General features: G+C 46.6%; 109 protein-coding genes, 1 tRNA gene and 13 pseudogenes (2 of these 123 only partly in view). 41 read left to right on the top strand and 82 right to left on the bottom strand.

Translation table 11 applies throughout. The features are described from left to right. A protein-coding gene (locus tag DXE27_RS06260; protein ID WP_128113328.1) for a hydrogen peroxide-inducible genes activator crosses the window boundary here: on the bottom strand, window positions 1-825 show its 5' portion. The gene continues 81 nt to the left of window position 1, outside the view; the window shows 825 of its 906 coding nt (coding positions 1-825); the start codon lies at window positions 823-825; its stop codon lies off the left edge, out of view. A 137-nt stretch (window positions 826-962) separates the two neighbouring features. Between DXE27_RS06260 and DXE27_RS06255 the strand changes: the two genes are divergently transcribed. From DXE27_RS06255 to DXE27_RS06245, 3 genes and pseudogenes are all read left to right on the top strand, one after another. Beyond that, the gene (locus DXE27_RS06255; protein ID WP_128113725.1) at window positions 963-1,427 is read left to right on the top strand and encodes a rubrerythrin family protein; all 465 of its coding nucleotides are present in this window, start codon (window positions 963-965) and stop codon (window positions 1,425-1,427) included. Window positions 1,428-1,488: 61 nt separating this feature from the next. Further along, window positions 1,489-1,660, top strand: a pseudogene (locus DXE27_RS06250) (rubredoxin). A gap of 57 nt (window positions 1,661-1,717) precedes the next feature. After that, window positions 1,718-2,887, top strand: coding sequence for an NAD(P)/FAD-dependent oxidoreductase (locus DXE27_RS06245; protein ID WP_128113327.1), 1,170 nt, complete (start codon window positions 1,718-1,720; stop codon window positions 2,885-2,887). 98 nt (window positions 2,888-2,985) lie between these two features. Here the strand turns inward: DXE27_RS06245 and DXE27_RS06240 are convergent, their stop codons facing one another. The 3 genes from DXE27_RS06240 to DXE27_RS06230 all read right to left on the bottom strand — a co-directional run bounded on the left by DXE27_RS06240 (window position 2,986) and on the right by DXE27_RS06230 (window position 4,997). After that, window positions 2,986-3,579, bottom strand: a complete 594-nt coding sequence (locus DXE27_RS06240; protein WP_128113326.1) for a urate hydroxylase PuuD — start codon at window positions 3,577-3,579, stop codon at window positions 2,986-2,988. An 85-nt stretch (window positions 3,580-3,664) separates the two neighbouring features. After that, window positions 3,665-4,441, bottom strand: a complete 777-nt coding sequence (locus DXE27_RS06235; RefSeq protein ID WP_128113325.1) for a 3-hydroxybutyrate dehydrogenase — start codon at window positions 4,439-4,441, stop codon at window positions 3,665-3,667. A 52-nt stretch (window positions 4,442-4,493) separates the two neighbouring features. Beyond that, window positions 4,494-4,997, bottom strand: coding sequence for a YqaA family protein (locus tag DXE27_RS06230; protein ID WP_128113324.1), 504 nt, complete (start codon window positions 4,995-4,997; stop codon window positions 4,494-4,496). A gap of 160 nt (window positions 4,998-5,157) precedes the next feature. Here DXE27_RS06230 and DXE27_RS06225 point away from each other — a divergent pair. Further along, a pseudogene (locus DXE27_RS06225) lies at window positions 5,158-6,327 on the top strand (acyl-CoA dehydrogenase family protein). A 12-nt stretch (window positions 6,328-6,339) separates the two neighbouring features. Next, window positions 6,340-7,528 (top strand): annotated as a pseudogene (locus DXE27_RS06220) (CaiB/BaiF CoA transferase family protein). Here the strand turns inward: DXE27_RS06220 and cls are convergent. From cls to DXE27_RS06205, 3 genes are read right to left on the bottom strand one after another with little or no spacing between them, the layout of a single operon-like run. Further along, window positions 7,525-9,000, bottom strand: a complete 1,476-nt coding sequence (cls, locus tag DXE27_RS06215) for a cardiolipin synthase (protein ID WP_128113323.1) — start codon at window positions 8,998-9,000, stop codon at window positions 7,525-7,527. The pseudogene DXE27_RS06220 and the gene cls overlap by 4 nt on opposite strands. Further along, window positions 8,997-9,749: an endonuclease/exonuclease/phosphatase family protein gene (locus tag DXE27_RS06210; protein ID WP_128113322.1), complete on the bottom strand. Its 753-nt coding sequence runs from the start codon at window positions 9,747-9,749 to the stop codon at window positions 8,997-8,999. Before DXE27_RS06210 ends, cls begins: the two co-directional genes overlap by 4 nt. Continuing rightward, entirely contained in the window at window positions 9,749-9,949 is a 201-nt protein-coding gene (locus DXE27_RS06205) for a hypothetical protein (protein WP_128113321.1), read from the bottom strand. The genes DXE27_RS06210 and DXE27_RS06205 overlap by 1 nt, the downstream gene beginning before the upstream one ends. A 66-nt stretch (window positions 9,950-10,015) precedes the next feature. On the opposite strand from DXE27_RS06205, the gene DXE27_RS06200 reads away from it, so the two are divergent. From DXE27_RS06200 to DXE27_RS09235, 3 genes are read left to right on the top strand one after another with little or no spacing between them, the layout of a single operon-like run. Beyond that, window positions 10,016-10,507: an ABC transporter permease gene (locus DXE27_RS06200; RefSeq protein ID WP_128113320.1), complete on the top strand. Its 492-nt coding sequence runs from the start codon at window positions 10,016-10,018 to the stop codon at window positions 10,505-10,507. Next, complete coding sequence (locus DXE27_RS09240; protein WP_197712347.1) at window positions 10,500-10,685, top strand: hypothetical protein; 186 nt, start codon at window positions 10,500-10,502, stop codon at window positions 10,683-10,685. The genes DXE27_RS06200 and DXE27_RS09240 overlap by 8 nt, the downstream gene beginning before the upstream one ends. Then, window positions 10,672-10,947: a P-loop NTPase family protein gene (locus tag DXE27_RS09235; RefSeq protein WP_197712345.1), complete on the top strand. Its 276-nt coding sequence runs from the start codon at window positions 10,672-10,674 to the stop codon at window positions 10,945-10,947. The genes DXE27_RS09240 and DXE27_RS09235 overlap by 14 nt, the downstream gene beginning before the upstream one ends. A 260-nt stretch (window positions 10,948-11,207) precedes the next feature. On the opposite strand, the gene DXE27_RS06190 is transcribed toward DXE27_RS09235, so the two are convergent. The 15 genes and pseudogenes from DXE27_RS06190 to DXE27_RS06130 form a co-directional block, all read right to left on the bottom strand. Then, entirely contained in the window at window positions 11,208-11,438 is a 231-nt protein-coding gene (locus tag DXE27_RS06190; protein ID WP_231969690.1) for a hypothetical protein, read from the bottom strand. Between the two features lie 53 nt (window positions 11,439-11,491). Continuing rightward, a complete protein-coding gene (locus DXE27_RS09225) occupies window positions 11,492-12,001 on the bottom strand; it encodes a formate dehydrogenase subunit gamma (protein ID WP_231969869.1) in 510 nt (169 codons plus the stop codon). Continuing rightward, a complete protein-coding gene (locus DXE27_RS09220; RefSeq protein WP_197712341.1) occupies window positions 11,949-12,545 on the bottom strand; it encodes a hypothetical protein in 597 nt (198 codons plus the stop codon). The genes DXE27_RS09225 and DXE27_RS09220 overlap by 53 nt, the downstream gene beginning before the upstream one ends. A gap of 47 nt (window positions 12,546-12,592) precedes the next feature. Further along, window positions 12,593-12,829, bottom strand: coding sequence for a hypothetical protein (locus DXE27_RS06180; protein ID WP_128113318.1), 237 nt, complete (start codon window positions 12,827-12,829; stop codon window positions 12,593-12,595). Then, window positions 12,829-13,485, bottom strand: coding sequence for a formate dehydrogenase FDH3 subunit beta (gene fdh3B, locus DXE27_RS06175; RefSeq protein WP_128113317.1), 657 nt, complete (start codon window positions 13,483-13,485; stop codon window positions 12,829-12,831). The genes DXE27_RS06180 and fdh3B overlap by 1 nt, the downstream gene beginning before the upstream one ends. A 27-nt stretch (window positions 13,486-13,512) precedes the next feature. Beyond that, window positions 13,513-16,492, bottom strand: a pseudogene (locus tag DXE27_RS06170) (formate dehydrogenase subunit alpha). Window positions 16,493-16,553: 61 nt separating this feature from the next. Beyond that, window positions 16,554-16,763, bottom strand: coding sequence for a formate dehydrogenase (locus DXE27_RS06165; RefSeq protein WP_128113316.1), 210 nt, complete (start codon window positions 16,761-16,763; stop codon window positions 16,554-16,556). Window positions 16,764-16,981: 218 nt separating this feature from the next. Continuing rightward, the gene (locus DXE27_RS06160) at window positions 16,982-17,446 is read right to left on the bottom strand and encodes a TorD/DmsD family molecular chaperone (protein WP_231969689.1); all 465 of its coding nucleotides are present in this window, start codon (window positions 17,444-17,446) and stop codon (window positions 16,982-16,984) included. 86 nt (window positions 17,447-17,532) lie between these two features. Next, entirely contained in the window at window positions 17,533-18,645 is a 1,113-nt protein-coding gene (locus DXE27_RS10250) for a 4Fe-4S binding protein (RefSeq protein ID WP_331852076.1), read from the bottom strand. Further along, window positions 18,618-19,490 (bottom strand): ATP-binding protein, encoded by an 873-nt coding sequence (locus tag DXE27_RS10245; protein WP_331852059.1) that lies wholly within the window; start codon window positions 19,488-19,490, stop codon window positions 18,618-18,620. Before DXE27_RS10245 ends, DXE27_RS10250 begins: the two co-directional genes overlap by 28 nt. A 111-nt stretch (window positions 19,491-19,601) precedes the next feature. Next, entirely contained in the window at window positions 19,602-20,588 is a 987-nt protein-coding gene (locus DXE27_RS10075) for a DUF3306 domain-containing protein (protein WP_269459805.1), read from the bottom strand. A gap of 168 nt (window positions 20,589-20,756) precedes the next feature. Then, window positions 20,757-21,845, bottom strand: a complete 1,089-nt coding sequence (gene apbC, locus DXE27_RS06145; protein WP_128113315.1) for an iron-sulfur cluster carrier protein ApbC — start codon at window positions 21,843-21,845, stop codon at window positions 20,757-20,759. Between the two features lie 132 nt (window positions 21,846-21,977). Further along, the gene (locus DXE27_RS06140) at window positions 21,978-22,919 is read right to left on the bottom strand and encodes an inorganic phosphate transporter (protein ID WP_231969797.1); all 942 of its coding nucleotides are present in this window, start codon (window positions 22,917-22,919) and stop codon (window positions 21,978-21,980) included. A gap of 80 nt (window positions 22,920-22,999) precedes the next feature. Further along, window positions 23,000-23,647 (bottom strand): DUF47 domain-containing protein, encoded by a 648-nt coding sequence (locus tag DXE27_RS06135; RefSeq protein WP_128113313.1) that lies wholly within the window; start codon window positions 23,645-23,647, stop codon window positions 23,000-23,002. A gap of 66 nt (window positions 23,648-23,713) precedes the next feature. Next, a complete protein-coding gene (locus DXE27_RS06130) occupies window positions 23,714-23,908 on the bottom strand; it encodes a heavy-metal-associated domain-containing protein (RefSeq protein WP_128113312.1) in 195 nt (64 codons plus the stop codon). A gap of 51 nt (window positions 23,909-23,959) precedes the next feature. On the opposite strand from DXE27_RS06130, the gene DXE27_RS06125 reads away from it, so the two are divergent. After that, window positions 23,960-26,230 (top strand): heavy metal translocating P-type ATPase, encoded by a 2,271-nt coding sequence (locus DXE27_RS06125; RefSeq protein WP_128113311.1) that lies wholly within the window; start codon window positions 23,960-23,962, stop codon window positions 26,228-26,230. A gap of 99 nt (window positions 26,231-26,329) precedes the next feature. Here the strand turns inward: DXE27_RS06125 and DXE27_RS06120 are convergent, their stop codons facing one another. Beyond that, window positions 26,330-27,028 (bottom strand): DUF3047 domain-containing protein, encoded by a 699-nt coding sequence (locus DXE27_RS06120; protein ID WP_231969688.1) that lies wholly within the window; start codon window positions 27,026-27,028, stop codon window positions 26,330-26,332. A gap of 59 nt (window positions 27,029-27,087) precedes the next feature. On the opposite strand from DXE27_RS06120, the gene DXE27_RS06115 reads away from it, so the two are divergent. The 5 genes and pseudogenes from DXE27_RS06115 (at window position 27,088) to DXE27_RS06095 (ending at window position 32,562) form a co-directional block, all read left to right on the top strand. After that, window positions 27,088-28,569 carry a glycosyltransferase family 39 protein gene (locus DXE27_RS06115; RefSeq protein WP_128113310.1) on the top strand — a complete coding sequence of 494 codons (1,482 nt, stop codon included), beginning with the start codon at window positions 27,088-27,090 and terminating at the stop codon, window positions 28,567-28,569. Window positions 28,570-28,633: 64 nt separating this feature from the next. Further along, window positions 28,634-29,677, top strand: a complete 1,044-nt coding sequence (locus DXE27_RS06110) for a lysylphosphatidylglycerol synthase transmembrane domain-containing protein (RefSeq protein WP_128113309.1) — start codon at window positions 28,634-28,636, stop codon at window positions 29,675-29,677. A 19-nt stretch (window positions 29,678-29,696) separates the two neighbouring features. After that, on the top strand, window positions 29,697-30,956 hold the full coding sequence (locus tag DXE27_RS06105) for a glycosyltransferase family 9 protein (RefSeq protein WP_128113308.1): 1,260 nt from the start codon (window positions 29,697-29,699) through the stop codon (window positions 30,954-30,956). Window positions 30,957-30,961: 5 nt separating this feature from the next. Then, window positions 30,962-31,753, top strand: a complete 792-nt coding sequence (locus tag DXE27_RS06100; protein WP_128113307.1) for a phosphatase PAP2 family protein — start codon at window positions 30,962-30,964, stop codon at window positions 31,751-31,753. A gap of 6 nt (window positions 31,754-31,759) precedes the next feature. After that, window positions 31,760-32,562 (top strand): annotated as a pseudogene (locus tag DXE27_RS06095) (23S rRNA (adenine(2030)-N(6))-methyltransferase RlmJ). Here DXE27_RS06095 and DXE27_RS10065 read toward each other — a convergent pair. From DXE27_RS10065 to DXE27_RS06030, 15 genes and pseudogenes are all read right to left on the bottom strand, one after another. Continuing rightward, window positions 32,559-32,741 carry a heme-binding protein gene (locus tag DXE27_RS10065; RefSeq protein ID WP_197712339.1) on the bottom strand — a complete coding sequence of 61 codons (183 nt, stop codon included), beginning with the start codon at window positions 32,739-32,741 and terminating at the stop codon, window positions 32,559-32,561. The pseudogene DXE27_RS06095 and the gene DXE27_RS10065 overlap by 4 nt on opposite strands. Further along, window positions 32,738-33,220, bottom strand: coding sequence for an SOUL family heme-binding protein (locus DXE27_RS10060; protein WP_197712337.1), 483 nt, complete (start codon window positions 33,218-33,220; stop codon window positions 32,738-32,740). Before DXE27_RS10060 ends, DXE27_RS10065 begins: the two co-directional genes overlap by 4 nt. Continuing rightward, window positions 33,192-34,136 (bottom strand): LD-carboxypeptidase, encoded by a 945-nt coding sequence (locus DXE27_RS06085; protein ID WP_128113306.1) that lies wholly within the window; start codon window positions 34,134-34,136, stop codon window positions 33,192-33,194. The genes DXE27_RS10060 and DXE27_RS06085 overlap by 29 nt, the downstream gene beginning before the upstream one ends. Further along, a complete protein-coding gene (gene tadA, locus DXE27_RS06080) occupies window positions 34,133-34,591 on the bottom strand; it encodes a tRNA adenosine(34) deaminase TadA (RefSeq protein ID WP_128113305.1) in 459 nt (152 codons plus the stop codon). Before tadA ends, DXE27_RS06085 begins: the two co-directional genes overlap by 4 nt. Further along, window positions 34,592-35,057, bottom strand: a pseudogene (gene queD / locus DXE27_RS06075) (6-carboxytetrahydropterin synthase QueD). Between the two features lie 37 nt (window positions 35,058-35,094). After that, window positions 35,095-35,748, bottom strand: a complete 654-nt coding sequence (gene queE / locus DXE27_RS06070) for a 7-carboxy-7-deazaguanine synthase (RefSeq protein WP_128113304.1) — start codon at window positions 35,746-35,748, stop codon at window positions 35,095-35,097. A 28-nt stretch (window positions 35,749-35,776) separates the two neighbouring features. Then, window positions 35,777-36,055 carry a hypothetical protein gene (locus DXE27_RS06065; RefSeq protein WP_197712335.1) on the bottom strand — a complete coding sequence of 93 codons (279 nt, stop codon included), beginning with the start codon at window positions 36,053-36,055 and terminating at the stop codon, window positions 35,777-35,779. Further along, window positions 36,040-36,438 (bottom strand): hypothetical protein, encoded by a 399-nt coding sequence (locus DXE27_RS09205; RefSeq protein WP_197712333.1) that lies wholly within the window; start codon window positions 36,436-36,438, stop codon window positions 36,040-36,042. Before DXE27_RS09205 ends, DXE27_RS06065 begins: the two co-directional genes overlap by 16 nt. Before the next feature lie 49 nt (window positions 36,439-36,487). Next, window positions 36,488-37,189 (bottom strand): hypothetical protein, encoded by a 702-nt coding sequence (locus DXE27_RS06060; protein WP_128113303.1) that lies wholly within the window; start codon window positions 37,187-37,189, stop codon window positions 36,488-36,490. A 65-nt stretch (window positions 37,190-37,254) separates the two neighbouring features. Further along, window positions 37,255-39,125, bottom strand: a pseudogene (locus tag DXE27_RS06055) (B12-binding domain-containing radical SAM protein). Between the two features lie 78 nt (window positions 39,126-39,203). Then, window positions 39,204-39,965, bottom strand: a complete 762-nt coding sequence (locus tag DXE27_RS06050; protein WP_128113302.1) for a ferritin-like domain-containing protein — start codon at window positions 39,963-39,965, stop codon at window positions 39,204-39,206. A 30-nt stretch (window positions 39,966-39,995) separates the two neighbouring features. Beyond that, window positions 39,996-41,606: a glutamine-hydrolyzing GMP synthase gene (gene guaA, locus DXE27_RS06045; protein ID WP_128113301.1), complete on the bottom strand. Its 1,611-nt coding sequence runs from the start codon at window positions 41,604-41,606 to the stop codon at window positions 39,996-39,998. A 46-nt stretch (window positions 41,607-41,652) separates the two neighbouring features. Next, window positions 41,653-43,116, bottom strand: coding sequence for an IMP dehydrogenase (guaB, locus tag DXE27_RS06040; protein WP_128113300.1), 1,464 nt, complete (start codon window positions 43,114-43,116; stop codon window positions 41,653-41,655). A gap of 37 nt (window positions 43,117-43,153) precedes the next feature. Beyond that, window positions 43,154-43,504, bottom strand: a complete 351-nt coding sequence (locus DXE27_RS06035; protein ID WP_128113299.1) for an RnfH family protein — start codon at window positions 43,502-43,504, stop codon at window positions 43,154-43,156. Beyond that, a complete protein-coding gene (locus DXE27_RS06030) occupies window positions 43,497-43,928 on the bottom strand; it encodes a type II toxin-antitoxin system RatA family toxin (RefSeq protein ID WP_128113298.1) in 432 nt (143 codons plus the stop codon). Before DXE27_RS06030 ends, DXE27_RS06035 begins: the two co-directional genes overlap by 8 nt. 18 nt (window positions 43,929-43,946) lie before the next feature. On the opposite strand from DXE27_RS06030, the gene smpB reads away from it, so the two are divergent. From smpB to DXE27_RS06005, 5 genes and pseudogenes are all read left to right on the top strand, one after another. Next, window positions 43,947-44,399, top strand: a complete 453-nt coding sequence (gene smpB / locus DXE27_RS06025; RefSeq protein WP_068321829.1) for an SsrA-binding protein SmpB — start codon at window positions 43,947-43,949, stop codon at window positions 44,397-44,399. Between the two features lie 132 nt (window positions 44,400-44,531). Further along, a pseudogene (locus DXE27_RS06020) lies at window positions 44,532-45,951 on the top strand (circularly permuted type 2 ATP-grasp protein). 26 nt (window positions 45,952-45,977) lie between these two features. Beyond that, window positions 45,978-46,938, top strand: a pseudogene (locus DXE27_RS06015) (alpha-E domain-containing protein). Window positions 46,939-46,950: 12 nt separating this feature from the next. After that, entirely contained in the window at window positions 46,951-47,760 is an 810-nt protein-coding gene (locus tag DXE27_RS06010) for a transglutaminase family protein (RefSeq protein ID WP_128113297.1), read from the top strand. A 52-nt stretch (window positions 47,761-47,812) separates the two neighbouring features. After that, window positions 47,813-48,703, top strand: coding sequence for a proteasome-type protease (locus tag DXE27_RS06005; protein WP_128113296.1), 891 nt, complete (start codon window positions 47,813-47,815; stop codon window positions 48,701-48,703). Window positions 48,704-48,773: 70 nt separating this feature from the next. Here DXE27_RS06005 and ppsA read toward each other — a convergent pair. Continuing rightward, window positions 48,774-51,104, bottom strand: a pseudogene (gene ppsA, locus DXE27_RS06000) (phosphoenolpyruvate synthase). A 177-nt stretch (window positions 51,105-51,281) separates the two neighbouring features. On the opposite strand from ppsA, the pseudogene ppsR reads away from it, so the two are divergent. Further along, window positions 51,282-52,111, top strand: a pseudogene (ppsR, locus tag DXE27_RS05995) (posphoenolpyruvate synthetase regulatory kinase/phosphorylase PpsR). Between the two features lie 18 nt (window positions 52,112-52,129). On the opposite strand, the gene DXE27_RS05990 reads toward ppsR, so the two are convergent. The 17 genes from DXE27_RS05990 to rpsB form a co-directional block, all read right to left on the bottom strand. Further along, complete coding sequence (locus DXE27_RS05990; RefSeq protein ID WP_128113295.1) at window positions 52,130-52,954, bottom strand: TrmH family RNA methyltransferase; 825 nt, start codon at window positions 52,952-52,954, stop codon at window positions 52,130-52,132. 14 nt (window positions 52,955-52,968) lie between these two features. Further along, window positions 52,969-53,562 (bottom strand): ribonuclease HII, encoded by a 594-nt coding sequence (gene rnhB / locus DXE27_RS05985; protein ID WP_128113294.1) that lies wholly within the window; start codon window positions 53,560-53,562, stop codon window positions 52,969-52,971. After that, window positions 53,559-54,812, bottom strand: a complete 1,254-nt coding sequence (gene lpxB, locus DXE27_RS05980) for a lipid-A-disaccharide synthase (protein WP_172457116.1) — start codon at window positions 54,810-54,812, stop codon at window positions 53,559-53,561. Before lpxB ends, rnhB begins: the two co-directional genes overlap by 4 nt. Then, complete coding sequence (gene lpxA, locus DXE27_RS05975; protein WP_128113293.1) at window positions 54,772-55,569, bottom strand: acyl-ACP--UDP-N-acetylglucosamine O-acyltransferase; 798 nt, start codon at window positions 55,567-55,569, stop codon at window positions 54,772-54,774. The genes lpxB and lpxA overlap by 41 nt, the downstream gene beginning before the upstream one ends. Further along, window positions 55,569-56,018, bottom strand: coding sequence for a 3-hydroxyacyl-ACP dehydratase FabZ (gene fabZ, locus DXE27_RS05970; RefSeq protein ID WP_128113292.1), 450 nt, complete (start codon window positions 56,016-56,018; stop codon window positions 55,569-55,571). The genes lpxA and fabZ overlap by 1 nt, the downstream gene beginning before the upstream one ends. A 46-nt stretch (window positions 56,019-56,064) precedes the next feature. Next, window positions 56,065-57,132, bottom strand: a complete 1,068-nt coding sequence (gene lpxD, locus DXE27_RS05965) for a UDP-3-O-(3-hydroxymyristoyl)glucosamine N-acyltransferase (RefSeq protein WP_128113291.1) — start codon at window positions 57,130-57,132, stop codon at window positions 56,065-56,067. A gap of 5 nt (window positions 57,133-57,137) precedes the next feature. Continuing rightward, complete coding sequence (locus DXE27_RS05960) at window positions 57,138-57,665, bottom strand: OmpH/Skp family outer membrane protein (RefSeq protein WP_128113290.1); 528 nt, start codon at window positions 57,663-57,665, stop codon at window positions 57,138-57,140. Between the two features lie 19 nt (window positions 57,666-57,684). Continuing rightward, window positions 57,685-60,003, bottom strand: a complete 2,319-nt coding sequence (gene bamA / locus DXE27_RS05955) for an outer membrane protein assembly factor BamA (protein WP_415064467.1) — start codon at window positions 60,001-60,003, stop codon at window positions 57,685-57,687. A gap of 45 nt (window positions 60,004-60,048) precedes the next feature. Further along, the gene (locus DXE27_RS09690; RefSeq protein WP_231969687.1) at window positions 60,049-60,351 is read right to left on the bottom strand and encodes a M50 family metallopeptidase; all 303 of its coding nucleotides are present in this window, start codon (window positions 60,349-60,351) and stop codon (window positions 60,049-60,051) included. Next, window positions 60,351-61,160 carry a site-2 protease family protein gene (locus tag DXE27_RS05950; protein ID WP_231969686.1) on the bottom strand — a complete coding sequence of 270 codons (810 nt, stop codon included), beginning with the start codon at window positions 61,158-61,160 and terminating at the stop codon, window positions 60,351-60,353. The genes DXE27_RS09690 and DXE27_RS05950 overlap by 1 nt, the downstream gene beginning before the upstream one ends. After that, window positions 61,148-62,332 (bottom strand): 1-deoxy-D-xylulose-5-phosphate reductoisomerase, encoded by a 1,185-nt coding sequence (gene ispC / locus DXE27_RS05945; protein WP_128113288.1) that lies wholly within the window; start codon window positions 62,330-62,332, stop codon window positions 61,148-61,150. Before ispC ends, DXE27_RS05950 begins: the two co-directional genes overlap by 13 nt. Further along, on the bottom strand, window positions 62,332-63,159 hold the full coding sequence (locus tag DXE27_RS05940; protein WP_128113287.1) for a phosphatidate cytidylyltransferase: 828 nt from the start codon (window positions 63,157-63,159) through the stop codon (window positions 62,332-62,334). The genes ispC and DXE27_RS05940 overlap by 1 nt, the downstream gene beginning before the upstream one ends. Window positions 63,160-63,187: 28 nt before the next feature. Beyond that, on the bottom strand, window positions 63,188-63,961 hold the full coding sequence (locus DXE27_RS05935; protein WP_128113286.1) for an isoprenyl transferase: 774 nt from the start codon (window positions 63,959-63,961) through the stop codon (window positions 63,188-63,190). 25 nt (window positions 63,962-63,986) lie between these two features. Beyond that, window positions 63,987-64,547 (bottom strand): ribosome recycling factor, encoded by a 561-nt coding sequence (gene frr, locus DXE27_RS05930; RefSeq protein ID WP_128113285.1) that lies wholly within the window; start codon window positions 64,545-64,547, stop codon window positions 63,987-63,989. A 24-nt stretch (window positions 64,548-64,571) separates the two neighbouring features. Next, window positions 64,572-65,282 (bottom strand): UMP kinase, encoded by a 711-nt coding sequence (gene pyrH / locus DXE27_RS05925; RefSeq protein ID WP_128113284.1) that lies wholly within the window; start codon window positions 65,280-65,282, stop codon window positions 64,572-64,574. Between the two features lie 186 nt (window positions 65,283-65,468). Further along, window positions 65,469-66,353, bottom strand: coding sequence for a translation elongation factor Ts (tsf, locus tag DXE27_RS05920; RefSeq protein WP_128113283.1), 885 nt, complete (start codon window positions 66,351-66,353; stop codon window positions 65,469-65,471). Further along, window positions 66,353-67,102, bottom strand: coding sequence for a 30S ribosomal protein S2 (rpsB, locus tag DXE27_RS05915; RefSeq protein ID WP_071465348.1), 750 nt, complete (start codon window positions 67,100-67,102; stop codon window positions 66,353-66,355). Before rpsB ends, tsf begins: the two co-directional genes overlap by 1 nt. 275 nt (window positions 67,103-67,377) lie before the next feature. On the opposite strand from rpsB, the gene map reads away from it, so the two are divergent. Beyond that, window positions 67,378-68,214, top strand: a complete 837-nt coding sequence (gene map / locus DXE27_RS05910) for a type I methionyl aminopeptidase (protein ID WP_128113282.1) — start codon at window positions 67,378-67,380, stop codon at window positions 68,212-68,214. Between the two features lie 4 nt (window positions 68,215-68,218). Beyond that, window positions 68,219-70,816, top strand: a complete 2,598-nt coding sequence (locus DXE27_RS05905; RefSeq protein ID WP_128113281.1) for a [protein-PII] uridylyltransferase — start codon at window positions 68,219-68,221, stop codon at window positions 70,814-70,816. On the opposite strand, the gene DXE27_RS05900 is transcribed toward DXE27_RS05905, so the two are convergent. Genes DXE27_RS05900 through smc form a run of 5 tightly spaced genes read right to left on the bottom strand, consistent with a single transcriptional unit; the run spans window position 70,813 to window position 77,939 of the window. Beyond that, the gene (locus DXE27_RS05900) at window positions 70,813-71,100 is read right to left on the bottom strand and encodes an NUDIX domain-containing protein (protein WP_231969795.1); all 288 of its coding nucleotides are present in this window, start codon (window positions 71,098-71,100) and stop codon (window positions 70,813-70,815) included. The genes DXE27_RS05905 and DXE27_RS05900 overlap by 4 nt on opposite strands. A gap of 55 nt (window positions 71,101-71,155) precedes the next feature. Next, window positions 71,156-71,305 (bottom strand): hypothetical protein, encoded by a 150-nt coding sequence (locus DXE27_RS09200; RefSeq protein WP_197712331.1) that lies wholly within the window; start codon window positions 71,303-71,305, stop codon window positions 71,156-71,158. A gap of 13 nt (window positions 71,306-71,318) precedes the next feature. Then, window positions 71,319-73,334, bottom strand: coding sequence for an NAD-dependent DNA ligase LigA (gene ligA, locus DXE27_RS05895; protein WP_128113280.1), 2,016 nt, complete (start codon window positions 73,332-73,334; stop codon window positions 71,319-71,321). A gap of 9 nt (window positions 73,335-73,343) precedes the next feature. Further along, window positions 73,344-74,417, bottom strand: coding sequence for a cell division protein ZipA C-terminal FtsZ-binding domain-containing protein (locus DXE27_RS05890; RefSeq protein WP_231969685.1), 1,074 nt, complete (start codon window positions 74,415-74,417; stop codon window positions 73,344-73,346). Then, complete coding sequence (gene smc, locus DXE27_RS05885) at window positions 74,418-77,939, bottom strand: chromosome segregation protein SMC (RefSeq protein WP_128113279.1); 3,522 nt, start codon at window positions 77,937-77,939, stop codon at window positions 74,418-74,420. It abuts the gene before it with no gap. A gap of 168 nt (window positions 77,940-78,107) precedes the next feature. Here smc and dapD point away from each other — a divergent pair, with 168 nt between their 5' ends. Genes dapD through prmB form a run of 3 tightly spaced genes read left to right on the top strand, consistent with a single transcriptional unit; the run spans window position 78,108 to window position 81,038 of the window. Continuing rightward, the gene (gene dapD / locus DXE27_RS05880; protein ID WP_128113278.1) at window positions 78,108-78,935 is read left to right on the top strand and encodes a 2,3,4,5-tetrahydropyridine-2,6-dicarboxylate N-succinyltransferase; all 828 of its coding nucleotides are present in this window, start codon (window positions 78,108-78,110) and stop codon (window positions 78,933-78,935) included. A gap of 9 nt (window positions 78,936-78,944) precedes the next feature. Beyond that, window positions 78,945-80,096, top strand: coding sequence for a succinyl-diaminopimelate desuccinylase (dapE, locus tag DXE27_RS05875; protein ID WP_128113277.1), 1,152 nt, complete (start codon window positions 78,945-78,947; stop codon window positions 80,094-80,096). Between the two features lie 45 nt (window positions 80,097-80,141). Beyond that, window positions 80,142-81,038, top strand: a complete 897-nt coding sequence (prmB, locus tag DXE27_RS05870) for a 50S ribosomal protein L3 N(5)-glutamine methyltransferase (protein ID WP_128113276.1) — start codon at window positions 80,142-80,144, stop codon at window positions 81,036-81,038. A 16-nt stretch (window positions 81,039-81,054) separates the two neighbouring features. Here prmB and radA read toward each other — a convergent pair whose 3' ends face one another. The 3 genes from radA to DXE27_RS05855 are packed head-to-tail and all read right to left on the bottom strand — an operon-like array spanning window position 81,055 to window position 84,805. Continuing rightward, entirely contained in the window at window positions 81,055-82,419 is a 1,365-nt protein-coding gene (gene radA, locus DXE27_RS05865) for a DNA repair protein RadA (protein WP_128113275.1), read from the bottom strand. A 38-nt stretch (window positions 82,420-82,457) separates the two neighbouring features. Continuing rightward, a complete protein-coding gene (locus DXE27_RS05860; RefSeq protein WP_231969684.1) occupies window positions 82,458-82,916 on the bottom strand; it encodes a hypothetical protein in 459 nt (152 codons plus the stop codon). A gap of 47 nt (window positions 82,917-82,963) precedes the next feature. Beyond that, window positions 82,964-84,805, bottom strand: a complete 1,842-nt coding sequence (locus DXE27_RS05855; RefSeq protein WP_415064466.1) for a potassium transporter Kup — start codon at window positions 84,803-84,805, stop codon at window positions 82,964-82,966. Between the two features lie 258 nt (window positions 84,806-85,063). Between DXE27_RS05855 and DXE27_RS05850 the strand changes: the two genes are divergently transcribed. After that, window positions 85,064-85,140: transfer RNA gene (locus tag DXE27_RS05850), tRNA-Met, on the top strand. Window positions 85,141-85,240: 100 nt separating this feature from the next. On the opposite strand, the gene DXE27_RS05845 is transcribed toward DXE27_RS05850, so the two are convergent. The 7 genes and pseudogenes from DXE27_RS05845 to DXE27_RS05825 all read right to left on the bottom strand — a co-directional run bounded on the left by DXE27_RS05845 (window position 85,241) and on the right by DXE27_RS05825 (window position 90,905). After that, on the bottom strand, window positions 85,241-85,609 hold the full coding sequence (locus DXE27_RS05845; protein WP_128113272.1) for a glycine zipper family protein: 369 nt from the start codon (window positions 85,607-85,609) through the stop codon (window positions 85,241-85,243). A gap of 232 nt (window positions 85,610-85,841) precedes the next feature. Continuing rightward, a complete protein-coding gene (locus DXE27_RS09195) occupies window positions 85,842-86,213 on the bottom strand; it encodes a ComEC/Rec2 family competence protein (protein ID WP_197712329.1) in 372 nt (123 codons plus the stop codon). Window positions 86,214-86,236: 23 nt separating this feature from the next. Further along, window positions 86,237-86,812: a ComEC/Rec2 family competence protein gene (locus DXE27_RS10055; RefSeq protein WP_197712327.1), complete on the bottom strand. Its 576-nt coding sequence runs from the start codon at window positions 86,810-86,812 to the stop codon at window positions 86,237-86,239. Beyond that, complete coding sequence (locus DXE27_RS09185) at window positions 86,727-87,983, bottom strand: ComEC/Rec2 family competence protein (protein WP_197712325.1); 1,257 nt, start codon at window positions 87,981-87,983, stop codon at window positions 86,727-86,729. Before DXE27_RS09185 ends, DXE27_RS10055 begins: the two co-directional genes overlap by 86 nt. Before the next feature lie 120 nt (window positions 87,984-88,103). After that, window positions 88,104-88,940: pseudogene (locus DXE27_RS05835) on the bottom strand (TatD family hydrolase). An 11-nt stretch (window positions 88,941-88,951) separates the two neighbouring features. After that, window positions 88,952-89,650 carry an ABC transporter ATP-binding protein gene (locus DXE27_RS05830; RefSeq protein WP_128113271.1) on the bottom strand — a complete coding sequence of 233 codons (699 nt, stop codon included), beginning with the start codon at window positions 89,648-89,650 and terminating at the stop codon, window positions 88,952-88,954. Next, window positions 89,643-90,905, bottom strand: coding sequence for a lipoprotein-releasing ABC transporter permease subunit (locus tag DXE27_RS05825; RefSeq protein WP_128113270.1), 1,263 nt, complete (start codon window positions 90,903-90,905; stop codon window positions 89,643-89,645). The genes DXE27_RS05830 and DXE27_RS05825 overlap by 8 nt, the downstream gene beginning before the upstream one ends. 67 nt (window positions 90,906-90,972) lie before the next feature. Here DXE27_RS05825 and DXE27_RS05820 point away from each other — a divergent pair, with 67 nt between their 5' ends. The 4 genes from DXE27_RS05820 (at window position 90,973) to lysS (ending at window position 96,430) form a co-directional block, all read left to right on the top strand. Beyond that, complete coding sequence (locus DXE27_RS05820; RefSeq protein ID WP_231969683.1) at window positions 90,973-91,932, top strand: hypothetical protein; 960 nt, start codon at window positions 90,973-90,975, stop codon at window positions 91,930-91,932. Then, window positions 91,929-93,707: a single-stranded-DNA-specific exonuclease RecJ gene (gene recJ, locus DXE27_RS05815; RefSeq protein ID WP_128113268.1), complete on the top strand. Its 1,779-nt coding sequence runs from the start codon at window positions 91,929-91,931 to the stop codon at window positions 93,705-93,707. Before DXE27_RS05820 ends, recJ begins: the two co-directional genes overlap by 4 nt. Window positions 93,708-93,741: 34 nt before the next feature. Then, window positions 93,742-94,846, top strand: a protein-coding gene (gene prfB / locus DXE27_RS05810; protein WP_172457115.1) for a peptide chain release factor 2 whose coding sequence is annotated in 2 segments (ribosomal slippage) — window positions 93,742-93,813 and window positions 93,815-94,846 — 1,104 coding nt in all. Because the reading frame shifts where the segments join, the coding sequence is not laid out codon by codon here. A 33-nt stretch (window positions 94,847-94,879) separates the two neighbouring features. Then, window positions 94,880-96,430 (top strand): lysine--tRNA ligase, encoded by a 1,551-nt coding sequence (gene lysS, locus DXE27_RS05805; protein ID WP_128113266.1) that lies wholly within the window; start codon window positions 94,880-94,882, stop codon window positions 96,428-96,430. Between the two features lie 72 nt (window positions 96,431-96,502). On the opposite strand, the pseudogene DXE27_RS05800 reads toward lysS, so the two are convergent. Together DXE27_RS05800 and DXE27_RS05795 are read right to left on the bottom strand one after the other, a co-directional pair. Then, window positions 96,503-97,283: pseudogene (locus tag DXE27_RS05800) on the bottom strand (pyridoxal-phosphate dependent enzyme). A gap of 82 nt (window positions 97,284-97,365) precedes the next feature. Then, on the bottom strand, window positions 97,366-97,848 hold the full coding sequence (locus DXE27_RS05795) for a disulfide bond formation protein B (protein WP_128113265.1): 483 nt from the start codon (window positions 97,846-97,848) through the stop codon (window positions 97,366-97,368). Between the two features lie 173 nt (window positions 97,849-98,021). Between DXE27_RS05795 and DXE27_RS05790 the strand changes: the two genes are divergently transcribed. The 6 genes from DXE27_RS05790 to DXE27_RS05770 all read left to right on the top strand — a co-directional run bounded on the left by DXE27_RS05790 (window position 98,022) and on the right by DXE27_RS05770 (window position 102,929). Then, window positions 98,022-98,798 (top strand): ferredoxin--NADP reductase, encoded by a 777-nt coding sequence (locus DXE27_RS05790; RefSeq protein WP_128113264.1) that lies wholly within the window; start codon window positions 98,022-98,024, stop codon window positions 98,796-98,798. Between the two features lie 109 nt (window positions 98,799-98,907). Beyond that, the gene (locus DXE27_RS08940) at window positions 98,908-99,072 is read left to right on the top strand and encodes a hypothetical protein (protein WP_172457114.1); all 165 of its coding nucleotides are present in this window, start codon (window positions 98,908-98,910) and stop codon (window positions 99,070-99,072) included. 18 nt (window positions 99,073-99,090) lie between these two features. Beyond that, window positions 99,091-99,885, top strand: coding sequence for a sulfite exporter TauE/SafE family protein (locus tag DXE27_RS05785; RefSeq protein WP_128113263.1), 795 nt, complete (start codon window positions 99,091-99,093; stop codon window positions 99,883-99,885). Beyond that, a complete protein-coding gene (locus tag DXE27_RS05780; protein WP_128113262.1) occupies window positions 99,882-100,610 on the top strand; it encodes a phosphoadenylyl-sulfate reductase in 729 nt (242 codons plus the stop codon). Before DXE27_RS05785 ends, DXE27_RS05780 begins: the two co-directional genes overlap by 4 nt. A gap of 46 nt (window positions 100,611-100,656) precedes the next feature. Then, window positions 100,657-101,580 carry a sulfate adenylyltransferase subunit CysD gene (gene cysD / locus DXE27_RS05775; RefSeq protein WP_128113261.1) on the top strand — a complete coding sequence of 308 codons (924 nt, stop codon included), beginning with the start codon at window positions 100,657-100,659 and terminating at the stop codon, window positions 101,578-101,580. Then, a complete protein-coding gene (locus DXE27_RS05770; protein WP_128113260.1) occupies window positions 101,580-102,929 on the top strand; it encodes a sulfate adenylyltransferase subunit 1 in 1,350 nt (449 codons plus the stop codon). Before cysD ends, DXE27_RS05770 begins: the two co-directional genes overlap by 1 nt. A gap of 167 nt (window positions 102,930-103,096) precedes the next feature. Here DXE27_RS05770 and fdx read toward each other — a convergent pair whose 3' ends face one another. The 8 genes from fdx to uvrB form a co-directional block, all read right to left on the bottom strand. Next, the gene (fdx, locus tag DXE27_RS05765; protein WP_128113259.1) at window positions 103,097-103,435 is read right to left on the bottom strand and encodes an ISC system 2Fe-2S type ferredoxin; all 339 of its coding nucleotides are present in this window, start codon (window positions 103,433-103,435) and stop codon (window positions 103,097-103,099) included. Between the two features lie 36 nt (window positions 103,436-103,471). After that, on the bottom strand, window positions 103,472-105,337 hold the full coding sequence (hscA, locus tag DXE27_RS05760) for a Fe-S protein assembly chaperone HscA (protein ID WP_128113258.1): 1,866 nt from the start codon (window positions 105,335-105,337) through the stop codon (window positions 103,472-103,474). A 27-nt stretch (window positions 105,338-105,364) separates the two neighbouring features. Then, a complete protein-coding gene (hscB, locus tag DXE27_RS05755) occupies window positions 105,365-105,904 on the bottom strand; it encodes a Fe-S protein assembly co-chaperone HscB (RefSeq protein WP_128113257.1) in 540 nt (179 codons plus the stop codon). After that, a complete protein-coding gene (iscA, locus tag DXE27_RS05750; protein ID WP_128113256.1) occupies window positions 105,870-106,193 on the bottom strand; it encodes an iron-sulfur cluster assembly protein IscA in 324 nt (107 codons plus the stop codon). The genes hscB and iscA overlap by 35 nt, the downstream gene beginning before the upstream one ends. 32 nt (window positions 106,194-106,225) lie before the next feature. Then, window positions 106,226-106,612, bottom strand: coding sequence for a Fe-S cluster assembly scaffold IscU (iscU, locus tag DXE27_RS05745; protein WP_128113255.1), 387 nt, complete (start codon window positions 106,610-106,612; stop codon window positions 106,226-106,228). Window positions 106,613-106,644: 32 nt separating this feature from the next. After that, the gene (locus tag DXE27_RS05740) at window positions 106,645-107,904 is read right to left on the bottom strand and encodes an IscS subfamily cysteine desulfurase (protein WP_128113254.1); all 1,260 of its coding nucleotides are present in this window, start codon (window positions 107,902-107,904) and stop codon (window positions 106,645-106,647) included. A gap of 28 nt (window positions 107,905-107,932) precedes the next feature. Next, on the bottom strand, window positions 107,933-108,508 hold the full coding sequence (locus DXE27_RS05735) for a Fe-S cluster assembly transcription factor (RefSeq protein ID WP_128113253.1): 576 nt from the start codon (window positions 108,506-108,508) through the stop codon (window positions 107,933-107,935). Between the two features lie 137 nt (window positions 108,509-108,645). Beyond that, window positions 108,646-110,790: an excinuclease ABC subunit UvrB gene (gene uvrB / locus DXE27_RS05730; protein ID WP_415064446.1), complete on the bottom strand. Its 2,145-nt coding sequence runs from the start codon at window positions 110,788-110,790 to the stop codon at window positions 108,646-108,648. A gap of 181 nt (window positions 110,791-110,971) precedes the next feature. Between uvrB and DXE27_RS05725 the strand changes: the two genes are divergently transcribed. From DXE27_RS05725 to DXE27_RS05705, 5 genes are read left to right on the top strand one after another with little or no spacing between them, the layout of a single operon-like run. Next, window positions 110,972-112,171 carry an amino acid aminotransferase gene (locus DXE27_RS05725; RefSeq protein ID WP_128113252.1) on the top strand — a complete coding sequence of 400 codons (1,200 nt, stop codon included), beginning with the start codon at window positions 110,972-110,974 and terminating at the stop codon, window positions 112,169-112,171. A 31-nt stretch (window positions 112,172-112,202) separates the two neighbouring features. Beyond that, window positions 112,203-113,483, top strand: a complete 1,281-nt coding sequence (locus tag DXE27_RS05720) for a polyhydroxyalkanoate depolymerase (protein WP_128113251.1) — start codon at window positions 112,203-112,205, stop codon at window positions 113,481-113,483. Between the two features lie 48 nt (window positions 113,484-113,531). Then, window positions 113,532-114,224 (top strand): electron transport complex subunit RsxB, encoded by a 693-nt coding sequence (rsxB, locus tag DXE27_RS05715; RefSeq protein ID WP_128113250.1) that lies wholly within the window; start codon window positions 113,532-113,534, stop codon window positions 114,222-114,224. After that, on the top strand, window positions 114,224-114,880 hold the full coding sequence (gene nth / locus DXE27_RS05710) for an endonuclease III (protein ID WP_128113720.1): 657 nt from the start codon (window positions 114,224-114,226) through the stop codon (window positions 114,878-114,880). The genes rsxB and nth overlap by 1 nt, the downstream gene beginning before the upstream one ends. Further along, window positions 114,873-115,298 carry a DUF1841 family protein gene (locus tag DXE27_RS05705; protein ID WP_128113721.1) on the top strand — a complete coding sequence of 142 codons (426 nt, stop codon included), beginning with the start codon at window positions 114,873-114,875 and terminating at the stop codon, window positions 115,296-115,298. The genes nth and DXE27_RS05705 overlap by 8 nt, the downstream gene beginning before the upstream one ends. Here the strand turns inward: DXE27_RS05705 and DXE27_RS05700 are convergent. Continuing rightward, a protein-coding gene (locus DXE27_RS05700) for an HIT family protein (RefSeq protein WP_128113249.1) crosses the window boundary here: on the bottom strand, window positions 115,295-115,343 show its 3' portion. 392 nt of this gene lie beyond the right edge of the window; only the last 49 of its 441 coding nucleotides appear in the window; its start codon lies beyond the right edge, outside the window; its stop codon occupies window positions 115,295-115,297. The two genes, DXE27_RS05705 and DXE27_RS05700, sit on opposite strands and share 4 nt — an antisense overlap.

Here is a 115,343-nt window from a genome sequence, read left to right as displayed (position 1 = left end):
CAATGCGATAACTCTCTTGGGAGCTGGCTCAGCCAAGGCTTTTGCAACCAGTTCAGAATTGTTTAACAAACTGCTTTTAACTGTCATCTCTGGAAGTAATGCAATCCCCAGGCCGGACTCCACCATCTGCAATAGGGTTAGCAGGCTAGTTGCTTCCAAGCCTTCAGCTTTGCGAGTGTCTGCACGCTTACACGCTTGTAAACTGTGCTCTCTCAAGCAGTGCCCCTCTTCCAGCAGCAAGAGTCGCTCAGCCATCTTAGCGGGCAAGGTAACCTCTTTTCCCTTTAAGGCGGGATCGCCTTCTTTGGCAACCAACCAAAAATGATCACCAAATAATTCTTGTGCTAACAACCCACTGACGTCATACGGCAAGGCAATCAACGCAAAATCTAATTTATGCTCAGCCAGTCTTGATAGTAAGTTTGCCGTTAAATCTTCTCTGAGAGTAACCTTAAGTTCTGGAAAGCGTTTGCGAATTTCCGGCAAAACAGTTGGCAGCAAAAATGGAGCGATAGTTGGAATAACGCCCAAACGAATCGTTGCAGTCATTGGTCTTCCTGTTGCACCCGCATACTCAACTAAATCTTCTGATGCCGCCAAGATAAGTTTGGCACGCTCAAGCACCTCCAGCCCCACTGGAGTGATAGAAACATTTTGGCGATCGCGTTCCACCAAATGAATTCCCAAGGCATCCTCAAGTTCTTTTAAGCCCGCACTTAAAGTGGATTGCCCAACAAAACATGCTTGAGCTGCTCGTGTGAAATTGAGCTCTTTTGCCAGAGCCACGAAATAACCCAACTGCCTTAATGACGGTAGATAGGCCATATGCCCTCCATTATCGATTTATTTGATAAATACTATCACAATGATTTATTAGACTGATAAGGCGCACACTGCATACATGGTTGAGAAAACAAGCAGTACGACTCAACAAACTGTATTTAATGAATAAAGGAATCAAAATGGCAAGTCCAGAAATTAAAACTATTCAAAACTTAGAATCCGCCTTCGCCGGTGAATCCATGGCCCACATCAAGTATCGCTACTTTGCCAAATTGGCTCGCGCCGCTGGTGACGAAGAAACAGCAGACCAAGAGGCAATGCATGCTTTTGGCCACTTAGATTTGCTCTACCCAGCCAATTCCATCACCCCAGCTCGCGCCCTAGAGATTGCCATTGAAGGCGAAACCTATGAGTACACCGAAATGTACCCATCGTTCCGCAAAACTGCGGTCGAAGAAGGCAATGCTGCTGCTATCGCAGAGATTGATGAGCAAATTGCCGAGTCAAAAGAGCATGCAGAGCAATTTCAGGCAGTTTTAGCGAAGGCAGCAAAACGCTTTGCAGCCCTAGCGAATGTGGAAGAGCGTCACGCTAACCACTATAAGCAAGCCCTGGAAAAAGCAAAGGTTTTTGCAGCTCAATAAAGGCGCTGCAGAAATAATTGGAAATTAAATTTAAAATTCAAACATCATTTAAGGAATCAATATGAAAACTTGGCAATGTATCGTATGTGGCTATATCTATGACGAAGCAAAAGGAATACCAGAAGATGGCATTCCGGCAGGAACGGTCTGGGCAGACGTGCCTGAAGACTGGGAGTGCCCTGACTGACTGCGGCGTCGCTAAAGCCGATTTTGAGATGGTTCAGGTAAGCTAAGACCAGTTCAACACCCCTTTATCCTGTTTACTATTCGATATTTTGGAGAGCCCAGCTTTGGATCAAACTACCCCTCAATCTCAATCCGCGATTGTCATCATTGGCAGCAGATTGGCTGGCTACACCGTTATTCGCGAAATTCGCAAACTAGATAAAACTATTCCCATTACCTTGGTAACACGAGAACCTGGATATTTCTACTCAAAGCCAATGCTTTCCACTGCACTTGCAAGCAAGAAAGAAGCTGCACAACTCATCTCCACGCCAGCCGATGGCATGGCGACTCAACTAGAAATGACTGTGTTGGCTGAGTGCGATGTCAGTGCAATAGATACAAATGCGCAAACCTTAAAAACTACAAAAGGCGTAGTGTCTTATGGCAAATTAGTATTGGCTTTGGGGGCCGATCAAATTCGCCTACCGCTCCAAGGCAATGCTGCAAGTGATGTGATCACCGTCAATGACCTTGAAGACTACGCACACTTTAGATCTGCAATTACCGGCAAGAAGAAAGTGGCTATTCTTGGTGCGGGCCTTATTGGCTGTGAGTTTGCCAACGACCTTGCATTGGGTGGTTACGAAGTTGATGTGATTGATTTAGCGCCACAGGCTCTGGGCCGCTTGCTACCTGAAGCAGCAGCATTAGAACTACAAGGAAAGCTAAGTGCTGCCGGCGTCACTTGGCACCTCTCTACGACTGTTCAAGCAATTGGTCGTGAAGGAGATTCGCTGCAGGTCACATTAGCAAATGGCAACAAGGTTGTTTGTGATGTATTTTTATCAGCCGTCGGCCTAAAGCCCAGAATTGATTTAGCTAAAGCAAGCGGTATCAGTACTGGACTTGGCATTCAAGTTAATCGTGAGCTTGAAACCAATATTAAAAATATCTTTGCAATTGGAGATTGCGCAGAAGTTGAGGGTTTAGTGTTGCCTTACGTGATGCCGATTATGCAAGCAGCAAGAGCATTGGCGCCTACCTTAATAGGACAGGTAACTGCACTCACCTACCCTGCAATGCCGGTCATGGTAAAAACTCCAGCCTTAGCAACGGTTGTGTCTCCCCCAGCCAAAGGCGCCGAAGGTAAATGGATAACAACACCGGTTGAAGGTGGCTTGGAGTCTCGCTTTGAATCTGCGGATGGCAAGCTCTTAGGCTTTGCATTAATGGGTACAGCTACTACGCAACGCGGCGCATTAACCAAGGAATTTCCAGCTATCCTGGCTTAATATCTTTCGTCCCATTCCATTCGCCCATATCTATTTATTGGATTAGGGGAACAAAAAGGCCCGCATAGCGGGCCTTTTATTTACTTGGCTACAGGTGATTATGAAACGATCACGAACCAAGTAGTGTTGTGTGACTGAGCAACCATCAAGAACAACATTGGTACTGATAACAATGTATTCAAGCGAGATGTCAACATCGCAACGCGAGCAGATTTTGCTTTTACGTCGGCTTCAACAGCAACGATACCAAGAGCGCGCTTCTGATTTGGCCAAATAATGAACCAAACGTTGAAAGCCATTACCAAGGCGATCCACATACCCAGACCGATTGCGCGGAATGGAGCTTGCAATGTGAAAGCTTGATGCAAGTAGCCACTTAATGCAGCAACGATTAAACCAGTTACAACAGTAAACAATGCTGCGTAACGGAACCAAAACAGTGCTGTTGGAGCAATCACTTTACCAATCGCTGGCTTTTGCTCATCAGGAATCTTTGGCATGGAAGGAATTTGCACAAAGTTAAAGTACCAGAGCAAACCAATCCACATCACACCAAACATCACGTGCAACCAACGGAACACGAACGGCAGTTCAGCAGAACTAAAGTTGCCGCCCAAGGCCAAAATAATTAAAACGAGGAGGACAAAGCCCGCAAAAACGGTACGCCCTAAAGAGGTCAAGATTGAAGCCATGAAAGGATCTCCTATGAGTAATAATGGGTCTAACTATAAACGATTCTGTCGATTTTGTTTGTGCTGCCTAAGGGCCTGGGGCCTGTTATTGAGCAGTCCAGCCGCCATCCATATTCCAGGCCACACCACGAACTTCTGAAGCATCTGGGCCACAAAGGAATACCGCCAAAGCAGCCAATTGCTCAAAGCTAACAAACTCACCAGATGGCTGTTTCTCAGAAACCAACGCAGTCTTGGCGGCCTCATTAGAAATACCCTCACGCTCTGCCCGCGCATCAACCTGCTTCTGAACCAAAGGTGTCAAAACCCAGCCAGGGCAAATTGCATTACAGGTAATGCCAGTGCGTGCATTTTCCAAGGCAGTTACCTTGGTTAAGCCAATGATGCCATGCTTAGCGGCAACATAAGCAGCCTTCTGAGTGGAGGCAACTAGACCATGAACAGAAGCAATATTAATAATGCGACCCCAGTTTCGCTTTTTCATCCCAGGCAATGCATGATGGGTCGTATGAAATGCAGAACTTAAGTTAATTGCAATAATGGCATCCCACTTATCAGTTGGGAAGTCTTCAATATTTGATGTGTATTGAATGCCAGCGTTATTCACCAAAATATCGAGTGATCCAAAACGTTTTTCAGTTTGCTTAATGAGATCTTCGATTTCGGCTGGCTTGCTCATATCGGCTCCGTGGTAATCCACTTCTACGCCACAAGCTTTGATCTTGGCGATAGCTTCATCTTTTTCGCCAAAGCCGTTGACCATAATATTGACACCCTGCTTTGCTAACGCAATTGCCATACCTAAGCCAATGCCGCTAGTAGAGCCAGTAACTAACGCAGTTTTACCTTTTAAAGAAGACATATCAATACTCTCAATATTTGGGGGATAAAAACATAGGATACAACGACTGTGCCTAGATTAAATGCAGCCAATGCCCTAGTTGACGCCAAAAACTCTCTGGCACCAAGGTCAGAAGCCAAGTCAGCGTAATGAAGCGCAATAGCTTCCCAATAAACATATAAATAAGGCATGGCTGCCATGGCAGCCTCAACCATCCCGCCGCCAGACACAAAGGGTCGCCTAACCCTGGCAACCACGAGAGCAACAATAATTTTGGGCCCCACTGCTCAAGCCAACGCTTCATACGACTATTGCGGGGCTCATCCATCGCATTAAATCTGTTGCGAGCTATCAAACCGAGCCACCAGTCAACCATGCCCCCCAATGTATTGCCAACTGTTGCAACGGCAATGGCCACCCAGAATAAATGAGGATTGAGAGTGATGTAACCAAACAGAATTGGTTCAGATCCAGCGGGTATTAAAGTCGCAGAAATAAATGAGCTTAAAAATACGGCTGGTAAACCCACTGATGGCATTCCAAACCAGCCAAAAAAATGCTCGAATGCGTGCTCCATTAAGTAATGGCCCTCAGGGTAAGGACATACGAGCAAAAATCTTCGGATCTCATAAGGCCTATTTTGCCTTGTTTTAGCCAACCCCCAAGATTTTCAAATCTTGCTTAAACTAATACCTATATTAGTAAATTAACCATAAAACCTATAAATTGAGACTTTCATGAGTTACCCCATTCCCAAGCCAGATCAATATCAAGAAATGCGCGAAGCCTTGCGCGATCTATGCGGAAGCTTTGATTCCGCCTATTGGCAGAAAATTGATCATGAACGAGGCTATCCAGAAGCCTTTGTAGATGTAATGACTAAGGCTGGCTGGTTATCCGCGCTCATTCCTGAAGAGTATGGTGGTTCCGGCCTTGGTTTAGCTGAGGCATCAGTCATCATGGAGGAAATCAATTTTGCTGGCGGCAATGCAGGCTCATGTCATGGTTAGATGTACAACATGGGTGCCTTATTGCGTCATGGATCCGATTTACAAAAGAAGCTGTACCTACCAAAAATTGCATCGGGCGACCTGCGTTTGCAAGCAATGGCAGTTACGGAGCCGACAACCGGCACCGATACCACCAAACTCAAAACTACTGCAGTTAAAAAAGGTGACAAGTATGTGGTCAATGGACAGAAGGTATGGATCTCACGTATACAGCATTCTGATTTAATGATCCTTTTGGCAAGAACAACCCCTCTAACTGAAGTAACAAAAAAATCAGAAGGCATGTCGATCTTTATCGTCGACCTTAAAGAAGCTATTGGCAAGGGAATGACTATTCAACCAATCGCCAACATGGTCAATCACGAAACTAATGAAGTGTTCTTCGACAACCTAGAGATTCCAGCAGAGAATTTAATTGGTGAAGAAGGTAAAGGCTTTAAGTACATCTTGGATGGCCTGAATGCGGAGCGCACTCTGATTGCAGCTGAATGTATTGGCGATGCTTATTGGTTTGTAGATAAAGCTCGTCGCTATGCGAATGAGCGTGTTGTATTTGATCGTCCTATTGGAAAAAATCAGGGGATTCAGTTTCCGATTGCAGACTCTTATATTGAAACTGAAGCTGCTAACCTGATGCGATTTAAGGCGTGCGAGTTATTTGATAACCATCAACCCTGTGGTCCAGAAGCCAATATGGCTAAGTACCTTGCCGCCAAAGCACCTTGGGAGGCAGCTAATGTCTGCCTACAAACCCATGGTGGCTTTGGTTTTGCAAGCGAATATGATGTTGAACGCAAGTTCAGAGAGACTCGCCTCTATCAGGTGGCGCCTATTTCGACAAACTTAATTTACTCCTATATTGCTGAGCATGTTCTTGGTCTTCCAAGATCTTTCTAATAAGGCTTAGATATGCACACTCGCCCCTTGGATGGAATCACCGTAGTTGCTCTCGAGCATGTTGTAGCCGCACCATTTTGCACTCGGCAACTGGCTGATTTGGGTGCTCGCATCATTAAAATCGAGCGTCCCGGTGGTGGCGATTTCGCAAGAGGTTATGACGCTCAAGTTGAAGGCCTCTCTTCATATTTCGTTTGGGTTAATCGATCCAAAGAGAGTTTGACTCTTGATCTTACGCATGACTCCGCAAAAGCAGTTTTAAAAACATTACTAAAAACAGCTGATGTCTTTATCCAAAATCTAGCGCCAGGCGCAGCTAATCGGATGGGTCTTAGCCCTGAAATTTTACAAAAAGAGAATCCCGGTCTTATTACATGCGCCATCTCCGGGTATGGAAATGATGGACCGTTTCGAGACAAAAAGGCCTATGACCTTTTGATTCAAAGCGAGGCGGGATTTCTTTCTATTACTGGAACTCCTGAGACACCGAGTAAAGCAGGCAACTCAATAGCTGATATAGCCGCCGGCATGTATGCCTACACAAACATCTTGGCAGCATTATTGCAAAGAGGAAAGACTGGAAAAGGCACGGTGATTGATATTTCCATGCTCGAAGCGTTGAGTGAGTGGATGAGTTTTCCAATGTATGACGCCTATAAAGGTGCAGAACCTCCCCAAAGAAATGGCGCATCCCATGCCACCATTTACCCATATGGTCCTTTTAAAGCTGGCGATGGCAAGACTGTGATGCTCGGGCTTCAAAATGAACGCGAATGGGTACAGTTTTGTGAACTTGTTTTAGAGAATACCGCTCTTGCCAAAGATGAGCGCTTCGATCGCAATTTCAAGCGCAATGAAAAGCGTGCTGAACTATTGGAAATTATTGATGCTTGCTTTAGCAAGCTTACCTCTGAGCAAAATTGATCGCAAGACTAGAAAAAGCGCAAATCGCCAACGCTCATCTAAATGATATGGCGGGGCTATGGAAACATGAGCAACTAAAGGCCCGCAATCGCTGGACAGAGGTAGGCACTCCTAACGGCGCTATTGCTGCCCTCCTGCCCCCCCGGTCTGAACGATAGTTACGACTTCCGCATGGATGCCATTCCTGCTGTTGGCGAGCATACTCAGGCCATCCTGAAAGAGTTGGGCTTAGGCCGATGCTCAAATCGCTGAGATGAAGGCCAACGGGGCGATTTAAAGCAGCGGCGAAGTTAAATGGGCTGCGTTCTCAAGGTATTTACGCCATATTGGCCTTTTAGCCCAGACCTTAAGATTGACGAGATCTGATTGCGCCAAATATGACTCTATTAACTTCTCCAGCTTGGCACAAAAATCGACGTTATACACAATTAAACTGATCTCAAAATTCAAGCGCAAGCTGCGCTGATCAAAGTTAACCGATCCAAAAATTGCGATTCGCTTATCGATTAAGAAACTCTTAGTGTGCAATAAGCCCCCGTGAAATTCGGCGATTGTTACGCCTGCATTCATTAAGTCGCTATAAAAACTTTTACTGCTCCAAGCAACCAAGGTGGAGTCATTCAATTTAGGCAAAATGAGTGTGACCTTGACTCCCCTACCTGCAGCTGCCAAGAGCGCCTGAATTAATCCATCATCCGGCCCAAAGTAAGGAGTGGTAATTGTTAATTCCTCTCTGGCGTCCATGATGGCGGAGAGTAGGACTTGATACAAAATATCGTCTCGGTAAACTGGTCCAGATGAAAACTCTTGCGCAATAGCGCCGCCCTCATGAGGTGAAATAGGTGGTTCACGATCATCAAAGTGGATAATGCTGGGGTTATCAACACTCCAGTCGAATGCGAAAGTAAGTTCAAATTGGGCCGCCACAGGGCCTTCAATGCGAACCATGGCATCTACCCACTCGCACACACCTGAGTCTTGCTTGAACGTGCGAGGATCCACCAAATTCATACTACCCGTCCATACAACTGAACCATCAATTACAAAGATTTTGCGGTGTAGGCGCAAATCAGCGCGGCGGAACTGAAAACGACCAATCTGAATAGGCAAGGCTTCAGTTACCTCAATGCCAGCCGCACGAAAACGTGCTGGCCAATGGGATTTAAACCAATCCTTACTCCCCAATGAATCTAGCAGCACACGACAAGCAACACCCCGCTTAGACGCAGCGATCAAGGCCTCGCAAACCCGATCGGCATCACCACCCAAGGCCCATATATAAAACTCCAGATGCAAACTTTTTTTAGCTTGATTAATCTCATCAACAAAGTTTTGCAGAATTTTCAAAGAACTTGTGTGCAATTCAATCTTATTACCCGCAGCCACTGGCGAGCCATTTTTTGATTCAGCCAAAAGACTTAGGGCTCTACCTTCCACAGGCAGCTTCTGACGATCCGCTGCAAACTGTTGCCGCATTGTTTCAGTAATTTTTTCGTACTGATGATTCATGCGAATAATTTTTCGCGCTAGCTTTCGGCCCACAGGGCGTTCACCAATCAATATATACAGCGAAATACCAATGATAGGAATCAAGATGACGATTAGAAACCAAGCAAACGCAACGCCAACCGGCCTTCTTACCGATATCAAATGAAAGCCAAACAGAACTACGATGATTGAATGCGCTATCGGAACCCAAATTAAAGAAAAGCCAAAAACAGATCCAAAAATATACGCCATGATGTTCATACAAGTTCCAGTTCTGCAGTAATGCCTAAATGATCCGACAGTTTTAACCATTCATGCAAAATTTCTGCAGAATGAATCTTTAAGCCGCGCACATAAATCCTATCCATAGGAAGCAGCGGTTTGATGCTTGGGAAAGTCTTGGCTGGAGAGCCCGTTAGAACCTCAAAGACCTCGTTAAATCCAGCTGCCTTCATTGGCGTGCTAACTCGATTGCGCCAATTATTAAAATCCCCCGCCACAATCGTTGGTCCGCCCTGGGTCAAATTCTGAATATGCCCTATGATTGCCTCAAGCTGACGCTCTCTACCACGCTCAAAGAGTGCGAGGTGCACACAAAAACAATGGATTGGTTTGTCGATGCCATCGAGCTTTGTAACACTATGAAGTAACCCACGACTCTCAAAACGATATGCTGAAATATCGTAGTTATTTCCCTTTTGCTGAGGATGCTTAGAAAGAATGGCATTGCCATGATGACCATTACGATACTCAACGTTTTTTCCATAATGCCAGTCATGCCAAAACTCTTCCGACAGAAAGTGGGTCAATTCCGTTAGCGGCCATTGATCAAAACGTCTAATCCTGCCGCGATGCTCCTGTTGCAACTCTTGCAAAAAAAGCAAATCAGGATGATGACTGCGCATTTTTTCGCGCAACTGGTAAATGGTTGAATGTCGATGTAATGGCGATAAGCCCTTATGGACATTCATACTCATGACGGTGAAGCGAGCGCTCTTAGACATCGTCATTAAAACTGTCCTGCCGCCCGTTGACGCCTTACGCGTGCCAAGTAAATTTCGCCCTCAACCAGCCCCTGGCACTGCATACATTTATTGCAAATAGAAGCCTGCTCCCGCAACTCCTCTATAGAGTCCACTGGGTTAGCATCCAGATACTCGCGCAAATCCACGTCGAGAACCTCATTGCAAAGGCAAACCACTTCAGCCATAAGTCGAAAATAGGGTAATCAGTCTCATTACAGCCATTTTGCCATTGCCTTGATAGAATCAAGCGCATGTTGAAAGCTTTTCAGGACGCCCTCACCTTACTCGCCCATTTAGATGGTGGAGTGCTGGGGATCGTCTGGGTTTCCCTGCAGGTTAGCCTCACCGCCCTGCTGATTGGAACGCTACTAGGCCTTCCAATTGGCGCCCTAAGCAGGCAAATTCTGGAGGATTCCTGGAAGATTCACCGAGATTCTTTTTTAAGCCTAAGGTTGCCACCACTATCCCGATTTAAATGGCTGATATGGGATTGCCGCTTCTCTTTGACCATCGCCATTTTGGCCGGACTAGCTCGGGCTATTTCTGAGGTGGGAGCCGTCATGATCGTTGGCGGAAACATTGATCACTCCACCAGAACCATGACCACTGCAATTGCGCTGGAGACTAGCAAAGGCGACCTACCTTTAGCGCTAGCACTGGGCATAGCCCTGCTCATGATTGTTTTGCTGGCAAATCTATTTACCTTTGGAGTTCGCCAAATTGCGGAGCGTCGCTATGGTTAATGCAATGGAGAATTTTGAAAAGTTCATCGAGCTCAAGGGCATTACAGTAAAGAGCAACGGTAGAACTATCCTCAATATTCCACATGCCATCATCCCAGCCGACCGAATTACCGCTTGCATTGGGCCAAACGGCGCCGGAAAGACTACTTTTTTAAAGTTGCTTGATGGCCCTCATTAAGCCAGATACCGGAACTGTTACTTACTCCTTTAAAACGAGGATCTCCTTAGTTTTGCATCACACTCCAATGATTAAAGCATCTGCCATTACTAATATTGGAATCGTTCGTGATGCCGATTCCTCTATCAGCAACTCTGATCTAGTAGATGTGATGGAACAAGTCGGCTTAAGCAAATTATCTGGCAGTCCCGCTCACAAATTATCGGCAGGCGAAAGACAAAACTATGTCTTGGAAGGGCCATTCTTCAAAGGCCTAATTTAGTTTTATTAGATGAGCCAACTGCGAATCTTGACCCCAACACTACGGAGCAAAGTTGAAGGATTAATTCGCCAATTTAATCAGCAAGGTGTAGATGTTATTTTTTATCACATCAATTGGCTCAGGTGCAAAGACTTGCTGAGCACATCATCTTTATTGATCAGGGCGAGATAAAAGAAAAGGGACCAGTAGGTCCCTTCTTTGCCAATCCCCAAACACAAGCAGCTAAACGCTACTTACATCAAGAGCTACTAGCCGACTAATTACTTAGCCGCTGGAGCTGCGGCAGGTGCAGTGGCCACTGGCGGTGTAAATGGCGGCGGCGCTGTACATGCAGCTGGAGCAGGTGTGCCTGGAACTCTAAATTGATCAGCTACTTTGTTTTGAGCTAGGCATAACTTGTATGCACCGACTCTATCGCCGTAAGCAGCTTTTGCTTTAGTAAGCGCTGCCGCCTCTGCTTGCTCAGGAGTCAACGGCGGCAGTGCAGCCAATACTGAAGATGCGGCAAACGCGCAGAATGTGAAAGCAATGATTTTTTCATGGCTTACCCTTTTTTGTTAAGTTCGTCATACCAGAGCTCATGGTGCTCTTTAGCCCAAGTAGCATCTACATAACCAGTCTTCATGCCATCGATTGAGCCTTCCATACCGATGGTGCCGATATAGATGTGTCCCATTGCCATTGCAGACATCAAGATCGCAGCGCTGCTGTGAATGATGTTGGCAATCTGCATCGTGCCACGAGTGTATTCAATAGTCATGAATGGAACGATCATGTCGAGCACAAAGCCTGAGGCTGAAATTACCAAGCCCAAGAAAGTCATACCAAACCAGAACCAGATCTTTTCACCGCCATTAAAGAAACCGGCTGGCACATGCTTACCACTGAAAATTCCACCGAAAGTTAAATGCCATTGCAGGTCACCCTTACCAGGCAAATTCTTGTGCGCAAAGAGCAAGAAGAAAATCACGATACAAATAGTGAATAAAGGACCTGTGAAGTTATGGATGTTTTTGCAAACCATTAGGAATGAGCCATAAGCAGCCCCGCCCATTAACGGCATTGCAAAGTACTTGCCATACAGAATCAATATGCCAGTGAAGGCTAAGGCTAAATGCCATCAACCAATGAACTAAGCGATCAAATGCACTAAAGCGCTTGATCTTTACGCCAGACATTGGTTCATGCAGCTTGATTGAGCCCTTAACCGTGTACATCGCAATAACCCCGAAAAAAGCTATTGCCAATAACCAGCCGCCGTAAACAGTGATTACGCCATTACGGATTAAGCGCCACTCTTGACCAGAGCGCTGGATCAAAACACTAGCCTCTTTATCTGGAATGCTGACGTAGTTGTAGGGATCGCTATTTGCTGAAGTAAAAATAGAAGGGTTTGCCGGCTGAGCCTGGGCTTGAGTTCCATTTGCCAAAGCATTTGGATTGGCTGGCACTGACAAAGGCGGCACATCTACTCCGCTAGGGGATGGCAATGGCGCCATCGGTGCGCGCTCTGCAAAGCTCATTCCGCTTGCCAAAGTCAGCGACAAACCAGCAGCCACCACCAAAGTGCGTAGAACTTTAGAAAATGATCGTTTCATACACATGTCCTTAAACGTTTTCGTTTTATTTGTTGTTATTTAGTGGATCACTTAACGCGACTGTATTCGTTTTGACCCTGAGTACGCTTGTCGATCGACTCAGTCCAACTAGCTTGGTTACCTGGTGTCCAGCCCTTTGTCACGAACCCATTGTTTGCACCCATGTAAGGAGCAACGTCTGGACGTTTAGCAGCTTTCGCAGCAATTTCAGGAGGCTCAGAGCAAGCGGCCAACAAAGCTACTGCTGCAAAACATAAGCCGAGAGTTTTGAAATTCACTTTCATTATTTAGCTCCTGGAATTTTTGCAGCAGGTGTTGGAGTTGGCGCTGGCGCATCTGGACCACCATATGCAGTAGTCCAACCAAAGGCCTTGGATCCTGGATACTTGCCGTTCTTCTCACGAGTAGCAACGCGGTTGTTGAAAATGCCAGTAATCACATCACTGTCGCCACCAATCAATGCTTTGGTAGAACACATCTCAGCGCAAAGTGGTAACTTGCCTTCTGCCAAACGGTTGCGACCATATTTCTCGAATTCAGCAACGCTGCCGTTTTCTTCTGGACCACCACTACAGAATGTGCACTTATCCATTTTGCTGCGGGAACCAAACGCACCCTTGCTCAAGAATTGTGGTGCGCCAAATGGGCAAGCAAAAGAGCAGTAACCGCAACCGATACAAATATCTTTATCGTGCAGAACTACGCCCTCGTCGGTGCGGTAGAAACAATCTACTGGGCATACCGCCATACAAGGAGCATCGCTACAGTGCATACAAGCAACTGAAACTGATTTTTCTTGGCCAATGATGCCGTCATTTACTGTTACAACGCGACGACGGTTAGCACCCCAAGGTACTTCGTTTTCGTTTTTACAGGCAGTGACACAACCGTTGCACTCAATGCATCGTTCTGTGTCACAAATAAATTTCATTCTTGCCATTGTGTTCTCCTGACTTTATTTTTTGACTTAGGCAAATTTCTCGATTTGACACATTGTGGTTTTCGTTTCTTGCATCATCATCACCATGTCATAACCATAAGTAGTTGCAGTGTTAACCGCTTCACCCTGAACTACAGGAGCAGCACCTTCTGGGTAGTATTTACGCAAGTCAGCGCCTTGCCACCAACCAGCAAAGTGGAATGGCACAAATGCCGTGCCTTGATCAACACGCTCAGTAACCAATGCGCGAACTTTAATCTTGGCACCAGTTGGAGACTTCACCCAAACGTAATCCCAGTTCTTAATACCGCGATCTGCTGCAGCCTTAGGATTGATCTCCACAAAGTTTTCTTGTTGGAGTTCGGCCAACCATGGATTAGAACGAGTCTCATCACCACCGCCTTCGTACTCAACCAAACGACCAGAAGTCAAAATGATTGGGAACTTCTCATAAAGCTTGTTATTCAAGTTTTGATCTTGAACAGTCTTATAGAGAGTTGGCAAGCGCCAGAAATTCTTCTTGTCCGCTGCTGTTGGGTACTTGCGCATCATTGGAGCGTTAGTACTGTAGAGCGCTTCACGGTGAATTGGAATTGCATCCGGGAAGTTCCAAACAATCGCACGTGCTTTCGCGTTACCAAATGGATGGCATCCGTTCTTCATTACAACGCGCTGAATACCACCAGACAAATCAGTCTTCCAGCTCTTACCTTCGGCGAGTTTCTTCTCATCTTCAGTTAACTGATCCCACCAACCTAATTTCTTTACAAGCACGTGATCAAACTCTGGGTAACCAGTCGTGATCGCCGATCCCTTAGAGCAAGAGCCATCGCCAGCTAACAAACTCACACCCTCACGCTCAACACCAAAGTTAGCGCGGAAGTTACCGCCGCCTTCCATCACACTCTTGCTGGTGTCATAGAGATTTGGTGAGCCAGGATGTTTAATTGCTGCTGTGCCGTAGCAAGGCCAAGGCAAGCCATAGTAATCACCAGTAGTGTCGTATCCGGTTACTGGGTCTACACCACCACGGGACTTCAATGTCTTCGGATCAAATACACCAACCATTCTCATATGAGCTTTGAGGCGCTCAGGAGTTTGACCGGTGTAGCCAATAGTCCAGCAAGAGCGATTGATCTCGCGCAGGATATCTTCAATTTGCGGCTCTTTCCATTGCTTACCAGTAAATTTAGAGTTGAGCATTTTGTAGTTCTTGGATAACTCCTCACCAAAGCCTAAGCGATCTGCAAACGCTTGCATGATCACGTGGTCAGGAACAGACTCAAACAATGGGTCAATAACTTTTTCACGCCACTGTAATGAGCGGTTTGAAGCTGTAGCAGAACCAGTAGTTTCAAACTGAGTAGCCGCAGGCAACAAGTAGACGTTACGATTCTTGTTAACAACATCGCCTTCAGCCGCAGGCATTGCTGCCATTGCTGCTGTAGCACTTGGGTATGGATCCACCACAACCAAGAGATCTAACTTATTCATCGCGCGCTTCATATCTAAGCCGCGAGTTTGCGAGTTAGGTGCATGACCCCAGAAGAACAAGCCCTTAACGTTTGTCTGTTGATCAATCATGTCGTTCTTCTCGAGAACAGCATCAACCCAACGAGAAACGGTAGTTCCGGATTTCTCCATCATGTCTGGTGCATAGCGACCTTTGATCCAATCGTAGTCAACGCCTCAAACAGCCGCGAAGTGTTTCCATGAGTCAGCAGCCAAACCATAGTAGCCAGGTAATGAATCTGGGTTAGGACCTACGTCAGTTGCACCTTGAACGTTATCGTGTCCGCGGAAAATATTGGTACCGCCGCCAGACTTACCTACGTTACCTAATGCCAACTGCAAAATACAGGACGTACGAACCATTGCGTTACCAATGGTGTGCTGTGTTTGACCCATACACCAAACAACTGTACTTGGACGATTCTTGGCCATGGTTTCAGCTGCTTTATACATTTGAGCTTCAGGGACACCGCAAGCCTCTTCAACTGCAGCAGGAGTCCACTTCTCCATAACTTCTTTACGAATCTCTTCCATACCGTAAACGCGGTCGTTGATGTACTTCTTATCTTCCCAACCGTTTTTAAAGATGTGATAGAGCAAGCCAAACAAGAATGGAATGTCTGTACCAGAACGAATACGGATGTACTGATCTGATTTAGCAGCTGTACGGGTATAGCGCGGATCGACCACGATCACTTTGCAGCCATTCTCCTTAGCGTGCAAAAGACTCAACATAGAAACAGGGTGAGCTTCAGCAGCATTTGAACCAATGTACAAGGCTGCCTTGGCATTCATCATGTCGTTATAGCTATTTGGTCATCGCACCATAGCCCTAAGTGTTCACAACACCGGCAACTGTTGTGGAGTGACAAATACGAGCCTGATGGCCTGTATTGTTTGTACCAAAGAAAGAGGCCCACTTACGCAGTAAGTAGGCCTGTTCGTTGTTATGTTTAGATGATCCAATAAAGAACATTGCGTCCGGAGAATATTTCTCGCGAATGCCCTTCATCTGAGCAGTAATTTCTGTGAGTGCTTGATCCCAAGAGATACGCTGATATTTACCATCAACCAACTTCATTGGATAACGCAAGCGATAGTCGCCATGACCATGCTCACGCAATGCTGCGCCCTTTGCGCAGTGTGCACCCAAGTTAATTGGGGGATCAAACACGGGATCTTGACATACCCAAACACCGTTCTCAACGGTTGCGTCAACTGCGCAGCCTACTGAACAGTGGGTACAGATGGATCTCTTAACCTCAATCTTGCCTTTGCCATCAAGCATTGCCTTGCTTGGCTCGGCTGCGGCCTTTTACACAAAGCTCAATTGACTAGCAGCGATACCAGCACCAACTCCTACGCCTGAGCGCTTAAGGAATGTGCGGCGATCCATCATTGGCACAGCAGCTTTTAAGCCGCGTGACAAGCTGCCAATCAGACGCGATGTTGAACGACTGCTTTGTGGGGTATTGGATTTACGAGTCAGACTCATATGGTGTCCCTGAGAAAGTTTTTTTATTTATTGAATAACAGTTACAGCAAAACAAACATCGTTAAATCAAAGTGGTTTCGTAATACTTGCGCATGTGTGCAGACATCGTTTGACCGACATCTTTCACTGTTTTGGTGCTACTAATTTCTTGGATAACTGCCTTACCAACTGGAGTTTGGCTAGCAACAGCTGCAGCGCCTGCACCAATAAAGAACTTACGGCGCGACTGTGTATTTTCTTCGCTTAAAGCAACTTTGGATTTAGTGCTCATGGCATGCTCCTATGTAATTTTTCTTGATTTCGCTCAAGTGTAATCCGTAATTGCATTTTTGGCATATTGGCCATATAGGGGATTACTAGGTCATGAATTCAACTGATTTGATGCTGCAACGCAGCATCAAATCATGTCAAAACCTTGCCCCTCAATAGCCAAGAATTCTCTAGTGAGAGCGGCAATTGGGTGATAGAGATGCATCCCTGGAATATCTTCTATTGCATCGCACAATTCGTCATACCAAGGGCGGATGTGCTCACTGAAAAAACCTTTTGATTTGTAAGGTTTGAAATCTCGACATCGTCCCCTGCAATTAGGTATCGCATTACTTCGCAGAGCGCGGAAATATGGTCTTCGGTTTCAGTAACCTCTTCCGCCGCCTCTAGCCCAAATTCCGCTAAGGCCTTGCGTATGTTGACCAAGGGCTTCTCATTCAAATGACCGGCCACATAAAAAGAACCGTTGAGCACTGCATTGGGTTTGCCAACGCTGATGAAATTCAAATCAAACTCATCATGCCAAGCTTTAGCTGGGTTATTTTTCGCAACCTCAACCACATCCATCCAGACTTTTGCCAAAGGCGCCTCGTCAGCGGCATCTTGTTGATCTGCTGTTGCAGCAATTTGATCTAACAACTCTTGATCTGGTGGCATCTGAAAAAAACATGCAATCAAACCCATATAGGTCAGCCCTTGCAAGATCCTCCGGTAAGCCAACATCCCCTACTTCCGCAGATAAATTATCTTTTGCTGCCTCTTTTGCCATTTCACTCATGTTCTTTTTTCACCATATCTACTACACGACAATCGCCACACATCTTCAGCCTGTCCATTGCTGCACCAGCAAAAGCGCCATGAGCACCCAACTTGGTCAACATCAAATCAACCATCTTCATTGCTCCAAAGGGCTTGCCACAGCTAATGCAATGGAAGGCCTGGGTTTCATTGAATACTGCCTTTTGCTTGCGCTGCTCAACCGTTTGCAATCGAGGCGCGAGGGTTAATGCTTTTTCAGGGCAGGTCTGTACACAAATACCGCATTGAACACACTGCTTCTCGATGAAAGAGAGGATTGGCTCATCAGGATTATCTAAGAGCGCACCCTCAGGGCAGCCGCTGACGCATGACATGCAGAGGGTGCATGCATCTGTATTAATTGCAAGTCCACCCAATAGAGAAGATTTTGGTAGAGCAACGCCAGCTTCAGGGAGCGGTGTTTTTGCTTGCTTTTGTAAATGCTCTAAAGCAGCTTCTAGCGTTTCGCGCTTCTGATTAGATAAGGCAACCGTTGCAGGTGTACAGATGGAACCAAGCGAACCTCGCTGACGCAATAGACCCATTGCTTTAGATACTGTAGCTAAATCGTCAGCAGAACTTGCCAATATCAAATGAATGCGCTCATCAAATCCATAAGCTTTGAGAATACTATTGGCTAAATTTGCCTGCTCTTCAAGTGCAGCACGATATGCCGGATATTCATCACCACTTAAAAGGAGTACAACCTCAGCAAAACCATAAGTTAGGCTACTAAGCCACAAATCCAAACCAGTTGAGGCGATATGCTCAATACCGTAAGGAATAACAAAAGCAGGAAGACTTTCAAACTGCTTTGGCATGACATGCGCAGATCTACCTAATCCGTCAATCATTTGCGTGCCAGCTTTTAAGCTGTGCAACAGCAAGCTTGGCACCATTGCTTGATTGATCTTTTTGGCTTCTGCGGTAAAGACGCTGGCCAAGGTTTTCAACTCTTTACCTTGATGCGAAACGCTTGGGTAGTTGTAACGCATTGCACCTGAAGGGCAAGTAGTGGCGCAAGCGCCACAACCCATGCAAAGATTTGGGTTGACCTCTACAGAGCCTTGGCCATTTTTAAATATGGATCCAATTGCGCCGGTTGAGCAAACATCAATACAAGCACTACAGCCAACTTTGCCATTACGGCCATGTGCACAAACTTTTTCGTTGTACACAAAGTATTTAGGTTTCTCACAAACTCACCCACCATCTCTGACAGCTGATTTACTGCCAAGGCCTGCTCCAATGGATCCGCCCCAGGAGCAAAGTAACCTTGTGGAGTTTGACTCATGCGCATTTTAGGATCCACACGCAAATCCAGAATCAGATCAAATTCAGCGTTACGTGCACGCTCTTTTCGATCAAAAGAAATTGCACCAATACTTGCACATGCTGTAACGCAATCGCGGTGAGACTTACATTTACTTAAATCGATCTCAAAAGAAAGATTGATTGCGCCCTCAGGGCATGCTTCAACACAAGCCCCGCAGCGAGTACACATCTCAGGATCAATCGGATTTTGTAGATCCCAATCAACTGAAAAATTACCTAGATAACCATCTAACTTAGTAACCGCGCCTGTAAAGATAGGATAGCTTCTAGTAAGCGGTAGGTTACCTGGCTCAGTGCATAAAACTGACACATCTAAAGATGGGCTTAATTTTTCCGCCCAAGGAATTGCCTGGGATCCTGCACCAATAATCAGCAGTCGGCCCTGACTTTCGTAATTCACCACAGGAACAGGCTCAGCCTCTGGCATATCCGCCAAAGCCAATAAAGCGGCAATCTTTGGTCCCGAAGTTTTAGCCTCTTGTGTCCAACCAGCAACTTCACGAATATTGACAAAGCGCAGAGGGGCTACCAGCGGCTTCTCGGCCTGATCGGCTAGCTCACTAAATAATGCGCCCTCTTGCGTACAAGCTACCACCACAAAGAATCAGAGCCATCCAAAGCTTTTAAAAAGGAATCAACCTCTTGTCTACATAAAGATTGATGAACCGGCACGCCCATTGCTTTTGCGTCCAAAGGCATGGTGCCATTACAGTTGCAGACTAATTTTTGACTCATGCGCTATCTTCTTAGGTTTTTTCTGTTCTTGCCCCACCGGCACTTCTGATGACGCTGCATCCAATGGATCGGGCGTTGATGCTGCACCGATATGCTGTGTGGATGTTAAATCACTTTGCATTTGTGGCTCTAATGCTTCGCCCTCTAGCTGGGGACTGGGCGCTTGACCCGCACTCTGCTGAGCATCCGCAAGCCCCTCTTCGTCTGGCTTGCAGAACAAGTTCAACATATCACTCTGCACCATCCTCTCCAGCATTCCAGGAGGTAGCGGATCGGGCTTACTGTAATCATCAATATAAATATCCAATCCATCCATGATGTTGAAGTGGGGATCAGTAAACATTTTCTTGAGGGCGGCCTGCTGAACAACAGGATCCACATCGGGCTTCATAAAAGCAGAGAAATCCGGGGCGCATCGATCAATCTTATCTACATCCTCCAATGTCGGAGGCGGCGGAGTTTCTTCAGGCGCACTCTCCAGCGGGATAGTTGCAGAGACCTCTTTAGGAGTCTCTATCATTTTCTCTGGCGCATCTTCCTCTTTGCCCGCCTTACGTCTAGACCATCGACTTAGAAATCCATCCGCCATCATTCCTCCGCAGGACGGCTCTGCACCTTTGAACGAGGCGGGCTTATGACGTTTTTTAGGCTCTGGCCGATAGTTGTCATTGACATATTCTTGCAACCAAGCTGCATGCTGTTCGCTCATTGGAACTGTATCCACTGATTCACCACCATCGAGCAAGCGAGCTGCCTCGTTGTAGCTGACACATATACGATGTGGCACAGCAAATGATGATTCCGACTTTGCGAGAGCAATAGATTGCTCATCGATATACCGATCAATTTCCTCTTCGAGACGCCACATCACAAACCAAGCGGGCGTTGTTGCAGAAACATTCAGGTAGTAGCCTTCAGCCTCATCAGGGAAAAGATCCAGTTCGTAACCAGTAAACAACCAAGACTCTCCATCTGCATCACGCCCTAAAAACTGGCCTACGATGATTGCTATTAAATTGCCCGAAATCAGGCAGCACTTCCTTAGGCATCCATCGGAATGAAACCCATGGATTATCAATATTTTGTTTACGCATCAACACTGCAAAACGCATAAATATTCAGTGCCTCAAGTGTTTTGAACGACGATATTTGGGAATTTGCTGCTCATATCTTTGGATAGAGTAGCAACACGAATGGCCACCTGTCTAGCAATTCCCTTGTAGATTGCGCTAATTGCGCCATCAGGGTCAGCCACCACGGTCGGGCGGCCTGCATCGGCCTGCTCGCGAATTGAAAGATTCAGCGGCAAAGAGCCCAAGAAATCCACGCCATACTCTTTACACATCTTCTCGCCACCACCGCTACCAAACACATGCTCTTCATGTCCGCATTTTGTACAAACGTAAGTGCTCATGTTTTCAATAATGCCAATGATAGGTACGCCCACCTTCTCAAACATCTTCAGGCCTTTGCGGGCATCTAATAATGCGATGTCTTGTGGCGTAGTAACGATGACTGATCCAGTTACAGGAACTTTTTGCGCCAAAGTTAACTGAATATCACCAGTACCTGGGGGCATATCCACAATGAGGTAATCCAAATCACGCCAACGAGTTTGACGAAGCAGTTGCTCAAGGGCAGAAGTCACCATGGGTCCACGCCATACCATTGGAGCATCATCATCAATCAGAAAGCCAATTGAACCTGCTTGTAGGCCATGGCCCTCCATCGGCTCAATTGTGTTTTCTTCAATAGAGTCAGGTCTGCCAGTGATGCCCAGCATCATCGGCTGACTTGGGCCATAAATATCCGCATCCAAGATGCCGACTTGCGCACCTTCAGCAGCAAGCGCCAAGGCTAAGTTCACGGCAGTAGTGGACTTACCTACGCCGCCCTTGCCACTGGCAACTGCAATGATATTTTTTACACCTGGCAATAACTTCACGCCACGCTGAACAGCATGCGCAACAATTTGACTAGAGATATTAACGCTGACATTTTTTACGCCAGGCAAATCACGCAAAACATTGATCACTGATTTTCGAATAGACTCAAACTGACTCTTGGCTGGATAACCCAACACAATATCCAAAGAAATATTGCCATCTTCAACGCGGAGATTTTTAATATTTTTTGCTGTGACGAAATCAATCTTGGCGCTGGGATCGACTAAGTTTTTGAGCGCTGACTGAACCAACTCTGGTGTAACCGACACTACCTTCTCCTAATATGAATAAACCTAGAATGAACTTCTAGGTTCTTGGTATTTTTCTTAATTAGCGCTAGCTTACTCGTAGCGGCAAATATTTGCTGAAAGTGACCTTGATCACCTTCCATCTATATTGCCTTAGAAAATCAGTAAGCTCAAGTAGTAAACCGCCATAGACATCAAAGCAGTCGCTGGGATGGTGAAGATCCAGGCCCAAACGATGTTTCCAGCAACCCCCCAACGAACCGCGCTAGCCCTCTGTGTAGAGCCAACACCAACAATAGCCCCAGTAATTGTGTGGGTAGTGGAAACGGGAATACCGATAGCTGTAGCTGCAAACAAAGTGATGGCGCCACCAGTCTCAGCACAGAAACCACCAACCGGCTTTAGTTTAGTGAGCTTTTGACCCATCGTTTTCACAATACGCCATCCGCCAAACATCGTGCCCATTGCAATAGCGATATAGCAGCAAATGATGGTCCAAGTAGGCGGCATCTTCGCACTCGCCTCTGCATATCCAGTAATGATGAGTAAAAGCCAAATAATGCCAATGGTCTTTTGAGCATCGTTACCGCCGTGACCCAAGCTGTAGGCGCTAGCAGAAACCAATTGTAAGCGACGGAACCAGCGGTCAGTTTTTGCTAAGTTTGCGTTTCGACAAACCCATGCCACCAACAACATCATCAAAGAGCCAAGCAAGAAGCCAACCAAAGGTGAGATGAAAATAAAGGAAGCGGTTTTGATGACTCCGGACCAGACCAAACCATCCATACCGGCCTTAGGCAAGGCCGCACCAACTAGGCCACCAATCAAAGCATGAGATGAACTAGAAGGAATACCGTAATACCAAGTGATGATGTTCCAAATAATCGCACCTACTAGCGCTCCAAAAATCACATGCAAGTCGACGGCAACGGGATGAACAATTCCCTTGCCTACCGTGGCAGCAACACTCAAATGAAAAATGAAGATTGCTAAGAAATTAAAGAAGGCGGCAAAGACAACAGCTTGCTGTGGCTTTAGAACACCAGTAGAAACTACTGTTGCAATAGAGTTCGCCGCATCATGAAATCCATTCATGAAATCGAATGCAAGCGCAAGCGCTACTAAGAGCGCTACAACCCAAAAAGCTACTTCTGTCGCTGGCAACTTAATTCGCCTTAAGAGTTTTCAAGAACGATGCCTTCAACCAAATTGGCAACGTCTTCACATTTATCGGTAACTTCCTCGAGCAATTCATAAATACGCTGGCACTTAATAAGCTCACGCACTTCGATGTCTTCACGGAACAACCTAGTAATAGCAGTAGATAGAAGGCGATCAGCCCCAGACTCCAGGTGATCGATTTCATCGCACGTCTTTAATGCTGCTTTAGCTACTTCTGGATCAGAAATATCTTTTAATGTAGCAACTGCGTTTTTCATGCTGATGCAACACTGATTACAAAGCTCGGCCATTTGCACCATTTCTGGCGTCATTTGCTTTACGTCGTACAAATGCATTGCCTCAGTGCCGTTTTGCAATAAATCGGCAACGTCATCCATCGTATTGATGAGTGAAAAGATTTGATCACGATCGATAGGTGTGATGAATGTTTTATGTAAACGGCGATGCACTTCTTTCACAACATCATCACAAGCATGCTCTGCTTTATCAACATCTTGGGTGTATTTGGCGCGCAAGGCTTCGTCGCTGTAATGCTCGACAAACTTGAGAAAAGATTTGGAGGCGGAAACGATATTGCTTGCGTGCTCATTAAAAAGCTCGAAGAAATTACCATCGTGAGGCATTAGCTTACTGAAGAACATAAATCACGATCCTTTAGGAACAAAAACTACGGGTTTTGTTAGGTTTGTCGCTATTCTAAACAATTGCTATTGAACAACTGGAAAGCCAGCATCTGTTATAAGCTGGCTCGCCTGCGCCTCGGAAAGACTTGTTTCAAGCTTCACAATTTGACTAGCCAGATCAGCCTCTACAACAGCCCGAGGATCCCGAGCCTGGACCGCTCGAGTAACCGCATTAATACAGCCTCCGCAGGTCATTCCAGATACTTTCAAACTGAACACATAAGGCCTTTTGATGTGAATATGGCTTGTATGCAGTAGATTATCTTCTATATGCAACCCCAAAAAGACACTAAATCAGAGCTATTTACTCTGGATATCGGCGGCATGACCTGCGCCTCCTGTGTTGGCAGGGTTGAGAAGGCTTTAGGCAAGATTCCTGGGGTTGAAGCGGCTAGCGTCAATTTGGCCACCGAACAGGCCAAAATTCGCCTAAAAGCCGGTTCTGTGGTCAAAATCAATGAAATCATCGCTCTTGTCGAAAAAACAGGCTACCACCAGGCCAAAATTAGCAAAACACATGCAATTCCAGGACTATCCAGCTCCCAGTCCTTTTGGGGTGCTGATGGCTTGGGGCGCGTATTACTAGGCTTCACCCTTTCGGCCCCACTATTTGTGCCGATGCTTCTCATGCCATTTGGCATTCATTGGACTCTCTCACCCAAATGGCAACTCCTGCTCGCTAGCCCCGTGCAGTTTTTTTTAGGGTGGCGCTTTTACAGAGCAGGTTTTAAATCTCTCATGTCCGGCGTAGGCAATATGGATTTATTGGTGGCACTGGGCACGAGTGCGGCATACGGTTTAAGCGTGTATCAATTGTTAAGCGCCGATCATGCGGTGCATGAGCTCTATTTCGAAGGGTCTGCAGTCATCATCTGTATGGTCTTGCTTGGTAAATGGTTAGAAGCAAGAGCCAAGCAACAAACCAGTGAAGCAATACGTGCCTTACAAAAACTATGGCCAGAGCATGCCAAGGTAATCGATAAGGACATCGCCATTTCTGCAGGTTCGCCTTTGGATCAATTTCGCGACCTCCCCTTAGATCAGGTGTTTCCAAAAGATCGCGTCTTAGTGCTGCCTGGTGAACGCATTCCGGTAGATGGTCTGATTCTAATCGGCAATAGCCATGTAGACGAATCTTTGCTTACTGGAGAAAGTGAGCCAGTCAAAAAACATGTTGACGGGAAAGTGATCGGTGGCTCGCTAAATGGGGAGGGTCTGCTGGTCATAGAGGCCCAGGCAGTGGGTATAGAAAGTGTGCTTTCTAAAATTATTTCTTTAGTTGAAGATGCGCAAACTCAAAAAGCACCCATCCAAAAACTAGTTGATCAAGTCAGCGCCATTTTTGTACCCAGCGTCATTTTGATTGCGATCATTACTGGCATAGCAAACTGGCTTTATTTAGACTCCGCATCCATCGCTATCTTGAGATCGGTATCCGTACTAGTGATTGCATGCCCATGCGCCCTTGGCTTAGCAACGCCTGCTGCAATCATGGCAGGAACTGGTGTTGCAGCACGCTTTGGCATCTTAATTAAAGATCCGCAAGTTTTGGAATTAGCGCATCGCCTTAATATTGTCGCCTTCGATAAAACAGGCACCCTCACAATCGGTAAGCCTAGATTGCTACAGATCATTTCTTTTCAAAGTACGCACTCAGAAGAAAATATCCTGGCCAGTGCTGCAGGATTGCAGCTTGGCAGCGAGCACCCGCTTGCAAAAGCGCTCTTAGATGATGCGAAGCAAAAGAGCTTGACTCCCATTACGCCAACGGACAGCAAAGCATTACCTGGCATCGGGATAAGCGGAAAGCCAAGCTCCGGACCTTTTATGGGGCAAAGCTTGAGCCTCCAAAGCATTGCCTCTTTGGAGGGCAACCCTCAACACCTCGCGATCCTCGAAAAAGCGCAAGCATGTTTTGATGCTGGTCAAACCGTTTCGGTATTAATGAAAAACGAAGCACCTTCATCGCCAATTGCAATAATTGCTTTTGGTGACGAGCTAAAAGATGGCGCCAAAGAGGCAATCACCTCGTTACATCAATTAGACATTCGCGCAGTCATGCTTTCTGGCGACAATATCGCGGCAGCAAATCGCGTTGCAAAATCTGTTGGCATTCAAGAAGTATTTGCGCAAATCATGCCAAGTGATAAAGCAGAAATTATTCGCAAGCTACAAACAAAAGATGGTGAGCGTCAATATGTAGCGATGGTAGGTGATGGCGTAAACGATGCGCCTGCCCTAGCAACTGCAGATGTGGGCATGGCCATGTCTACCGGTACCGATGTGGCTATGCAAGCTGCGGGAATTACCTTGATGAGAGGTGACCCTACTTTAGTGGCAAGTGCTGTTGATATATCCAAGCGAACCTGGAAAAAGATTCAGCAAAATTTATTCTGGGCCTTTATCTTTAATGCTACAGGCATTCCCTTGGCTGCTTTAGGCTATCTCTCACCCATGTTAGCCGGTAGCGCCATGGCGCTATCCAGTTTTTGCGTCCTTAATGCGCTATTACTGAAACGCTGGCGACCTGTCCACCACTAAATAAGATTGTTGCTTTATTTTGAAGTTTCTTTTTAATTCTTTCGAATCAATTCAATATCGCCATAGAATGCGCGCGCTTCTGATTTGGTGTTATCCGTGTCAGTTAGCAATGCCAATAACCTCGCCGGGGGCTTCACCATAGGCGCGCCTGTAGTCGGCCGCCAGATCACGCTGATGCTTATGCCACTGCCCTAAGTTATCCCAACCAGAATCCACCGCAATCATTTTGATGCGAGATGTATGCACATTAGTCAGGATGGTATCTACGGGAGATTTTCCCGACCAGATATACATCAAAGTGACGTATGGCATTTCTTGACCGCTAATCAAGTTTGCCATCTCAAAAGTCATCTTTTCTTTTAAGGGTAACTTTGATTTATTTCCATCAAATGCCACCAAGATGCGCAGCGGTGCATCATCTGCATTGGTGATTGGGTTGATGGCTTTCCACTCCCATTGCAACCAGAGGTTATTAGCTTGTCGCGGGCGCAATTTCACAGCCAATCCGGAAGCAGATGTTTTGGAGCTAGCGCTTAAGACCGTCTTACCTTGATAGCTTTCAAGCCGGTAAACCGTATTCTTTTTAAACGGAGCTATCCGATAAAAATTCCAGCCATTAGGCGTACCTTCGCGCGCTGTCTCCGCCGAAAACTGTGGCAACTCCTCTTGAGCGGGCAGCTGACTCACATTCAAAGCCTGTCCAGACTCATCCTGAATAGAGTCCTTATTAAATCCTGCACATCCAACCAAGGCGATTGATATGCAGAAAGTCGAAATAAGGTGAGCTTGCTTAAACATCACTGAATTGTCCCAAAGAATTGGTCGGGAAAGGATAAAAGTAAGTCTAAAATTGATCTATGCGCCGTCAATCACCTTCAAGCTGGGCTGCAATCAGTATCTGCATAGCAGCTCTTGTGCATTTTGCATTAGGCTTCTCAATCGAATTTTCTGTCGACGAGGCTCACTATGCTTTATATGCGCAACATTTGGCCTGGAGTTACTTTGATCATCCGCCACTGGTTGGCTGGATCCAATGGCCACTCATTTCCCTCGCCACCTCCGAAGGTTTTATACGCCTATTACCGGAACTCCTCTGGGTAGTTTCTTGCGTTTTGATTTACCAAGTCACCATTGAAGTGCATCACTTTATTCAGGGTCGTAACGCAGGGTATTTGACCAGCGCTCTTCCTTCAGAAAATATCTGCGGCCTTATGGCTGTCTTGGTAATTATTGCCGCCCCAATGCCACACATACTGGCAATTGGTCTATTGCCGGACACATTATTGACACCCCTGAGTCTTGGGTTGATGCTAATGGCATTAAGATGGCTAAGCAAAGATCGCTTTAGTTTGGGTGATTGGATTCTGACAGGCATCTTATTGGGGCTGGCGGGTTTAAGTAAATACACCGCAGCGTTTACGGCCCTTGCATTGTTATTCGTCTTCCTGAGTTCCCCGCGCAAGCCCTGGATTAATAAAGCGGGTTTTTGGTTGGCGGGCCTCATCGCCTTACTGCTCATCAGCCCAGTCCTTTATTGGAATTCGGTGAATGATTGGATTTCATTTAAATATCAAATAGCCCACGGCAGTGGTGGTGATTGGCTATGGCGCAGGCTTGGCGCCTTTTTGGGAATTCAACTTGCGGTATTTGGACCTCTATTCATTTTGGGTGTCTTTGTCTTTCTTAAAGACTGCATGCATGCAACAAAATATTCATTACTTGCCCTCTTCGGATTCTTTTTAATCCCCTTCATCATTTTTGCCAGCCTCTCCGGCGGAGGCGGACTTCCGCACTGGACGACACCCGCTTGGTTTTGTCTCGCACCTTTTGCTGGAATTGGCTTGGCAAAAGCATGGGCCATACAACACCGCAACTTAATCCGCATCTTGTTTGTATTGCAGCTTACTTTATGTTGCGTTGGATTTGGGTACGTACTGTCAGGTGGAATAAGTTCTGCTGCTATCAAATCCAATCCTATAGCTGATCTTTATGGCTGGAAAATTGCCGGTCAAAAAGCAAACGAATTGGTTAAAGACACTAAAGCTCAAGGTATTGCCGTACAGAATTGGACGCTTGGAAGTCGCGCCGCTTGGTATGCATCCCCTGCTCCCGTGTTTGTTTTAGATCAGAGGCAGGATCAATTTGATCTCTGGTTTGGAGCTCTGCCGCGCGGGGCTAATATCATCCTCATCAACTGGTCAGGAATGGGTTTTAGCGCTCCGGTTGGCAGCAAATCCGCCTTTGAGCGCTGTGAACCCCTGGAAAGCCTGGAAATTGTGCGATTTGGCCAAGTCTTGTCGAAATTTGACTTTAGCCTCTGTAGCAACTGGCGAGACTAGCAATCAAGGTGGTAATTCCACCAAATTCAAGACCTTAGACGCCCAAGGTATTATCCTTATGCCTATGAGTTCACAACCCCAATCCACCCCAAAAAACCCTTCTGGGTGGAAATCCATACTCAAGCGGGCATGGCCGACGATTCGTATTTTGCTTTCGATAGCGCTTCTTTGGAAAGCAACAAGCGGAATTAACTGGCACGCCCTATTGGATTCACAAATCAAGATGGAGCCCATGTGGCTGATTGCAACTGCAATTGCCATCTGCTGTGCGTTTATTTGCGGCGGCTTACGTTGGGGATTCTTAATGCGCAGCGTTGGCTTTCAGGGAAGCTTGGGAAGTTACATTGCCCTCTACTTTGCAGGTGGATTGATTAATCAAGGTTTGCCAAGTACTTTAGGTGGCGATAGCTATCGCGCTATTACAGCAACACACATCACGAGCAACAACAGCCTTAGCGATACCAAAGAGCTGGATCAAGAATTGCACCACTCAGTTGATCTGGAGCATGCAACTCCCAAACTACGTTTAAGTTTTTCAATGACGCTTGTTGATCGACTGCTGGGCCTGGCAGGCAATAATTTACTAGGCGGCTTAGGTTTGGTTATGGGTGGCGCAACGCTTGCAACTTGGGGTCAAGACTTGGGCTACGCAGTTTTGGGAGTGATGATTTTTTCGGGACTGCTGATTGCACTGGTATTGGCATGGGGAACAAGTCGTCAACTACTACAAAAACTTCTTGATCGATTGCAAATGAATAATGCAATGCCAGGAATTAACCTTGCATTCTCTTGGCCTATGAATATGGTTCAGGCTTTATTCGCAATCGGTGTTCACTGTTTCATTATTTTGGCCTTTGGCTTTTGCCTGAGAGCTTATGGAGTCGAAGCTCCAATCTCCAGCCTCATGATTGGGTTACCAGCACTTAGCTTATTACTCATGCTGCCTATCAGCATTTCCGGTTGGGGCCTACGCGAAGCTACTTTATCTTCCGTATTGGCGCTATGGGGAGTAAGTCCTTCATTAACAGTGCTAGCCTCAATTAGCTACGGTGCAATCACCGTCTTATCGGTATTGCCTGGTGCATACTTTTTACTAAAACGAAAATAAACCCTTAAAGCAAAAATATATGACTATCAGCATCAATACTATGCGTGCCATCGATCATTGGGTTGGCGTGCCCCTATGCGCAATCGTGAGCCCATTTATCGCTTTATTAGACGGCATCAAAAATATCTTTGGTCGCGATAAAGCAGCCCCAAAGAAACTGCTCTTTATCGAGCTCTCTGAAATGGGTAGCGCCATCTTGGTTGACCCAGCAATGCGTAATGCTCAGGCGCGTGGTGCTGAGCTGTACTTCCTCATCTTCAAAAGTAATCGTGCAAGTCTGACTTTATTGAATACCGTTAAACCTGCAAATATTTTTACAATTGACTCCTCAAGCTTAGGCGGCTTAATCAAAGATACTCTGCGATTCCTAATCGTTGCCAGATACCATCGCATTGATACCGTTATTGATCTTGAGCTTTTCTCTCGCTTTACCGCCTTGCTGACTGGCCTATGTGGCGCAAGACGTCGTGTGGGCTATCACATATTTCATGGTGAAGGCTTATGGCGCGGCTTCATGCTGACACGCAAAGTGCATTACAACCCGCATATTCACATTACCAAAAATTTTCTCTCTTTAATTCATGCGGCGTTTGCCAAAGAAATTGAAGTACCTTTTAGCAAGATTCATATCCCAGACTCAGAAGTACGTCTTGAGCAAGCGGTTATTAATCCAACAGTACTTGAAAAAGTACGCGAGCGCATTGAGAAGAAGGCTAAAGAAGCTGGCATTAGCTACACCCATGGAAAAGAACGCCTGATTTTGATCAACCCAAACGCGAGCGACCTATTGCCACAACGTCGCTGGGCTCAACAACGCTTCTCAGAATTAATTCAGGCAGTTCATCAGCATTATCCAAATGACTTAATCTTGATTACAGGCTCACCCGCGGAATTTGTTTATGTCGACAAAGTGAGATCGGTGGCTAATGTAAAAAATGCCCTGAACTTCGCCGGACAAGTCACCTTTGCTGAACTTCCACCGCTCTATACCCTCTCAGATGTCATGGTGACCAATGATTCTGGGCCAGGCCACTTCTCTGCTGTGACGCCCTTAAGAACGGTTGTCCTCTTTGGGCCTGAGACGCCAGCCTTATATGGCTCTGTTGGTAATTCAATTGCCATTACTGCAAACTTAGCATGCTCGCCATGCGTCAGTGCTGCCAACCATCGCAAGACGCCATGTCACGACAACGTTTGCATGCAAGCCATTACTGTTGACCAAGCTCTAGACAAAGTCAAACTCCAACTTCATGAAGCCGACAAGGCAAAGGGTCGCTAGTCGGGATGCGCAACAATGCTATTCCTAGTGCAGCATGGTTTATTCCGCTAGCACCACTTGCTTTAGCTTTTGCAATCTACTTCGGTAACTTGCAAAGTAGCAGCTTCTTATTTATCAATCAATTTACGCAAATATTGCCAGACATGGTTTGGGCGGGGCTGACATTCCTAGGTAATGGCTGGGGCATCTTTGCGATTACCTTCCCACTGCTTTTACTAGCCCCTCGCTTACTAACAGCAGGTATCTTTTCAGGCGCTATTGCTGCAATAGCCAGTAGCACATTAAAGTCCCTACTTAATTTACCTAGGCCCGCTAGCATACTTGCAGATGGTGATTTTTATCGGATTGGTGCACCCCTACTACACAAAGCATTTCCATCCGGTCACACCATCACCGCTTTTGCTGTAGCAAGCGCCTTATATTTTTCTAGCGATAAAGAAAAACGTAAACCCATGCTGCTTTTATTTGTACTCACATGTTTAGTTGGCCTTTCTCGAAACGCCGTTGGCGCCCATTGGCTAACTGATGTATTGGCAGGAGCTGGGGTTGGCATATGGTGCGGACTACTTGGCGCTCTATTGGCCAATTATTTCCCAGAAAACCAATTGGGCCCTAAAAAAATCTGGTCTCATTTAATTGCGCTTGGGGGTGTCGTAGCAATGTATGCACATCTCACTCAAACCATGGATCTCGAATTAAATCTGCCATTACAGTATTTTTCAATTGCCATCGTGGCATTCACGCTGATTTTCTATGTGAAAGCGCAATTCGTTCATGCGCCTAACAAGTCAGCATAGCTCAAGATGTTTAGCTATCGTCACGCCTTTCATGCCGCCAGTCACGCTGACATTCTTAAGCATTTAACCTTAATTCATCTTGTGCAGTATCTACAAGAAAAGCCTGGCGCGCTCTTACTATTGTCGATACACACGCTGGTGCTGGGATCTATAGCCTCTTGGACGGCTTTGCTACAGTTAGCAAAGAAGCTGATGGCGGGATCTTTCGTCTTAATCAATACTTAGAGACTTGCAAACACGCAAACACACCGATTCCAGAGAGTATTCAAGAGTATTTGAAATACATTGAAGCTGAGAATGCCGATGGACAGCTCACCACTTATCCTGGCTAGCATACTGCGCCCTCAGGATCGACTCAAGTTATTCGAGCTTCACCCCAAGGAGATTGATGTCCTTCGCCACAATGCTGCCTCCACCAAGTAGACGTGGCCTAGTATTAATCGACCCGTCCTATGAAGATAAGCAGGATTACCGTTATCTCGAGACCGCAATGGAAGAAGCTCTGCAGCGTTTTGTCACTGGATGCTATGCGATTTGGGTACCCCATACTCTCCAGAAGAGAGTCTGCAGCACTCCCTGATCGCATGAAAAAAATTGCTGCCATCCACAAGCGCTCATGGCTTCATACAGAATTACGCGTTGAAAATGCGCCTGGCGAACGTCGCCTTCAGGCAAGCGGCATGTTTATTTTCAATCCACCCTGGACGCTAGAAAAGCACCTTGCACAAGCACTGCCAACCCTCACCAAGGCTTTGGGTATAAATGGTGGCGCTCAGTTTTTATTGAAGAGCTTTGAAGCCAAAAACTAGTCGCGCAAATTAATCATAATTTCATTGCGACGCATGAAGGGTAGCGTCCAAGGCGGGTTGTAGCGAGCAAAATTAGGCGCGCCAGCAGCAGATAAATTACGAACTTTCATCCACTGCTCCAATTCCAGCGTTTTTTCTGCAACTTTCTGGCTGTTATAAAAACCACTAAAGCTAATCACCGCTTTTTAAGCGCTGGAATTTGGCGTAACTGCACCTGTGGATTCATTGGCTTTGGGATTGTCTCCATACTGTATTCAGCGGGCATCACAAATGACGCAGTCCATTTGCCAACATTGGACTCTATTCCCACTGGCGCAGTCATGGCTATCTTTGCACTCTTGGGTGCCTGGTCCTCAACTGTTACTGGCGCAGTCATGGCAATCTTTTGATTGACTTGATTTTGCCCAAAAATATAAGCAGCAATTAAACGGAATCCTTGGCTTGAGGCGTCATCCAAATCTCCCTCAACCTGAACCTCTGCAACAATGACTGGCGCATAAGATCGAATTTCAAAAGGTGGTTCTTTTTCGATAATTGAATATTTCGGCTCTTCAGTTGCCATTGCTACCCCGGTAAGTGTGAGCGCAATCAAAATAAGTGCGCCACTAAAGAAGGAATGCTTCAAGAGCTTACCAAGTTGACTTGATTTCAAAGCCATTTGAATTGAAATGCACTTTAGCTTGAGCGCCTACAGGCAATGTCAATTTATTTGACTGATGCCCAAACGGAAGGCCAGTTACCATAGGGATGGTTTCTGGCAAGCGCTTACGAATGGCTTCAAGCACTCGTTCGAGCGAATAGCCTTTATCGTTATCGTAAAGACGGTAAGCAGAAAAACCGCCAATCAATATGGCGCCCTGATTTGCAAGCATTCCCGAATCCAGGAGCTGCATCAACATTCTTTCGATACGATAAGGATGCTCATTTACATCCTCTATGAATAAGATGTCGCCCTTGGTCTTATTCAGATCAGGCAAATAACTGGTTCCGACCAAACCTGCCAAGACTGTTAAATTACCGCCCCACAAGAGGCCGTTAACCTCACCCGTAGATGTCTTTCCCAAAAAGGACTGGGGATCCAAGACTTTGCACTCAAGCTTGCGTTCATCAATGGCGACTCTGAAATGTTCCCACGTAAACTTGTCAGGAGCTATAGATGCGCCGCCCTCGTCCAGGCGACCAAAATCATAGTTGAGCATGGGGCCAGATAGAGTTATCGCCCCCGTCTTTGCCAATAAACCCAATTGAAATGCCGTGAAATCACTGTGGCCACAAATTTGCAAGCCATTTTGTACTGCTTTAGCGATTGCCGCCCAATTAATATTCGGCAAAAGGCGATGAATGCCATAGCCACCGCGCATAGCCATCACAACCATTTGCGCATTTAACTGAGGCAATTCATTTAACTCAGCAAGACGCTCATCATCACTTCCAGCAAAGCGCTCATAGACGCGCTGGGTACATTTAGCGTTTTCAACTGCAATGCCTTGTTGCTTAAGCCAATCTATACCAGCCAAAGGACTTTTAGCATCTAAGCTCGCCCCAGATGGTGCAATGAGATGAATAGATTTCAACGCCGCTCCTTAAAGAAATCGCGTAAAAGTTGGCCGCATTCTTCGCTTATCATGCCACCTTCAATCGCAGTCTGGTGATTAATTTGTTTCGAAGAGAATATATCCAGCACGCTTCCAGCTGCACCTGTTTTTGGATCTGGCGCACCATACACCACTCGATCAACCCTAGCATGCAGCATTGCGCCGGAACACATTGCACAAGGCTCTAGAGTGACATACAAAGTTGTACCCGGCAGACGGTAATTTTCTTCATTTAATGCAGCCTCTCTTAAGGCCAGCATTTCAGCGTGGGCGCTTGGATCATGATTAGAGATGGGCTTATTGAATGCTCTGGAAATGATCTCACCATCACGAACTAGGATAGCCCCAACAGGAACCTCTCCTGCGATAGCTGCAAGCTTAGCCTGCTCTATAGCCTGCTGCATAAACTGGCGATCGAGCTCGGCTTGTGTCATTTAGTTTTGATGAACATCAGCCCAGCAATTGGGCGTCTCATAGAGACGAATAGCAGAGAGCTCCAAGCGACCACTAAAGGCTTTGCTAAAGACCGGCTTCAAAATTGCATAAGCAGCATTGGCCAAGTTTTCAACAGTAGGCACATGCTCCATGATCACCGTTTTATGATTTGGCAAGGTTGCCCAAGAAAGCAACCAAACCTTCATCTTCTTTGGCCACTAAAAACGCATGGTCCCAGAGATCTACAACATACTGATTGGTTAATTTTTTAATATCCCCAAAATCCAGCACCATGCCATCATCGGCCTTACCAGGATGATCAGCCACCTCACCAGTCAGAGTTACCTCAATTGCATAGCGATGCCCATGTAGATGACGACATTGACCATCGTGATTTGGGATGCGGTGACCTGAGTCAAACTCAAGTCGGCGGGTAATGGAGATAGCAGGTCGTTTATTTGTCATTCAGAACTTCATTCATTGCTTGTTGGCCTGGGCCAAATTATCGAATTCCAATCAGTTTATGCGATTGAAGACTCAGTCTCCATAAGGGACGTTTTTGACATAGTGCTACAGCAAGCTCGGTATTGCTTTTAAGATTTGGGCCGTCCATTGGTTGCAAATAGCGATTGCGATAGTCCATGCCTTCAAAACGTGCCATTAACTTTTCCAAGGAATGATGCCCCGCCTGCGGAACTACTAGCTTTAATTCATTTGCCTGCAGAACAACCAACTCCGACCCTTCTTTAGGGCTTACGCAAACCCAATCGACACCCTTTGGAACTTTAATCGTGCCATTAGTCTCAATGGCAATTTCGAAACCTTTTTGATGAAGCACGCCAATCAACTCTTCATCCAATTGCAATAGTGGTTCTCCACCAGTAAAAACAACGTATCGCTGCTGTGGTCCGGCGCCAGTACTTCTCCAAGCAGACTCAATTGCTAGCGCTAAATCTTTTGCAGCCTCAAACTTGCCGCCGCCATCGCCATCGATACCAACAAAATCTGTGTCACAAAATTGACAAACTGCTGACTGACGGTCCTCTTCGCGACCACTCCATAAGTTGCAACCCGCAAAACGACAAAATACTGCTGCTCGTCCGGCATGAGTGCCTTCGCCTTGAAGGGTGGGAAAGAGTTCTTTAACAGTATACATAACTATCCGTCTATTTTAAGCGCTTTACTCACTTCCAGGAAATGAGCTCCCACTCCAAATAATCCTCCCAATACGCGTTTGACCAGAACACCCCAGCCGTCAAATAGCGCCCATACCCCCTACGAATCACCCAACGCCCAATCTCTGGGGCAAGCCATACATCTTCTTCGCGATAGTTGGCAGTTCTAAACAGATCATTACTCTCAAAGTATGGTGCTTCATTTTGATATTTGAGCGTTTTAAATGATCCTGCAGGAACATTAATTTGCGCCCATTGAATGGCTGTTATGTTCAGTTCAGCCCCCAATAATAAGAAGAGTCCGGTCGACCAACCACTTGATATCGGGTTCGATAGAAGCTAGACCAAGCCGAGTTCAATTGAACAGGCCAAGCAGGCAGCGCCTGCTGAAATACTTGTGGAGGGCTCCAGTGGGGATCTTGCAAAAGATAACCCCAAGGTGACTGAACTTCATCAGGCAAGGGGCCCGCTTTTTGACCGGATCTGGCAATACGAACTTCGCTTCCCACCGAGACCACTGTCTCTGTAACGGTGTCAACAATTTCCCGGTTAAAAACATTGCGGACTTGATAAACCCATTGCTGCCCGACTTTGGGGGGTCTAACCTGCTGAATGGATGCCGGGGCTGGCAATACAACGCCTACAGGGTAAGGTTGCGAAGGGGAATGCACGCCACCAGAAGGACTGGCGCAAGCAATAAAAGAATGGCGCGCAAGCGCATTACTTGTAAGAAGTAAGTTGCCATTGAAAGCTATCTTCCCTTACAGCAACTCCCATTTGCCCTTGAATTTGATATGACCCAGAGGCCTCACGTGCAACCCATCGACCAATCTCGGGAGCAAACCAAATAGTTTCTTTGCGGATGCAGTCAACTTTATTGTCATCCTCGCTCTCATAGTTAATGAGATTTTGATAACGTAAGGTCAAGAATGTTCCGGCTGGAACGGTGATCTCCTCCCATCCTTGCGCACTCATATACTCCTGCCAATTGAGCTTTCCATCCGAATAACCGCCTAAGCCGTACTTAGTATTAAATTGCTTACTCCAAGAACTCGTCAGCTCGAGAGGCCAAAGAGGCAGCGCTGGACTAAAGCTTAGCAAGCGAGGCCATTGCGGATCAGTGGAAACAAACCCCCATTTAGACTGTATTTCACTAGGGAGCATGCCACCATCCTCAGTACTCCGATTAATCGTAATGGATGATCCAATATTAGCTACTCGCTCCCTGATGAGACCCAATGTCTTGCCATTAAATGCGTCTTTCTTGATATAAGTCCACTCCTGCCCCACTTGTGGTGGACGAATAGCGGGCACAGGATTTGGTTGAGCAACCGAAGTTCCGCGCTGATACGGCAAAGAAACTGCGCAAGCTACTGGCGCCAAGGCGGCTGATGTAATAAATATGCAGCGCGATAAATTCAAGTGCTTCTCCTGTGGTAAGTTAGAACCTAATGCGGGTGATTGTAAATCTGATTATTTGTCAGCTCTTAGTACAAAGCTTTTTCAATGAAATTTTTAGGGATCGTAGTCTTGGGAACGCTAATTCCCAAACCTTTAAACCACGAATCCGCTTTCATCTCAAAACCCACCCCATGCATATAGTTATAGATTGCTTTTTTAAGCCCCTGCCCTAAAGCATCGTGATCAACCCCCGTTGGATCAATAAAGGCAACATCATTCTTGGCAAAAGTAATCTCGGGCAAAGGCAACAATTCAATTCCATACTCCTGAGGGTTTAAACCAACCGGAGAGTGAACCGTATACAAATAAAGCGATGGAAAAATCCGCTCTGTATACAACCATTCTCAAATAACTGTCGAACATATTCCAAAGCGTCCACCGTCTCTTGTACGGTTTGCGTTGGAAAGCCATACATCAAGTAGGCGTGCACCAAAATACCTGCATCAGAGAAGCCCTTGGTAACTTAGGCAACCTGCTCAACCGAAACACCCTTCTTCATCAGATTAAGCGGGCGATCCGATGCAACCTCAAGACCACCTGACATAGCAATACAACCACTTCTTGCCAAGAGCTCTGCCAATTGCGGGGTGAAGGTTTTTTCAAACCGAATATTGCCCCACCAAGAAATCACCACTTTACGACGAATTAATTCTTCCGCAAGGGCCTTTAACGCCTTCGGAGGCGCAGCCTCATCTACAAAATGAAAGCCTGTCTGCCCCGTCTCAGCAATAATTTGCTCAATACGATCCACCAATAAACTAGCCGAAGCAGTTTCGTATCGAGAGATGTAATCAAGTGAGACATCACAGAAACTGCATTTTTTCCAATAGCATCCGTGCGCAACAGTAAGCTTGTTCCAGCGCCCATCGCTCCATAAGCGATGCATGGGATTAAGCATATCCAAAAGAGACAAATATGAATCAAGCGGTAAGCCATCCCACGTAGCGGTTCCGACGTCCTCAAAAGGAATATCCGGTTCTTGCCAATTAAGGTATTGCACCCGACCTTTTGAATTATGCATAAAAGTGCGCACCAAACGCTCAGCCGAGCGTTTGCCATCAAGATGCTCCAACAAGGCTAAGAGCGGCCTCTCACCAGAATCGAGTGTGATGAAGTCAACATATTCAAAAATACGAGCATCTGATAACTCGCGCAGCTCTGTATTGACATAGCCACCACCCAAAGCAAGTTTGACTTCTGGATAAACTTTTTTAATTGTTTGAGCAATTCGTAAGGCCGCATACATGGCACCTGGAAATGGCACAGATAACAACACCAAACCAGGCTGATGACGCTTTATTGCTCTATGAGTTAAGTCTTGTAGATGCAAATCCATTAGCGTAGGCTTTGCATGCAAGGCATCTGCCAGAGGTGTAAACGTTGGCTGGCTACTGGCAAGCGATTCGGCATAACGCACAAATTCAAAACGCTCATCCACAGCGTCGCGCAGCACATCTGAAAGATCATTGAGATAAAGGGTCGCCAAATGACGTGCCCTGTCCTGCGAGCCCAAGGCACCAAATGCCCATCCTAAAGAATCTCCAGCATCCGCCTCATCAAAAGCGTCAAGCGAAGCAAAGCGTGGGCCCTCCGGCAAAAACTCACGGGTATTGATGCGATGACTTAAGGTGCTATCGCGCCCCTGCAGAAATGCGATTACAGGTGAAATGGTAGCTCGGTAAGAGTCGAAGTAATCTAGGAAAAAATTGACGCTAGCACTGCGCCCTTCTTCAGCAATGCTGAGCGCTTGATCATGAATCTCATCTAAGCCATCCGGCGTGAAAAAACTGAGCATTAATGCCAAAGCCAAATCTTCTTGCGCGGCATCGATACCGCGTGATCTCAAAAAACCCGTGAGAGAAGCCGTCGAAGGATACGGCGTATTCAGCTGCGTCATAGGAGGGATGAGGCTCAATACCTTCATGCTCATTGACTGTGCCCCAAGAAGATTTAACTCTTCAACTGTAAAACCAGCCTACTTACGCGCCTCGATATTGAACGGGCCCTTTAATACTGGCGCACGATATCTGCCAGCCAATTCTCTGTAAGCAGAAATTGGTGAAACGCCATCCTTATCCTTAGTGCACAAGAAATTAAACCAGCGATTACCAATTAGGACGTGTCCAATTTCATCATGGAGAATGATCTCCAAAATCTCAACGGCACGAACTTCTTTTATCTGCTTAAAACGATCCCGAATCATGGGCACCGCATCCAATCCTCTTGCTTCCATCGTTCGAGGAACTAGCGCCATTCTGGCCATCACAGAATCCGTAGTTCCCTCGACCATCTCCCACAAACTATTGTGGGCTGGAAAATCACCATAGGAAAATCCAAGTGAATGCAGATGCTCATTTACCAAACTAAAGTGATAAGCCTCTTCTTTGGCGACCTTCAGCCAATCTTCGTAATACTCTTTGGGCATATTAGGAAAGCGCCAAATCGCATCTAAAGCCAAATTCATGGCATTAAATTCAATATGGGTAAGAGAGTGCAACAAACCCGCCATACCTTCGGGCGTATCCATCCTTCTCTTGGGAACCAATTTAGGCAATACTAATTCTGGCTTTGGTGGACGCCCAGGAAGTGTGAGCCCTTGAAAATCAAGCTCACGAGAAACGTCTAAAGTCACTCGTTGCTGTTGGTATTCATCAAATAAATGAAGTAACTGATTTACTTTAGTTGGTACATCTTCACTTGCTAGGATTGCGAGTGAGGCTTCTCGTAACTCAAGCATGGGTATTGGTAGGCTTAAGTCGCCTACTCCCTATTCCCACTCAATCGTTGCTGGCGGTTTTCCGCTAATGTCATATACAACTCGATTGATGCCGCGCACTTCATTAATGATGCGGTTAGACACCTTGCCAAGTAACTCATGTGGCAAATGAGCCCAATGCGCAGTCATGAAGTCTTGGGTTTGCACTGCTCGTAATGCAACAACGTATTCGTAAGTTCTGCCATCACCCATTACACCAACCGACTTAACGGGCAAGAAGACAGCGAATGCTTGGCTTGTAAGGTCATACCAAGATTTTTGACTGACTTCATCGATCGTATTGCGCAACTCCTCAATGAAGATTGCATCAGCGCGTTGTAACAAGTTTGCAAACTCTGCTTTGACTTCGCCCAAGATACGTACTCCTAGGCCTGGGCCTGGGAATGGATGGCGATACACCATCTCGCGAGGTAAGCCTAAAGCAACACCAAGCTCACGCACTTCGTCTTTAAAGAGTTCGCGCAATGGCTCAAGTAGCTTGAGATGCATATCTTCAGGCAGGCCACCAACGTTATGGTGGCTCTTGATTGTGTGCGCACCCTTCTTGCCTTTACCAGCAGATTCAATCACGTCTGGATAAATAGTTCCCTGCGCAAGCCATTTGGCGTTTTTGATTTTTCCGGACTCAGTTTGGAAAATCTCCACAAATTCTTTACCGATAATTTTGCGCTTTGCTTCTGGGTCTGCTACGCCCGCCAATTCGCCCATGAAAGTTTCTTTAGCGTCGACACGAATCACTTTCACACCCAAGTTGCGCGCAAACATTTCCATCACCATATCGCCTTCGTTCAAGCGAAGCAGGCCATGATCTACAAATACACAAGTGAGTTGATCGCCAATCGCACGATGAATCAAGGCTGCAGCAACGCTAGAGTCAACGCCACCAGACAAACCAAGAATGACTTCTTCATCGCCAACTTGCTTGCGAATATTCTCTACGGCCTCAGCAATGTAATCACCCATCACCCAGTCGGGTTTGCAGTGGCAAATCTCATGTACAAAGCGCTCAATGATTGCAGTGCCTTGGATGGTATGGGTTACTTCGGGATGAAACTGAAAAGCATAGAAACGACGTTCTTCGTCAGCCATGCCAGCAATTGGGCAAGACTCCGTTGAAGCCATCAGCTTAAATGATGGCGGCAAAGTTGTAACTGAGTCGCCATGACTCATCCATACCTTTAGGATGCCATGGCCTTCGCTTGTCGAAAAGTCTTGAATGCCCTTGAGTAAATTGGTGTGGCCATGTGCACGCACTTCAGAGTAACCAAACTCACGAGCTTTACCTAAAGACTCAGCAGATGCTACTGCGCCACCCAATTGGGTAGCCATCGTTTGCATGCCATAACAGATACCCAAAACAGGAACGCCAAGCTCAAAAACGATTTGGGGTGCACGCGGACTATCTGCTTCAGTTACCGAACTAGGGCCACCAGAAAGAATGATGCCTTTGCCGCCTTGCTCTTGAATGAACTTACGAATGAACAACTCTGGATCACAATCATAAGGATGGATCTCTGAATACACACGTCCATCGCGTACACGTCTAGCAATCAGTTGAGTTACTTGTGAACCAAAGTCGAGAATCAGTATTTTGTCGTGCACGAAAAGGTCAGTCTTTAATTCAGCTTTAATTTCAGCTTTTTAGTTGTTAGTCAATATGGTAGTTAGGCGCTTCTTTAGTAATCTTCACATCATGAACGTGAGATTCACGCACGCCGGCTGAAGTGATTTCTACAAAGTTGGCTTTTTCATGGAGCTCATCAATTGTTCTACAACCGAGATACCCCATTGAGGAGCGAATACCGCCAGTCAACTGATGCAAGATGGCCAATACGCTGCCTTTGTAAGGCACTTGACCTTCAATACCTTCTGGCACAAGCTTTTCAGCGTTAGCAACAATGTCACTCTGGAAGTAACGATCGGCAGAACCATCAGCCATCGCGCCCAAAGAACCCATGCCGCGATAACTCTTATAAGAGCGTCCTTGATACAAAAACACTTCACCAGGAGCTTCTTCAGTTCCGGCAAACATGCCGCCCATCATTACAGAGCTAGCACCAGCAGCCAATGCTTTTGCAACGTCACCAGAGTAACGCACGCCGCCATCAGCAATCAATGGAATACCTGTGCCCTTGAGCGCAGTCGCTACATTCACAATCGCTGTGATTTGTGGAACGCCTACACCAGCAACAATACGAGTTGTGCAAATTGAACCAGGACCGATACCCACCTTGACACCATCGGCGCCGTGATCAGCTAAAGCCTTAGCGGCATCACCAGTAGCAATATTTCCACCAATCACTTGCACATGAGGATAGGTCTTCTTCACCCATTTAACGCGATCCAATACGCCCTGGCTATGGCCGTGAGCGGTGTCTACTACGATCACATCTACACCTGCTCGCACCAACAACTCAATACGCTCATCGTTATCAGGACCAACGCCTACTGCAGCGCCTACGCGCAGCTTGCCTTCACTATCTTTACAAGCATTTGGATGCTCAGTGGCTTTGAGGATGTCTTTAACAGTGATGAGGCCGCGCAATTCAAACTTATCGTTCACGACTAACACGCGCTCTAAACGATGATGACTCATCAAGCGCTTTGCTTCATCTAATGAGCAACCTTCTTTTACAGTAATCAAACGCTCACGTGGAGTCATCTTTGTTTTTACTGGCGCATCTAAATCTTCTTCGAAACGCAAATCGCGGTTCGTAATAATTCCGACAACCTCTTTGCCGACGAGAACCGGGAATCCTGAGAAACCATGCTCACGAGAAAGTTGAATCACTTGACGCAAGGTGACGTCCGGGCTAATCGTGATTGGATCACGTAGCACGCCAGATTCGTAACGTTTTACTTTGGCCACTTCACGAGCTTGCTCGGCAGGCTTTAAGTTTTTATGAATAATGCCAATACCACCTTCACTGGCCATGGCAATTGCCAAACGACCTTCAGTGACGGTATCCATAGCCGCGGACACCAATGGTGTATTGAGTGAAATATCTCGAGTTAACTTACTTGCCAAGCTGGCATCTCGAGGAAGTACCGATGAATAGGCCGGTACGAGGAGCACATCGTCAAAAGTGAGTGCTTTTTGAATGAGTCGCATGCAAAACCCCTAGTCAACCCCTAGTCGCAAAAACCGATTATAGCCTCCTAGCCTTTCTTTTAGCTGCGGCAGCCTGGAATTTGGCATCCTGGTTCTGATTGGCCTTTTTGCGACGTACCGTCTTGGGGTCAATTAGTAAGGGGGAATAAAGCTCTAAGCGATCACCGTCATAAATGGGGCTGTCCCAGTCCTTGCGCTTGCCAAAGACCCCAAAGCAGCCTTTTCTGGCTAAAACAGGGTCATCCGGACTAAATGCAAAACCAGCCTTAATCAATGCCAACCCTACTGTAGCTGACTCACCGCCCCCGAGAATGAGCTTGAAAGGTCTAAGGCTTGGTTCGCCTTGTCTTGCATCACAAAGGAAAATATCAAGAATGCGGTCAGTCATATAGGTCCTCAGCACGCTTTACAAAGCAATCCACAAAAGTACCTGCGATGTGCCCAAAGACTGGGCCAATGATCTTGTCGAGAATGACACTCTTAAATTCCCAGTGGAGCTTGAACTCCACTTTGCATGCATCTTCTTTTAAGGGAATGAAATTCCATTGGCCGGAAAAATGCTTAAACGGGCCATCTACAAAGACCATATCAATGGTTTCTGGGCGATGGTTCACGTTCCGGGTGTGAAAGTACTGGGTAATGCCCTTGAAATGAATATTGATTTTGGCATCAAGAATAGTGTCGGTTTGCTCAAAAATCTCTACCCCGCCACACCAAGGCAGAAACTCGGGATAGCGGGCGACATCGGTCACCAAGCCATACATGCGGTCGGCTGATTGGCTAATTAAAACGGTCTTGTAGACGTCTGCCATAATCGATCTTGAGAAAATATGAGTATCGTCGATAACAAAAAAGCTTTCTTTGATTATTTTATCGAGGAACGCTTCGAGGCAGGGCTTGTGCTGGAAGGCTGGGAAGTTAAAGCCATCCGCGCAGGTCGCGTGCACATTAAAGAAGCGTATGTCGTCATTCGCAAGGCGGAGCTATTTCTGATTGGTTGCCACATTACCCCTCTGCTCTCAGCCTCTACCCATATCGTTCCAGACAACACTCGCACTAGAAAACTCCTGCTCAATGCCATTGAGATCCGCAAGCTGATTGGTAAAGTGGAGCAAAAGGGTTACACCTTGGTACCACTCAACCTGCACTTCTCCAAAGGGAATGTGAAGTGTGAAATCGGCTTAGCTAGAGGAAAAAAACAGCATGACAAGCGCGCAGCAACCAAAGAGCGCGAATGGGAAGTACAAAAAGGTCGCATCGCTAGAGGCGATTTAAACGCTTAATTCCCCAAAAATTGGGGTAGACTGGCCTTGAGGCTAATATTTGAGCATTTATGCACTTTTATAGTGCAAATCAGCACCAAGCCGCTTCAAATCCCAAAATCCAATCCTTTTAAAGGCATTAGTTTTATAGCTATGAAATTGCCTTTTGACGAAATGCTCGACGCCGCTGGCAAAGCGCGTCCCCACTACCAAATTTTCCACAATTGGTTAAAGCAGCAATCCGATACCCTGATCGGTCTCAAGCGTGCCGAAGCCGACCTCATCTTTAGACGCGTTGGCATTACCTTCGCAGCCTACGGCGATGATCTAGGGTCCGAAAGAACCATTCCATTCGATCAAGTGCCTCGCATATTTACCGCCAAAGAATGGGAACAACTCGAGGCAGGACTACGTCAACGCGTCAAGGCACTTAACCGCTTCATCTACGACGTGTATCACGACGAAGAAATTATCAAAGCAGGCATTGTTCCTGCTGAACAGATCTATAACAATGCGCAATATCGCCCAGAGATGCGCAACGTTAGCGTGCCGCGCGACATCTATGCGCAAATTGCAGGCATCGACATCGTGCGCGCCGGCGAAGGTGAATTCTATGTATTAGAAGATAACTTACGTGTTCCTTCTGGCGTGTCTTACATGGTTGAAGACCACAAGATGATGATGCGCCTCTTCCCTGATCTCTTCCAAAAATATCGCATTGCTCCTGTAGAGCACTACCCCGATCTTTTATTGGAATGCCTCAAATCCGTTAAACCGGACGATGTTAAAAAACCAAACGTGGTTGTGCTCACGCCTGGCATGTATAACTCCGCATACTTTGAGCATAGCTATCTCGCACAACAGATGGGTGTAGAGCTGGTTGAAGGAAAGGACTTGTTTGTTAAGAACGAGCAAGTCTTTATGCGTACCACCCAGGGCCCTGAAAGAGTAGATGTAATTTATCGCCGCGTCGATGATGACTTTTTGGATCCCTTGGCATTCCGCTCAGATTCCACTCTTGGTGTTGCTGGGCTACTATCGGCACATCGCGCAGGCAATGTCACTTTAGCGAATGCGATTGGCACCGGTATCGCTGATGGCAAGTCAATCTACCCATACGTTCCCGAGATGATTGAGTTTTATCTTGGTGAAAAGCCAATTCTGAACAACGTTCCCACATTTCAATGTCGCAAGACCGATGACTTGGCATACACCTTGGCCAATTTGGAAAAGTTAGTAGTAAAGCTTACGCATGGCGCTGGCGGCTATGGCATATGGCATGTTGGTTGGCCCAGCATCCACCAAAGCAGAGATTGAAGAATTTAGAACTCATCTCATTGCCAATCCAGATAAATATATTGCACAGCCTACATTAGCGCTCTCCACTTGCCCTACCTTTGTTGAGTCTGGTATTGCACCAAGGCACATTGACTTAAGACCCTTTGTGCTCTCTGGCAAAACCATCAAGATGGTGCCGGGCGGGCTAACTAGGGTTGCACTCAAAGAAGGCTCTTTAGTGGTGAACTCCTCTCAAGGCGGTGGAACTAAAGATACCCGGGTATTGGAAGAGTGAGAGAAGAGTAAGAGGAACTAGAGAAAATGTTAAGTCGTACCGCTGATTGTCTTTACTGGATGGCCCGTTACACCGAGCGCGTAGAAAATACTGCCCGCATGCTCGACGTCAACCATCAAACATCCCTACTTCCTCAGCCAGCAGAGTTTTTAGAGCAGAGCTGGAAAAAATTGCTGACGATTTCTAAGCTAGAAGAAGCATTCCTCAGTAAATATGACGTAATCAATCGTGAAAATGTTTTGGATTTCATGATTTATGAAACCAGCAATCCCTCAAGCATTGTTTCGTGCTTATATGCCGCTCGCGAAAATGCGCGCGTCATCCGCGGAAAGATTACGTCTAAGGTGTAGGAAACACAAAACACTACTTGGCTTGAGTTGCAGCGCATCTTAGAGGCGCGTCATCAAGCCGACCCTAGCAGATTGCTAGAATGGGTAAAGCACCGCTGCCATCTTTTCAGAGGTGTTCTCTATGGAACAATGCTCAAGAATGAAGCCTTTTACTTTATTAGCGTAGGGACTCTATTAGAGCCCGCTGACAATACGGCACGTATTCTGCAAACTAAGTATGAAGATCAAGCCGCGTTGAATGATCTGGGTGCAAAGAAGACTTCCGAAGATGGCACTGACGGCAACTTCTTTGATTTCTATCACTGGGCCGCTTTACTGCGCTCAGTTTCAGCATTTGAAATCTATCGCCAAATCTATTCCGATCAAGTAACACCAAAGCAAGTAGCTCAACTACTGATCTTTAATAAGCAAATGCTGCGTGAATGAATTGATTCCTTTGATCTCAGAAGTGAAGAACCAGCAATCCAAGGAAATTGGGCGCTTGCTTGGCAAGCTCAAGGCAAGCCTCGATTATTCTGACATCGACGAGGTATTTGAACAAGGTCTGGAAGAGTTTATTGAAAGCTTCTTGGAGCGCATTAGCCATGTGGCCGATGAATTTAGTAACGCCTACCTCATACCATTGGCTGTTGCCTAAGAAACCTTATATATGCATCTTAAAATTCGCCATCGTACTGAGTATCGCTATGAAACGCCGGTGCGCTACTCTATTCAAGAGTTGCGCTTAACACCGCAGACGGTTGCCGGACAGGAAATCGATAAATGGAAAATCAGCACCCCCATCAAAGCATCCAATTCATGGGATAGCTTTGGCAATCTGTGCAGCGTCTTTGTCCAAGAGAGCCCCTACACCTCGATGATGATTGAAGCCGAAGGTGAGGCTCACACCCAAGATGCTTTTGAGTTTATCGATGATGCTAAGGCAGTTTCGCCCTACTATCTTTTGCAACAAACCAACTTAACCGAACCAACGGAAGAAATGTTGGAGTATTTCTCTTACGGCTTGCCAAAGAAAAATTCAGTTGATCAAGTACTTAAGCTCGCTGAGGCGGTTCAAGGCTTAATTGTCTGCACCCCAGGGCAGACTAACTTTGCCACCACTGCCGCCCAATCCTTTGCCATGAAATCTGGGGTTTGCCAAGATCACGCTCACATTATGCTGAGCCTATGCCGTGCCTCTGGAATACCAGCTCGCTATGTCAGTGGCTATTTCTTTGCCGAAGAATCCCCTAATCTTACGAGTCATGCCTGGATTGATTTCTGTAGCGACATTGATAAGGGCATCTGGACAAGTGTCGACATTACTCACGCCTGCCTAATTGATTCAAGGCACATTAGGCTGGCTATTGGTCGCGATTACTACTCTGCAGCCCCGGTAAAGGGTGTTCGCACCGGGGGCGGGGGCGGGGGCGKGGGCGAAGAGCTTAGCGCCACAATCTCCATTCGGCAACTAGCCTAGGCTCGCCTCTATTTAAGAGATAATCTTAAGAAATAATGAAGAGGATTTGGGAATGACGTATTGCGTTGGGCTTTGCCTTAAAGATGGTCTTGTATTTTTATCAGACAGCCGCACTAATGCAGGCGTGGATCAAATCGGCACCTTCAGAAAAATGACCTTGTTTCAGAAAGATAAGGATCGTTTCTTTGTTTTAATGAGCGCTGGTAATTTGGCAATCACTCAAGCTGTCAAAGAAATTCTTCTGCAAGGTCAATTACTCAATGGCATGAATCTCTGGACAGCAGAGAGCTCCCATGATGCCGCAGTTGTCATCGGCGATGCCATCAAGCAGGTTTACGAACGTGACCACAAGGCCCTTGAAAAAGCTGGCATTGATTTCAACTGCAATCTCATTTTCGGCGGCCAAGTAAAAGGCGAAAGACCTCGTCTATTTAACATCTACTCAGCCGGCAACTTTATCGAAGCCACTCCTGAGACCTGCTATTTCCAGATCGGCGAATCAAAGTATGGCAAACCCATTCTAGATCGCGTACTGAACTTCAATACGTCGCTCAATCTAGCAACGAAGTGCGCTTTGATCTCCATGGATTCAACCCTGAACAGTAATATTTCTGTTGGCCTGCCACTGGATTTACTGGTTTATGAAAAGAACTCCTTGAGAGCTGACAAGCTGGTGACTATGGATGAGTCGAATCCCTACTTCCAAATGATTCACCAGTTATGGGGTGAAAAGCTCCGCGCTGCGTTTAACTCTATCTCTGAGCCAAGCTGGAGTGGCGCAAATAAGTCGAGCGCAATTTCTGCGCCAGCAAGAAAGATGGGGGCAGTACCACTGCATCGTCAGCCATCTAAGCCTAAACCTAGCAACGCGAAGAAGGCTGCTCCAGCTCGTGCAGTCAAGAAGCTCGTCAAAAAAGCCAGCACAAAAGCGAAGGCAAAATAAACTGCCAAGCTCCAAACAAAAAGGCCTAGATTTCTCTAGGCCTTTTTACTTCTAGTTTAATTTTCTGAAGTTAGGCTTTTAAGTTCTTCCCCAACATCTCCCATGTAGCTACTACGCTATCTGGATTTAATGAGATTGAAGTAATACCTTTCTCAACCAACCAACGCGCAAAGTCTGGATGATCTGAAGGACCCTGACCACAAATACCAACGTATTTATTTTGCTTGCGGCAAGCATCGATAGAGCGAGCAATCATGAACTCTACCGCTGGATCGCGCTCATCAAAGTCAATTGCCAGCAACTCCATACCGGAGTCACGATCAAGACCAAGAGTAAGCTGGGTCATATCGTTAGAGCCAATTGAGAAGCCATCAAAGTACTCAAGGAATTGATCAGCCAAAATTGCATTTGATGGAATCTCGCACATCATGATCAGACGCAAGCCATTCACGCCACGTTTGAGGCCAAACTTCTCCATCATATCGATCACGCGCTTAGCTTGATTTATCGTACGCACAAATGGAACCATGATTTCTACGTTGTCCAAGCCCATGTCTTCGCGTACACGCTTCATTGCGGCGCACTCTAATGCAAAAGCTTCGCCGAAATCTTCAGATACATAGCGTGATGCGCCGCGGAAGCCCAGCATTGGGTTTTCTTCATCAGGCTCATAACGTGATCCACCAATCAACTTCTTGTATTCGTTCGACTTAAAGTCGGACAAACGCACAATGACTGGCTTTGGATAGAAGGCGGCTGCAATTGTGGCTACGCCCTCAACCAATTTATCTTCGTAGAACTGACGGGGGCTAGCATAGCCACGCGCAACACTTTCAACTGCACGTTTGAGATCTGGATCAATGTTTGGATATTCCAATACTGCACGCGGATGTACGCCGATGTAGTTATTGATAATGAACTCGAGACGGGCTAAACCTACGCCGGCATTCGGGATCTGACAGAAATCAAATGCCAACTGAGGATTACCAATATTCATGGTGATCTTCACTGGAATCTCTGGCAAGACACCGCGAGATACTTCGGTTACTTCAGTTTCAATCAAGCCATCGTAAATATGACCCTCATCGCCTTCGGCACAAGAAACAGTCACCATCATGCCGTCTTGCAAGTGCTCCGTAGCATCACCGCAACCAACAACTGCTGGCACGCCAAGTTCACGCGCAATAATCGCTTGCGTGACAAGTACGACCGCCACGGTTAGTCACAATTGCAGAGGCGCGCTTCATTACTTGTTCCCAGTTCAGGTCAGTCATGTCGGCAACCAATACATCGCCTGGCTGAACACGGTCCATTTCGCTTGGATCACGAATAATGCGTACGGGGCCTGCCCCGATCTTCTGGCCAATCGCACGGCCTTTTGTCAATACTTTTGAGCTACCTTTTAACTTGTAACGCATTTCCACTTGACCGGCTGCTTGACTCTTCACAGTCTCAGGGCGTGCCTGGAGAATATAAATGCGGCCATCTTTTCCCCACTCGATATCCATTGGACGACCGTAGTGCTTTTCAATGATCACAGCATATTTAGCCAACTCAGTAATATCCGCATCTTCCAAAGAAAAGCGATTACGTTTTTCTGGGGATACGTCTACTGTTTGCACTTTTTCAGCCGAGCCCTTAGGGGCAAATTGCATCTGAATTAACTTAGAACCCAAAGAGCGGCGAATGATTGCCTTTTTATCTTTGGCTAAGGTAGTTTTAAAAACATAAAACTCGTCAGGATTCACGGCGCCCTGCACAACAGTCTCGCCCAAGCCATAGCTTGAGGTAATGAAAACCACATCCTCAAATCCAGACTCAGTATCGAGCGTAAACATTACGCCAGCAGCGCCCAAATCAGAACGCACCATGCGCTGAATACCGGCAGATAAGGCTACTTCAGCATGGGCAAAGCCCTTATGAACACGGTAGGAGATTGCGCGATCGTTGTACAAAGAAGCAAACACTTCACGGATTTTCTTGAGAACATCATCAATACCCTCGACGTTCGAGAAAGTTTCTTGCTGGCCAGCAAATGAAGCGTCTGGCAAGTCTTCAGCAGTAGCGGATGAACGTACAGCAAAAGAGCCTTTTCCTGAGTCATCTAAAACTGCAAATGCCTTGCGAATCTCTTCATCCAGTTTTGGCTGAAATGGAGCAGTTTCAATCCAATTACGAATCTCGGCACCAGTTTGAGCAAGTGCACGCACATCATCAATATTCAAACCCTCTAAGAGCGCTGTTGAATACGCTCAGTCAAGTTATTGTGTTTTAGAAAGTCACGGAATGCCAATGCGGTAGTAGCAAAACCAGTCGGTACACGAACACCGGTTGAAGCTAACTGAGAAATCATTTCACCTAAAGAAGCATTCTTACCGCCGACTGATTCGACATCAGTCATACGGAGTTGCTCAAAAGGCAATATACATAGGCATCTGCAATGTTGCTATTTTGTTGCTGTTGGTTGGACATAAAATACTCTCAAAAGATAAGGAAACTGGTGTAGCGGGCACCTCAAATGGGCCATGCTTTAATATGATTCTATTGTAGTGCTGACCCTGACTTTTGAGCCAAATCCATGTCCAACGAAACCCGCATTGTTTTTATCGTCTCTGACGGCACCGGCATTACTGCCGAGAACTTCAGCCAGTCGATTTTGGCCCAATTTGAGGCCACTTTTAAGCACATTCGCATCCCTTTTGTGGATAGCCGCTGATAAAAGCCCATGAAGCTGTTAGCAGCATTAACCAGGCCTTTAATAAATATGAGGTGCAACCGATTGTTTTCACCACTTTGGTGAATGCCGAGCTCAATTCCATTGTTGGGAAGGCTAATGGCCTCATCCTGGATATGTTCCAAACCTTTGTGGCCCCACTAGAGGCAGCTTTGGGCATGAAATCGACTCATGCCATGAACCGTCTTCACCACAATGCGGATACCGAAGCCTATAAGAATCGAATTAAAGCAATAAATTACTCATTAGCTCACGATGACGGTCAATCCAATCAAAATTTGGCCGAAGCCGATGTCATCTTGATTGGCATCTCGCGGGTTGGAAAAACTCCGACGAGTTTGTATCTTGCAATGCAGTATGGATTGAAGGCTGCCAACTACCCACTCATTCCGGAGGACTTTGAACGCGGTCAGCTACCTAAGGACCTAGTCCCTTATCGACAAAAGATTTTTGGTTTGATGATTGATGCTGAACGCTTGTCCGAGATACGCAATGAACGTAGACCTGGCAGCAATTACGCCAAATTAGAAAACTGCCGTTACGAAATCAATGAAGCGACGGCCATGATGAAAAAGCAGTCTATTCCCTGGGTGCTAACAACTAGCAAGTCCATTGAAGAGATTGCTACCACCGTGCTGCAAGCAATCAAGTCAGACAAGACCATACTGGGCTAATTAGCCCCTCATGGATTGCTAACTACGTCTGACTCGCAGCGTCTCAAATAGACAAACTGCTGCTGCTGTAGATACATTAAGCGATTCCACGCGTGGATCAATCGGAATAGACACACCTTTTGCTTGGGCTAGGAGGTCTTCGGATACGCCTTGCCCTTCGCTACCCATCACCCACGCAACAGGATGCAATAACTCTTTTTTCAGCGAGAAGAGGTCTTGCTCAGCATCAGCTGTAGCGGCCATCAAAGGAGCGGTAACAGCACTCAATACCTGCTGATTGGACCAGCCTTCATACAAATCCAGCAGGCGATGAGCGCCCATGCCAGCTCGTAAAACTTTGGTAGACCATAGATGCGCACATCCCGATAAAGCGATTACTTTTGTAAAACCTGCTGCTGCCGCAGTACGCAATATAGATCCCACATTGCCCGCATCTTGCACTCGATCCAAAATTACGACATCCCCATCTAAAGCAGCAATGGATTGCGGCGGAGTGAGCGTGGACTTGGGCAAATCGAGCAAGCCAGCAATATGTGGCGCATTCACCAAGTCACTCAATAGATCCCATAGCGTGCTATCCAACTGAAATACCTTGGTATCGGGACAGATTTCAATATGCGAGTAAACCGCTTCAGAAATCTCTACATTTTTTAGGCCAACTTCCGAGGTGAGTAACATCTTTAAGCCGGGGTCACCCACCCAGGTTTGTACCAGGTGGATGCCTTCCAGCAACGCCTGGCCGCTTGCAAGTCTAGCTTTCCGCCCTTTCGAGCCGGTAGCCTGTAAAAGGCGAATCTCTTTAAATAAAGGATTCTCTTTAGAGGTGATGATGTCAAAGTTCATAACTAATTCGCAACTTAGCTTGCAGTGGATTCAAGTGCTTTACGTACTGGCGAAAAACTTCGCCTATGTTGATCACATACACCGTACTGCTTCAGTGCTGCGAAATGAGCTTCGGTTGGGTATCCCATATGTCGCGCAAACCCATATTCTGGATGACGCTCGTGTAGTGCCATCATTTGATGATCACGCGTCACCTTAGCGACAATCGATGCCGCAGAAATTGCAGGTTCTTTAGAATCACCTTTCACAATTGCCTCTGCAGGGATTGGCAATTCAGGACAGCGATTGCCGTCTATCAAGGCTTTCTCGGGCCAAGCGCCCAAACGAATTGATAAGTCCTCAATGGCGCGACGCATTGCCAACATAGTGGCCTGCAAGATATTGATCTGATCAATCTCCGCCGGGCTGGCTTCACCAACACCCCAAGCCTTTGCCTTTTGCATGATTTGCTCATAGAGATATTCTCGGCGAGCAGCAGTTAACTTCTTAGAATCTTTGAGGCCCTCGATGGGATTACTTGGATCAAGTACTACAGCGCCTGCAACGACCGCGCCAACTAACGGCCCACGCCCAGCCTCATCAACACCGCAGACCCAAATGAAGCTCATGAAGCAACTCGCTTACTTCGAACACTTTCAATCGTTTGAGCGACCGCTTGCGCAACCAATAAACCAGTAGGACGACGAAGTGTTTCATGCATCTGCGCAAAGCGCTCTTTTAGGCCTGCAACCTTAGTTGGGTGTTCCAACCAAGCCTGCACAGCATTAGCCAATTTTTCTGGTGTAGCGTCATCCTGAAGGAGTTCTGGCACAACAAACTCACCGCATAAAATATTTGGTAAACCTACGTAAGGCAAATAGCCTTGACGTTTCATGATTTGAGCAGTCAACCAGGGAACCTTATAAGAAATTACCATCGGCTTTTTCCATAAAGCAGCCTGCAAGGTTGCGGTACCACTAGCAATGAGGACCACATCAGATGCCTCTAGCACTTCATCAGCCATACCAGCTAGCAAATGAATCTGAATATCCGCATTTAGATTTTTTGTATTTAGTAAAAGTTGCTCAAGGGGTTCGCGCAGACGCGGCGTCGCTATCGGAACTAAAAAGTGGAGCTTTTGCCCTTTATATCGTTCTGCCAACAAGAGCATCGTTTCAAAAAAGACTGGTGCAATCAACTCAATCTCTGAGCCACGACTTCCCGGCAAAACAGCAACTACAACCCCATCAAAGGAGTCGCCTTTATGCAGCACTTTAGCAATCTTTTCTCTGGCACCCTGCGTGTCTGGCTCTAAGGGTATATCACTCGCTAATGGGTGCCCTACATAAGTTGAGGCAACACCAGCACGGTCATAAATCTCAGTCTCAAAGGGGAAGATACAGAGCATGCGCTCGACTGCTTGTGAGATCTTCTTGATCCGTCCTGCTCGCCAAGCCCAGATTGAGGGGGACACCAAATGCAGAGTGGGAATACCTGCCTTACGCAACTGCAACTCAACACCCAAATTAAAGTCAGGCGCATCAACCCCCAAATAAACATCTGGACGACCTTCATGCAGGAGATTTTGAATTAGCCCTTTGCGTAGCTTCAAAATAGCTGGAAGCTGTTTAATAGCCTCAACATAACCACGGACACTTAAGGTTTCCATCGGCCAATCTGAGCGCATTCCTTCGGCCTGCATACGAGGGCCACCGATTCCATAAACCTCGAGACCGGCCATATCCGGTATTTGATTTAATGCGCTAAGTACTGGCGCAGCTAGTAGGTCGCCAGAAGGTTCACCTGCTACACAAGCTAACTTTGGCAAAGTAATTCCGTTACCGAATGATGCCGCGGATTGAGGCGGCGATAAAGTCATGGAATTGCGCTAACTTTTCTGCAGTGGCAGCATCTGCCGAATGAGCAGTAACCATTTTCTGAATTTCTACTTTAGCCTCTTCAAAACTCAAGCCATCCTTATACAAGACCTTATAAGCCTGGCGCAAAGCAGAGATTGTTTCGCTTGAGAAACCGCGACGCTTTAAGCCCTCAACGTTAATACCATGAGGACAGGCTTTATCTCCAGCCGCAATTACAAATGGTGGGATATCCTGTACTAAAGCAGATGCGCCGCCCAACATAGCGTGTTGACCAATGCGAACAAATTGGTGAACGCCTGACATGCCACCCATAATGGCCCAATCATCAACCTGAACATGGCCAGCGATTTGCGCATTGCTCGAGAAAATCGTATGGTTACCAACCTGGCAATCATGGGCGATGTGTACATAAGCCATGATCCAATTGTCATTACCAATTCGCGTAATACCCAAATCTTGGGAAGTACCCATGTGAATAGTCGTGAACTCACGAATCGTATTGCGATCGCCAATAATTAATTGAGTTGACTCACCGCGGTATTTCATATCCTGCGGTGCCCCACCAATCGCTGCAAAGTGAGCAAAACTATTCTCCTTACCGATTGTGGTGTAACCCTCAATGATAGTATGCGAGCCTACTTTTGTACCGGCGCCAATCTTGACGTTGGGACCAATAACAGAATATGGGCCAATTTCAACATCACTAGCCAGTTCAGCCCTGCTATCTACAACAGCAGATGCATGAATCCTTGTCATTACGCGCCTTTCGTACGTACCGCACAAGTAATATTCGCTTCAGCAGCAATTTCACCATCTACAGTGGCTTGAACTGCAAACTTATAAATACCAGCACGCCCACGCTCTAACTTTGCAGTCATGATTAGCTGATCGCCAGGCAAAACAGGCTTTTTAAAACGAGCGCCATCAATTCCAGCAAAATAATAGATTGCATCCTCTGCACGCTCTTCGGAGAAGGTCAACAAAGCGGCGGTTTGAGCCAAGGCTTCAATAATCAGAACTCCAGGCATCACCGGAAAATCGGGGAAGTGCCCTTGAAAGAATGACTCATTCATAGTCACATTCTTTAATGCAGTAATGCTCTCGCGCGGGCTGATTTCCAATACGCGATCCACCAATAGAAATGGGTAGCGATGCGGTAACAACTTTAGAATCTTGTTGATATCGATTGCAATTGGTGTGCTCATATATGACCCGCTTAAAGTTAATAATAGTTTTAGATACTGCAGAGTATTAGGACTCTGTATTTTTGTTCTTATCCAGCAAACGTAAACGTTGACGTATTTTATCTAGGCCACGCAAAATAGCCGCATTTTTCTCCCAGGCACCATGGAGCATAGATGGGTAGACCCCAGTAAAGTGCTGCCCAGGCTCAGTAATGGAGCGAATGATCGATGTATTGCCCGAAACAGTCGTTCTATCGGCAATAGTGAGGTGGCCCGCAAAATTTGCTGCGCCTCCAATGATGCAGAAGTTACCAATCTTAGTACTTCCAGAAATGGCAGCGCATCCGGCGATCACACAGCAATTGCCAACAATAACGTTATGCGCAATTTGAACCTGATTATCAATCTTTGTGCCAGCCCCAATAACCGTGTCACTCATGGCTCCGCGATCAATCGTGGTGGATGCGCCGATTTCCACATCACTGCCGATCACTACTCGCCCTGTTTGTGGGATCTTGGCCCATTCACCACCAGTTGCCGAAAAGTCTGGGGCGAAGCCAAAGCCATCTGCACCAATAACCGCACCGCTATGAATAATGCAGCGCTCACCAATTTGGGTGCCGTGATAAATCGAAACGGATGGATAAATCAGTGTATCGCTTGCGACAACAGCATCTTTAGCAATAGCTGTATTGCCCAAGATCGAAACTCGTTCACCCAGCTTTACGCCTGGACCAATTTGCACGAAGGGGCCAATATGGCATGAAGCAGGTACAACTGCACTCGCGTCAATTGCAACGCTAGGATGAATCCCAGGTGTATAAAGTGGCGCGCTCGCTTTGGCAAAGTGTTGTGCCATTCTGGCAAAAGTTGCGTAGGGATTTTTGGCAACAAAGTAAACCCGCTTCGCAGAGTGAGCGCTTGGGTTTGCCTGCAAAAACGCCAAATCTGATTTGCTGACAATCAAAGCACCAGCAGAACTATCGCTAGCCTGCTGTCGATACAGCAGATTTGAGAGAAAAGAGATTTGATTGGATTGAGCTCGCTCTAGCGGAGCTAAGCCAATAAAACTGAGGGATGCCTCCCCCACCAAGCTTGCTTGAAACTGTTCGGCCAGCTCGATGGCGGTCGGCATAAAGCTTATTTCTGGCTATTTAAAGCCTTGATAACATCTTCAGTGATATCAGACTTTGGACTTACGTAAGCAGCCTCTTGAACAATCACATCAATCTTGCGTTGTTCGGCGATTTGCTTGAGAACTGAATTAGCCTTCTCAGCAATTTTTGCACGCTCTTCGAATGTACGCTGATTGAGATCCTCAGTAAATTCACGTTGCTTGCGTTGCAATTCGCGATCTTGCTCCGCTAATTCACGTTGACGACGAATGCGATCTGCTTCATTCATTACGGCAGCATCACGATCTAGCTTTTCTGCAGCAGATTTAATTTTTTGGGCGCTATCACGCAAATCATTCTGACGCTTAGTAAATTCATTTTGTAAGCGAGTCTGCATCGCTTTAGCTAAATTAGATTCGCTAAATACTTTTTCTGAGTTCACCACTGCAACTCGAGTTCCTGAATCTTGCGCAAATGTCTGAGGAATTGCAATTGCCGAAATAGCGGCAATAACACCAATTTGAATCCATTTAGAAGATTGACAAAGCTTCATAAAACTTTCCTTAAACAATTTAGAACGCTGTACCCACTTGGAACTGCAAACGCTGAATATTATCCGTAGGCTGAGCTTTGTACGGTATGCCGTAACTAAACTTCAAAGGCCCCAACGGTGATATCCATGATAAACCCAATCCATAGGAATATTTTAAGACTAGATTGATATTTCCTCCGAACGCATTACCACCGTCGACGAAGGTAAATAGGCGCAAGGTTTTATCAACACCAGAACCTGGAACAGGGAAGGTGTATTCAACGTTGCTCACAATCTTGGACTGGCCGCCGGTTGGCTGGTAAGCGCCAATAATGGTGTTGAAGTACTGAGGCCCAAGGGATCCAGGGGCATAGCCACGCACAGAACCAATACCGCCAACAAAGTAGTTCTTGGTAATAGGGAACGGCTTGGAGCCATACGCTTCACCATAACCAATCTCACCATTAAAGGACAGAATATTTCCTTTTGAGAATGAGTGATATTTTTGGTACTGCCCATACAAACGATAGAAAGTGAGATCTCCCACTGGGGTTCCAACCTCACCTGACAGTTGCTGCAAAGAGCCATCGGAAGGTATCAATGTGCTATCGCGTCCATCACGAGTCCAACCAACCGTTACAGGCACGTTATAAGTTTGTAAGCGCCCAGGCACTGTGCCGCCAAAACTGTTTACGTAGTTTTGGTAAGGGACTGGCGTATTAGTAGTCGCATAAATACTAAATACCTCGATGCCGGAACCAAAGAAAACGCGATCTACTTCGGTGTAAGGAACGCCAAACTTGATGTTTGAGCCCACAGATTTAATTTGATAGTCAGGGTCGCCAACATAGTATAGCGGCTTGGATGATCGATAGTACAAATCGGTATAGCGACTAATGCCGTCTTCCGTGAAGTATGGGTCGTAATTCGAGAGCGTCAGATTCTGAGAGATCTTATCCAGGGACGCATTCAAGCCAATTGCAGTGCCTGTACCAAACGCATTGTCTTGATTAACGCCTGCTGACAAAATCAATTTTTCAGTAGAAGAGAAACCTGCACCAAGTGTGACGGCGCCAGTTGGCTTCTCGGTAACCTTCACATTTACATCAACCTGATCAGGTGAGCCAGGAACATCTTCTGTGGTGATATCGGTTTCTGTAAAGTAACCTAAACGACCCAGACGTTTTTTGGATAAATCAATTTTTTCACTGTCAAACCAAGAGCTCTCAAACTGACGCATCTCACGACGAATCACCATATCGCGAGTCTTTGCATTACCACTAATCGCCACTTGTCGAACGTAGATACGACGGCCAGGATCAACAACTAAAGTTAAATCTACCTCGGCCAAGTCTCGACGAATATCAGGCTGAGGGTTGATAGTTGCAAACGCATAGCCATAGGAACCCAATATCTCAGCGATAGCCTTTGTGCTCTCGGTCAAGCGGGCAGAGGAAAAAGTGTCGCCAGGCTTTAGAGTGATCAACTGCATCAATTCAGCTTCTTTACCTAACGTTTCACCAGCCAAACGCACCTCTTTAACGGTGAATTTTTTTCCTTCTCGAATACTGACGGTAAGGTAAATGCCTTTTTTGTCCGGCGTAATAGAAACCTGAGTAGATTCAATCACAAACTCAAGATAGCCGCGATTGAGATAGTAAGAGCGAATAGTCTCTAAGTCAGCCGTTAATTTTTGCTTGGAATACAAATTGTCTTTGCTATACCAAGATAACCAGCCGCCTGTTTTAAGCTGCATCTCACCCTTTAGCGTGCTCTCGCTAAAGACTTCATTACCAATAAAATTGATTTCCTGAATTTTCGCTACGGGGCCTTCATCCACATTGAAATAAATCGCCACCTGATTACGCTCAATCGGCATAACCGTAGCCACCACTTCAGCAGCGAACATTCCCTTACCTACGTACTGGCGCTTCAACTCTTGCTCAGCTTTGTCAATCAAAGCCTTGTCATAGAAACGTGCTTCAGCAACGCCAACTGTTTTTAAAGATTTGCGCACAACCTCAAGGTCGAATTCCTTCATCCCTGTAAATTCAATTCTTGAAATCGTAGGTCGCTCTTCAACGATCACAATCAACACGCTTCCTTGGGCCTGAATCTGAACGTCCCTAAAGAATCCGGTGCTATATAAAGCCTTGATTGCCTCGGCACCCTTTTCCTCGGTAAAAGTGCCCCCAACCTGCACCGATAAATAACTAAATACAGTGCCTGGCTCTACCCTTTGCAATCCCTCTACGCGAATATCTTTTACAACAAAAGAATCTGCTGAATAAACGCTCGAGCTAAAAGCCACAGCAAATAGCAATACCAGCTGAGTGATGAAGCGGGCGGAAATGCGCAAAGGAGAGGTCAGAAAATTCAAGGCGAAAAATAGCGTTGTAAATCGTTAAACAAGGCCAGCAGGGACAGGGAAATCAGCAGCAAGAAGCCCACTTTTTGAAGCTGCTCTTGCATGGAAATCGGAATCCGCCTTACCGGCGACTAACTCCCATGCATCATACAGGAGCTGACCCCCATCTAACATTGGAAAAGGGGCCAAATTAAGCAGTCCAATGCTAATACTCATAAGTGCTAAAAACGCCAAAAATGGTTGCCAGCCCACTTGAGCGGTCTTGCCAGCCATCTCCGCAATACTCAGGGGGCCGCCCAACTGCTTTACTGAGGTTTTGCCCGTGAATATCCCCATCATTAGCCTGGTGGAAACCTTGGAAATAAGCCATACCCTCTCCTCTGTGAGGCGTAGAACAAGGCCTGCAATGGGCCTAACTGTAGAATCTGCCACTCGGCGAATGGGGTTGCCTTAGGCAAAACTCCCAACCCCATTAGGGGATCTTTTTCTGGGGTCATCAGGGGTAAATCGGCCACTAGAAAGGCTTTGGTAAAGCGGCCACCTGTTGGAGCCTGTATTTCCAGAGAAAATCCATCGCCAGCAGTAACCGCGTCTATGAGCAACCAGCGTAAGGCGTTCCAACTGGGAACAGGGTCAAATTCACCAGAAAAGTGCACAGGATCAGAATCGGCCTCTAATTTTTGCCACCCAATCACCCTATCCCCCTCAACCAATCCCACCTTGGCTGCAACCGAGCTTTCTGGAGGAACCTGCAATACCGCGGGCAACTGAGGGGCGCCGGACATGTAAATCATTGCAAACAAAATGACCGCCAGGAAAAAATTGGCTAATGGGCCTGCAGCAACAATTAGAGAGCGCTGCCAAAGTGGCTTCTTATCAAAGGATTGCAATTCTTCTTCCGGGGTAATTTTTTGCTGGGCATCGCGCCCATCCAAAAGTTTGACATAACCACCCAGCGGAATAGAGGCCAACACCCACTCTGTTTTATTTTTGGCATGGTAAGTAACTATCGGCTTACCAAATCCAACGGCAAATCTTAAAACACGCACTCCGCAGCAACGTGCCGCCAAAAAATGTCCGAACTCATGAAAGCTCACTAGCAATCCGAGTGTGGCAATAAAGGCGGCAAGTGTAATCAATGCTTGCAAATAAATTCCCTAGCAAGATTTCTTGCGCGAGTATCAGCGTCCAAAATAAACTCTAGCGAGTCTGCATTAGCCACCGGGATTGCACTCAAGGTCTTCTCCACCACTTCAGGGATGCGAAGATAAGGTAAGCCTTCATCCAAAAATGCCGCGACTGCCACTTCGTTAGCGGCATTTAGAACGGTAGGCGCAATACCACCCGATTTGGCAGCAGCAAACGCCAAAGACAGGCAAGGAAAACGATCTAGGTCCGGCTCAGAAAAGCTCAAAGCGGCTAACTGAGTCAAGCTCAATGGCGCTACACCAGCGTCAATACGCTCTGGCCACGCAAGGCCATAAGCGATAGGCGTTCTCATATCAGGTTGGCCTAATTGCGCAAGGACAGAACCATCGCGATAACGCACCATTGAGTGCACCACGCTTTGCGGATGAATCAAGACTTTAATTTTTTCCAACGACAAGCCAAACAACCAGAATGCCTCAATCACTTCAAGGCCTTTGTTCATCATGGTCGCTGAATCAACCGAGATCTTGCGTCCCATCACCCAATTCGGATGTGCGCATGCCTGCTCTGGAGTAATGTTTGCTAATTGCTCAAGCGGCGTATTTCTAAATGGCCCACCAGAAGCGGTTAGCCAAAGCTCTTCAGCACCCAAACTTGGGTTTGGGTTTTTAGAAAACTGATTTGGCAGACACTGAAAGATTGCATTGTGCTCACTATCAATCGGCAACAGTTCGCCGCCGCCCTGCTTCATTGCCTGCATGAATAAATCACCAGACATCACTAAGGCTTCTTTGTTAGCAAGCAATACTCTCTTGCCAGCTTTTGCGGCTGCCAGGGCTGGTACTAAGCCTGCTGCGCCGACAATGGCGGCCATAACGGTATCGCAGTTCGATTCTGTAACAGCGGCAACCAATGCATCAGGGCCATAAAGAACTTGTGTCTTGACTTGTTTTTCGAGCAATAACTTACCGAGGCTGGCAGCGCCATTGGCGTCCGAGACAACTGCGATGACAGGTTTAAATTCAGCGCACTGCTCTGCTAATTTCTCTATCTGCTTACCAGCAGTTAATGCAACAACCTTAAAGCGATCTGGATGATTGCGAATAACATCTAAGGTGTTCACTCCAATGGAACCAGTAGATCCGAGGATGACAACTTGCTTCACAGCCATTACACCAATCCTGCTAATAAGGCCGCAATAGGCATCGCTGGTATCAAAGCATCCACACGATCTAACACGCCGCCGTGGCCTGGCAATAAATTGCTGCTGTCTTTTACCCCAGCCAAACGCTTCAGCTGAGATTCAAATAAATCACCAAAGATACTGAAGGCAGTTAGCACGGTAACCATCAAGAACATGGCTACCCAACCAAAACAAATGGCCCATGCACCAAATAGCGTGGATTCAAAAGGCAAGAAATAAACACATAAGAATGCGTAAACATAACAAAGCACTAAACCACCAATTGCGCCCTCAATCGACTTACCTGGGCTAATTTGTACGGCGAGCTTGTGCTTGCCAATAGCCTTGCCAACAAAGTAGGCGCCAATATCTGCTACCCAAACTAAGGCCATGCTGCTTAGTAAAAAGATAAGTCCTAGTTCGCGCAAAAATACTAGAGCAAACCATGTGGCTGGAAGCAAAATTAATCCGAGCACCACATAAAAAGGTCGTAACTTTTGCAAGGACAGATTCATTCCTTTAGCCAAAATAAAGGGTGCAATAAAGAACCAGAAGATCACAGCCAAGAGCAACAAGGCAAGCTGCCAGTCTGCGTTTTGCATACCCAATAAGAACAGAATAGTGAGCAGACATAGCAGCGCGTACAACCATGCTGCACGCTCTGCCCCTGGATTTAATAAACGACTCCACTCCCAAGCAGCTGCCAACAAAGCGATAAGAAAAAATATGCCGACATATATTGCAGGCAATAAAAATAAGATCGGCAACAACACCGCCATAAGGACTAAGGCGGTAATAATTCGGGTTTTTAGCATTGGGGAATAGACTTAATAACGAACTACATCAAACTGCATCACTCATGACTTGCGAGGCAAGCTGAGCACTGGTGCGGCCAAAACGGCGCTCGCGCTGACTGAACCAGTCAAACGCCTTGTGTAATTCGGACTCATCGAAATCAGGCCACAAAACATCGGTAAAATACAACTCTGTATAAGCCAGCTGCCATAACAAGAAATTGCTCACGCGCTGCTCGCCACCCGTCCGAATAAACAAATCAGGCTCAGGTGCATAAGACATTGAGAGATGGGGTTGCAACAATTCTTCGGTAACTTGCTCTGGCTTTAAATTTGGATTTGCAGCTAAGCATTGACGCATTGCTTGCAAAATATCCCAGCGACCCCCGTAGTTGGCGGCAATCGTAAATGTCAAACCTTTGCAGCCCGCAGTTTTTTGCTCCGAAAACTCCACCATCTCTTGAATCGCATTATCAAAGCGACTTAAATCGCCAATCAAGCGTAAAGCAATATCGTTTTCAGCAAGGCGTGAAACCTCACCTTTTAAAGACTTCAAAAATAACTTCATCAAGAAGCCCACCTCCTCAGGTGGGCGACGCCAGTTTTCTGAGCTAAAAGCAAATACCGTTAAGTACTCGACTCCAAGCTTGCGACATTCTTGAACAATTTTTCGAACAGCCCCTAAGCCTTCTGAGTGCCCTGCGACACGAGGCATCATGCGCTTGCTTGCCCAGCGTCCATTACCGTCCATGATGATTGCCACATGGCGAGGTATAGCACTTACCTCTGGAATGGCTAAGGTTGAACTGGAGTGTTTGGTCATCAGAAGCTGATAATTCAATCGGGTATTAAACCGTCATGATCTCTTTTTCTTTTTCAGCAATGATCTTGTCGATATCTACCACTGCTTTATCAGTCATCTTCTGAATGTCGTCAGTTGCACGACGCTCATCATCTTCAGAGATTTCTTTGTCTTTAGTTAAGCGCTTAAGGTGCTCATTAGCATCACGGCGTAAATTACGGACCGCAATCTTCGTATCTTCACCTTCACTCTTAACAACTTTAGTGAGTTCGCGACGACGCTCCTCGGTCAAAGCCGGCATTGGTACACGAATCACGGTGCCTTGTGACGCAGGATTTAAACCCAAGTCAGAATCACGAATTGCCTTCTCAATTGCTGCAACCATCGTCTTTTCAAACGGTTGAACATTGATGGTGCGGGCATCAGCCAGGCCCAAGCTAGCAACCTGGCTCAATGGAGTTGGGTTGCCGTAGTAATTCACATGAATGTGCTCCAAAATTCCTGGGTTGGCACGACCAGAGCGAATCTTCGCCAAGTTGGTCTTCAAAGCCTCAAGAGACTTTTCCATCTTTTGATTAGTATTGGTTTTAATTTCTGCTGCAGACATCAGGCCCCCTATTAAACATATACCTTAAACGTGCACCAAAGTACCTTCAGGTTCACCTTGCACTACACGCATTAATGCGCCTGGCTTGAGAATTGAAAATACTTTGATTGGTAATTTGCGATCACGACACAACGCAAATGCAGTTGCATCCATGACTTGTAGATTTTTGATTAAAGCTTCATCAAACGTAATCGTTTTATATAAAGTAGCGGTTGGATCCTTCACTGGATCGGCGCTATAAATACCATCAACTTTAGTTGCTTTGAGCATTACCTCAACACCCATCTCAGCACCGCGCAGAGCGGCTGCCGTGTCGGTAGTAAAGAATGGGTTTCCAGTGCCAGCCGCGAAAATAACAACCTTACCCTCACCCATCGCACGAATTGCGCGCGGACGAATATATGGCTCAACAACTTGATCCATGCGAAGAGCGGACTGCACGCGCGCCTCAACACCTTTTTGACGCAACGCATCTTGCAGCGCCAAGGAATTCATCATCGTTGCCAACATACCCATGTAATCGGCGGTTGCACGATCCATGCCTGCGGCACCACCGGCAACACCGCGGAAAATATTTCCGCCACCAATGACGATTGCTAACTCCACTCCGCTATTCACCACATCGGCGATTTCCTTAACCATGGAATCAATAGTGACTGGATTGATGCCGAAAGCATCGTCACCCATAAGGGCTTCACCAGATAGTTTTAGGAGGACTCGTTTGTAGGCTGGCATGTTTTTTATTTTCCGTAATTTGCCAAGTAATTAACTTACTTAGCTTATTGATCTTTAAGCACTTTTTAATATCTCAGCCAAATTATAAAGGGCTTGGGAGGGATCAAAGAAAAGGGCACAGAAACTAAGGTTTCCATGCCCTTTTGGGTATTGCCAACCAGCTGGGGCTTGCCCCAGGCTAGCTAATTAAGCAGTTGCTTTAGAGGCGGCAGCCACTTGTGCAGCTACTTCAGCCGCAAAGTCGTCTTGACGCTTCTCAATGCCCTCGCCTACAACAAACATGGTGAAACCCTTGATTGTTGTGTTTGCAGCCTTGAGCATTTGCTCAACAGTTTGCTTGTCGTTTTTAACGAAAGTTTGATTCAACAAAGAAACCTCTTTGAGGTACTTCTGAATAGAACCTTCAACCATCTTTTCAACGATTTCTGGTGGTTTGCCAGATTCAGCAGCTTTTTGAACAGCAACGCTACGCTCAACAGCAATTGCTTCAGCAGGAACATCAGCCATAGACAAAGCCACTGGCTTCATCGCGGCAATGTGCATCGCTACGTCTTTAGCAGCAGTGTCGTCACCTTCGAACTCAACCACTACACCAATACGAGTGCCGTGGAGGTAAGAAACCAACTTATTGCTACCAGCAAAACGCTTGAAGCGGCGTGGCATGATGTTCTCACCGATCTTACCGATCAATGCGCTACGAACTTCATCAACAGTTTGGCCATTCATTGGCAATGCCAACAATGCAGCAACGTCAGCTGGGTTCTTTTCAGCAACCAACTTAACGCACGCATCTGTAAATGCCGAGAAGTCATCGTTCTTAGAAACGAAATCGGTTTCGCAGTTCACTTCCAGCAATGCGCCAGTAGTGCCATTGATAGAAGCAGCAACAATACCTTCAGCAGTTACACGAGAAGCTGCTTTACCAGCTTTGCTACCAAGCTTTACACGCAGAATTTCTTCTGCACGAGCCATATCACCATCAGCCTCAGTCAAAGCCTTTTTGCACTCCATCATCGGAGCATCAGTTTTGGCGCGTAACTCGCCAACCATTGCAGCGGTAATAGCGGCCATTATTCAGCTTTCCCTTCTTCAACAAACTCTTCTTCACCCTCTTTAACTGCTGTCAAGATTTCTTGAACTGAGTTAGCTTTGCCTTCGAGGATTGCATCAGCAATACCGCGAGCGTAGAGGAGAACTGCTTTACTAGAGTCATCGTTACCAGGGATAATGTAATCAACACCTTCTGGTGAGTGGTTGGTATCCACAACAGCGATAACTGGAATACCAAGCTTGTTAGCTTCAGTAATAGCAATCTTGTGATAGCCAACGTCCACTACGAAAATCGCATCAGGAACGCCGTTCAAATCTTGAATACCGCCAAGCGCTTTTTGCAATTTGTCGAGATCACGGTCGTTAGTCAAAGCTTCTTTCTTAGAAAGCTTTTCCCAATCGCCAGCTTCTTTAGCAACTGCCATGTCTTTCAAACGCTTGAGGGAACCTTTAACAGTTTTGAAGTTGGTGAGCGTACCGCCCAACCAACGGCTATCGATGTAAGGCATACCAGCACGAGCAGCTTCTTCAGCAATGATCTCGCGTGATTGACGCTTAGTACCAACAAATAAAATCGTGCCACGATTAGCAGCAACTTGTTTTGCAAATTTCAGGGCATCCTGAAACATTGGCAATGTTTTTTCCAAGTTGATGATGTGGATTTTGTTGCGATGACCGAAAATGAAAGGGGCCATCTTTGGGGACCAGAAGCGAGTTTGGTGACCAAAATGGCAACCGGCTTCCAGCATTTGACGCATAGTTACTGACATAACTTCTCCTAAAAGGGTTGTTTCTAAAGTTGAGTCCTAGCTGCGCTAAAAAACGCCACCCTGGAAGGCTCAACTCGCGATTTCCTTTCAAATCTAAAATAGACCTGAGAACGAAATTATAGCTTAAATATCAATGCTCTAGCCAGGTCCACACCCACCCAAACGGAGGGGCTAACCACCAAAATAGCAGCTAGAAGCCCTAAAAATGGGGTAATTGCCTAAAATTTAGGCAAACCTAGCGAGCCAAAACTCTCCAAGTCGTTGATAATCAAGGCATGAATAGTGTATTTACTGCCGAAAAAGACATCCTTGGGATGCGCGAAGCTGGACGCTTAGCCAGCGAAGTTCTTGATCATGTTGCCCCTCACGTTAAAGCGGGAGTGACTACCGGAGAATTGGATCGGATTTGCCATGAGTACATGCGCGATGTCCAAAAGACCATTCCTGCCCCACTGAACTACCAGCCTCCTGGATACCCTCCTTTTCCGGCATCTATCTGCACTTCAGTTAATGATGTGATCTGCCACGGCATCCCAGGAGACAAAGTTTTAAAGACTGGTGATGTGGTGAATCTAGATATCACTGTTATTACTCCTGATGGCTACTACGGCGATACCAGCCGCATGTTCATGGTGGGTGAAGTTTCCGTCATGGCAAAACGTCTTACCCAAATTACTTTTGAATGTATGTGGCTTGGCATTGCTCAAGTTAGACCGGGCGCTTCATTGGGCGACATCGGTCACGTGATTCAGACTCACGCAGAAAAAGCAGGCTACTCAGTGGTACGTGAATATTGTGGTCATGGCATTGGAAAAGTATTCCATCAAGATCCACAAATTCTTCACTATGGCAAACCTGGTACTGGCGAAAAGCTAGAAGCCGGCATGACATTCACAATTGAGCCGATGATTAATGCGGGCAAGCGCGATATTCGCACCATGCCTGACCAGTGGACTGTAAAGACAAAAGATCGCAGCTTGTCAGCTCAGTGGGAACATACGCTTTTGGTTACCGCAACTGGTGTTGAAGTACTTACATGGTCAGAAGGTAGCAACCCACCTCCGGATTGCGTCAAAGGCTTGTCTTTTAGACCCGCTCTAGCAAGCGCATAAATTCATGAGCAAGCTTCAGGCGGTCAGCAATATTACTGATGCAGCTAGCCTGCGTGCTGCTCGCGAAGTTGCTTACGACGAGTTTAGAAAACCACAAGCGGTAGGTAAGTTAACCAAACAACTTACCAAGATGAGCGATCAAATACTCGCCCATCTCTGGAGTAATAGCGGCTTAAAAAATGAAGCTGCCTTGATTGCAGTTGGTGGTTATGGAAGAAATTCTTTATTCCCCCACTCCGATATTGATATTCTTATTCTGCTGCCGGCAGAAGAAAAACAAGCCCTCGCTTTATCAAAGCAAGTAGAGCAATTTATTGCCAGCTGCTGGGATATGGGGTTAGAAATAGGCTCCTCAGTACGGAATGTTTCGGAATGCATGTCCGAGTCTGAGCAAGATGTCACGGTACGTACCTCACTTCTGGAAGCACGCTTCCTTTGCGGCAAGAAAGCTTTATTCAAAGACTTTGCTAAAGCATTTGAAGCAGCCATGGCTCCCAAGGCATTTTTTCAAGCCAAGCAAGCAGAACAAATTCAGCGTCACTACAAATATCAGAACACCCCTTACTCTCTAGAGCCAAATTGCAAAGAGAGCCCCGGCGGCTTGCGTGATTTACAGGTGATCTCATGGGTCAGTAAGGCTGCATTACTAGGCGATACCTTCAAAGATCTCCATGAGGCCGGCCTTGTCACGCAACGTGAACTGACTGAACTCAATCGCAATCAACGATTTTTAGAAACCTTACGTGCCAACCTCCATCTCCTAGCAAAACGTAGGCAAGATGTTCTGGCTTTTGATTTACAGGCGCCCTTAGCAGCGTCTATGGGAATCAAAGAAGAATCCTCAAGAGTTGCTAGTGAAGCAATCATGCGCCGCTACTATTGGGCCGCTAAAGCAGTAACCCAATTGAATGATGTTCTATTGCAGAACATTGAAGCCATTCTCTTCCCGCAGGAATCTAAGACCACTCACCCTATTCCAGGTGAAGGTAATGAATACTTTATTGAGCGCCAAGGTGTATTGGATATTACGGACCCCCAGCTCTTTCAAAAACATCCAGAGCAAATTCTGAGAACCTTCTTAGTATTTGCCCAAACATCTAATGTAAAGAGCTTATCGGCAACCATCTTCAGAGCGCTCTACAACGCCAGAACTAAGATGGATAGCAAATGGCGCAAAGACCCGATTAATCGCGCGCTTTTTATGGAGATCTTGAAGCAGCCTGAAGGTGTAAGCCGTGCTTTCCACCTGATGAATCGCAGCAGCGTACTAGGACGTTACCTTCCAGCCTTCAGAAAGATTGTTGGGCAGATGCAGCACGACCTGTTCCATATATACACAGTCGATCAACACATCCTGATGGTGCTACGCAATGTGCGCCGCTTCATGGTGGTTGAACACACTCATGAGTTCCCTTTCTGCAGCAGTCTCATTGCTCACTTTGAGAAACCTTGGTTGCTCGTCATTGCAGCCCTCTTTCATGACATTGCCAAAGGGCGTGGGGGCGACCATTCGCAACTAGGAAAAGCAGATACACGCAAGTTTGCTAAAGAACATGGTCTGGATAAAAAAGATACTGAGCATTTAGTATGGTTGGTAGCTGAACATCTCAATATGAGCCAAACAGCTCAGAAGCAAGACATCACCGATCCTGATGTCGTGAAAGCTTTTGCTAAAAAGATGGGTGATGAGCGTCATCTCACCGCACTCTATTTGCTCACCGTTGCTGATGTTCGAGGTACTAGCCCTAAAGTCTGGAATGCCTGGAAAGGCAAGCTCCTTGAAGATCTGTATCGCGCAACGCTAAGAGTATTAGGTGGAGCTAAGCCGGATGCCTCCTCAGAATTAGCTCAGCACCAAGAAGCATCTAAAGCAAAGTTACGCCTCTATGGCATCAACGATGATGCTTACGAAGACTTATGGAAGCAATTGGACGTTGCCTTCTTCTTAAGACAAGATTCTTCTGATATTGCCTGGCTTACACACCATCTATTTAATAAAGTAAATAGCGAGCAGCCAATTGTTAGAGCCAGACTATCCCCAATTGGCGAAGGTCTGCAAGTAGCTGTCTACGTAAAAGACCAAGAAGATCTATTTGCCAGAATCTGCGCCTATTTTGAGAGGCACGGATTCTCCATTTGGGATGCACGTATTCATACGACACGTCATGGCTACGCCTTGGATAGCTTCCAAATTTCAGGCAGTAACTTGGTGGATGAAGGTGGCAGCTATCGTGACATTATTCAGCTAGTAGAGTTTGAACTTACTGCTGCGCTAACCAATAGCGAGCCATTACCAACCCCAAGTATGGGTCGCCTATCAAGGCAGTCACGCACCTTCCCTATTCAGCCACGCGTACATATGGTTCCAGATGAACGAGGCAGATATTACACACTCGTACTCTCAGCAAGCGACCGTACTGGTTTGCTCTACACCATTTCTCGAGTGTTGGTGAAGCATCAGGTATCAATTCACACCGCACGCATTAATACTCTTGGCGAGCGAGTGGAAGACGTACTGCTTCTTGATGCTGCTAACTTGGGTAAGAATCCCAAACTACAGATTCAGCTTGAGACAGAGTTGCTAGAGGCGTTGGGGGCTTAATCTAATCTAGCCAAGGCGCGCTTGATTCGAATGCTTTCGATATCACTGAAAGCAAACCACTTACATTCAATATCTTCCGCTGATTGTTCTTGTCGCACGACGCGCAAGCAATAAAGCAAATCAATATGTAAATGAGCGCCCTCGCCCTTTTTAGGATTTTCAGGGATCTCGTGAATATCAATATCAATCGGATCTTGACTATCAGAGTCTAGTTCGCAGACGTAGCCAGTTTCTTCGTAAACCTCTCTAATTGCAGCCGCAATCGGAGAGTCGCCTTCGTCAATATGGCCACCAGGCTGGAACCAACGCTTGATGTACGGATGAAAAATTAATAAAGCCTTACCATCCCTGAACCACTAAACCGCTAGCTGTAACATGACCCTGAATCGTTGCGCGAGAAAATGGATTTGATGATTCCAGAATCGCATTGCACTGAGCCTCATGAATAGTGTTACGTGCCTGAACGGCAATTTGAGAAATAATATTCATGCACAAAAAGTAATTACTTAAGAAGCTCGAGCATTGCAGCTTCATCAATCACCGGCACACCCAATTCCTCTGCTTTCGTGAGCTTGCTACCAGCATCTGTACCAGCTACTACATAGTCAGTCTTCTTGGAAACTGATCCAGCAACCTTGGCACCTGCTTTTTCGAGGAGATCTTTGGCCTCATCCCTTGTCATCGTTGGGAATGTGCCTGTCAGAACAAAAGTTTTACCCGCTACTGCAGCACTAATCACTTTTTCTTCTACGGCGAGCTGCATTCCGGAGGCTAGGAGTTGCTCAATTACCTCACGATTGTGGGCTTCTTGCATAAAGCTCGTGATGGAGTCGGCAACTACAGGGCCAACATCTTTTACCGTTAACAGGTCTTCGAGATTTGCATCCATTAGTGCATGCATCGACTGATAGTGATTAGCTAAATCCTTGGCAGTGGTCTCACCCACGTGACGAATACCCAAGGCAAAGATAAATCTAGCTAAGGTTGTGTTTCTAGATTGGTTAATTGCTTGAATGAGGTTATCCGCTGACTTCTCGCCCATACGCTCTAAGTTTGCGAGGGCCGTAAATTCCAGGCGATACAGGTCTGCAGGAGTTCTAACAAGGTTGTGATCTACCAACTGGTCCACAATCTTCTCGCCTAGGCCTTCGATATCAAGCGCTCTTCTATGGGCAAAGTGAATTAAGGCTTGTTTGCGCTGAGCCTCACAGAAGAGTCCGCCACTGCAGCGCGCTACCGCTTCATCCGCTAAACGCTCGATATGAGAATCGCATACCGGGCAATTTATTGGCATTACAAATTCATTTGCATCTGCTGGGCGGCGATCCTTAATTACCGAAACCACTTCAGGAATCACATCACCTGCTCTACGTACTGAAACGGTATCGCCAATTCGTACATCTTTGCGTTTGACTTCGTCTTCGTTATGTAAGGTTGCATTAGTGACTGTGACTCCACCTACTTCTACAGGAGCAAGTCTTGCTACTGGAGTGATTGCACCTGTGCGCCCCACTTGTACGTCGATACCCAATACAGTTGTAAGCGCTTCTTGTGCTGGGTACTTATGAGCGAGCGCAAATCTAGGGGCTCTTGATACAAATCCCAACTTAGCCTGCTCGGCGAATGAGTTCACCTTATAGACAACGCCATCAATGTCATATGGCAACGAATCTCTTTTGGCGCCAATCTCGCTATAGAAGGCCAAGATCTCTTCTACGGAATGCAATACCTTACGCTCTGAGCAAACAGGCAAGCCCAGTTCAGCGTAAGCATTAAGCAACTCTTCATGAGTTTTAGGCAGCCATGACTGAGGCTCTAGAGCGCCTAAGCCATAGGCAAAGAAAGACAATGGTCTTTTGGCAGTAATCTTCAAATCTAGTTGACGCAGACTACCTGCCGCCGCATTACGGGGATTGGCAAATTCCTTCTCACCCAACTCTGCTGCCTGTCGATTCATCCTCTCGAAATCTTTGAGGTACATAAACACCTCACCACGAACCTCTAAGACTTGTGGAATATTTTTCCCAATAAGCTTGAGTGGAATAGCGCGAATCGTTTTGATGTTGGCAGTGACATCCTCGCCACTTGCGCCATCACCCCGCGTTGCTGCTGTAACTAGCGAACCATTTTCATAACGCAGAGAAATAGCTAGGCCATCAAACTTCAGCTCACCAGCATATGTCACATGGTCTGTGTGTAAGGCCTCTCTACAACGACGATCAAAGGCGATTAGCTCAGCATCTTCAAAGGCATTATTTAAGGACAGCATGGGTACGGCGTGGGTAACCGAATCAAACTCTTTTAAAGCGGCTCCACCAACGCGTTGAGATAGAGATTCAGGAGTGATCCATTCTGGATATGCAGACTCAATATCAAGCAACTCTCTGTAGAGACGATCGTATTCGATATCGGGCAGCAGTGGATTATCGAGCACATAGTAGGCATGCTCTAAGCGGGCCAACTCTGCCTGCAAGAATGCATACCGCTCCGCTAAATTTGTCGGACTATTGGACGACAAAGTGATTTCCTAGCTAAATAGTCTGCTAGCTGTAGAAGATCCAGCAGGAATGCCAGATTTCTCAAGATTGGCATAGAGAACGTCAAGGTGTTGGCGAATACTAATAACTGCAGCCTCGCTCAAGTTAATGCCATTGCCATCTACCAAGCGACCATGGGCTGCTTGCGCAATCTCTACACCTTCCGCCAACATTCTTTCAAATGGACGTTCTTCTTGTGGCACTAAAGGAACCTCTAACAACAGAGTCACTTGAGCCACGGATTTATTTGGGTCTATATCAGCGCTATTAAAGAGCAATACGCCCTTACTGAGATATTCATATTGACGACCATTGCGAGACAACTTGAAACCACGTTGACGCATGAGAGAGTCAAAATTACCCCATGGGCATGGCTCATCAAAAATCACATTGATACTTAATTGAATATCACTTTCTGCAGCCATCACATCTAACTCTTTGGCGCTTTCCAACATGGTGTTCACGCTAGGCATATCAATTTGCGATCCGAGCGTCTCAGCAAGTGACTGAGCGCGTGAACAGAAATCTGACAACTCCAGAACTCCAATAGGGCCTTTGCGCGCTGCGAACTGAATAGCGAGCTGCAAATCAGAGTACTTTGAGTCTGGGTGTAACTCTTCCCAGTCTTCGGCAACATCAAGATTGGCATTTAAGCCTTCGCACATCCAGCGTGCAGTCGATTGCGCTTCTAGATCTGTCCAGGCGTTAATTTCTTCGAGAATTTCTGCGCCACTAATACTCTCATCAAAACGCAATGTGATCACACAATCAATGCGTGGATCAATGGCAAACTTTTCTGGGGCCGAGATGGTTGTTATTGCATCACCAAAATTAGGTTCGGTTCGGGAAGCGGTATCGCTGTCAGCAAACCCCTGGCTAAAACTCGGTTCACGAGTAAAACGATCATCAGCAGAATAGTCACCCTGTTCGCTCGCCTTACGACGTGCACGAGCGTACTTAATGTTCAGAATGGCGACCGTTATCAGAATCAATAATCCAATAACGGCTAAAGCCAATTGCAAATCAGACAAACCCAACATCGTCATGATTTGTTCTACGTACACTTAAGCGGCCTCTACCATTGAAACAGCAGAAGAGATATCCACCGCAACAATGCGGGATACGCCTTGCTCTTGCATTGTGACGCCGATCAATTGATGAGCGATTTCCATAGTGATCTTGTTATGGGAGATAAATACAAACTGTGTCTTATCTGACATTTTGGCAACCATCTGTGCATAGCGCAAGGTATTTGCGTCATCTAATGGCGCATCCACCTCATCGAGCAAGCAGAATGGGGCTGGATTAAGGAGGAAGAGTGAGAACACTAAGGCAATTGCAGTCAAAGCCTTTTCACCACCGGAGAGGAGGTAGATAGAGCTGTTTTTCTTGCCAGGAGGCTGCGCCATTACTTGAACACCTGCATCCAAGATCTCTTCGCCAGTCATTACCAACTCAGCATGACCGCCACCAAACAACTCAGGGAAGAGTTTGCCGAAGTGGCCATTAACCTGATCGAAGGTGCCTTGCAATAGATCGCGCGTTTCCGCATCAATCTTAGCAATCGCATCCGTCAAAGTTTGCATCGCTTCATTCAAGTCAGCAGATTGAGCATCCAAGAACTGCTTGCGCTCACGAGAGCTTGCCAATTCATCTAGAGCAGCCATATTGACTGGACCCAAAGACTGAATCTCAGTATTGAGACGATTCACTTCGCTTTGTAATGCACCAACCTTAAGGTCTGCACTGAAATTAGCCTCAAGCGCACTAAGGTCAGCCTCAGTATCAGCCAACAAAGTCGCAAACTGTTCAAAGTTCAAACGAGCGGCCTGCTCGCGCAATTGCAAATCAACAACTTTGTCACGCATTGGTTGCAAGCTACGTTCAACCTGCATACGAGCCTCATCAGCCTCGCGCAATTGATGCAATAAAGCGTCTTGTTCAGTGCGTGCATTTGCCAAAGCAGCTTCACGAGCGCTACGAGCTAATAACAAGCCTTGCAATTTATCTTGAGCCTCTTCATCGCTCAAAGTTTCTAGCTCTTGAGCGGCAGAATCATGCTTACCTTGAATTTCCATGATCTGAGTACGAGCAGTGCTTTGATCGCGCTGCAAATCAGCAATACGCTGCTGGAGTGAACGCGTAGCAAATGCAGCTTCTTGAGCAGACATCTCAGCCGCACGAAGTGATTCACGTAAACGGTCGCGCTCTTCAGTAGAGAGTTCTAATTTTTCTTGTGCAGCAGCCAAAGACTCTTGCGCACCCTGCTTAGATTCTTCGGATTGAATTAACTCGGAGGCAGACTGCTCTTGATTCATGCTCAATTGCTCCATCTGCTGGCGCAATTCACTTAACTCACCCTGAATCTGAGCTGCGCGTTGACTGTATTGCTCTTCAGCCTGGGTCAACTGCATTCTTTCCACTTCAAAACCATGCGCCTCTTGAACGGCATGCTCAGCGTTCTCGCGAGCCTGCTCAGCCGCTTGATGAGCAGCTTGATAGTTCGCCACACATTGATCCAACTCGCCCTTGAGCTCGCTTTGCATAAGTTGCTGTGCACGCAATTGCTTCTCGAGACTTTCCATCTCCTGAGCGCGCGCCAACATACCTGCTTGCTCAGAATCAGCCGCATAAAGTTGCACGCCAACACGGCTTACTAAATGACCTTGCTGAGTTACAAATGTACCGCCTGCAGGCAACTTCTCACGACGATGCAAAGCATCTTCAAGGCTGGTGGCAATATAGATGTTATCTAACCACTCTTGCAACACTGAGGTTAATCTTGCCGCACCAGCACTTTGTACACGACTTAACAATGGCGTGAAGTCTGCTGGAGCGGATGTATGTGCCGGGGTAATTTCCTCAGTCAGCAAAATTGCCAAACGACTTGGAGGCGCATCATTGGCCAAAGCCAATGTCTCTTGCACACTCTTTGCTGTGACGGCAGCTAAACGCTCACGTAAAACAGATTCCAAAGCTGCTTCCCAGCCGCTCTCTACTTTGAGCTCTTGCCAGAGACGCTTGCTCTCTTTAAGGCCCTTGCTTTCTAACCAAGGGCCAATCTTGCCTTGCGCCTGAACACTAGCCTGCAAGGCTGTCAAAGCAGTCAATTTAGCCTCTGTCTGAGCTAAACCCTGATTTGCTTCCTGAATTTTTTGTTGCGCGGCATTACGTGCCTCATCAGCAGCAGGAACACGTTGCTGAGTTTCACCAGCGCGCTGCTTAGCCTCTTCCACTTTGCGGGCAGCCATTGCTTGACGATCAATTGCCATTTGCAAGGCTTCAGCATCGGGACGACGCAAGCTATCAAACTCGCCAACTAAGCGAGTCTCACGCCCTTTCAATTCATCAGACTGTGCAGACATAGAGCGAATACGCTCACCTAAGCTAGCAAGACGTTGCTCAATCGAAGCCAATGTCTCACGCGCATTATTTAAATCACGCGAAGCATTTTGATAACCCTCTTCACGAGCTGGCATTTGCTCTTGCAAACCAGTTAAGTCGGCTAATAATGTTTGCTCTTTTTCAGATGCAAGACTTAATTCATGCTCGGCAGTGCGTTGCGCTTGAGCAGCATCCGTTTCTTGCACTGTCCAGCGTTGTAACTGAGATTGCAAATCTTGTGTTTGCTGTTGCAAACGTTGACGCGCTTCTTGCACATAATGAATTTGTGCTTCAACCTGACTGACATCAGAATTCGTTTGATACAAGTCGCCTTGCGCTTGTGAAACTTTATCTTGCAAAGCGTACTGTTGTGTACGCATAGTTTCTAGCTCAGCCTCAGCATGACGCAGCTTTGCAGTCTGCTCTTCTAGGCCAACCTGTGTATCGCGGATGCCATTGGCATGACGCTCTTGCTCTTTACCAGCCTCGGTCTGACGCACAAACCACAAAAGCTGTTGCTGTAATTTCATTAGCGTAGAAAGCTCAGCATGACGCTCAGCAACGGTAGCTTGTTTTTCTAAACGTGTAAGTTGTTGATCCAACTCGCGCAAGATATCTTCTACGCGAGTTAAGTTCTCTGCAGTGTCCTCTAAACGTGATGCAGTTTCTTTGCGGCGCTCTTTATATTTAGATACACCAGCAGCTTCTTCCAAGAAAACACGCAACTCTTCTGGCTTTGCTTCCAAAATACGGTTGATCGTACCCTGTCCGATGATCGCGTAACCTCTTGGACCCATCCCGGTACCCAAGAAAATATCTTGAATATCTTTACGGCGTACCACTTGATTATTCACGTAGTAACTAGAATTTCCATCGCGAGTTAAAACACGCTTGATACCTAGTTCTGTAAAAGCACTCCACTGACCTTGCGCACGCCCTTCAGTGTTGTCAAAAATGAGTTCCACACTGGCGCGACCAGATGGTTTGCGCAAACCAGAACCATTAAAAATCACGTCCTGCATGGATTCGCCACGCAATTCACTGGCGCGAGATTCACCTAAAACCCAGCGTACGGCGTCAATAATGTTCGACTTTCCGCAACCGTTAGGACCCACGACGCCAATTAATTGGCCAGGCATTTCAAAATGGGTTGGGTCGACGAAAGACTTAAAGCCGGAAAGTTTGATGGATTTCAGTTGCACGGCGTACTTTGCAGGGAAAAAAGAGGTTCAAATAAAGGGGTAAAAATTAAAGCTAAAGTGGGAAGATGATAGCAAGCTTGGAGGCACTTATACGTGTTTTTGCCCCATCTATATAATGAGAAATCTACCCTTGGGGACAATTAACAATCTGATAGTTAACTAAAAAGCATGAGCCAATCACCACAAAACATCATCGAACAAGCCTGGGAAAACCGCGCAAACCTCTCTCCAGATAGCGCCCCTGCGGACATCCGTAGCGCCGTAAATGCCGTCCTGGAAGGCCTAAATGCCGGGACTATTCGCGTGGCTGAGCGCCGTGATGTCGGCAAGTGGGAAGTAAATCAATGGGTTAAGAAGGCTGTTCTGCTCTCTTTCCGCCTTGAAGACAACAAACCAATGGGCGCTGGTGGGTACACCCAGTTCTACGACAAGGTACCTAGCAAGTTTGAGAACTACACAGCGGCCGACTTTGCTGCCGGCGGATTCCGCGTAGTTCCCCCTGCTGTTGCCCGCCGCGGCTCATTTATTGGCAAAAACGCAGTTTTAATGCCTTCCTACGTCAATATTGGCGCTTATGTAGGTGAAGGCACAATGGTTGATACCTGGGCAACTGTAGGTTCTTGCGCCCAAATCGGCAAAAACGTTCACCTTTCTGGCGGCGTTGGTATTGGTGGTGTTTTAGAGCCAATCCAGGCTGGCCCAGTCATTATTGAAGATAACTGCTTCATCGGCGCCCGCTCTGAGGTTGTTGAAGGCGTAGTGATTGAAGAAAACGCCGTCTTATCTATGGGCGTCTATATTGGTCAAAGCACCAAGATCTACGATCGCGAAACCGGTGAAGTTCATTATGGTCGCGTACCAGCGGGTTCAGTCGTTGTTCCAGGCTCACTACCATCAGCTTGTGGTAAATACAGTCTGTATGCTGCAATCATTGTGAAGAAGGTTGATGCCCAAACTAGAGCAAAGACTGCCATCAACGAATTACTACGCGACTAAGTTAAATCCATGAGCGCCACACTTGAGCTCACCGAAGCTCTCATCGCCTGCCATTCTGTAACCCCTGCTGATGGTGGCTGCCAAGATTTAATTGCCAAGCGATTGCAGGCAATTGGCTTTCACACTGAGAGTGTTGTTAGTGGTCCTGCAAATTTTCAGGTAACTAACTTATGGGCAATCAAAAAAGGTAAAGCCGGCGATCAAGGCAAGGTCTTGATGTTTGCTGGTCATACTGACGTAGTGCCCACCGGTCCATTGGAGAAGTGGGCTAGCAATCCATTCACGCCAACAATTCGTGATGGCATGCTTTACGGTCGTGGCGCGGCGGATATGAAAACCTCGCTTGCCGGTTTTGTTGTGGCCACAGAAGAATTTGTCACAACTCACCCCGATCATCAAGGATCCATTGCTTTCTTGATTACGAGCGATGAGGAAGGCCCTGCTAACGATGGCACAGTCATCATGTGTGAGCGCTTGCAAAAACACGGTCAACGCCTGGACTACTGCGTAATCGGTGAACCAACTTCAGTTGATCAGCTGGGTGACATGATTAAGAATGGTCGCCGCGGATCTTTATCTGGCAAGCTCAAGGTGAAAGGCATTCAGGCGCACATTGCCTACCCTCACTTAGGCAAGAATCCGATTCACCTTTCCGCACCAGCCATTTCAGCATTAGTAGAAACCGAGTGGGACAAAGGTAATGAGTACTTCCAGCCTACTAGCTTCCAGATTTCTAATGTGCATGCCGGCACTGGCGCAAACAATGTCATTCCTGGCGAACTGGTGATTGACTTTAATTTCCGCTTCTCTACTGAGAGCAAGCCAGAGCAATTGCGCGAGCGTCTTGAGCAAATCCTTAAAAATGCAGGTTTAGATTTTGAAATTGATTGGGTATTAGGCGGCAGCCCTTTCATTACTGGTGACGGCGATTTAGCAGGCGCACTCCGCAAAGCCATCAAAGCAGAAACTAACGTAGAAACAGAACTTTCAACCACGGGCGGCACAAGTGATGGTCGTTTTATCGCCAAGATCTGCAAAGAAGTAGTGGAGTTTGGCCCTCTTAACGCAACTAGTCACAAGATTGATGAGTGTGTGATTGTGGATGACGTAGTACCGCTTAAAAATATCTACCGCAAGACACTCGAACAGCTTATCGCTTGATCGCTTAATTGCGCGCCCCCATTTTCTCCTAAAGAACCCTCTATCATGGACCCTGAGTCTCAGCAACACCTTACCGTAAATCAGTGCATCGAGCGGATTGCACAAAAACTTGAAGCGGCAAATTTGCATTACGTACATGGGGCAATCGATGCACAAAGCGAAGCATTATGGATCGTTAGCAAGCAGTTGGATCTTAGCCCGACCGAAGCATTAGATCGTCTAGAAAACCCGATCTCCAAAGAACAACAGCAGCAAGCTACAGTTGTTGCTGACACCAGAATATCCACACGCAAACCACTCGCCTATATTTTGGGTGAAGCTTGGCTCATGGGTGTGCCCTTCTTTTGCAGCGAACAAAGCATCGTTCCGCGCTCTTGGATTGCAGAACTTATTGTTGACGGCTCACTGGAGCCTTGGCTCCCTGCCGATGGCAAAGCCCTGGATCTCTGCACCGGGAATGGCTCGCTAGCCGTTCTTCTAGCCCTGTCTTGCCCTGATATCCATGTCAGCGCCTGTGACATCAGCTTACCCGCCCTTTCGGTTGCTGCACGCAACGTCGATCGCCACGGTTTAAGTTCTCAAGTGGAATTATTGGATGGCGATCTATGGGATGCGCTACCGGAACCAAACAAAGATAATTTATTTGATCTCATTATTTGCAACCCGCCTTATGTCAATGCAACTTCAATGAATACGCTGCCAGCGGAATACCATGCAGAACCAGAGCTTGCCTTAGCTGGTGGTGACGATGGCATGGATTTAATTAGAAAAATTATTGCGCAAGCGCCAGACTACTTATCTGAACGTGGCGCTATTCTGATTGAAATTGGCAATGAGTATGAAAACTTTAAAAAAGCTTTCCCACAAATTCCAGCAATTTGGATGGAAGTCTCTGCAGGTGAAGAGCAAGTTTTACTAATTCAAGCAGAAGACTTGTGCTAAGCAATCAAACGTAGGATTAGCTGAGTTCTGCTGCGGCAGCAATCGCCTGATCAATCCGCTCAACAGGGATAACCTTTAATCCCGGGATCTTAGTTTTGGGCATATTGGCTTTTGGAATAATCGCCACAGTAAAGCCTAATTTAGCAGCCTCTTTCAAGCGCTCCTGACCCCGTGGGCAAGGGCGAATCTCCCCGGCCAAACCTACTTCACCAAATACGATCAACTCTTTTGGTAACGCACGATTACGAATAGATGACTGAATAGCCAAGAGGACAGCCAAGTCAGCAGCTGGCTCAGAAATCTTGACGCCACCAACTGCATTTAAGAAGACATCTTGATCAAAACAAGCAACACCAGCATGACGATGCAGCACTGCCAGCAACATGGCTAGACGAGCCTGCTCCAAGCCAACAGCCAAACGACGTGGATTGGGGACATGCGCTGTATCCACCAAAGCCTGAATCTCTACCAACAAAGGCCTGCTACCTTCTTGCGTTACCAATACGCAAGCACCAGGAACCATTTGCTCATGTTGCGACAAGAAGATTGCTGACGGATTAGTCACGCCGCGCAGACCTTTTTCAGTCATCGCAAATACACCTAACTCATTAACAGCGCCAAAGCGATTCTTAATAGAGCGCACCAAGCGGAAAGAGGAATGCGTGTCACCTTCAAAATAGAGAACGGTGTCGACGATATGCTCCAATACTCTTGGACCAGCCAAATGGCCATCTTTAGTCACGTGTCCCACCATCAATACACAGATGCCACTAGATTTAGCAGCTCGCGTGAGTTGCGCCGCACACTCGCGGACCTGGGCTACAGAGCCAGGGGCAGAGCTCAATACTTCTGAATATAAAGTCTGGATCGAATCCACTACCAGGACTTGTGGTTTGACGGTATCCATAATAGAGATCAGTTTCTCCAACTGAATCTCCGCCAATACTTCAAGCTGGGGCGCGTCCAAGGCTATACGCTTTGCTCGCAAAGCAATCTGTGCAGCAGATTCTTCACCGCTGCTATAGAGCACATTCATACCAGCAGAGCTCATCTCTGCCAGCGCTTGAAGCAGCAATGTGGATTTGCCAATGCCAGGATCGCCGCCGAGAAGCACCACTCCGCCAGGAACCAAACCACCACCGAGAACGCGGTCAAACTCTTCTACACCAGTACTAAATCTTGGCAAGTCTTCAGCCGTAATGGCAGATAGCTTCTGCCTTGGCAGTGATTGCGCCAATCCTTGAAAGCGAGAATTTGAAGTGGTCTCTGGAAGACCCTCCTCCATTGTGTTCCATGCCTGACAAGACGGACACTGACCTTGCCACTTAGCAGAGGTGCCGCCGCAAGATTGACAGATATAAACCGCTTTGACTTTAGCCAAGATTGCCTAGTAAATAAGTAATTGAAATAAGAATGAAATTAGTCGAGCTGAGTGCCCGCTTTATTTTCTTGCGCACGTTTAGGCGCATCTTTGCGACGTTGCTCTAAATCAGCCGCCCTTGCAGCGGCATCTTTTTGCTTCTCTTCGTAATCACGCTGATTAGCAGATCGCTCTGCCGCCTTTTGCTCAGAAGCACGCTCAGCAGCACGCTTGATATCTTCCTGATCTTTAATGCTTTTACGCAAATTTCGCTGCACTTCGTGAAGCGCAACCTCTTGCTCCTGAATAGGATCAATTTCATTGCGATAGGTTGCTCGAGCGCTTCGTACGCAGTAATCAACCCAGTAGTTTTGATAGCACTCGGATGTTGCTTTGCCCCAGCGATACTTTGCCCACTCACGCTGCAACTCTAATTCTTGCTCAATCTTGTTCAGCCTATCCAATTCAGCCTCTTCAGCAGGGGTCGCCAAAGCAACTCCGCTGACCGAAGAAACCAATAAAAATATTCCGATGAATATTTTGGAGCGAAGAGAAAGCAACTGCCTCAAATTTCCACCTTCGCACCCAACTCCACTAAGCGGTTTGCAGGAATTCTGAAGAAGTCAGACTGTCGCCCGGCATTTTGGTACATCCAGCAAAAGAGCTTCTCGCGCCACAAGGCCATACCTGGAATTTCTGTAGAAACGATCGTGTCACGTGACAAGAAGAATGAAGTATTCATCAAATCGAATTTCAGATCGGATGATTTTTCAATCAACTCAATAATTTGACCCATGTCTGGAGTTTCATTAAATCCGTATACAGCACGCACCACGTAGATTCCATTGCCAAGATCGCGCAAAGTAATGCGCTCACTGTCCTTCACATACGGAACATCCCAGATGCTCACTTTCAAGAAAAATACTCTCTCATGTAAGACGTGGTTATGTTTTAAGTTGTGCAAGAAAGAAACCGGCAAGTAGTCCACATGCGCAGTTATGAAAACAGCCGTACCCTCTACGCGATGTGGAGGATGCATCATTAATGAATCAATAAAACTCTTCAATTCAATACCATTATTCATAGCATTTTGACGCAATATCTTACGACCTTGAAACCAGGTCATTAAGAACATGAAACATACTGCGCCCAATAATAGCGGGAACCATCCGCCTTCCATGATTTTCAGAAGATTCGCTGTCAAGAATGCAAGATCGACAATTAAGAATGCGCTAATTACCAAAGTCACCAACAGAGTATTCCAGCGCCATACAACTCGCATCACAATAGCGGCCAAGAAGGTGGTGATGATCATCGTGGTGGTAACAGCAATACCGTAAGCGGCAGCCAGATTCTCAGATTTCTTGAAGGCTACAACGACCACAATAACCAAGACCAATAAAGCCCAATTGACTAGAGGCATATAGATCTGACCAATTTCTTTATCAGAGGTATGACGAACCTTCATGCGCGGTACAAAGCCAAGCAAAATTGCCTGACTGGTCATCGAGAATGCACCTGAAATAACCGCTTGAGAAGCAATCACCGTTGCAGCAGTAGCCAATATCACCAACGGAAAGACCAGACCTTCAGGAACCATTAAGAAGAATGGATTTGTAATGGTCTCAGGATTATTCAAAAACATTGCACCCTGACCAAAGTAGTTCAGTAGCAGACAAGGCATCACGATAAAGAACCAACCCATACGAATAGGTTTAAGTCCAAAGTGACCCATATCAGCATACAAAGCTTCTGCACCAGTCAACACCAGGAAAACCGCACCCAAAACAATAAACCCTTGCAATGAGTGCTCAATCAGAATGCGAATGGAAAACATTGGATTGATTGCTGCAAAAATCGCTGGGTTCTGAATGACTTGATGCACACCCATCAGCCCGATGGCGATAAACCAGACCATCATGATTGGGCCAAAAAGCTTGCCCACCACATCGGTTCCGGTCTTCTGAATAAAAAAGAGCACAACCAAAATAAAAATCGTAATCGGCATCACATAGCGAGTGAGGTCGCTGGATATCACCTCAAGACCTTCAACCGCCGACAATACTGAAATTGCGGGGGTAATGATCGCATCGCCGTAGAACATGCAGGCACCAAATACGCCGGCCATAATGATTAAAAGTGAACGCTTTGAATTTGCAGGGGCAGTTCTTAAGGCTAACGCCGTCAATGCCAAGATTCCACCCTCGCCATGATTGTTTGCGCGCATCACAAACAAAACATATTTAAGTGAAACTACGATTGCAAACGCCCAGAACACCATGGAGATCACTCCATAAACCGCATCAGTAGAAAATGGAATACCGTGCTCAGGACTAAAGCATTCTTTAAGAGCGTAAAGCGGGCTTGTGCCGATATCACCAAACACCACGCCGATGGCGGCAAACATCAATGAAATAGAGGCGCCCTTTTTGTGAGGATGATCCTCTCGGGAAATCTCCACCGGCCTTAGTAAGGATGACTCTGAAAACTCAGGATTGCTAACTGACATTAATAAACCCTAGCGTGATGTTGCGTGGCAATATGTTACTCCTTAAAGACGGTCATGAAATCGAGAATTTCTACTCAAAAACCGCTTATTTATGCGTTATTTACAGGAATGCCTCGACAGAGACCCCTAAAAAACGGTAGAATTTCAGCTTCAGACGGCGGGGTGGAGCAGTCTGGCAGCTCGTCGGGCTCATAACCCGAAGGTCGTAGGTTCAAATCCTGCCCCCGCAACCAAGATTTATGCTCTAAGCCCTTAATTTTTTAAGGGTTTTTTGCTTATCTGGGCATTAAAAAAGCCCGATTTCTCGGGCTTTTATCGACCTACGAGGCAGATTTAATTCAAAACCTTATAGCCTCGACCGCTTAAGCATCTCTTCACCACGCCTTCCTGAGCTTGGTTGCCAGTAAATGCACCGCCCGCTCCGCCAACAACTGCACCAGCACCAGCCGCCTGAACAATACCGGTTGTATTGCCACCAGTAACCAAGCCCAACAGACCGCCAACAACTGCACCAGCACCAGCACCCTTAGCAGCCGTGGATCCCATGCCGGACTGATCTTTAGCGTAAGCCTGACATTCCTGAAGGTCTTTCTCGTATGCAGCTTCATTCACACCCTTCATATCAACGAGAGGGCGAACATCAGCACCAGCACAACCGACCGATACAACAACCAGAGAACACAGAGCGAGCAACTTATTCATGTGCAAAATTCTTTTCCATAATTTCGCATCTAGCGATGCCATAGTCGTTTTATATCATGACGCCAAAATTGTGTCGAAGAGTTTGAATTGTTTTTGAATAACCAAATCTGCGCTCCTGTTATTGGGGTTTAATAAAAAGGTATTTGTAACCGTTCATATCGGGCAGTTACCGACGGGTGCGGGTGACCGTAACGATTGCGATACCCATTCTGTGCAAATGCCTGGTTAGGGTCTAATTTTTTAGCAGCTCTAGCGATGATGAGGTTTTGCTTCCATGGTGGGGCGCCATAAAAACCAACTCTCTACCCCCTATCTTCCTCAATATCTCAGGATCAAGTCGCTCAGTTATCTCGGCCTCCCCCTGCTTTTCAACATCACCAGTTAACCAAAAAGAAGCTTGTTTATTGCGGACCTCAAGCACACAACTCATTTCATTAGGCTTGCCGGGATATTCCTCCGTATAGAGGGTTGCTTCATGAGGGTGCCATACGAAGAACTCAACTTCATCCCATATCCAGCTCTGACCAAAGCGACATGGAATTACCGGGATATTTCTTGTGTTGAGATTTTCAATAAGCGGATTAGAGTTAGGCAATGAGCCCATTATCGATCCAAAACGCACATGCTTTAGCAATGTAGCCGCACCTCCAATGTGATCGCTATCACTATGGCTAATAACCCCATGCGATCAATTTGATCAATTCCTCTTCCTCTTAAGTGCGGCAAGATAACTCGCCGCCCAGCGTCATCCTTCATACCCTGAATCGGTCCGGTGTCATAAAGTAATTTTTTATTGGCAGTCTCAATCAGCACAGCAGTACCTTGCCCAATATCCAAAACGTTTGCCCTAAATTCTCCAGCCTCAAGGTGGGATCCCACTAACGCAAGATTTAGCATGAGAAATAAGGGCACAGATAAACCTAAAGCCAGCACCCTTAAAAACCAAAACTGATAAAGCTCTCCAGGCCTAATCGCGTAAATAATTCCCGCACCTGAAATTACCAACATCCACCAATCGGGCTGTTTTGACCACACTACAGCCCATCTCAGTTTCGACATCCAATCCAGAAAAATTGCGAGATACTCCATTGATCCATGTGCAGGCACCATAAGCCATTTACCAATAAATTCCGGCAAAAGCGCACTCAGTATTGCAAGAGGTGTAACGATATAACTGACCAGGGGTAGGTATGGCAATTGCATTAGCAAATGGCGAAACAACGGATACCTGATAAAACCAATACAAAGTGAAAGGCAGCAAAGCAATGGTGACAACTGCCTGTACTCGACACGCTTCGCGAAAAGCTTGAATAATTCGATGGGTCCAATGAACTTCTAATTCTTTTCCAGTTGGAATACCAAGCAAGCCAGATGAATCGCCCATGGCATACAAGATTGCAGCAACCGCACCAAATGATAACCAAAAGCCCGGCGTGTATGGCGCCATAGGATCGAGCAACAAAACAAATGCCAAAGCCCACCACCAAATATCAAAGGATCTTGGATTCCTACCAGTCCATAAGGCGAATGCCACCACCCCAACCATATACATAGTCCTTTGTGCTGGTATTTGAAACCCTGCTAACCAGACGTAGATAAATGCAGTGAAAAATCCTGCTGCGGCTGCCACCTTGGAGACGGGAATCATGAGAGGCCAGGTACGACGACGCCAGATAAATGCAGCAAAGGAAGCGCCGACACCAGCCAACATCGTTACATGCAGTCCTGATATAGAAGAAATGGGGTGCCCAATGCCGGTTGCATTAAACACCTGCCAGTCATCTTGATTAATAGAGTTTTGATCACCCATCACCAATGCAACCAACACACCTACATAGCGAGCATCAATCGGCAGCATTAATTGAATTTTTTTACGCAAGTGCCAGCGCGCCAACTCCATTCGCATTTCAAAATCCAACCAGGCGATATCTTTATCAAGCAACAGCTCACCGGATCGCACGGATCCACTGGCGCCAAAGTCTTGATGAAACGCCCAACGCTCAAAGTCAAAGTTATGGGGATTCAGAGACCCGTATGGTCGCTTGAGCTTTGCTTTGAATTTCCAACGCTGTCCAGGGATTACATCCGGAATATCCTGCCAACTTAGATAGATTAGCTTTGGAAACCTATCTAGCACTTCCTTTCCGACATTAGCGTGGTCTACCTTAAAGGCAGACTTTGCCCCCGATGAATTGCTTTGTGGCAAGGCGGCAACCCTGCCTTCCAAGAAAAACTCCTTGCCTTCCAATTCCTGATTCAGGACATTTTCAAGGCGACTTTTAGCATATTGGGCATTCCATGAAAATCCTAGTACAAATAAAAAACCAATGCCTGCAAACCTTTTAAGAAGCGTCTCTTTTTCTGAAATGCACATTGCCAGAAAACAAAGAATTCCAAATGCAATACAGCCATAAATCCAATACTTTGGTATTTGTGGAAAAAGGAGGAGGAGCGATCCCCCGGCGATGAACGCCGCAATAGCAAAGCGCAAAAATTAAGAAGCTAGATGAAGTGTGGCTGCATCGGCACAGAGTGCTGACCAGCGAGGCAATACTTGCATCGCATTGCGCCAAGCTGCCAGAGCAAAATCAGCTTCACTCATACCGCGAATGGATGCGAGCCCTGAAGCTATACGAGGTAGAAATGCGGGCTCGTTAAATGCAATCCCCTCTTCTTTTAACCATGCGGGAGGGATATCTGGTGCATCTGTTTCCGTAACAAAACTATCTACCGGCAACTCTTTTAATAGTCGGCGGATTTGTAATGCGCGCGTATAAGTCGCGGCCCCGCCAAAGCCCAACTTAAAGCCAAGCTCAATGAATTGTTCTGCCTGCTGAAAACTACCGTTAAAAGCATGGGCAATTCCACTGGGAATATTGCGACGACGCAAAGCCTTCAATATTGCATCTTGTGAGCGACGAACATGCAAAATCACTGGCAATTGATACTTCTGCGCGAGATCTAATTGGGCATCAAAAAAGTATTCTTATTTATGAGGGTCGAGTCCCTCTACAAAGTAATCTAAGCCGATCTCACCAATACCTACAAAGCGCGGGTCAGAAAGTGAATCAATCACTTGCTTCTCAAGACTTGAGATATCACCCTCTTGAGCTTGATTGGTATATAGCGGATGGATTCCTAAGGTGTAGACCAAACCAGGAATTTCCACGCCATACTGGTGCGCAAGCTGTCGCACATTAGGGAAATCTGTGGCCTTGACTGCCGGCAATAGAATTGCCTTCACATTTTTAGATGCTGCAGCTTGAATTACTGAAGGTAGATTTTTTGCAAACTCAGGCGCATCTAGATGGCAGTGTGTATCGATCCACATGGGATAATCACTCATGCTGAAAATGTCTTTAATACTCCACGCTCTAAATGCAAAATGCGATCGCAACGTTTAGCGCGAATAGGATCATGCGTCACGATCACAAAAGCGGTTCCTTGATCACGCGCAATATCCAACATCAAATCGAATACACCATCCGCAGTTTCAGTATCTAAATTACCGGTTGGCTCATCTGCCAATACACAAGCTGGATTACCTACCAATGCCCTCGCTACGGCAACACGCTGACGCTCACCGCCAGAGAGTTCACCTGGCGTATGCAACTCACGAGCCGCCAAGCCAACAGCCTTCAGCATTTTGCTTGCGAGCTCCATGGATTCATCGTTACCTAGACCGCGGATACGAAGCGGTAAGGCTACGTTTTCAACAGCACTGAATTCATCCAAGAGATGATGGAATTGATAAATAAAGCCCAGGCTTTGATTGCGCAACCGATCAAGCTTCCTCACAGATAGCTGATTTAAATTGGAGCCCGCCAAAACAACAGATCCCGCGCTCGGAGTGTCCAATCCACCCAGCAGGTGCAGCAAAGTGCTTTTGCCTGAACCAGAAGAACCGACAATCGCTACCTTCTCCGAAGGGGCAACATCCAAATCAATCGCCTTCAGAACCTCGACAGCGGTAGGCCCTTGACCGTAAGTCTTGGCCAAGCCTCTTGCCATCAACACCAGTTTGTTCTCTGCATTACTCATATCGCAGCGCCTCCGCTGGTTGCACCTTGGCAGCACGACGACTTGGGTACAGAGTAGCAAGTACTGAAAGACCGAAAGCCATTAATCCTACAGTCACAACATCACTCAATCTAACGTCCGATGGCAACTCGCTAATGAAATACACCTCGCGCGGCAAGAAGCGCACACGGAAGATCGCTTCAATGGCAGGAACAATTACATCGATATTCAGTGCGATGAGCAAGCCAAGCCCAACCCCGGCCAAAGACCCAAGAATGCCAATTGCTAACCCTTGAACAAAAAAGATTCTTTGAATCAATCCTGGGCTTGCGCCCATAGTTCTGAGAATAGCAATATCAGCCTGCTTCTCATTGACGGTCATCACCAATGTAGAAACGAGATTAAATGCAGCCACCGCAATAATTAAGGTCAAGATGATGAACATCATCTTCTTTTCGGTTTGAACCGCAGCAAACCAATTGCGATTTGAACGAGACCAGTCTGTCACCCATAAGGCTTGCGGCACGATAGCCGCCAGTTCATTTGCAACCTCCGGAGCGCGCTGCATATCATCTACTTTGACGCGTAAGCCAGATGGATCACGCAAACGCAATAAGGCGGCGGCATCCTTCCAATGCATGATTGCTAGGGAGCTGTCATATTCGTAATGGCCGCTATCTACAATGCCCACCACCTGGAGTGTCCGCATACGCGGCATAGCACCCGCCGGAGTTAAATCACTTTCAGGAACAATCAGATTGATGCGATCACCAACATGCGCACCAACTATTGCTGCAAGTTGCGCGCCCAAGGCCACGCCAAAACTACCAGGCTTGAGGTCATCAATATTTCCAGCAACAAATTGTTTTGGTAATTCAGAAACCTTGCCCTCTTCACCTGGGGATATTCCACGAATGGCTACGCCGCGCATCATACTTTCACGAGTCAGCAATCCCTGGGAGCTAACCATAGGCGCAACACCAACTACATGGGGCTGAGCAGCAACCTTCAAAGTAAGAGACTCCCAATCAGGCAAACCATCAGGGGATGTAATTTCTACATGCGAGAGCACGGAAAGCATGCGATCGCGCACTTCCTTCTGAAAACCATTCATGACAGAAAGGACCACAATTAGCGAGGCGACGCCCAAAGCAATGCCGGCGGTAGAGATTCCGGAGATAAAGGATAGAAAGCCATCACGCTTGCCCACCGTCTTGCGACGCTTGGATCGGGTATAGCGCAGGCCAATTTCTAGCTCAATAGGAAGTCTCAACATATCCACAGTTTAGACAATTGCAGAGACAAACTGATGGAATACTCAAATGCCACCTAAAATCAGGGGAATGACTCGCAATTCCAACTCCCAACAAAGCAGCCTTCGGCGCTTTACCCTGATGCTTTCAGGGGAGGATGCTTTGGATGATCAAGCCAATAGCTCCCGCCCCATCCAAGGGCTGCCGCATGAGCGTTTCTTGTTGGGCAATAAAGCGCCTTTGGCTCCAGTCCTGCTTTTGGGGCAATCAGAACTGCCTGTCAACCCAACTGAAGTGATTGCCTGCCTACAGCCGGTTCATTTGCATGCTACGAGAGATCACCTCATCCTAATGGGACAAAACCAGATTGATCTCACAGCAGATGAATCCACCCAATTGCTCAAAGCGGCATTACCTTTTATTGAAGAAGATTTTCAAAGCACCGTTCTTTTCCAAAATACGCATTACTGGTTTATTCCTGCAGGATCATTTTCTGAACTAGTGACTTATAGCGTTGATCAAGCGCATGGCCGCAACATTGATTGGTGGATGCCAAGCGATACAAATGAAAATGGTGCAGCAAAACGCTGGCGGAAACTTCAAAATGAAATTCAGATGTTGTGGCATATCGGCCCAGTGAACGAGGAACGGGAACAACGTGGTATGCCTAGCATTAACTCCATTTGGATTAATGGCATCGGCAAACTGGCTGACGTACAGGCACCTGCTGCGTTAAAAAATTCGCAACGCCTAATTGGTCAACATCCTTTGTTGTCTGGCCTGGCAAGACTTCTAGGGCTTCCATTAACAAGTGATTTTGATGCTGCACTATTAGCAGACACTTTTGCATGGCTTGACCAACCAGAGTTAGTATGGCCACAACTAAGTACGGCGCTACAAGAAAAGCAACTTGATGAATTATTGATCATTGACTTTCCGCATAGAAATACTCGTGAACGCATCTTTACCGCTAAGGATCTCAATAAAAAATCTTGGGCTTTCTGGAAAAAATCAGAGCCACTCACTTGGAAGAAGATTACTCAATCATGAGTCTCTTTTCTCAACGCCCATTTTCAGAGCGCACCGCTACTTGGTTAGCACAGAGTGGATTACACCCCCTACTTGCCAGGCTATATGCAGCGCGTGGCCTGCAATCTCCAGAAGAGCTTTCGTTGGACCTAAAGCAGCTACTTTCACCAGTTGAGCTTAAAAATTGCATAGATACCGCAACTCTTCTTGCAGACATCCTGGATAAAAAAGAGCCTATGCTCATCGTTGCCGACTATGACTGCGATGGTGCAACTGCCTGTGCAGTAGGATTGCGTGGCTTACGCATGCTAGGCGGCCCAGAGACTCCTATTCAGTTTCTAGTGCCAAACCGCTTCACCATGGGCTACGGCCTCACACCAGAGGTGGTTGACTTGGCTGCACAACAAAATCCTAAACCCAAATATCTAATCACAGTAGATAACGGTATTGCTAGTGAAGCAGGCGTTGATCGAGCACGTGAACTTGGCATGGAAGTGATTGTGACTGACCACCATCTTCCCGGAGACAATCTTCCAAAAGCGCTTGCCATCGTGAACCCTAATCAACCAGGTTGCACTTTTCCTAGTAAAGCGCTTGCCGGTGTTGGTGTCATGTTCTATTTGCTAGTTGCACTACGTGCTGAACTTCGCAAGCGCGGTAAATTTACCAATGAGACGCAACCCAAAGTAGAAAACCTTTTAGATCTTGTTGCTCTAGGAACAGTTGCAGACGTTGCGCAACTTGATCGCAATAATCGCGTGCTGGTTTCTAATGGTTTGAAACGCATCCGCGCAGGAATTTCACAACCAGGCATTCAAGCGCTGTTTCAGGCTGCAATAAGAGATCCTCGCAAAGCCAATACATTTGATCTGGGCTTTGCCATCGGCCCTAGACTCAATGCCGCCGGGCGCCTTGCGGATATGACACTTGGCATCCGCTTACTACTCACCGATAACGCTGATGAGGCTATGACACTGGCGCATGAACTGGATCGCATTAATCGCGAAAGACGCGTCATTGAAACCGGCATGCAAGAAACCGCTCTCTCCCATCTCGCTGAAGATCAACTTGCTGGAACAATGGCTGAGCGAACAAGTATTTGTTTATGGAATCCAGAATGGCATCAAGGTGTAGTTGGAATTGTGGCTTCACGCTTGAAGGAACGCTTTAATCGACCGGCCATAGTGTTTGCCCCCGCCGATGGCAGTACTGGCGAAGAATTGCGCGGATCAGGCCGCTCAATCACAGGCTTTCACTTAAGGGATGCCTTGGACTTAGTCTCCAAACGTGAACCTGGTCTCATTTTGAAATTTGGTGGCCATGCGATGGCTGCAGGTTTAACGATTCGGAAGAGTGATTTTGAAAAGTTTGACGCCCGCTTTCAGAAGGTTGCCTCCGAATTACTCACTGAAGAATTGCTAGAGCGTCGCCATGCACATGATGGGATTTTGGAGTCTTCAGACTTTACCCCTGAAATTGGCGACCTTCTCGCCGAAGAAATCTGGGGGCAAGGCTTTCCTCAGCCTGTTTTTTATGGGGAATTTGAAATTGCTCAACAAAGCCTTATGAAAGAAAAGCACTTACGCCTAATGGTTCATCCCATCGGCACAGCTGGAGCCAAGTCAGCTGGTAAGCCACTCACAGCGGTTTGGTTTAACCGCACCCAAAGCCTGCCAGCCAAAGCCAAAGCCAAAGCCAAAGCCAAATTAGCTTATCGCCTAGTAACCGACCGCTACCAAGGACAAGCCCGTGTGCAGTTGATGATTGAAGCTCATGATGAGGCAGCCAGCACCTGAGGGTCTGAGGCAATAACCCCCTTATAATTAGGGGATGGAAGCTGAACAACTAAACATTATTTCGAATACCTTGTCCGATCTGCTCACACGTGAGCAAGCTCTTCGGGGGTATCTTTGACTTCGACGTAAAGTCGCGTCGCCTTACCGAAGTTAACTCTATCCTGGAAGATCCCACTATTTGGGATGACCAAAAGAAAGCGCAAGCGCTGGGCAAAGAAAAGAAATTGCTCGATGGCGTAGTAGCCACTCTTACCGATCTCAATACCAACATTACTAGCGCTCTTGAGCTGTTTGACATGGCCAAGGAAGAAAGTGATTTCGAAACGATTGCTGCTATTGAGCAAGATGTGGAGAGTTACAGTAAAACTATTGGTGACTTAGAATTCCGCCGCATGTTCCATAACGAGATGGATTCATGTAATTGCTTTATTGATATTCAAGCTGGCGCAGGCGGTACTGAAGCCTGTGATTGGGCCAGCATGCTCTATCGCCAATATCTTAAGTATTGCGAACGCAAAGGCTATAAAACAGAAATCCTCGAAGAATCTGACGGCGATGTTGCAGGCATCAAGAGCGCAACTATCAAAGTTGATGGTGAATATGCATACGGTCACCTCCGCTCCGAGACTGGTGTGCACCGCTTAGTACGCAAATCTCCTTTTGATTCTTCAAATGGACGCCACACTTCATTTGCCTCTATCTATGTGTACCCAGAGATTGATGACTCTATTGAAATTGAGGTCAATCCTGCTGATATTCGTACCGACACCTATCGCGCCTCTGGTGCGGGTGGTCAGCACATTAATAAAACAGACTCAGCGGTCCGCTTAACCCATATCCCAACTGGGATTGTGGTGCAGTGTCAGAACGACCGAAGCCAGCACCGCAACCGTGCTGAAGCCATGACAATGCTGAAGTCACGCCTTTATGAGCACGAGATGCAAAAGCGCCGTGCCGAACAAGACAAATTAGAAGCTAGCAAAACAGATGTGGGCTGGGGTCACCAGATCCGCTCATACGTTTTGGATCAAAGCCGCATTAAAGATTTACGTACTAACGTTGAGATCTCCAATACTCAAAAAGTATTGGACGGCGATCTCGATGCCTTTATTGAAGCCAGCCTGAAGCAAGGCGTGTAATAACCTCACACCCATTACTGCACCACGATAGATATGAACGATAAAACCAATTTAGACACTGCGCCAGCTACTGAAGTAGTTGATGAAAATCACATCATTGCAGAGCGCCGTGAAAAACTCGCTAAGTTACGCGCTGGTGGCGTTGCATTCCCAAATGATTTTGTTCCAACACATTTAGCGGCAGATTTACATGCACACTATGACAGCCTATCGAAAGAAGAGTTGGCTACAAAGAAGGTTCATGTAAAAGTAGCTGGACGCATGGTTCTTAAGCGCGTGATGGGTAAAGCCAGCTTTGCAACCATTCAAGACCGCAGTGGTCAGATTCAGTTCTATATTAATGATGAGCTCAGCGGCGCTGATGTCCATGGCGCCTTCAAGCACTGGGATATGGGCGACTTTATCTCTGCTGAAGGCAATCTTTTTAAGACCAATAAAGGCGAGTTATCAGTTGAGTGCAGCAACTTACGCTTACTCAGCAAATCACTGCGCCCTTTGCCAGATAAGTTCCACGGCCTCTCAGATCTAGAGACTAAATATCGTCAGCGTTACGTGGATTTGATTGTGAACCCAGAAAGTCGTAATACTTTCAAAGCACGTAGCAATGCGATTGCTTCATTGCGTCGTCATATGTTGGACGCTGACTTCATGGAAGTCGAAACACCGATGCTCCACCCAATTCCTGGTGGCGCAGCTGCTAAGCCATTCATTACCCACCACAACGCACTCGACATGCAAATGTTTTTGCGCATTGCGCCTGAGCTTTATTTAAAGCGTTTGGTAGTCGGTGGTTTTGAACGTATCTTTGAAATCAACCGCAACTTCCGCAACGAAGGTGTAAGCCCACGTCATAACCCAGAATTCACGATGATGGAATTCTATGCGGCATATACGGACTACCGTTGGCTGATGGATTTCACAGAAGGCTTGATTCGTGCTGCAGCAATCGATGCACAAGGCACGGCTGTTTTGACTCACCAAGGTCGTGAACTTGATTTGAGCAAGCCATTCCAACGCTTGACCATTACTGAAGCTATCCTCAAGTACTGCGGTCAGTCAGGCAAGAGCTATGAAGCGGCCCAGCTTGATGACATCAACTTCATTCGTGCTGAATTGAAAAAGGGTGGCGAGAATCCAGATGCCCCTACCCTCAAGAATGCCGGCATTGGTGCACTCCAATTAGCCCTCTTCGAATTGGTTGCTGAAGAGCACCTTTGGGAGCCGACTTACATCATTGATTACCCAATCGAAGTAAGCCCACTCGCCAGAGAATCTGACACTCGACCAGGTATTACTGAGCGTTTCGAACTCTTCATCACCGGTCGCGAAATTGCCAATGGCTTCTCTGAGTTAAATGATGCTGAAGATCAAGCCAATCGCTTCCGTAAGCAAGTTGAACAAAAAGAAGCGGGTGACGAGGAAGCCATGTACTTCGATCATGACTTCATTCGCGCCCTCGAGTACGGCATGCCTCCAACTGGCGGTTGCGGTATTGGCATCGATCGCTTAGTAATGCTACTTACTGATGCACCCAACATTCGTGACGTGATTCTGTTCCCGCACTTACGTCGCGAAGAAGAGTAATCATTTTCAAGATAAGCAAAAGGCACCCTAGGGTGCCTTTTTTATTGAATACTAATTAAAAAGATATGCGACCTACGCTGGCAAACCCTTTTCATCGAACACGCCTTCGAACAAAGCAGAGCTTAAGTAACGCTCAGCAGTATCAGGCAGAACCACCACAATCGTTTTACCTGCGTATTCAGGCTTCTTAGCCAGGCGCACCGCTACAGCTGCAGCTGCACCACAGGAAATTCCAACCAAAATGCCCTCTTCCTTAGCAATACGTCGTGCAAACTCAATAGCCTCTTCATTGCTAACTTGCTCAACCTTATCAACCACTGATAAATCTAAGTTGTCCGGAATAAATCCAGCGCCAATACCTTGAATCTTATGTGGCGCAGGTTTGATTTCTTCACCATTCAGCTTCTGAGTAATGACTGGGCTTGTAGTTGGCTCGACCGCAACCACCTCAATTTTCTTTTTCTGAACATTCTTGATGTAACGACCAACGCCAGAGATTGTTCCGCCAGTACCTACACCAGCAACAAACACATCAATCTTGCCTTCGGTATCCTCCCAAATTTCTGGGCCAGTGGTCTTTTCATGAATAGCGGGATTCGATGGATTGCTAAATTGCTGGAGCAATACCTGTATTACCGCTGGTTGGCTCCACAAGCTCTTTGCCAGGACCTAGAAGACCATTTTCTTGCGCGTCATTAATCATGGCAACACCGATACGACACTTCACCGAGTAGGCCGGATTGCGACCTTCAATCTTGGCAAGCACGATTCCCTTGGCACCATCGGTTACGCGGTTAAGGCGGACTAATGGCGTCTTACCAATGGTTAGCGAGTTATCAGTAAAGTAAGTCATGAATATTCCTTAGTACAAAAATGGGTTTGATAGAGATCTTATGGGTTAAAGCAGGTCTTGTAAAAGATGGGGTTGTTATTAGCTAAGCACGAGATTTTCTAAAGAAAGTAATTAGAAGAATTAGAAATAGCACTCCAAACCAAAGCAATGACCATTCTGGCACTTGCAAACCTAAGATCGCCGGAAGCTTTGCAGAACAAAGTCCGTCGGCCTTGAATAACCAAGGCAAACCATTGGTCAACTGAAATTGATTAATCCATACTTCGAGCGGGTCAATGCCGCAGGAAGCCTCTGGATGAGACAAAAGCCAAACTTGACGAGCTGCCACGGAGAGCCCGTAGGCGGCTGATAAAACTGCCAAGCCATGAAAGAGTTTTCGTAACGGCGCAATGCCAACAGCTAAAAAACAAGAAACAGCGATAGCCAGATAACCAACCCTTTGCAAAATACACAGAGGACAGGGCAAAAAGCTGACGCCTTGGTAGCCGGTTTGCTGAAGAACAACTGCAAAGGCAACCAGACCAAGGCTGAATAGAGAAATATACAAATAACGGGCTGAGGTCATAAATGGATCATAGCTGGTTAGCGTACAGACCCTAAAAGAGCATCCTTATTACCAAAAATTTGATACATATCACGACTTAGTCCTATTTATGCGCCATTTACCCCAAAAATATCCCATAAGGAATGGGATAATTACGCATTCTTTGAAACATATTCTTTTATTTACAAGCATTTATGGCCGCATACAACACCGAAACCGTTCTGTCAGTTCACCACTGGAATGACACTCTTTTTAGTTTTACTACTACCCGCAATAAGGGTCTACGTTTTCGTAGCGGCCACTTCCTCATGATTGGCCTTGAAGTTGAGGGCAAACCTTTGGTGCGCGCTTATAGCGTTGCTAGCCCTAACTACGAAGAGCATTTGGAATTCCTGAGCATCAAAGTTCAAGATGGTCCATTAACATCACGTCTCCAAAAAATTCAAGTTGGCGACCCAATCCTGGTTAGCGAGAAGTCTGTTGGCACATTGGTGTTTGATGACCTTAACCCAGGAAAGCATCTTTACCTATTTAGTACCGGCACCGGCTTAGCTCCATTCATGAGCATTATTCGTGATCCGGAAACTTATGAGAAGTTTGAAAAAGTTGTCTTGATTCACGGTGTTCGCCTAGTAAGCGAGTTGGCGTATGAGGACTACATCAAGAATGAATTGACTCAAGATGAATACTTGGGTGAACTCATTCGTGAAAAACTCATCTACTACCCAACAGTAACTCGTGAAGCATTCAAGCACACAGGTCGCCTTACAACTGCCATCGAAACTGGCCAACTATTTAAAGACATCGGTCTTCCACCGCTTGATCCAGCGGTAGATCGTGCCATGATCTGCGGCAGCCCCTCTATGCTCAAAGAGACTTCTGAGATGCTGGATACCAAAGGCTTTAAGGTTTCCCCAAGCCTTGGTCAGCTGGGTGACTATGTGTTCGAACGCGCTTTCGTAGAGAAGTAACCCTTCCTCTTTATACCTAAAAGTAATTTAGATATCGCTATATATTCCTTGTGGATATATAGACCCCTTGGTAAATTCTCTTCAACGAGATATTTACTAAGGAACTTCGATGTCACCCGTACGCGAGCATTACAACCCAGTAATCACAAAGCTATTACGCGAACATGATCGATTGCCACTAGAAAAGGCTGTTGAGCGAAAAAGTTTTCAGCGTCAAATTCTCTTCCTAATGAACGCCATCAAGCTCGAAGAGTTTGAGCAATCGTTCATCTAAAACAACCGGAAAGAGCTTATGCTGCAATTTTTTCAAGATTCATCACACTTTATTATTTCTGGCGCACTGGTTGGATTACTGGTTGGCATGACAGGCGTTGGCGGCGGCTCGCTCATGACGCCCTTATTAACAATTATTTTTGGAGTGGCCCCAACAACTGCTGTCGGGACTGATCTAGCCTTTGCAGCGATCACCAAAGGATTTGGCACCGCAGCACATCGACTTCATGGCAATGTTCGCTGGGACATTGTTAAGCTATTGTGTATTGGCAGCATCACCACAGCCATCATTTCTATTTTGGCGCTAAAGATCATTGGTCCTGTGTCCAAAAGCTTTAATCACTTCATCAGCTTCTCTATTGGGGTTTCAGTTTTATTAACAGCCATCTCATTGCTGTTTAGGGCAAAGATTTTGAAATGGGTACAAGATAACCCTAGCTTTCTTCCGAGTGGCTCAAACCTCAAAATTGCAACCATCTCTGTCGGGGCGGTCATTGGCGTATTGGTCACCGTCTCCTCAATTGGAGCGGGTGCAATCGGGGCAACTTTGATACTAATTTTGTATCCACATCTCAAGCCCTCACAGGTAGCCGGCACTGATATTGCCTACGCCGTTCCACTCACAGCTCTTGCTGGTATAGGCCACTGGTGGCTCGGAAATGTTCACTTTGATTTGCTATTCGGACTCCTATTGGGATCGGTTCCGGCAATCTGGTTGGGGGCTAAGCTCTCAAGCTCACTATCTGAGCGAGCAACACGAAATACTCTCGCTGTAACGCTATTTTTGGTTGGCATAAAACTGGTTGCCTCATGATTGCACCCGATTTTTGGTCGATTCCGACAAACCCTCTAACACCACAAGAGCTTGCCCAAAAGTCTGCCGCCTTAAAGCAGCGTTTAGCTGACATTTCCTCGCGCTTCCCTGATGTTCGCTTTGCAACCAGTCTCGCTGCTGAAGACATGGTGATTACCGATGCCATCTCCAAGGCCGATGCGAAGATTAAGTTATTAACCTTAGCGACCGGTCGTCTTCATCAAGAGACTGTAGATATGGTTAAAACCACTGAGGATCACTATGGCATAGACATTGAAAAAGTCTATCCACAAGAAAGCGATGTTCAAGCCTTTATTGATCAATACGGCATGAATGGTTTTTATGATGGCGAAGAACCTAAAAAAGCATGCTGTGGCGCACGTAAGATTAAACCCCTGAATGCCGCATTACTTGGAGCAGGTGCCTGGATCACCGGCCAGCGTCGCGAACAATCTACTACACGTACCGAACTCAATCTAGAAGAGCTTGATGATGCGCGAGGCATCGCAAAGTTCAATCCTTTATTTGATTGGAGTGAAGCAGCTATCTGGGCTTACATCAAACAAGAAAACGTTCCTATTCATCCACTACACCTCAAGGGCTACCCCAGCATTGGCTGCGAGCCCTGCACCCGTCAGGTTAAGAAGGATGAAGATATTCGCGCTGGCCGCTGGTGGTGGTTACAAAGCGATAGCAAAGAATGTGGTTTGCACGTAAACAAATAATCAATAACAAACTCAATATCAATACTTAGTAGAAACAACTTACAGAATGTCAGAACAAAAATTACTAGATGATCACTTAGATTGGCTTGAAGCCGAATCGATCTACATCATCCGCGAAGTGGTAGCGCAATGCTCGAATCCAGTCATGCTGTTTTCTGGGGGCAAAGATTCCATCGTGATGTTCCACTTAGCACGTAAAGCATTCCAATTTGGTGATCGCCCTGTGAAATTGCCTTTCCCAATTTTGCATATTGATACTGGCCATAACTATCCAGAAGTAATTGCATATCGCGATGCTGTGGTTGAAAAGACTGGTGTAAAACTGATTGTGGGTCATGTTGAAGACTCCATCAAAAAAGGTACCGTTCGTTTACGCAAAGAAACTGATTCCCGCAATGCTGCACAGGCAGTCACTCTCTTAGAGGCCATTGCTGAATATGAATTTGATGCTCTGATGGGTGGCGCCCGTCGTGACGAAGAAAAGGCTCGCGCTAAAGAGCGCATCTTCTCTTTCCGCGATGAATTCGGCCAATGGGATCCTAAGGCACAACGCCCAGAGCTATGGAATCTCTATAACGCCCGCATCTCCAAGGGTGAAAATATGCGCGTGTTTCCAATTTCTAATTGGACAGAACTCGATATCTGGCAATACATTTCCCGCGAAAAATTAGAGCTGCCAAGCATTTACTACACACACCAACGTGAAGTAGTGAAGAAAAATAATTTATTAGTTCCGGTAACTGATGTAACCCCTAAAGCAGCTGGTGATGTTAGCGAAACATTAAGCGTACGTTTTCGTACTGTTGGCGATATCAGCTGCACATGCCCAGTACTAAGTACTGCGGCTAATCCACTAGAGATTATTGCCGAGACTGCAATTACCGAAATCACCGAACGTGGCGCAACTCGCATGGACGATCAAACCAATGAGGCCTCCATGGAGCGCCGCAAGAAAGAAGGTTACTTCTGATGACTACCAATCAATCTCAGCAGCAAAATGTCGTGCGCCTTATTACCGCTGGTAGCGTAGATGACGGAAAAAGCACGTTAATCGGACGTTTGCTCTATGACACCAAATCCATTCTGGTGGACCAATTAGAGTCTCTCTCTAAAACCAAGCATGCTCGTGTCACCTCCTCCGATGCAGGCGTTGACTTAGCCCTTCTAACCGACGGCCTTGAAGCAGAGCGTGAGCAAGGCATCACCATTGATGTGGCCTATCGCTACTTCTCCACCCCAAAACGCAAATTTATTGTTGCTGATGCACCGGGTCATGAGCAATATACCCGCAACCTTGTTACTGGCGCATCACAGTCAGATGTGGCCGTGATCCTAGTGGATGCTACTCGCGTTGATCTGAATACAAGCCCTGCAACTTTGCTGGCCCAAACTAAACGCCATGCAGCCATTGTTCATTTACTAGGATCACGCCACGTCGTGTTTGCCATCAACAAGATGGACTTGTACGAGTTTGATGAAAAAGTCTTCAATACTATTAAAGCCTCCATTGAAGACCTGACTCAAAAGATTGGCCTACCAAAACCAACCTTAATTCCGATCTCTGCATTGCTTGGCGCGAACGTAGTTACCGCTAGCAAAAACACATCTTGGTACAAAGGCCCCACACTCTTAGAGTGGCTAGAGGGCCTGGATACCAGCCCTGAGTCTGAAAAACTATCGCTTCGCTTCCCAGTGCAATACGTAGCCCGTCAAGATGGCAGCGCTTCCGATGACTTCCGCGGGTACCTTGGTGAAATTGAGTCTGGCAGTATCCGTAAAGGTCAGAAAATTAAGGTTCTGCCAGGTGGCTCTGAAGCAACTGTTGCAGAAATCTACTTGGGCAATCGCTCTAGCAGCAAGCAAACCAATGGTAATAATGCGGTGGATTCCGCGCAAACTGGTCAGGCAGTCGCTATTCAATTATCTGAAGATATTGACGTCTCACGCGGCTCTTTATTTATTAGCGCTGAAGATAGTCATCCGCCGGTACTGAGCAAACAACTTTCTGCTGATTTATGCTGGTTAGATAGTGAACCACTCTCCTTGAGTCGTAAATATGCTTTGCGACATACCACCAATACCGTTGGCGCAAAAGTGAAGAACATTCAACAAGTATTGGATGTGCAGACACTCTCTCAAGCAAGCGATGTACATGCACTCTCCACCAACGAAATTGGGCGCGTTGATTTCATTTTGCAAAAACCGATTGTTGTGGACTTGTTTGATCAGTCCCAGCGTACTGGTGCTTTTATCTTGATTGATGAAGCTACAAACCATACAGTTGCTGCAGGCATGATTCGTGCGGCGGTAGCGCAGTAACCATTCGGCAAAAATCCACAAAAGAAAAAGCCATCCCGAGGGATGGCTTAAAAGATTTTTTGGAGGTACTGCCTAAAGAATGAACTACAACTTCATATTAATGACCGTGTAGATTGCCCTCTTAGGCAATTGCATGATTTCAGAGCCAAATGCCCTGTTTTAGTGCATTAATGGTTTTCTTTGGCGTGATTGATTGAATATTTAGGGATTTCAATCACCAAATCCTGTTTGGCCACAATGGCTTGGCAGGATAAGCGTGACTGAGGATTTAAGCCCCAAGCGCGATCGAGCATATCTTCTTCGCTTTCATCAGGCGGGTTAAGGCTTTGAAACCCCTCCTTTACGACTACGTGACAGGTGGTACATGCGCAGACCATATCGCAGGCATGTTCAATAGGAATGTCATTCTCTAGCAAAGCCTCGCAAATCGAAGTGCCTAGCGCAACCTCTACAACTGCACCTTCAGGGCAATATTCACTATGCGGTAGTACAACGATTTGAGTCATGATGATTTCTACTTATTCTCTGTAAATATTTCTTGTTTATATCTCGGCAACATTCTTGCCGGATAGAGCCTTCTGAATGCTTGCGTTCATTCGCTTTTGCGCAAATTCATCGGTTGCTTTTGCGGCATGATCGACTGCTTTACGTACAACAGCGCTATCAGTCTCTTCATTCAAAATCTTTTGTAGGGCAGCCATCTCGCGATCGATAACAATTTGCTCATCTGCATTTAGAAGACTGCGATCGCTATCTAGAGAAGTTTGCACGGCATCGAGCAAGCGCTGTGCGTTTACTTGTTCTTTACGTAAAGATCTAGAAAGTAAATCTTCTTTGGCTGATGCAAAACCATCTTGCAGCATGCGGGTAATTTCAGCGTCTGTTAAGCCATATGAAGGCTTGATATCAATGGAGGCTTGAACGCCAGAGCCTTGCTCGGTGGCGCTTACAGACAACAGGCCATCCGCATCCACCTGGAAGGTCACCCGAATACGCGCAGCTCCCGCAGCCATGGCTGGAATGCCACGCAACTCAAACTTACCTAAAGAGCGGCAATCTTGCGCCAACTCACGCTCGCCCTGCACCACCTGAATAGCTAAAGCAGTTTGACCATCTTTAAAGGTTGTGAAATCCTGCGCTCTTGCAACTGGGATTGGCGTGTTACGAGGAATAATTTTTTCTACCAAGCCGCCCATGGTTTCAATACCAAGAGAGAGTGGAATAACATCCAATAAGAGCCACTCATCATCTTTGCTTTGATTGCCCGCCAATAAGTCAGCCTGCATCGCAGCGCCCAAGGCAACCACTTGATCAGGGTTGAGGTTATTTAGAGGCTGAGTGCCGAAAAGCTCACCAACAGCTCGCTGCACATTAGGCATACGAGTGGAGCCACCCACCATGACAACGCCTTTAACGTCTTCTGCTTTTAAGCCTGCATCACGCAACGCTTTTTTACAGGCCATTAATGTTTTAGCAACTAAGTTCTGGGTAATATCAAAGAATTGCGCCTGACTAATACCAACATTAACTACCGTGCCATCGGCAAGCGTCTCGTGAACACGCGCTAGCGGATTGTGGCTCAACTGCTCTTTGGCATGCTTACAAGCCTGCAAGAGTGTTCTGTGGTCATGAATAGACAGTGGTGGCAGCTTAGCTTGCTCAATCACCCAGCAGTACAAGCGGTGATCGAAGTCATCGCCGCCAAGAGCAGAGTCACCGCCAGTAGAAAGAACTTCAAATACGCCCCTACTCATACGCAGTATGGAGATATCAAAGGTACCACCACCCAAGTCATATACAGCGTAGACACCTTCCGAGGCATTATCCAAATCATAAGCAATCGCAGCAGCAGTAGGCTCATTTAATAAACGAAGCACTTCAACACCCGCTAACTTAGCAGCATCTTTTGTTGCTTGACGTTGCGCATCATCAAAGTAAGCTGGAACAGTAATCACTGCGCCAACGATTTCATCGGAGACAGAATCTTCTGCTAGTTGACGCAAACGTGCCAATATTTCTGCAGAGACCTCAATTGGACTTTTATCACCAGCAACCGTTCGCAGCTTAAGCATGCCAGGCTGATCAACAAAATCATACGGAGCACTTTCAATATGCTCTACATCCAGCAAGCCACGTCCCATGAAGCGCTTCACCGAAACAATCGTGTTCTTCGGGTCAATCACCACACTCTCAAGGGCTTCAAAGCCAGCTTGAGTTCTGCCGTTAGGCAAATAACGTATTACGGACGGTAATAACTCTCGCCCTTGTGCATCAGCTAACACTTTAGGCAATGCATCACGAACAATAGCCACCAAAGAATTGGTAGTTCCCAAATCAATGCCCACAGCAATGCGGCGCTGATGAGGCGCTAGCGATTTACCGGGTTCAGAGATTTGTAATAAGGCCATAGATGATTGAGTTTAATTTAGGTGGGGCTATACCAATGCAGAAATAGCATCATCAAGCTCTGCGGCGAACTTATCAATGAAAAGTAAACCGCGAAGCAATTCTGCTGCACGCTGATAATTTTTAGCTCCATCAATGGCTTGGGCTATTTCAGCTAGAGTATCTGCCTTTGACTTCTCCACCTCAGTCATCAAAGCTTCTAAAGCTGGTAGATCTTCTGCTTGCTCACCTAGATTCTCGCGCCACTCCATCTGCTTCATCAAAAATGCAGCAGGCATAGCAGTATTGGTCTCCAACTTCGCATCTACGCCATGGAGTTGGCATATATAAAGACCGCGTTGGATAGGATTCTTAAGAGTTTGAAGTGCGGTATTGGCTAAGGTAGCCATTTGCATTGCAAGACGCTGCTCTGCGTCACTACCGCGAGCATGGCGATCAGGATGCACTTCCTTCTGAATCGCTAGGTACGCCTGATCTAGCGCAGGCAAATCGATTTTGAATTGCTGATTTAAACCAAAGAAGCGAAAGTAATCGTCAGACGCGGAAGGATTCGCCACAACCACACTCATCTTTTACGTTTGGATTTTGAAACTTAAATCCCTCGTTCAAACCCTCACGCACAAAGTCTAGCTCAGTACCATCCAAGTAAGCCAAGCTCTTTGGATCAACAAATACCTTAACGCCATTTGACTCAAATACCTGATCTTCAGCTGCCGGCTCATCCACGTACTCAAGTTGATATGCCAAGCCAGAGCAACCAGTTGTGCGAACACCCAAGCGAAGACCACATCCTTTACCGCGCATTTCTAGATTGCGGTTGACGTGTGCGGCTGCTTTGTCAGTTAAAGCAATTGCCATAGTTTTGATTCTTCTTGTTTACTTCGTTTGCTTTATTTAGCTGGGTGCTTCTCTTTGTAGTCGGCAACAGCTGCCTTAATAGCATCTTCTGCCAAAATAGAGCAGTGAATTTTTACTGGTGGCAAAGCCAATTCTTCAGCGATCAATGGGTTCTTAATCTCAAGCGCTTGATCTAAGGTCTTGCCCTTTACCCACTCAGTTACCAGTGAAGATGAGGCAATCGCAGAGCCGCAGCCATAAGTCTTGAACTTAGCATCTTTGATTACGCCTTGATCATTCACGCGAATCTGTAACTTCATTACGTCACCACATGCAGGTGCGCCAACCATGCCAGTACCTACGCTGTCATCACTTTTTTCAAAGGAGCCAACGTTACGGGGATTTTCATAATGGTCGATGACCTTTTCGCTATATGCCATGGTATTTCCTCTTTTATCTCGCTATATTCTTTTTAGTGTGCTGCCCATTGAATCGTGCTGATATCGATTCCGTCTTTGTACATTTCCCACAGTGGCGATAACTCACGCAACTTGGCAATCTTTTCTTTCACCAACTTGATAGTGAAATCCACTTCCTCTTCGGTAGTAAAGCGACCCAAAGTGAAACGAATTGAGCTATGTGCTAACTCGTCATTACGGCCTAATGCGCGCAAAACGTATGAAGGCTCTAAAGAGGCAGAGGTGCATGCTGAACCAGAAGAGATCGCGAGATCCTTCAAGGCCATCAACATAGATTCGCCTTCAACATAGTTAAAGCTAATGTTCAGGTTGTGCGGAACACGATCATCCATGTCGCCATTGACATAAACCTCTTCAATATCTTTGAGGCCATTTAACAAACGATCACGTAATGCACGGATACGCTTGTTTTCTTCAGCCATCTCAACACGGGCGATACGGAAAGCCTCGCCCATGCCTACGATTTGGTGAACCGCCAAGGTACCAGAACGCATGCCACGCTCATGACCACCGCCATGAATCTGAGCCTCAATACGAATACGTGGCTTACGACGGACAAACAAAGCACCGATACCTTTTGGACCATAAGTCTTATGAGCAGAAAAACTCATCAAATCGACTTTAGTCTTTTCGAGATCAATTTCTACTTTGCCAGTTGCTTGCGCAGCATCCACATGGAAAATCACACCACGTGAACGACACAACTCACCAATCGCAGGAATGTCTTGCACTACACCGATCTCATTATTGACATACATCACTGAAGCCAAAATGGTTCCTGGCTTCATCGCAGTCTCTAACTGCGAAAAATCGATCAAACCATTCGGCAAAACATCTAAGTAAGTAACTTCAAAACCTTCACGCTCTAATTCACGGCAGGTATCTAAAGTTGCTTTGTGTTCAGTCTTCACAGTAATGATGTGATTGCCGCGCTCTTTATAAAAATGCGCTGCGCCTTTGAGCGCTAAGTTAATACTTTCAGTAGCGCCGCTGGTGAACACAATTTCTCTTGGGTCAGCATGCACTAATTGAGCAACCTCTGAACGCGCCCACTCTACAGCCTCTTCAGCAGCCCAGCCATAAGCGTGGCTACGTGATGCGGCGTTGCCAAATTGCTCGCGCAAGTAAGGCAACATCTTGTCGACCACACGAGGATCAATCGGCGTTGTAGCTGAGTAGTCCATATACACAGGAAAGTGCTTAGGACTAAACATCGGGACCGGTTGTTGTGGCAGATCTTTTGGGGCGTTCATGGTTTATCTTTCGGTAGGTAATGCGTTATTAACTTTGTCGCGCCAAATTGAATACAGAATTCACTAGTGGCGCTTTAGGAGCTACTTCTTTTTTAGCCGCAAGCGCAGGAGCAGGAGCAGGTTTATCTGCCTTAGAACTCTCAACTTTAATTTTCTTCTGGCGCATATCTTGAATGGCAATGCCGCGCCTTTTTTGCTGCTGAACCAAATCTTTTAAGCTCACCGAACTGAGGTACTCAACCATTTTGGAGTTGAGATTGCTCCAGAGATCATGAGTCATGCAGCGACCGTGATTTTCTTCATCGGTATGACAGTTGCCCTTGCCACCACATTGGGTTGCATCAAGCGGCTCATCCACAGCAACAATAATGTCGGCTACGCTCACTTCTGATGAAGGTCGCGCCAAGGTGTAACCACCGCCTGGACCACGAGTACTTTCAACAATATTGAAGCGACGTAATTTGCCGAACAATTGCTCGAGATAAGAAAGGGAAATCTTTTGTCTTTGGCTAATTCCGGCCAGGGTTACGGGGCCATGCGCTTCACGCAGGGCTAAATCAATCATTGCGGTTACTGCAAAACGACCTTTGGTTGTAAGTCTCATATGTCACCTTGGTAATGGATTGTTATGGACAGCTAACAGTCGGGCGGGTAATACCCGACCATTCCACTCAACTTTACCATAAGACCCAGCAAACTGCTCGGGAATTATCCTAAAAATCCCTATTGAAAGCGAGGAATCTAGCCGATGGAGTCTCTAGACCGGGCTCCGAAGGCCATTTCTTTGACCTTGGTAAGCCTGTCTCGGGTGCTGGCAGCCTTCTCAAACTCCAAATTCTTGGCTTCAGCGTTCATTTGTTTCTCTAGACGCTTGATTTCTGCCGCCAGGTCCTTCTCGCCCGTATCCTCATAGCGAGCCCGCTCCTGCTCGACCTGCATCTCCTGACGCTTCTCTTTGACGTCGTAGACGCCATCAATAATGTCCTTAATGCGCTTTTGAACCCCTTTAGGCTCAATGCCATGGAGCTTATTAAAGGCGATTTGCTTGGTGCGACGTCTATCAGTCTCCCCCATAGCGCGCTTCATGGAGTCAGTTATGCGGTCAGCATACAAAATGGCTTTGCCACGCACGTTTCGAGCCGCTCTACCAATCGTCTGAATCAAGCTGCGCTCTGAGCGTAAGAAGCCCTCTTTGTCTGCATCCAGAATAGCCACTAATGAAACCTCGGGAATATCCAAACCTTCGCGTAGCAAGTTAATACCAACGAGAACATCGAAGACGCCCAAACGTAAGTCACGCAAAATTTCTACCCGCTCTACCGTATCGATATCCGAGTGAACATATCGCACCTTCACGCCGTTATCCGAAAGATAGTCTGTTAATTGCTCAGCCATACGTTTTGTTAATACGGTCACCAATACACGCTCACCCACTTTGACACGTGCATGAATTTGATCTAACAAATCATCAACCTGAGTGCTTGCGGGCAAGACTTCAATTTCCGGATCCACTAATCCTGTTGGTCTAGCCACTTGCTCAACCACTTGACCTTGATGTGCAATCTCATAATCAGCAGGCGTTGCTGAAACGAAAATAGTTTGACGCATCTTCGTTTCAAACTCAGTAAATTTGAGCGGGCGGTTATCCATGGCAGATGGCAAACGGAAGCCGAATTCCACCAAAGTATGTTTGCGGGATTTATCTCCGTTGTACATGGCATTGAGCTGGCCGATTAAAACGTGGCTCTCATCCAAGAACATCAAAGCATCATTGGGTAGATAGTCTACCAGTGTAGGCGGAGCCTCACCCGGGGCCGCCCCGGAGAGATGGCGGGAGTAGTTCTCAATCCCTTTGCAAAAACCTAATTCATTGAGCATTTCTAAATCAAAACGGGTGCGCTGTTCAAGGCGTTGTGCCTCAACTAATTTTCCATCTTTAACAAACTCATCTAAGCGAGTTCGTAATTCTGTTTTGATTGTTTCAATCGCTTTTAAAACAGTATCCCGTGGTGTCACATAATGCGAACTTGGGTAAACAGTAAAGCGCGGAATCTTTTGGCGAATTTTTCCAGTCAGCGGATCAAAGAACTGCAAACTCTCAACCACATCATCAAATAACTCAACACGCACTGCGAGCTCATTATGCTCAGCAGGGAAAATATCAATGGTGTCGCCGCGCACCCTAAATACGCCACGCTTGAAATCGGTCTCATTGCGGTCGTACTGCATAGCGATCAAGCGCATCAAAATATCACGCTGACTCATCTTGTCGCCAGGACGCAATGTCATCACCATACTGTGATAGTCGCCAGGATTGCCGATACCATAAATTGCTGAAACAGTGGCAACGATGATGACGTCTCGTCGCTCTAAAAGACTCTTGGTTGCCGATAAACGCATCTGCTCGATGTGTTCATTAATCGAGGAATCTTTCTCAATAAAGAGATCGCGCTGAGGGACATAGGCCTCTGGCTGGTAATAGTCGTAGTAACTTACAAAGTACTCAACAGCGTTTTTCGGAAAAAACTCTCTAAATTCGCTATAAAGCTGGGCAGCTAGAGTCTTATTTGGGGCAAAAATGATGACTGGACGGCCCGTTCTGGCGATCACATTGGCCATTGTGAAGGTTTTTCCAGACCCAGTTACCCCCAAAAGGGTCTGAAAGGTCAATCCATCCTCAATACCCTCCACCAAGGCATCAATAGCCTGAGGCTGGTCTCCCGCAGGGGGAAATGGCTGATAAAGCTGATAAGGGGAGTCCGGGAAAGTCACAAACTTAGCCGGATCAAGGTCGTGCCCAGCCTCACCCAATGGATCGGCGGCCTGGCTTTTGCCGACTTCTTTTGCTTCAGATTTTGATCCAATTTTGGGTAACTTAGGGGGCATCTCGGCTATCATTTCATCTGTGAGATTTCTTCACAGAGAATTTTGTACAAACATTGATTTTGCCGTTTTTCTTTGGAAATAGTTGATTCTGGCCTCAAAAACCGACAATTAAGCTGAATTTAACGTCAATTACGAATAAAACCACCCTTAACTACCCTCTAACCACCGATTCCGACCTCAAATGACCCTGTTTGCCTCAGTTCAATTAGCCCCTAAAGATCCTATTTTTGGCCTCACAGAAGCCTATGTTGCAGACCAACGCGCTGACAAAGTGAACTTAGGTGTTGGCGTGTACTACACAGATGATGGCAAGGTTCCACTTTTAAAAGCAGTGATCAAAGCGGAAGAGGCAATTGTTGCGAAACACTCACCACGCAGCTATATCCCAATCGAAGGACCAAACCCATACAACAGCGCCGTACAAAATTTATTGTTTAGCGCTGACTCGGCTTTAATTAAAGATGGTCGCGTAGTGACTGCTGAATGTCTCGGTGGCACAGGTGCATTGCGCGTTGGTGCTGACTTCATTAAACGCCTGAACGTAAACGCACCATGTGCAATTAGTAACCCAACTTGGGAAAACCACCGCGGCATTTTTGAGTCCGCAGGTTTTGAAGTAGTTGAGTACACCTACTTTGATGGAAAAACACGTGGCGTAGATTTTGATGACATGGTGAAGTCTTTAGAGTCTTTCCCAAAGAACACTACTGTGTTGTTACACGCTTGCTGCCACAACCCAACAGGCGCAGACATTACTGAAGCGCAATGGCGCCAAGTGATTGATATCTGTAAGAACAAAGGTCTCATACCCTTCTTGGATATGGCATACCAAGGCTTTGCAGCCGGGATTGAGCAAGATGGCATCGCTGTTCGTCTCTTTGCTGAATCAGGCATGTCCTTCTTTGTATCAAGCTCTTTCTCCAAATCATTCTCACTCTACGGTGAGCGTGTTGGTGCACTGTCAATCGTGACACAAAGCAAAGATGAATCTACTCGCGTGCTCTCACAGTTGAAGCGCGTGATTCGCACAAACTATTCAAACCCTCCAACTCATGGCGCCGCAATTGCTGCCGCTGTTTTGAATTCACCAGAATTGCGTAAGCTCTGGGAAGACGAGTTGGCAGAAATGCGTGATCGCATTAAAGCAATGCGTCATGGTCTCGTTGAAAAACTCGCTGCTGCTGGTGTAAAGCAAGACTTTGCTTTTATCGAGAAGCAGCGCGGAATGTTTTCTTACTCAGGCTTAACGGCTGAGCAAGTTGAACGCCTACAGAAAGAAGACGGCATTTATGCCCTTTCTACTGGACGCATTTGTGTGGCAGCCCTCAATACTAAAAATATTGATAAAGTGGCTAAAGCAATCGCCCGCGTCTTAGCGTAACAAGCGGATATCCTGATTCACCGGAGGCAACATGCTATATCAGTTACACGAATTTCAAAAAGCCTTACTTCAACCCGTTAGCTCATGGGCGCGCGCAGCTTCTGAAGCGTTTATTAACACTTCCAATCCAGCGTCCAAGGTTCCAGGATCCGACCGCTTAGCTGCGAGCTATGAACTTCTCTACCGCCTCGGCAAAAACTATAAGAAGCCAGAATTTGGCATTCGCTCAGTCGTGGCACATGGTCGTGAAGTTGCCATTCATGAAAGAACTGCTATTGCAAAACCTTTTTGCAATCTAGTACGCTTCAAACGCTTCTCCGATGATGTAGAAGTTATTAAGAAACTTAAAGAAGATCCAGTGGTGTTGGTAGTAGCTCCTTTGTCAGGACACCGCTCCACTTTGTTGCGCGACACTGTGCGCACTCTTTTGCAAGACCATAAGGTTTACATCACTGACTGGATCGATGCACGCCTCGTTCCATTAGAAGATGGTGACTTTGGTCTAGATGACTACGTACACTACGTTCAAGAATTTATCCGCACTATCGGCGCTAAAGATTTGCATGTGATTTCTGTATGCCAACCAACCGTTCCAACTTTAGGCGCAATCTCATTAATGGCTACTGCTGGCAAAGCAACTCCAGCATCCATGATCATGATGGGCGGCCCAATTGATGCGCGCAAATCACCAACCGCCGTAAACAATCTTGCAGACCAGAAGTCCTATGAATGGTTCGAGAGTCATGTAATTTATAGCGTGCCACCTACTTACCCAGCCGCTGGTCGTAAAGTCTATCCGGGCTTCTTGCAGCACACTGGCTTTATTGCCATGAACCCACAGAACCATCTGCAATCTCACTGGGATTATTTCCAAAACTTAGTGCGTGGTGACGAGCAAGATGCCGAATCCCATATTCGATTCTATGACGAATACAACGCAGTATTAGATTTGGATGCCAAGTTCTACCTCGACACAATCAAGACTGTTTTCCAAGACTACTCATTACCAAATGGCACTTGGGAAGTAGCTGGTGAGTTGGTTAAACCACAAGATATTAAAAAGACCGCCCTTCTTACTGTTGAAGGCGAGCTTGATGATATTTCTGGAAGCGGTCAAACGCGTTCTGCACACGGATTGTGCTCTGGCATTCCAAAAGAAAATAAAGACCACTATGAAGTTGCCGGTGCCGGTCACTACGGTATCTTTGCTGGTCGTCGCTGGCGTGAAAAGGTGTATCCAAAAATTAAAGCCTTTATTCGCGATCACCAGAGCTCCAAAAAAACCGCAACTCGCACTACTAAATCTGCATAAATTAAAGGCTCTTCGGAGTCTTTAATTTCTAGAGAACTTTCTAAAAGAATGACAATCAACCAGGCGAACGAACTCACTGATCGCCTGGAAGATGCTCTTCCACAAACCCAATGCACTAAATGCGGGTACCCAGATTGCCGCGGGTACGCAGAAGCGATGGCCAGCGGTGAAGCCCTGCCTAACCGCTGTCCTCCTGGCGGCGTAGAAGGCATTAAACGTCTTAGCAATATTCTGATTCCAATCTATCCACAAGATGCGTTTGAGTTGCATCCAAAAATCGATCCTGATTGCGGAGCAGAAAGACCAAGGCCGGTTGCGTTCATAGACCCACAGAGATGTATCGGCTGCACACTATGCATTCAGGCATGTCCCGTGGATGCGATTGTTGGCGCCTCTAAGCAAATGCATGTAGTGCTCACAGATTGGTGTACTGGATGCGATCTCTGCATTCCGCCATGCCCAGTCGACTGCATCAGCATGCTTGATGTCACTGGCAATAAAACTGGCTGGGATGCATGGTCTGTGGAGAAAGCGGATGTTTCTCGTAAACGTTACCACGATCGCGATGAACGCCTTGAGCGGGAACAAAAGGATAATGATGATCGCCTAGCCAAGAAGGCTGCCGCTAGGCTGGCTGCAGTCAATGCAGAGGACCCCCCATCAGAAGAAGAAAAGAAAGAACAAGAACGTAAGCGGGCCATCATTGCTGCCGCTATTGCGCGCGCACAAGAAAAGAAATGATGAATCTGGAAAAGCGTCGTGCTTTTTTTGAACAACTCAAAGCCAATAACCCCAAGCCAGAAACCGAGCTTGAATACAGCTCCCCCTTTGAATTACTTATTGCCGTTCTCTTGTCCGCGCAGGCCACAGATGTTTCGGTCAACAAAGGCACGCGCAAGCTCTATAAGGTTGCCAATACTCCGCAGGCCCTGTTGGATCTTGGCGAAGAAGGTGTTAGGCCATACATTCAACATATTGGACTATTTAATTCCAAGGGCAAACATATTCAAGAGACGTGTCGATTGCTTATAGAGAAGCATGGTGGAGAAGTTCCGCAAACACGCGAAGAACTAGAGGCGCTGCCAGGAGTTGGCAGAAAAACTGCTAACGTCATTTTAAATACTGCTTTTGGTCAACCTACTATTGCGGTTGATACCCACATATTCAGAGTCTCCAACCGCACAGGTCTTGCGCCAGGCAAGGATGTAGTGAAGGTTGAAGAGCAATTACTCAAGCGCGTGCCAAAAGAATACTTACTGGACGCTCACCACTGGTTGATTTTGCACGGTCGATATACTTGCAAGGCTCGCAGCCCGGATTGCGCGCAATGCATAGTGGAACCGCTATGCGGCTTCAAACAAAAGACTGGAAAAGGAAAAGTTCGTGGCGATATTTAATCCAACTCGTGAAGAAGTACGACGCTTCTTTTGTGATACCTGGAAAAAGAAAACCGAAAATCAGATTCTGGATCCAATGGAAACGCTAGCTAGCGATTGGATGGTGGAGCACCCCGAATATCATGATTTACTTGCGGATCCTGAAGATGCCCTAGGGCAGGACTACACGCCAGAACGCGGCGAAACTAATCCCTTCTTACATTTATCCATGCACCTCTCCATCAGCGAGCAGGTGTCAATCAATCAGCCGCCTGGCATTAAGGAGACTGCAGAGAAGTTGTCGCAGAAGTTAGGCTCAATGCACGAAGCTCAACATATCATGATGGAGTGCCTTGGACGGGTGATGTGGGAAGCACAACGTGAAGGCCAACCACTCAACCCCGAGAAGTATTTGGAGGCGCTTAAAAAGCTCGTTTAAGCAAGGTTAGCAATCACAGCCTTAATGGCGGCTGGTAACTGCTGA

Origin of the sequence: Polynucleobacter necessarius, from assembly GCF_900096755.1 — a bacterium.
GTDB lineage: Bacteria > Pseudomonadota > Gammaproteobacteria > Burkholderiales > Burkholderiaceae > Polynucleobacter > Polynucleobacter necessarius_K.
This window is presented reverse-complemented; position numbering and strand designations above follow the sequence as displayed.

Coding starts and splice junctions, on each gene's coding strand:
- DXE27_RS05935 (WP_128113286.1), bottom strand. CDS start 63,961: ATGACCAAACACTCCAGTTCAACCTTAGCCATTCCAGAGGTAAGTGCT.
- DXE27_RS06230 (WP_128113324.1), bottom strand. CDS start 4,997: ATGGAGCACGCATTCGAGCATTTTTTTGGCTGGTTTGGAATGCCATCA.
- DXE27_RS05905 (WP_128113281.1), top strand. CDS start 68,219: ATGAGCAAGCTTCAGGCGGTCAGCAATATTACTGATGCAGCTAGCCTG.
- DXE27_RS05785 (WP_128113263.1), top strand. CDS start 99,091: ATGCTGCAATTTTTTCAAGATTCATCACACTTTATTATTTCTGGCGCA.
- DXE27_RS05770 (WP_128113260.1), top strand. CDS start 101,580: ATGACTACCAATCAATCTCAGCAGCAAAATGTCGTGCGCCTTATTACC.
- DXE27_RS09240 (WP_197712347.1), top strand. CDS start 10,500: ATGGTTAATGCAATGGAGAATTTTGAAAAGTTCATCGAGCTCAAGGGC.
- iscA (WP_128113256.1), bottom strand. CDS start 106,193: ATGGCAATTGCTTTAACTGACAAAGCAGCCGCACACGTCAACCGCAAT.
- DXE27_RS06005 (WP_128113296.1), top strand. CDS start 47,813: ATGACGTATTGCGTTGGGCTTTGCCTTAAAGATGGTCTTGTATTTTTA.
- DXE27_RS06125 (WP_128113311.1), top strand. CDS start 23,960: ATGCAACCCCAAAAAGACACTAAATCAGAGCTATTTACTCTGGATATC.
- DXE27_RS05725 (WP_128113252.1), top strand. CDS start 110,972: ATGACCCTGTTTGCCTCAGTTCAATTAGCCCCTAAAGATCCTATTTTT.
- iscU (WP_128113255.1), bottom strand. CDS start 106,612: ATGGCATATAGCGAAAAGGTCATCGACCATTATGAAAATCCCCGTAAC.
- DXE27_RS06160 (WP_231969689.1), bottom strand. CDS start 17,446: ATGGGTTTGATTGCATGTTTTTTTCAGATGCCACCAGATCAAGAGTTG.
- DXE27_RS06035 (WP_128113299.1), bottom strand. CDS start 43,504: ATGACTGACCGCATTCTTGATATTTTCCTTTGTGATGCAAGACAAGGC.
- DXE27_RS06165 (WP_128113316.1), bottom strand. CDS start 16,763: ATGAGCACTAAATCCAAAGTTGCTTTAAGCGAAGAAAATACACAGTCG.
- DXE27_RS06255 (WP_128113725.1), top strand. CDS start 963: ATGGCAAGTCCAGAAATTAAAACTATTCAAAACTTAGAATCCGCCTTC.
- pyrH (WP_128113284.1), bottom strand. CDS start 65,282: ATGCCAGCCTACAAACGAGTCCTCCTAAAACTATCTGGTGAAGCCCTT.
- DXE27_RS09195 (WP_197712329.1), bottom strand. CDS start 86,213: ATGGGCTCATTGCCTAACTCTAATCCGCTTATTGAAAATCTCAACACA.
- DXE27_RS05855 (WP_415064466.1), bottom strand. CDS start 84,805: ATGTTTGCCGCCATCGGCGTGGTGTTTGGTGATATCGGCACAAGCCCG.
- lysS (WP_128113266.1), top strand. CDS start 94,880: ATGAACGATAAAACCAATTTAGACACTGCGCCAGCTACTGAAGTAGTT.
- rnhB (WP_128113294.1), bottom strand. CDS start 53,562: ATGAGCTTCATTTGGGTCTGCGGTGTTGATGAGGCTGGGCGTGGGCCG.
- queE (WP_128113304.1), bottom strand. CDS start 35,748: ATGTATACTGTTAAAGAACTCTTTCCCACCCTTCAAGGCGAAGGCACT.
- DXE27_RS05740 (WP_128113254.1), bottom strand. CDS start 107,904: ATGAACGCCCCAAAAGATCTGCCACAACAACCGGTCCCGATGTTTAGT.
- tsf (WP_128113283.1), bottom strand. CDS start 66,353: ATGGCCGCTATTACCGCTGCAATGGTTGGCGAGTTACGCGCCAAAACT.
- DXE27_RS06235 (WP_128113325.1), bottom strand. CDS start 4,441: ATGTCTTCTTTAAAAGGTAAAACTGCGTTAGTTACTGGCTCTACTAGC.
- DXE27_RS06050 (WP_128113302.1), bottom strand. CDS start 39,965: ATGCTTGAGTTACGAGAAGCCTCACTCGCAATCCTAGCAAGTGAAGAT.
- nth (WP_128113720.1), top strand. CDS start 114,224: ATGAATCTGGAAAAGCGTCGTGCTTTTTTTGAACAACTCAAAGCCAAT.
- uvrB (WP_415064446.1), bottom strand. CDS start 110,790: ATGCCCCCTAAGTTACCCAAAATTGGATCAAAATCTGAAGCAAAAGAA.
- DXE27_RS05830 (WP_128113271.1), bottom strand. CDS start 89,650: ATGAGTAATGCAGAGAACAAACTGGTGTTGATGGCAAGAGGCTTGGCC.
- DXE27_RS05720 (WP_128113251.1), top strand. CDS start 112,203: ATGCTATATCAGTTACACGAATTTCAAAAAGCCTTACTTCAACCCGTT.
- DXE27_RS06140 (WP_231969797.1), bottom strand. CDS start 22,919: ATGAATGGATTTCATGATGCGGCGAACTCTATTGCAACAGTAGTTTCT.
- lpxA (WP_128113293.1), bottom strand. CDS start 55,569: ATGACAAGGATTCATGCATCTGCTGTTGTAGATAGCAGGGCTGAACTG.
- cls (WP_128113323.1), bottom strand. CDS start 9,000: ATGAACATCATGGCGTATATTTTTGGATCTGTTTTTGGCTTTTCTTTA.
- DXE27_RS06135 (WP_128113313.1), bottom strand. CDS start 23,647: ATGTTCTTCAGTAAGCTAATGCCTCACGATGGTAATTTCTTCGAGCTT.
- DXE27_RS09235 (WP_197712345.1), top strand. CDS start 10,672: ATGGCCCTCATTAAGCCAGATACCGGAACTGTTACTTACTCCTTTAAA.
- tadA (WP_128113305.1), bottom strand. CDS start 34,591: ATGACACAAGCCGAGCTCGATCGCCAGTTTATGCAGCAGGCTATAGAG.
- DXE27_RS09690 (WP_231969687.1), bottom strand. CDS start 60,351: ATGATGGGGATATTCACGGGCAAAACCTCAGTAAAGCAGTTGGGCGGC.
- smpB (WP_068321829.1), top strand. CDS start 43,947: ATGAGTATCGTCGATAACAAAAAAGCTTTCTTTGATTATTTTATCGAG.
- DXE27_RS05795 (WP_128113265.1), bottom strand. CDS start 97,848: ATGACCTCAGCCCGTTATTTGTATATTTCTCTATTCAGCCTTGGTCTG.
- lpxD (WP_128113291.1), bottom strand. CDS start 57,132: ATGCCGACCGCCATCGAGCTGGCCGAACAGTTTCAAGCAAGCTTGGTG.
- DXE27_RS05845 (WP_128113272.1), bottom strand. CDS start 85,609: ATGAATAAGTTGCTCGCTCTGTGTTCTCTGGTTGTTGTATCGGTCGGT.
- DXE27_RS06120 (WP_231969688.1), bottom strand. CDS start 27,028: ATGTTTAAGCAAGCTCACCTTATTTCGACTTTCTGCATATCAATCGCC.
- fdx (WP_128113259.1), bottom strand. CDS start 103,435: ATGACTCAAATCGTTGTACTACCGCATAGTGAATATTGCCCTGAAGGT.
- DXE27_RS05990 (WP_128113295.1), bottom strand. CDS start 52,954: ATGAACTTTGACATCATCACCTCTAAAGAGAATCCTTTATTTAAAGAG.
- recJ (WP_128113268.1), top strand. CDS start 91,929: ATGAGTCTCTTTTCTCAACGCCCATTTTCAGAGCGCACCGCTACTTGG.
- DXE27_RS09185 (WP_197712325.1), bottom strand. CDS start 87,983: ATGTGCATTTCAGAAAAAGAGACGCTTCTTAAAAGGTTTGCAGGCATT.
- DXE27_RS06030 (WP_128113298.1), bottom strand. CDS start 43,928: ATGGCAGACGTCTACAAGACCGTTTTAATTAGCCAATCAGCCGACCGC.
- DXE27_RS09225 (WP_231969869.1), bottom strand. CDS start 12,001: ATGGGCGGGGCTGCTTATGGCTCATTCCTAATGGTTTGCAAAAACATC.
- DXE27_RS10060 (WP_197712337.1), bottom strand. CDS start 33,220: ATGGCTTTGAAATCAAGTCAACTTGGTAAGCTCTTGAAGCATTCCTTC.
- DXE27_RS06115 (WP_128113310.1), top strand. CDS start 27,088: ATGCGCCGTCAATCACCTTCAAGCTGGGCTGCAATCAGTATCTGCATA.
- dapD (WP_128113278.1), top strand. CDS start 78,108: ATGAGCCAATCACCACAAAACATCATCGAACAAGCCTGGGAAAACCGC.
- DXE27_RS06200 (WP_128113320.1), top strand. CDS start 10,016: ATGTTGAAAGCTTTTCAGGACGCCCTCACCTTACTCGCCCATTTAGAT.
- DXE27_RS08940 (WP_172457114.1), top strand. CDS start 98,908: ATGTCACCCGTACGCGAGCATTACAACCCAGTAATCACAAAGCTATTA.
- DXE27_RS05820 (WP_231969683.1), top strand. CDS start 90,973: ATGACTCGCAATTCCAACTCCCAACAAAGCAGCCTTCGGCGCTTTACC.
- DXE27_RS06100 (WP_128113307.1), top strand. CDS start 30,962: ATGCGCAACAATGCTATTCCTAGTGCAGCATGGTTTATTCCGCTAGCA.
- DXE27_RS05825 (WP_128113270.1), bottom strand. CDS start 90,905: ATGTTGAGACTTCCTATTGAGCTAGAAATTGGCCTGCGCTATACCCGA.
- cysD (WP_128113261.1), top strand. CDS start 100,657: ATGTCAGAACAAAAATTACTAGATGATCACTTAGATTGGCTTGAAGCC.
- DXE27_RS05940 (WP_128113287.1), bottom strand. CDS start 63,159: ATGCTAAAAACCCGAATTATTACCGCCTTAGTCCTTATGGCGGTGTTG.
- DXE27_RS06110 (WP_128113309.1), top strand. CDS start 28,634: ATGAGTTCACAACCCCAATCCACCCCAAAAAACCCTTCTGGGTGGAAA.
- DXE27_RS06240 (WP_128113326.1), bottom strand. CDS start 3,579: ATGGCTTCAATCTTGACCTCTTTAGGGCGTACCGTTTTTGCGGGCTTT.
- rpsB (WP_071465348.1), bottom strand. CDS start 67,102: ATGTCAGTAACTATGCGTCAAATGCTGGAAGCCGGTTGCCATTTTGGT.
- rsxB (WP_128113250.1), top strand. CDS start 113,532: ATGACAATCAACCAGGCGAACGAACTCACTGATCGCCTGGAAGATGCT.
- DXE27_RS06180 (WP_128113318.1), bottom strand. CDS start 12,829: ATGAAAGTGAATTTCAAAACTCTCGGCTTATGTTTTGCAGCAGTAGCT.
- DXE27_RS10055 (WP_197712327.1), bottom strand. CDS start 86,812: ATGCAATTGCCATACCTACCCCTGGTCAGTTATATCGTTACACCTCTT.
- DXE27_RS09220 (WP_197712341.1), bottom strand. CDS start 12,545: ATGAAACGATCATTTTCTAAAGTTCTACGCACTTTGGTGGTGGCTGCT.
- DXE27_RS05790 (WP_128113264.1), top strand. CDS start 98,022: ATGGCCGCATACAACACCGAAACCGTTCTGTCAGTTCACCACTGGAAT.
- frr (WP_128113285.1), bottom strand. CDS start 64,547: ATGTCTGCAGCAGAAATTAAAACCAATACTAATCAAAAGATGGAAAAG.
- hscB (WP_128113257.1), bottom strand. CDS start 105,904: ATGAGTGTGGTTGTGGCGAATCCTTCCGCGTCTGACGATTACTTTCGC.
- DXE27_RS05960 (WP_128113290.1), bottom strand. CDS start 57,665: ATGAAGCTTTGTCAATCTTCTAAATGGATTCAAATTGGTGTTATTGCC.
- lpxB (WP_172457116.1), bottom strand. CDS start 54,812: ATGACTTTATCGCCGCCTCAATCCGCGGCATCATTCGGTAACGGAATT.
- map (WP_128113282.1), top strand. CDS start 67,378: ATGAATAGTGTATTTACTGCCGAAAAAGACATCCTTGGGATGCGCGAA.
- hscA (WP_128113258.1), bottom strand. CDS start 105,337: ATGGCCTTATTACAAATCTCTGAACCCGGTAAATCGCTAGCGCCTCAT.
- fdh3B (WP_128113317.1), bottom strand. CDS start 13,485: ATGGCAAGAATGAAATTTATTTGTGACACAGAACGATGCATTGAGTGC.
- fabZ (WP_128113292.1), bottom strand. CDS start 56,018: ATGAGCACACCAATTGCAATCGATATCAACAAGATTCTAAAGTTGTTA.
- DXE27_RS06210 (WP_128113322.1), bottom strand. CDS start 9,749: ATGACGATGTCTAAGAGCGCTCGCTTCACCGTCATGAGTATGAATGTC.
- DXE27_RS05780 (WP_128113262.1), top strand. CDS start 99,882: ATGATTGCACCCGATTTTTGGTCGATTCCGACAAACCCTCTAACACCA.
- DXE27_RS06105 (WP_128113308.1), top strand. CDS start 29,697: ATGACTATCAGCATCAATACTATGCGTGCCATCGATCATTGGGTTGGC.
- ispC (WP_128113288.1), bottom strand. CDS start 62,332: ATGGCTGTGAAGCAAGTTGTCATCCTCGGATCTACTGGTTCCATTGGA.
- DXE27_RS06205 (WP_128113321.1), bottom strand. CDS start 9,949: ATGGCTGAAGTGGTTTGCCTTTGCAATGAGGTTCTCGACGTGGATTTG.
- DXE27_RS05735 (WP_128113253.1), bottom strand. CDS start 108,508: ATGAGACTTACAACCAAAGGTCGTTTTGCAGTAACCGCAATGATTGAT.
- prmB (WP_128113276.1), top strand. CDS start 80,142: ATGGACCCTGAGTCTCAGCAACACCTTACCGTAAATCAGTGCATCGAG.
- DXE27_RS09200 (WP_197712331.1), bottom strand. CDS start 71,305: ATGAATATTATTTCTCAAATTGCCGTTCAGGCACGTAACACTATTCAT.
- dapE (WP_128113277.1), top strand. CDS start 78,945: ATGAGCGCCACACTTGAGCTCACCGAAGCTCTCATCGCCTGCCATTCT.
- guaB (WP_128113300.1), bottom strand. CDS start 43,116: ATGCGACTCATTCAAAAAGCACTCACTTTTGACGATGTGCTCCTCGTA.